At 60.9% G+C, this 110,701-nt stretch carries 109 protein-coding genes, 2 tRNA genes and 2 pseudogenes (2 of these 113 only partly in view); 47 read left to right on the forward strand and 66 right to left on the reverse strand.

Annotation, left to right across the window (positions count from 1 at the left end; all coding sequences use genetic code 11):
• From prfA to Q1W40_RS04000, 3 genes are all read left to right on the forward strand, one after another.
• Positions 1-995: the 3' portion of a peptide chain release factor 1 gene (gene prfA / locus Q1W40_RS03990; protein ID WP_300709124.1), read on the forward strand. It extends 94 nt beyond the left edge of the window; the window shows 995 of its 1,089 coding nt (coding positions 95-1,089); its start codon lies off the left edge, out of view; its stop codon occupies positions 993-995.
• Positions 995-1,870, forward strand: coding sequence for a peptide chain release factor N(5)-glutamine methyltransferase (prmC, locus tag Q1W40_RS03995; RefSeq protein ID WP_300709126.1), 876 nt, complete (start codon positions 995-997; stop codon positions 1,868-1,870). Before prfA ends, prmC begins: the two co-directional genes overlap by 1 nt.
• A 155-nt stretch (positions 1,871-2,025) precedes the next feature.
• Positions 2,026-3,003: a tripartite tricarboxylate transporter substrate-binding protein gene (locus Q1W40_RS04000; protein WP_300709370.1), complete on the forward strand. Its 978-nt coding sequence runs from the start codon at positions 2,026-2,028 to the stop codon at positions 3,001-3,003.
• Positions 3,004-3,030: 27 nt separating this feature from the next.
• On the opposite strand, the gene Q1W40_RS04005 is transcribed toward Q1W40_RS04000, so the two are convergent.
• Positions 3,031-3,423 carry a VOC family protein gene (locus tag Q1W40_RS04005; RefSeq protein ID WP_300709128.1) on the reverse strand — a complete coding sequence of 131 codons (393 nt, stop codon included), beginning with the start codon at positions 3,421-3,423 and terminating at the stop codon, positions 3,031-3,033.
• Positions 3,424-3,597: 174 nt separating this feature from the next.
• Here Q1W40_RS04005 and grxD point away from each other — a divergent pair, with 174 nt between their 5' ends.
• Positions 3,598-3,921: a Grx4 family monothiol glutaredoxin gene (gene grxD, locus Q1W40_RS04010; RefSeq protein WP_108324273.1), complete on the forward strand. Its 324-nt coding sequence runs from the start codon at positions 3,598-3,600 to the stop codon at positions 3,919-3,921.
• Positions 3,922-3,969: 48 nt separating this feature from the next.
• Here grxD and Q1W40_RS04015 read toward each other — a convergent pair whose 3' ends face one another.
• A complete protein-coding gene (locus tag Q1W40_RS04015) occupies positions 3,970-4,557 on the reverse strand; it encodes a lytic transglycosylase domain-containing protein (protein ID WP_300709372.1) in 588 nt (195 codons plus the stop codon).
• A 59-nt stretch (positions 4,558-4,616) separates the two neighbouring features.
• On the reverse strand, positions 4,617-6,362 hold the full coding sequence (locus Q1W40_RS04020; RefSeq protein ID WP_300709131.1) for a proline--tRNA ligase: 1,746 nt from the start codon (positions 6,360-6,362) through the stop codon (positions 4,617-4,619).
• A gap of 99 nt (positions 6,363-6,461) precedes the next feature.
• Here Q1W40_RS04020 and Q1W40_RS04025 point away from each other — a divergent pair, with 99 nt between their 5' ends.
• Positions 6,462-7,079: an RNA pyrophosphohydrolase gene (locus Q1W40_RS04025; protein WP_300709133.1), complete on the forward strand. Its 618-nt coding sequence runs from the start codon at positions 6,462-6,464 to the stop codon at positions 7,077-7,079.
• A 52-nt stretch (positions 7,080-7,131) separates the two neighbouring features.
• Here Q1W40_RS04025 and proB read toward each other — a convergent pair whose 3' ends face one another.
• From proB to rplU, 4 genes are all read right to left on the reverse strand, one after another.
• Positions 7,132-8,268: a glutamate 5-kinase gene (gene proB / locus Q1W40_RS04030; protein WP_300709134.1), complete on the reverse strand. Its 1,137-nt coding sequence runs from the start codon at positions 8,266-8,268 to the stop codon at positions 7,132-7,134.
• A 58-nt stretch (positions 8,269-8,326) separates the two neighbouring features.
• Positions 8,327-9,451 carry an Obg family GTPase CgtA gene (cgtA, locus tag Q1W40_RS04035; protein WP_300709136.1) on the reverse strand — a complete coding sequence of 375 codons (1,125 nt, stop codon included), beginning with the start codon at positions 9,449-9,451 and terminating at the stop codon, positions 8,327-8,329.
• Between the two features lie 103 nt (positions 9,452-9,554).
• Positions 9,555-9,815 (reverse strand): 50S ribosomal protein L27, encoded by a 261-nt coding sequence (gene rpmA, locus Q1W40_RS04040; protein WP_019430604.1) that lies wholly within the window; start codon positions 9,813-9,815, stop codon positions 9,555-9,557.
• 12 nt (positions 9,816-9,827) lie between these two features.
• The gene (gene rplU / locus Q1W40_RS04045) at positions 9,828-10,139 is read right to left on the reverse strand and encodes a 50S ribosomal protein L21 (protein WP_300709374.1); all 312 of its coding nucleotides are present in this window, start codon (positions 10,137-10,139) and stop codon (positions 9,828-9,830) included.
• A gap of 209 nt (positions 10,140-10,348) precedes the next feature.
• Between rplU and Q1W40_RS04050 the strand changes: the two genes are divergently transcribed.
• From Q1W40_RS04050 to Q1W40_RS04080, 7 genes and pseudogenes are all read left to right on the forward strand, one after another.
• Positions 10,349-11,332 carry a polyprenyl synthetase family protein gene (locus Q1W40_RS04050; RefSeq protein ID WP_300709138.1) on the forward strand — a complete coding sequence of 328 codons (984 nt, stop codon included), beginning with the start codon at positions 10,349-10,351 and terminating at the stop codon, positions 11,330-11,332.
• A 169-nt stretch (positions 11,333-11,501) separates the two neighbouring features.
• Positions 11,502-12,692, forward strand: a pseudogene (locus Q1W40_RS04055) (ATPase, T2SS/T4P/T4SS family); the annotation flags it as partial.
• Complete coding sequence (locus Q1W40_RS04060) at positions 12,689-13,885, forward strand: type II secretion system F family protein (RefSeq protein ID WP_300709140.1); 1,197 nt, start codon at positions 12,689-12,691, stop codon at positions 13,883-13,885. The pseudogene Q1W40_RS04055 and the gene Q1W40_RS04060, both read left to right, overlap by 4 nt.
• A gap of 1 nt (position 13,886) precedes the next feature.
• Positions 13,887-14,723: an A24 family peptidase gene (locus tag Q1W40_RS04065; protein WP_300709142.1), complete on the forward strand. Its 837-nt coding sequence runs from the start codon at positions 13,887-13,889 to the stop codon at positions 14,721-14,723.
• Between the two features lie 3 nt (positions 14,724-14,726).
• Entirely contained in the window at positions 14,727-15,344 is a 618-nt protein-coding gene (coaE, locus tag Q1W40_RS04070) for a dephospho-CoA kinase (protein WP_300709144.1), read from the forward strand.
• Between the two features lie 22 nt (positions 15,345-15,366).
• Positions 15,367-16,122 carry a cell division protein ZapD gene (gene zapD, locus Q1W40_RS04075; RefSeq protein WP_300709145.1) on the forward strand — a complete coding sequence of 252 codons (756 nt, stop codon included), beginning with the start codon at positions 15,367-15,369 and terminating at the stop codon, positions 16,120-16,122.
• On the forward strand, positions 16,119-16,334 hold the full coding sequence (locus tag Q1W40_RS04080) for a DNA gyrase inhibitor YacG (RefSeq protein ID WP_300709147.1): 216 nt from the start codon (positions 16,119-16,121) through the stop codon (positions 16,332-16,334). Before zapD ends, Q1W40_RS04080 begins: the two co-directional genes overlap by 4 nt.
• An 82-nt stretch (positions 16,335-16,416) precedes the next feature.
• On the opposite strand, the gene Q1W40_RS04085 is transcribed toward Q1W40_RS04080, so the two are convergent.
• Positions 16,417-17,076: a c-type cytochrome gene (locus Q1W40_RS04085; protein ID WP_300709149.1), complete on the reverse strand. Its 660-nt coding sequence runs from the start codon at positions 17,074-17,076 to the stop codon at positions 16,417-16,419.
• A gap of 106 nt (positions 17,077-17,182) precedes the next feature.
• Here Q1W40_RS04085 and Q1W40_RS04090 point away from each other — a divergent pair, with 106 nt between their 5' ends.
• From Q1W40_RS04090 to Q1W40_RS04115, 6 genes are read left to right on the forward strand one after another with little or no spacing between them, the layout of a single operon-like run.
• On the forward strand, positions 17,183-18,025 hold the full coding sequence (locus tag Q1W40_RS04090; protein WP_300709151.1) for a MoxR family ATPase: 843 nt from the start codon (positions 17,183-17,185) through the stop codon (positions 18,023-18,025).
• Between the two features lie 10 nt (positions 18,026-18,035).
• Positions 18,036-18,260, forward strand: coding sequence for a hypothetical protein (locus Q1W40_RS04095; protein ID WP_300709153.1), 225 nt, complete (start codon positions 18,036-18,038; stop codon positions 18,258-18,260).
• A gap of 21 nt (positions 18,261-18,281) precedes the next feature.
• Complete coding sequence (locus Q1W40_RS04100) at positions 18,282-18,875, forward strand: GNAT family protein (RefSeq protein ID WP_300709376.1); 594 nt, start codon at positions 18,282-18,284, stop codon at positions 18,873-18,875.
• Positions 18,876-18,898: 23 nt separating this feature from the next.
• Positions 18,899-20,083 carry a VWA domain-containing protein gene (locus Q1W40_RS04105; RefSeq protein ID WP_300709155.1) on the forward strand — a complete coding sequence of 395 codons (1,185 nt, stop codon included), beginning with the start codon at positions 18,899-18,901 and terminating at the stop codon, positions 20,081-20,083.
• Entirely contained in the window at positions 20,080-21,861 is a 1,782-nt protein-coding gene (locus tag Q1W40_RS04110) for an autotransporter assembly complex family protein (RefSeq protein ID WP_300709157.1), read from the forward strand. Before Q1W40_RS04105 ends, Q1W40_RS04110 begins: the two co-directional genes overlap by 4 nt.
• Positions 21,861-25,664 (forward strand): translocation/assembly module TamB domain-containing protein, encoded by a 3,804-nt coding sequence (locus tag Q1W40_RS04115; RefSeq protein WP_300709159.1) that lies wholly within the window; start codon positions 21,861-21,863, stop codon positions 25,662-25,664. The genes Q1W40_RS04110 and Q1W40_RS04115 overlap by 1 nt, the downstream gene beginning before the upstream one ends.
• Here Q1W40_RS04115 and Q1W40_RS04120 read toward each other — a convergent pair whose 3' ends face one another.
• The gene (locus Q1W40_RS04120) at positions 25,665-27,641 is read right to left on the reverse strand and encodes an ATP-binding protein (RefSeq protein WP_300709161.1); all 1,977 of its coding nucleotides are present in this window, start codon (positions 27,639-27,641) and stop codon (positions 25,665-25,667) included.
• 753 nt (positions 27,642-28,394) lie between these two features.
• On the opposite strand from Q1W40_RS04120, the gene Q1W40_RS04125 reads away from it, so the two are divergent.
• Positions 28,395-28,850, forward strand: a complete 456-nt coding sequence (locus Q1W40_RS04125) for a hypothetical protein (protein WP_300709163.1) — start codon at positions 28,395-28,397, stop codon at positions 28,848-28,850.
• 290 nt (positions 28,851-29,140) lie between these two features.
• Here the strand turns inward: Q1W40_RS04125 and cueR are convergent, their stop codons facing one another.
• The 4 genes from cueR to ccoG form a co-directional block, all read right to left on the reverse strand.
• A complete protein-coding gene (gene cueR / locus Q1W40_RS04130) occupies positions 29,141-29,611 on the reverse strand; it encodes a Cu(I)-responsive transcriptional regulator (protein WP_300709165.1) in 471 nt (156 codons plus the stop codon).
• Positions 29,612-29,768: 157 nt separating this feature from the next.
• The gene (locus Q1W40_RS04135; RefSeq protein WP_300709167.1) at positions 29,769-30,140 is read right to left on the reverse strand and encodes a thioredoxin family protein; all 372 of its coding nucleotides are present in this window, start codon (positions 30,138-30,140) and stop codon (positions 29,769-29,771) included.
• A gap of 72 nt (positions 30,141-30,212) precedes the next feature.
• Positions 30,213-30,866, reverse strand: a complete 654-nt coding sequence (locus Q1W40_RS04140) for a Crp/Fnr family transcriptional regulator (protein WP_300709170.1) — start codon at positions 30,864-30,866, stop codon at positions 30,213-30,215.
• 6 nt (positions 30,867-30,872) lie between these two features.
• On the reverse strand, positions 30,873-32,381 hold the full coding sequence (gene ccoG, locus Q1W40_RS04145; protein ID WP_300709172.1) for a cytochrome c oxidase accessory protein CcoG: 1,509 nt from the start codon (positions 32,379-32,381) through the stop codon (positions 30,873-30,875).
• Between the two features lie 142 nt (positions 32,382-32,523).
• Here ccoG and Q1W40_RS04150 point away from each other — a divergent pair, with 142 nt between their 5' ends.
• The 4 genes from Q1W40_RS04150 (at position 32,524) to Q1W40_RS04165 (ending at position 35,972) form a co-directional block, all read left to right on the forward strand.
• Entirely contained in the window at positions 32,524-32,901 is a 378-nt protein-coding gene (locus tag Q1W40_RS04150) for a CidA/LrgA family protein (RefSeq protein ID WP_300709174.1), read from the forward strand.
• Positions 32,891-33,568 (forward strand): LrgB family protein, encoded by a 678-nt coding sequence (locus Q1W40_RS04155; RefSeq protein ID WP_300709176.1) that lies wholly within the window; start codon positions 32,891-32,893, stop codon positions 33,566-33,568. The genes Q1W40_RS04150 and Q1W40_RS04155 overlap by 11 nt, the downstream gene beginning before the upstream one ends.
• 63 nt (positions 33,569-33,631) lie before the next feature.
• A complete protein-coding gene (locus Q1W40_RS04160; protein ID WP_366146330.1) occupies positions 33,632-35,071 on the forward strand; it encodes a PLP-dependent aminotransferase family protein in 1,440 nt (479 codons plus the stop codon).
• A 331-nt stretch (positions 35,072-35,402) separates the two neighbouring features.
• Positions 35,403-35,972, forward strand: a complete 570-nt coding sequence (locus Q1W40_RS04165; RefSeq protein WP_300709178.1) for a replication initiation protein — start codon at positions 35,403-35,405, stop codon at positions 35,970-35,972.
• Positions 35,973-36,535: 563 nt separating this feature from the next.
• Here Q1W40_RS04165 and Q1W40_RS04170 read toward each other — a convergent pair.
• The 7 genes from Q1W40_RS04170 to Q1W40_RS04200 are packed head-to-tail and all read right to left on the reverse strand — an operon-like array spanning position 36,536 to position 44,230.
• Positions 36,536-37,594, reverse strand: coding sequence for a cyanophycinase (locus Q1W40_RS04170; protein WP_300709180.1), 1,059 nt, complete (start codon positions 37,592-37,594; stop codon positions 36,536-36,538).
• Positions 37,595-37,600: 6 nt separating this feature from the next.
• Entirely contained in the window at positions 37,601-37,954 is a 354-nt protein-coding gene (locus Q1W40_RS04175) for a carboxymuconolactone decarboxylase family protein (RefSeq protein ID WP_108324294.1), read from the reverse strand.
• Between the two features lie 24 nt (positions 37,955-37,978).
• Positions 37,979-38,266 (reverse strand): rhodanese-like domain-containing protein, encoded by a 288-nt coding sequence (locus Q1W40_RS04180; protein WP_108324295.1) that lies wholly within the window; start codon positions 38,264-38,266, stop codon positions 37,979-37,981.
• Between the two features lie 36 nt (positions 38,267-38,302).
• Positions 38,303-39,673 carry a TolC family outer membrane protein gene (locus Q1W40_RS04185; RefSeq protein ID WP_300709184.1) on the reverse strand — a complete coding sequence of 457 codons (1,371 nt, stop codon included), beginning with the start codon at positions 39,671-39,673 and terminating at the stop codon, positions 38,303-38,305.
• A 29-nt stretch (positions 39,674-39,702) separates the two neighbouring features.
• The gene (locus Q1W40_RS04190; protein ID WP_300709186.1) at positions 39,703-39,912 is read right to left on the reverse strand and encodes a DUF2892 domain-containing protein; all 210 of its coding nucleotides are present in this window, start codon (positions 39,910-39,912) and stop codon (positions 39,703-39,705) included.
• Between the two features lie 31 nt (positions 39,913-39,943).
• On the reverse strand, positions 39,944-43,159 hold the full coding sequence (locus Q1W40_RS04195; RefSeq protein WP_300709188.1) for an efflux RND transporter permease subunit: 3,216 nt from the start codon (positions 43,157-43,159) through the stop codon (positions 39,944-39,946).
• Between the two features lie 12 nt (positions 43,160-43,171).
• Positions 43,172-44,230, reverse strand: a complete 1,059-nt coding sequence (locus Q1W40_RS04200) for an efflux RND transporter periplasmic adaptor subunit (RefSeq protein ID WP_300709189.1) — start codon at positions 44,228-44,230, stop codon at positions 43,172-43,174.
• A gap of 138 nt (positions 44,231-44,368) precedes the next feature.
• Here Q1W40_RS04200 and Q1W40_RS04205 point away from each other — a divergent pair, with 138 nt between their 5' ends.
• The 3 genes from Q1W40_RS04205 to Q1W40_RS04215 all read left to right on the forward strand — a co-directional run bounded on the left by Q1W40_RS04205 (position 44,369) and on the right by Q1W40_RS04215 (position 45,508).
• Positions 44,369-44,707 (forward strand): metalloregulator ArsR/SmtB family transcription factor, encoded by a 339-nt coding sequence (locus Q1W40_RS04205; RefSeq protein ID WP_108324671.1) that lies wholly within the window; start codon positions 44,369-44,371, stop codon positions 44,705-44,707.
• 153 nt (positions 44,708-44,860) lie between these two features.
• Positions 44,861-44,936, forward strand: a tRNA-Lys gene (locus tag Q1W40_RS04210).
• Between the two features lie 125 nt (positions 44,937-45,061).
• On the forward strand, positions 45,062-45,508 hold the full coding sequence (locus tag Q1W40_RS04215) for an HIT family protein (protein ID WP_300709192.1): 447 nt from the start codon (positions 45,062-45,064) through the stop codon (positions 45,506-45,508).
• A 54-nt stretch (positions 45,509-45,562) separates the two neighbouring features.
• Here the strand turns inward: Q1W40_RS04215 and Q1W40_RS04220 are convergent, their stop codons facing one another.
• Positions 45,563-47,197 carry an iron ABC transporter permease gene (locus tag Q1W40_RS04220; RefSeq protein ID WP_300709194.1) on the reverse strand — a complete coding sequence of 545 codons (1,635 nt, stop codon included), beginning with the start codon at positions 47,195-47,197 and terminating at the stop codon, positions 45,563-45,565.
• Between the two features lie 322 nt (positions 47,198-47,519).
• Here Q1W40_RS04220 and Q1W40_RS04225 point away from each other — a divergent pair, with 322 nt between their 5' ends.
• Entirely contained in the window at positions 47,520-48,680 is a 1,161-nt protein-coding gene (locus Q1W40_RS04225; protein WP_300709196.1) for an ABC transporter ATP-binding protein, read from the forward strand.
• 58 nt (positions 48,681-48,738) lie between these two features.
• Here Q1W40_RS04225 and Q1W40_RS04230 read toward each other — a convergent pair whose 3' ends face one another.
• The 7 genes from Q1W40_RS04230 to Q1W40_RS04260 all read right to left on the reverse strand — a co-directional run bounded on the left by Q1W40_RS04230 (position 48,739) and on the right by Q1W40_RS04260 (position 53,810).
• The gene (locus Q1W40_RS04230; protein WP_300709198.1) at positions 48,739-49,110 is read right to left on the reverse strand and encodes a DUF805 domain-containing protein; all 372 of its coding nucleotides are present in this window, start codon (positions 49,108-49,110) and stop codon (positions 48,739-48,741) included.
• 137 nt (positions 49,111-49,247) lie between these two features.
• Positions 49,248-49,988, reverse strand: coding sequence for a lysophospholipid acyltransferase family protein (locus tag Q1W40_RS04235; protein WP_300709200.1), 741 nt, complete (start codon positions 49,986-49,988; stop codon positions 49,248-49,250).
• A 30-nt stretch (positions 49,989-50,018) separates the two neighbouring features.
• The gene (locus tag Q1W40_RS04240; protein ID WP_300709202.1) at positions 50,019-51,311 is read right to left on the reverse strand and encodes a dihydroorotase; all 1,293 of its coding nucleotides are present in this window, start codon (positions 51,309-51,311) and stop codon (positions 50,019-50,021) included.
• Positions 51,312-51,321: 10 nt separating this feature from the next.
• A complete protein-coding gene (locus tag Q1W40_RS04245; RefSeq protein ID WP_283224451.1) occupies positions 51,322-52,287 on the reverse strand; it encodes an aspartate carbamoyltransferase catalytic subunit in 966 nt (321 codons plus the stop codon).
• Between the two features lie 16 nt (positions 52,288-52,303).
• Positions 52,304-52,804 (reverse strand): bifunctional pyr operon transcriptional regulator/uracil phosphoribosyltransferase PyrR, encoded by a 501-nt coding sequence (gene pyrR, locus Q1W40_RS04250; protein WP_300709207.1) that lies wholly within the window; start codon positions 52,802-52,804, stop codon positions 52,304-52,306.
• Complete coding sequence (gene ruvX, locus Q1W40_RS04255) at positions 52,801-53,214, reverse strand: Holliday junction resolvase RuvX (protein WP_300709210.1); 414 nt, start codon at positions 53,212-53,214, stop codon at positions 52,801-52,803. The genes pyrR and ruvX overlap by 4 nt, the downstream gene beginning before the upstream one ends.
• Positions 53,211-53,810 carry a YqgE/AlgH family protein gene (locus tag Q1W40_RS04260; protein ID WP_300709212.1) on the reverse strand — a complete coding sequence of 200 codons (600 nt, stop codon included), beginning with the start codon at positions 53,808-53,810 and terminating at the stop codon, positions 53,211-53,213. The genes ruvX and Q1W40_RS04260 overlap by 4 nt, the downstream gene beginning before the upstream one ends.
• Before the next feature lie 74 nt (positions 53,811-53,884).
• Between Q1W40_RS04260 and Q1W40_RS04265 the strand changes: the two genes are divergently transcribed.
• On the forward strand, positions 53,885-55,360 hold the full coding sequence (locus Q1W40_RS04265) for a deoxyribodipyrimidine photo-lyase (RefSeq protein ID WP_300709214.1): 1,476 nt from the start codon (positions 53,885-53,887) through the stop codon (positions 55,358-55,360).
• A 127-nt stretch (positions 55,361-55,487) separates the two neighbouring features.
• Here the strand turns inward: Q1W40_RS04265 and Q1W40_RS04270 are convergent, their stop codons facing one another.
• A complete protein-coding gene (locus Q1W40_RS04270) occupies positions 55,488-55,658 on the reverse strand; it encodes a rubredoxin (RefSeq protein ID WP_019427587.1) in 171 nt (56 codons plus the stop codon).
• Positions 55,659-55,761: 103 nt separating this feature from the next.
• Here Q1W40_RS04270 and Q1W40_RS04275 point away from each other — a divergent pair, with 103 nt between their 5' ends.
• The 3 genes from Q1W40_RS04275 to Q1W40_RS04285 are packed head-to-tail and all read left to right on the forward strand — an operon-like array spanning position 55,762 to position 58,490.
• Positions 55,762-56,712 (forward strand): bifunctional hydroxymethylpyrimidine kinase/phosphomethylpyrimidine kinase, encoded by a 951-nt coding sequence (locus Q1W40_RS04275; protein ID WP_300709217.1) that lies wholly within the window; start codon positions 55,762-55,764, stop codon positions 56,710-56,712.
• A gap of 16 nt (positions 56,713-56,728) precedes the next feature.
• The gene (gene hemL, locus Q1W40_RS04280; protein ID WP_300709219.1) at positions 56,729-58,024 is read left to right on the forward strand and encodes a glutamate-1-semialdehyde 2,1-aminomutase; all 1,296 of its coding nucleotides are present in this window, start codon (positions 56,729-56,731) and stop codon (positions 58,022-58,024) included.
• Between the two features lie 4 nt (positions 58,025-58,028).
• Entirely contained in the window at positions 58,029-58,490 is a 462-nt protein-coding gene (locus tag Q1W40_RS04285) for a hypothetical protein (protein ID WP_300709221.1), read from the forward strand.
• A 20-nt stretch (positions 58,491-58,510) separates the two neighbouring features.
• On the opposite strand, the gene Q1W40_RS04290 is transcribed toward Q1W40_RS04285, so the two are convergent.
• Positions 58,511-58,981, reverse strand: coding sequence for a MarR family transcriptional regulator (locus Q1W40_RS04290; protein ID WP_300709223.1), 471 nt, complete (start codon positions 58,979-58,981; stop codon positions 58,511-58,513).
• 79 nt (positions 58,982-59,060) lie between these two features.
• Here Q1W40_RS04290 and Q1W40_RS04295 point away from each other — a divergent pair, with 79 nt between their 5' ends.
• Positions 59,061-60,044, forward strand: a complete 984-nt coding sequence (locus Q1W40_RS04295) for a tripartite tricarboxylate transporter substrate binding protein (RefSeq protein ID WP_300709225.1) — start codon at positions 59,061-59,063, stop codon at positions 60,042-60,044.
• 25 nt (positions 60,045-60,069) lie between these two features.
• Here Q1W40_RS04295 and Q1W40_RS04300 read toward each other — a convergent pair whose 3' ends face one another.
• The gene (locus Q1W40_RS04300) at positions 60,070-61,257 is read right to left on the reverse strand and encodes an FAD-dependent monooxygenase (RefSeq protein WP_300709230.1); all 1,188 of its coding nucleotides are present in this window, start codon (positions 61,255-61,257) and stop codon (positions 60,070-60,072) included.
• Between the two features lie 138 nt (positions 61,258-61,395).
• Here Q1W40_RS04300 and Q1W40_RS04305 point away from each other — a divergent pair, with 138 nt between their 5' ends.
• Positions 61,396-61,719 (forward strand): DUF6172 family protein, encoded by a 324-nt coding sequence (locus tag Q1W40_RS04305; protein WP_300709232.1) that lies wholly within the window; start codon positions 61,396-61,398, stop codon positions 61,717-61,719.
• Positions 61,720-61,873: 154 nt separating this feature from the next.
• Here Q1W40_RS04305 and Q1W40_RS04310 read toward each other — a convergent pair whose 3' ends face one another.
• The 7 genes from Q1W40_RS04310 to Q1W40_RS04340 all read right to left on the reverse strand — a co-directional run bounded on the left by Q1W40_RS04310 (position 61,874) and on the right by Q1W40_RS04340 (position 70,892).
• Positions 61,874-63,112, reverse strand: a complete 1,239-nt coding sequence (locus tag Q1W40_RS04310; protein ID WP_300709234.1) for a DEAD/DEAH box helicase — start codon at positions 63,110-63,112, stop codon at positions 61,874-61,876.
• 23 nt (positions 63,113-63,135) lie between these two features.
• Positions 63,136-64,722, reverse strand: a complete 1,587-nt coding sequence (purH, locus tag Q1W40_RS04315) for a bifunctional phosphoribosylaminoimidazolecarboxamide formyltransferase/IMP cyclohydrolase (RefSeq protein ID WP_300709236.1) — start codon at positions 64,720-64,722, stop codon at positions 63,136-63,138.
• A gap of 99 nt (positions 64,723-64,821) precedes the next feature.
• On the reverse strand, positions 64,822-65,061 hold the full coding sequence (locus Q1W40_RS04320; protein WP_108324319.1) for a Fis family transcriptional regulator: 240 nt from the start codon (positions 65,059-65,061) through the stop codon (positions 64,822-64,824).
• Positions 65,058-66,089, reverse strand: a complete 1,032-nt coding sequence (dusB, locus tag Q1W40_RS04325) for a tRNA dihydrouridine synthase DusB (RefSeq protein ID WP_300709238.1) — start codon at positions 66,087-66,089, stop codon at positions 65,058-65,060. Before dusB ends, Q1W40_RS04320 begins: the two co-directional genes overlap by 4 nt.
• A 126-nt stretch (positions 66,090-66,215) precedes the next feature.
• Complete coding sequence (locus Q1W40_RS04330) at positions 66,216-68,204, reverse strand: ATP-binding protein (RefSeq protein WP_300709240.1); 1,989 nt, start codon at positions 68,202-68,204, stop codon at positions 66,216-66,218.
• Positions 68,205-68,226: 22 nt separating this feature from the next.
• Positions 68,227-68,781, reverse strand: a complete 555-nt coding sequence (locus tag Q1W40_RS04335; protein WP_300709242.1) for a YfiR family protein — start codon at positions 68,779-68,781, stop codon at positions 68,227-68,229.
• Between the two features lie 11 nt (positions 68,782-68,792).
• A complete protein-coding gene (locus Q1W40_RS04340) occupies positions 68,793-70,892 on the reverse strand; it encodes a TonB-dependent receptor (protein WP_300709244.1) in 2,100 nt (699 codons plus the stop codon).
• Positions 70,893-71,186: 294 nt separating this feature from the next.
• Here Q1W40_RS04340 and Q1W40_RS04345 point away from each other — a divergent pair, with 294 nt between their 5' ends.
• The 5 genes from Q1W40_RS04345 (at position 71,187) to Q1W40_RS04365 (ending at position 75,012) form a co-directional block, all read left to right on the forward strand.
• Positions 71,187-71,657 carry a YqaA family protein gene (locus Q1W40_RS04345; RefSeq protein WP_300709246.1) on the forward strand — a complete coding sequence of 157 codons (471 nt, stop codon included), beginning with the start codon at positions 71,187-71,189 and terminating at the stop codon, positions 71,655-71,657.
• A gap of 106 nt (positions 71,658-71,763) precedes the next feature.
• Positions 71,764-72,729 carry a VOC family protein gene (locus Q1W40_RS04350; RefSeq protein WP_300709247.1) on the forward strand — a complete coding sequence of 322 codons (966 nt, stop codon included), beginning with the start codon at positions 71,764-71,766 and terminating at the stop codon, positions 72,727-72,729.
• Positions 72,730-72,768: 39 nt separating this feature from the next.
• On the forward strand, positions 72,769-73,002 hold the full coding sequence (locus Q1W40_RS04355) for a recombinase-like helix-turn-helix domain-containing protein (protein WP_300709249.1): 234 nt from the start codon (positions 72,769-72,771) through the stop codon (positions 73,000-73,002).
• Positions 73,003-73,022: 20 nt separating this feature from the next.
• Positions 73,023-74,054 carry an aromatic ring-hydroxylating dioxygenase subunit alpha gene (locus Q1W40_RS04360; protein ID WP_300709251.1) on the forward strand — a complete coding sequence of 344 codons (1,032 nt, stop codon included), beginning with the start codon at positions 73,023-73,025 and terminating at the stop codon, positions 74,052-74,054.
• A gap of 1 nt (position 74,055) precedes the next feature.
• Positions 74,056-75,012 (forward strand): PDR/VanB family oxidoreductase, encoded by a 957-nt coding sequence (locus tag Q1W40_RS04365; RefSeq protein WP_300709253.1) that lies wholly within the window; start codon positions 74,056-74,058, stop codon positions 75,010-75,012.
• A 10-nt stretch (positions 75,013-75,022) separates the two neighbouring features.
• Here Q1W40_RS04365 and Q1W40_RS04370 read toward each other — a convergent pair whose 3' ends face one another.
• The 14 genes from Q1W40_RS04370 to ychF form a co-directional block, all read right to left on the reverse strand.
• Positions 75,023-76,168: an FAD-dependent monooxygenase gene (locus Q1W40_RS04370; RefSeq protein ID WP_300709255.1), complete on the reverse strand. Its 1,146-nt coding sequence runs from the start codon at positions 76,166-76,168 to the stop codon at positions 75,023-75,025.
• 45 nt (positions 76,169-76,213) lie between these two features.
• Positions 76,214-76,993 (reverse strand): SDR family oxidoreductase, encoded by a 780-nt coding sequence (locus Q1W40_RS04375; protein WP_300709257.1) that lies wholly within the window; start codon positions 76,991-76,993, stop codon positions 76,214-76,216.
• 11 nt (positions 76,994-77,004) lie between these two features.
• Positions 77,005-77,910, reverse strand: coding sequence for a tripartite tricarboxylate transporter substrate binding protein (locus Q1W40_RS04380; protein WP_300709384.1), 906 nt, complete (start codon positions 77,908-77,910; stop codon positions 77,005-77,007).
• Positions 77,911-77,957: 47 nt separating this feature from the next.
• Positions 77,958-79,430, reverse strand: a complete 1,473-nt coding sequence (locus tag Q1W40_RS04385) for an aldehyde dehydrogenase (RefSeq protein WP_300709259.1) — start codon at positions 79,428-79,430, stop codon at positions 77,958-77,960.
• Between the two features lie 12 nt (positions 79,431-79,442).
• A complete protein-coding gene (locus tag Q1W40_RS04390) occupies positions 79,443-80,237 on the reverse strand; it encodes an aspartate dehydrogenase (protein ID WP_300709261.1) in 795 nt (264 codons plus the stop codon).
• 3 nt (positions 80,238-80,240) lie between these two features.
• Positions 80,241-81,905, reverse strand: a complete 1,665-nt coding sequence (locus tag Q1W40_RS04395) for a thiamine pyrophosphate-binding protein (RefSeq protein ID WP_300709263.1) — start codon at positions 81,903-81,905, stop codon at positions 80,241-80,243.
• A complete protein-coding gene (locus tag Q1W40_RS04400) occupies positions 81,902-82,732 on the reverse strand; it encodes an IclR family transcriptional regulator (RefSeq protein WP_300709265.1) in 831 nt (276 codons plus the stop codon). Before Q1W40_RS04400 ends, Q1W40_RS04395 begins: the two co-directional genes overlap by 4 nt.
• 9 nt (positions 82,733-82,741) lie before the next feature.
• Positions 82,742-83,581: an alpha/beta hydrolase gene (locus Q1W40_RS04405; RefSeq protein WP_300709267.1), complete on the reverse strand. Its 840-nt coding sequence runs from the start codon at positions 83,579-83,581 to the stop codon at positions 82,742-82,744.
• Between the two features lies 1 nt (position 83,582).
• Positions 83,583-84,098: a cupin domain-containing protein gene (locus Q1W40_RS04410; RefSeq protein WP_300709386.1), complete on the reverse strand. Its 516-nt coding sequence runs from the start codon at positions 84,096-84,098 to the stop codon at positions 83,583-83,585.
• A gap of 104 nt (positions 84,099-84,202) precedes the next feature.
• On the reverse strand, positions 84,203-84,952 hold the full coding sequence (locus Q1W40_RS04415) for an SDR family oxidoreductase (protein ID WP_300709269.1): 750 nt from the start codon (positions 84,950-84,952) through the stop codon (positions 84,203-84,205).
• A gap of 14 nt (positions 84,953-84,966) precedes the next feature.
• Positions 84,967-85,746, reverse strand: coding sequence for an ABC transporter permease (locus tag Q1W40_RS04420; RefSeq protein WP_300709271.1), 780 nt, complete (start codon positions 85,744-85,746; stop codon positions 84,967-84,969).
• A 51-nt stretch (positions 85,747-85,797) separates the two neighbouring features.
• Entirely contained in the window at positions 85,798-86,799 is a 1,002-nt protein-coding gene (locus Q1W40_RS04425) for an ABC transporter substrate-binding protein (protein ID WP_300709273.1), read from the reverse strand.
• 41 nt (positions 86,800-86,840) lie between these two features.
• Complete coding sequence (locus Q1W40_RS04430; RefSeq protein WP_300709275.1) at positions 86,841-87,647, reverse strand: ABC transporter ATP-binding protein; 807 nt, start codon at positions 87,645-87,647, stop codon at positions 86,841-86,843.
• 174 nt (positions 87,648-87,821) lie between these two features.
• Positions 87,822-88,913, reverse strand: a complete 1,092-nt coding sequence (ychF, locus tag Q1W40_RS04435; protein ID WP_300709277.1) for a redox-regulated ATPase YchF — start codon at positions 88,911-88,913, stop codon at positions 87,822-87,824.
• A gap of 157 nt (positions 88,914-89,070) precedes the next feature.
• Here ychF and Q1W40_RS04440 point away from each other — a divergent pair, with 157 nt between their 5' ends.
• From Q1W40_RS04440 to Q1W40_RS04460, 5 genes are read left to right on the forward strand one after another with little or no spacing between them, the layout of a single operon-like run.
• Positions 89,071-90,231, forward strand: coding sequence for an FAD-dependent monooxygenase (locus Q1W40_RS04440; RefSeq protein ID WP_300709279.1), 1,161 nt, complete (start codon positions 89,071-89,073; stop codon positions 90,229-90,231).
• A gap of 38 nt (positions 90,232-90,269) precedes the next feature.
• Positions 90,270-90,977 (forward strand): DsbC family protein, encoded by a 708-nt coding sequence (locus Q1W40_RS04445; RefSeq protein WP_300709281.1) that lies wholly within the window; start codon positions 90,270-90,272, stop codon positions 90,975-90,977.
• Positions 90,974-91,432, forward strand: coding sequence for a DUF3429 domain-containing protein (locus Q1W40_RS04450; protein ID WP_300709283.1), 459 nt, complete (start codon positions 90,974-90,976; stop codon positions 91,430-91,432). The genes Q1W40_RS04445 and Q1W40_RS04450 overlap by 4 nt, the downstream gene beginning before the upstream one ends.
• Before the next feature lie 3 nt (positions 91,433-91,435).
• Entirely contained in the window at positions 91,436-93,205 is a 1,770-nt protein-coding gene (locus tag Q1W40_RS04455) for a peptidase M61 (protein WP_300709285.1), read from the forward strand.
• The gene (locus Q1W40_RS04460; RefSeq protein ID WP_300709287.1) at positions 93,190-94,194 is read left to right on the forward strand and encodes a putative transporter; all 1,005 of its coding nucleotides are present in this window, start codon (positions 93,190-93,192) and stop codon (positions 94,192-94,194) included. The genes Q1W40_RS04455 and Q1W40_RS04460 overlap by 16 nt, the downstream gene beginning before the upstream one ends.
• A 63-nt stretch (positions 94,195-94,257) precedes the next feature.
• Here the strand turns inward: Q1W40_RS04460 and paaK are convergent, their stop codons facing one another.
• From paaK to Q1W40_RS04475, 3 genes are all read right to left on the reverse strand, one after another.
• Positions 94,258-95,559, reverse strand: a complete 1,302-nt coding sequence (paaK, locus tag Q1W40_RS04465; protein ID WP_300709289.1) for a phenylacetate--CoA ligase PaaK — start codon at positions 95,557-95,559, stop codon at positions 94,258-94,260.
• Positions 95,560-95,709: 150 nt separating this feature from the next.
• On the reverse strand, positions 95,710-96,141 hold the full coding sequence (gene paaI / locus Q1W40_RS04470; protein WP_300709291.1) for a hydroxyphenylacetyl-CoA thioesterase PaaI: 432 nt from the start codon (positions 96,139-96,141) through the stop codon (positions 95,710-95,712).
• 13 nt (positions 96,142-96,154) lie between these two features.
• Entirely contained in the window at positions 96,155-96,958 is an 804-nt protein-coding gene (locus Q1W40_RS04475) for an enoyl-CoA hydratase-related protein (RefSeq protein WP_300709293.1), read from the reverse strand.
• 171 nt (positions 96,959-97,129) lie between these two features.
• On the opposite strand from Q1W40_RS04475, the gene Q1W40_RS04480 reads away from it, so the two are divergent.
• Complete coding sequence (locus Q1W40_RS04480) at positions 97,130-97,909, forward strand: enoyl-CoA hydratase (RefSeq protein WP_300709295.1); 780 nt, start codon at positions 97,130-97,132, stop codon at positions 97,907-97,909.
• Positions 97,910-97,980: 71 nt separating this feature from the next.
• Here Q1W40_RS04480 and Q1W40_RS04485 read toward each other — a convergent pair.
• Positions 97,981-98,057 (reverse strand) — tRNA-Met (locus Q1W40_RS04485).
• A 112-nt stretch (positions 98,058-98,169) separates the two neighbouring features.
• On the opposite strand from Q1W40_RS04485, the gene Q1W40_RS04490 reads away from it, so the two are divergent.
• Entirely contained in the window at positions 98,170-98,988 is an 819-nt protein-coding gene (locus Q1W40_RS04490) for a fumarylacetoacetate hydrolase family protein (protein ID WP_300709298.1), read from the forward strand.
• Positions 98,989-99,016: 28 nt separating this feature from the next.
• On the opposite strand, the gene Q1W40_RS04495 is transcribed toward Q1W40_RS04490, so the two are convergent.
• The 3 genes from Q1W40_RS04495 to Q1W40_RS04505 are packed head-to-tail and all read right to left on the reverse strand — an operon-like array spanning position 99,017 to position 101,874.
• Positions 99,017-100,207, reverse strand: a complete 1,191-nt coding sequence (locus Q1W40_RS04495) for an MFS transporter (protein WP_300709300.1) — start codon at positions 100,205-100,207, stop codon at positions 99,017-99,019.
• A gap of 57 nt (positions 100,208-100,264) precedes the next feature.
• Positions 100,265-101,242 carry a tripartite tricarboxylate transporter substrate-binding protein gene (locus Q1W40_RS04500; protein WP_199222277.1) on the reverse strand — a complete coding sequence of 326 codons (978 nt, stop codon included), beginning with the start codon at positions 101,240-101,242 and terminating at the stop codon, positions 100,265-100,267.
• A 41-nt stretch (positions 101,243-101,283) separates the two neighbouring features.
• On the reverse strand, positions 101,284-101,874 hold the full coding sequence (locus Q1W40_RS04505; RefSeq protein ID WP_300709304.1) for a carboxymuconolactone decarboxylase family protein: 591 nt from the start codon (positions 101,872-101,874) through the stop codon (positions 101,284-101,286).
• A gap of 273 nt (positions 101,875-102,147) precedes the next feature.
• Here Q1W40_RS04505 and Q1W40_RS04510 point away from each other — a divergent pair, with 273 nt between their 5' ends.
• On the forward strand, positions 102,148-102,570 hold the full coding sequence (locus Q1W40_RS04510; protein WP_300709306.1) for a cupin domain-containing protein: 423 nt from the start codon (positions 102,148-102,150) through the stop codon (positions 102,568-102,570).
• Between the two features lie 48 nt (positions 102,571-102,618).
• Here the strand turns inward: Q1W40_RS04510 and Q1W40_RS04515 are convergent, their stop codons facing one another.
• Positions 102,619-103,275, reverse strand: a complete 657-nt coding sequence (locus Q1W40_RS04515; RefSeq protein WP_300709308.1) for a glutathione S-transferase — start codon at positions 103,273-103,275, stop codon at positions 102,619-102,621.
• A gap of 131 nt (positions 103,276-103,406) precedes the next feature.
• On the opposite strand from Q1W40_RS04515, the gene phaZ reads away from it, so the two are divergent.
• Positions 103,407-104,627: a polyhydroxyalkanoate depolymerase gene (gene phaZ, locus Q1W40_RS04520; RefSeq protein WP_300709310.1), complete on the forward strand. Its 1,221-nt coding sequence runs from the start codon at positions 103,407-103,409 to the stop codon at positions 104,625-104,627.
• 20 nt (positions 104,628-104,647) lie between these two features.
• On the opposite strand, the pseudogene Q1W40_RS04525 reads toward phaZ, so the two are convergent.
• From Q1W40_RS04525 to Q1W40_RS04550, 6 genes and pseudogenes are all read right to left on the reverse strand, one after another.
• Positions 104,648-105,161 (reverse strand): annotated as a pseudogene (locus Q1W40_RS04525) (fumarylacetoacetate hydrolase family protein); the annotation flags it as partial.
• A gap of 80 nt (positions 105,162-105,241) precedes the next feature.
• Entirely contained in the window at positions 105,242-106,111 is an 870-nt protein-coding gene (locus Q1W40_RS04530; RefSeq protein ID WP_300709312.1) for an isocitrate lyase/PEP mutase family protein, read from the reverse strand.
• Positions 106,108-107,508, reverse strand: a complete 1,401-nt coding sequence (locus tag Q1W40_RS04535; protein WP_300709314.1) for an FAD-dependent oxidoreductase — start codon at positions 107,506-107,508, stop codon at positions 106,108-106,110. The genes Q1W40_RS04530 and Q1W40_RS04535 overlap by 4 nt, the downstream gene beginning before the upstream one ends.
• Before the next feature lie 4 nt (positions 107,509-107,512).
• A complete protein-coding gene (locus Q1W40_RS04540) occupies positions 107,513-108,115 on the reverse strand; it encodes a cysteine hydrolase (protein WP_300709316.1) in 603 nt (200 codons plus the stop codon).
• Positions 108,112-110,184, reverse strand: a complete 2,073-nt coding sequence (locus tag Q1W40_RS04545) for a hydantoinase/oxoprolinase family protein (protein WP_300709318.1) — start codon at positions 110,182-110,184, stop codon at positions 108,112-108,114. The genes Q1W40_RS04540 and Q1W40_RS04545 overlap by 4 nt, the downstream gene beginning before the upstream one ends.
• A protein-coding gene (locus tag Q1W40_RS04550; RefSeq protein WP_300709388.1) for a hydantoinase B/oxoprolinase family protein crosses the window boundary here: on the reverse strand, positions 110,181-110,701 show its final stretch. The gene runs 1,144 nt beyond the window's last position; only the last 521 of its 1,665 coding nucleotides appear in the window; its start codon lies beyond the right edge, outside the window; it ends in the stop codon at positions 110,181-110,183. Before Q1W40_RS04550 ends, Q1W40_RS04545 begins: the two co-directional genes overlap by 4 nt.

A 110,701-nucleotide genomic window follows, 5' to 3' on the forward strand; every position in this document is an offset into this window, starting at 1 on the left:
TGACGCAGTTCCTGAAGCTCTCGCGGGAACATGCCGAGGTCAGTGCCGTGGCCTCGCGCTTTGCCCGCTTTCAGCAGCGCAGCGCCGATCTGGCTGCCGCCCAAGCCATGCTGGATGACGCCGACCTGCGCGAGATGGCCGAAGAAGAAGTGGCCAGCGCCAGCGCCGAGCTGCAAACGCTGGAGGGCGAATTGCAGCGCATGCTGCTGCCCAAAGACCCCGATGACGCCCGCCCGGCGTTTGTCGAAATCCGCGCGGGCACCGGGGGTGACGAGTCGGCGCTGTTTGCCGCCGACTTGCTGCGCATGTACACCCGCTATGCCGAAAGCCAGGGCTGGAAGTGCGAGATCGTGTCTGAATCGGTGAGCGAGCTGGGCGGCTACAAAGAAGTCGTGGTGCGCATCGAAGGCGACCAGGTTTACGGCGCACTCAAGTTTGAATCGGGCGGCCACCGGGTGCAGCGCGTGCCCGCCACCGAAACCCAAGGCCGCATCCACACCAGCGCCTGCACCGTGGCGGTGCTGGCCGAGCCGGACGAAGCCGAGGCCATCAAGATCAACCCCTCCGATTTGCGCATCGACACCTACCGCGCCAGCGGTGCGGGCGGGCAGCACATCAACAAGACCGATTCGGCCGTGCGCATCACCCACTTGCCCACCGGCATCGTGGCCGAATGCCAGGACGGCCGCAGCCAGCACAGCAACAAGGCGCAGGCCCTGAAGGTGCTGACGGCCCGCATCCAGGAAAAAGACCGGGCCGAACGCGCCGCCAAAGACGCGGCCGAACGCAAGAGCCTGATCGGCAGCGGCGACCGCTCGGACCGCATCCGCACCTACAACTTTCCGCAAGGGCGCCTGACCGACCACCGCATCAACCTGACGCTTTACAAGCTGCTGAGCATCATGGAGGGCGATTTGAAAGACGTGGTCGATGCGCTACAGGCCTACGAAGCCGCAGAGCAACTGGCGGCGCTGGAGATCGGGGCGACGGCGTGATGGACGCGCACGCCTTGTCCAGCGTGGCCCAATGCCTGCGCCAGGCCCACACCCAAGGCTTGGCCAGGGTGGACGCGCAGATGCTGCTGCTGCATGCCCTGACGCGCCCACTGCATGACCGCGCCTGGCTGCTGGCCCACGACACCGATCTGTTGACCACAGCGCAACAACACCGCTGGGACCAGGCCCTGCAGCGCCGCCTGCAAGGCGAGCCTGTGGCTTACATCACCGGTTACAAGGACTTTTTTGGCCTCACGCTGAAGGTGGACGCCCGCGTGCTGGACCCACGCCCCGACACGGAAATCTTGGTCGAATGGGCGCTGGAACTGCTGCCCATCGCCCAAACCGACCCAGCCAGCGCATCTGAACGGCGGCCAAAAGCACTGCGCGTGCTGGACTTGGGCACCGGCAGCGGCGCCGTGGCACTGGCCCTGCAGCACCAGCGCCCTGCCGCGCAGGTGACGGCGGTGGACGCCAGCGCCGACGCCCTGGCCGTGGCCAGCGCCAACGCCGAGCGCCTGAATTTGCCCGTGCAGTGCGTGCAGAGCCATTGGATGGACGCTGTGTCCGGCACCTTTGAGCTGATCGTCTCAAACCCGCCCTATGTGGCCGACAACGACCCGCACCTGGCCGCCCTGACGCACGAACCCCTGCAAGCGCTGACCAGCGGGGCCGACGGCCTGGATGACATCCGCCAGATCATCGCCCAAGCCCCCAACCGCCTGGCCCCGGGCGGCTGGCTGCTGCTGGAACACGGCTGGGACCAGGCCGCCGCCGTGCAAGCATTGCTGACCCAAGCCGAGTTCACCGAGGTGCAGTCCCGCCAGGATCTGGCCGGAGTAGACCGCTGCACAGGTGGGCGCTGGAGCCGGTGAACATCGTGACCCGCAAAGTGCGGGAACACAGAAACGCCACACAGGCGACAGCCAACGCCGCTGGATGGGTATTCCTCCCATTGCGCCCAAAACGCATTTGACGCAGCATGCCTTTCAGTTTGTTCGTTTTCCACTGAAAGGCCCCCATGCAACTGATGCCCCAACGCCTGCTCCAAACCCTGCTGAGCGCCACTTGTCTGCTGGCCAGTGGCCTGGTTGCAGCCCAGTCCTACCCCGCCAAACCCATCACCCTGGTGGTGCCCTTTGCAGCAGGGGGGCCGACCGACATCGTGGCCCGCACGCTGGCGGCCACCATGGGCAAATCACTGGGCCAAACGGTGCTGGTCGAGAACAAGGTGGGTGCCGGTGGCACCTTGGCGGGCGCCTACGTGGCCAAAGCCACTCCCGATGGCTACACCTTCTTGATTCACCACAACGGCATGTCCACCGCCCCTGCGCTGTACCGCAAGATGGCCTTCAACCCCTTGACCGACTTCGAGTACGTCAGCCAGGTGGTGGACGTGCCCATGACCCTGCTGGGCCGCAAAGACTTGCCCGCCAAGAACCTGCAAGAGCTGAGCAGCTACGTCAAAGCCAACGCCAAGAGCATCAACCTGGCCAACGCCGGCCTGGGCGCGGTGTCCCACCTGTGCGGCATGCTGTTTCAGCAAGCGCTGGGGGTCGATCTGACCACGGTGCCGTTTTCAGGCACAGCGCCTGCCATGAACGCCTTGCTGGGCGGACAAGTGGACCTGCTGTGCGACCAGACCACCCAAACCACGCAACACATCAAGGCGGGCACCGTGCGCATGTACGGCGTGACCACCAAGCAGCGCATCCGCGCCCTGCCCGATGCCCCGACCCTGAGCGAAAGCGGCTTGAAAGACTTTGAAGTGCTTGTCTGGCATGGCGTCTATGCCCCCAAGGGCACGCCGGCTGCCGTGATCGACAAGGTGGGCTCGGCCATCCGCACCAGCCTGAAAGACCCGGCCTTTGCCACCCGCATGGCCGACTTGGGGGCCGAGATCGTGCCGGAATCCAAGCAATCGCCCGAAGGCCTGCGGACCTGGCTGCAGTCTGAAATCAACAAATGGGGCCCGGTGATCCGCTCAGCGGGCGTCTATGCCGACTGAAACTTTTTTCAGCCTTTGACGCGCGGTTCAGGCCAACTCGGAAATCTCAATCAGGTTCAGGTCGGGATCGCGCACATAGACCGACCTGATCTTTTGCGTCGCCCCTGTGCGCATGACCGGTCCCTCGACGATGGGCCAGTTCTGCGCGATCAGGCGAGCGACCACTTCGTCCAGCGGCACCGAGGCGATGAAGCACAGGTCCAAAGCACCCGGCACAGGCAAGTGGGCCTTGGGCTCGAACTCCTTGCCACGGACATGCAGGTTGATTTTCTGGTGGCCAAATTTGAAGGCCTGGCGCGTCACGGGCGGTGTGCCGCCCACAAAGCTCTCCAGCGTCATGCCCAGGACACGGGTGTAGAAGTCCACACAGGCGTTTTCGTTGAAGGTGGTCAGCACCAAATGGTCGAGGTGATCAATCATGTTCTGGCAAGGCTTGGGTTGGCTCCTGGAGCTGCATTTTGGCGGATTTCCGACTCGGTGTGCACAGGGGCGGCCAAGGCCTGCTTCAGCCGGTGACCCCTTCGGACATTGCAGGTTTTCAATCGGGGCGATAATTCAACCCATTCGACACCGATCCCATTTGGAGTAAAAACCATGAGCGACACCCAGCAACGCATCGACGAACTCGTCAAAGGCAACGACATCACCCTGTTCATGAAGGGCAGCGCCAGCTTCCCGATGTGCGGTTTTTCGGGCCGTGCCATCCAGATCCTGAAGGCCTGCGGTGTGGACCCCAAGACCGTCAAGACCGTGAACGTGCTGGACGACGCTGAAATCCGTCAAGGCATCAAGGAATACAGCAACTGGCCCACCATCCCCCAGCTCTACGTCAAAGGCGAGTTCATTGGCGGCTCGGACATCATGATGGACATGTACGAATCGGGCGAGCTGCAGCAAGTGATCAACGGCCAGGCCTGATCCTTCTGCACTGCGCGAACAAGCCACCTTCGGGTGGCTTTTTTGTGCTCAATCAACGCTGTGGCGCCAGCGCTGCTGCGCTGCCAAGACCGCCTGCGGATAAGGCGCTTGCCCGCGCGAGCCGTTGTAACGACCCAGACCCATGAACAGATCACCGCCTTCGCGGTCCAGGTAGTGGCGCAAGATCACACAGCCAAAGCGCAAATTGGTCTGCATGTGAAAGAGTCGGCCTTCATGGCCATCGCCGATGGTGCGGACCCAAAACGGCATCACCTGCATGTAGCCCCGCGCACCGGCTGAAGAGATGGCAAATTTCCGGAACGCGCTTTCCACCTGCACCAGACCCAACACCAAAGACAGGGACAAACCCGCCCGCCGAGCCTCGTACCACAGGGTTTGTAAAAACTCCTGCCGCTCGGTGGGGTGATTTTTGTAGCGGCTCAAACGCTGGCTGCTGGCCACCTGCCATTGGGCATAAGCCTGCTGCTCAGCCTCGGTCCTCAGGACGGGCTCAGGCGGCGCAGCATCGGTCACCGCTGCGCTCAGCGCGGTGCGCACCGTGTGCGACAAAGGCTCTTCAATTTGCGAGCCTGCATGGGCCTGCCCAGGCCAGGTCGAAAGACTGGCCGCCGCCATGCACCCCAAGGCACATCGGCGGCTCACAAGATCAGGGGCGCCCGACATGCCCCCAGCGCTCAAGCCGACAGACGGGCCTGAACGTGCACCAGGATGTCGGCCACCGCCACTTTGCTGGACTCGGCATCACGGCGATGCTGGTACTCGACCACACCGTCTTTGAGGCCCTTGTCTCCGATGGTGATGCGGTGCGGCACACCGATCAGCTCCCAGTCGGCGAACATGGCGCCGGGGCGCTCGCCACGGTCGTCCAGGATCACGTCCACACCTGCGGCCAGCAAGCCGTTGTAGATGCGCTCAGCTTCCAGCTTGACGGCTTCGCTGCGGTCCATGCCGATGGGGCAAACCACGGCGGTGAAGGGGGCAATGGCGTCGGGCCAGATGATGCCGCGCTCGTCGTGGTTTTGCTCGATGGCAGCCGCTGGCAAGCGTGTGACGCCGATGCCGTAGCAGCCCATCTCGAGAAACTGCGGCTTGCCGTTCTCGTCCAGGAAGGTGGCATTCATGGCCTTGGAATATTTCGTGCCCAGGTAGAACACATGGCCGACTTCGATGCCGCGCTCAATCGCCAGCTCGCCCTGACCGTCGGGCGACTTGTCACCCGCGACCACGTTGCGGATGTCGGCCACCAAGGCGGGCTCGGGCAGGTCACGGCCCCAGTTGACGCCGGTGATGTGGAAATCTTCTTCGTTGGCACCGCAGATCCAGTCGGCCATGACGGCCACATCGCGATCGGCCACCAAGTGCACGGGCTTTTTCAGGTTCAAAGGGCCGAGGTAGCCAGGCTTGCAGCCGAAGTGCTCTTCGATCTCGCTCAGTGTGGCGAAGCGGAAACCGCCTTCCATGCCGGGCAGCTTGCCGACTTTCACTTCGTTCATGTCGTGGTCGCCGCGCAGCAGCAAGAGCCAGACTTGCGATTTCACGATCTCGCCCTGCTCGTTCAGGGTGTCGGTGGCCAGCACCAACGACTTGACGGTGGTGGACAGCGGCACGTTCAGCAAAGCAGCCACGTCTTCGCAGGTGCTATTGCCGGGCGTGGCGGTTTTCGTCTGGGCTTGCATGGCTGGGCCGCGAGGCTGGCTCGGAGCCAGGGCCTCGGCTTTCTCCATATTGGCGGCGTAGCTGCTGGTAGGGCAATAAACAATGGCGTCTTCGCCGGTGGCAGCAATCACCTGGAACTCTTCGGACAGGTCACCCCCGATGGCACCGCTGTCAGCGGCCACGGCGCGGTAGGTCAGGCCAAAGCGGTCAAAAATCTTGCGGTAGGCCCCGGCCATCACCTGGTAGCTAGCCTTGGCGCTGACCATGTCGCGGTCAAAGCTGTAGGCGTCTTTCATGGTGAATTCGCGGCCACGCATCAGGCCAAAGCGGGGGCGGCGCTCGTCGCGGAATTTGGTCTGGATTTGGTAGAAGTTTTTGGGCAGCTGTTTGTAGCTGCGCACTTCCTGGCGCACCACATCGGTCACGACCTCTTCGCTGGTGGGCTGGATCACGAAGTCGCGGCCATGGCGGTCCTTGATGCGCAAGAATTCGGGGCCCATCTTGTCAAAGCGGCCTGTTTCTTGCCACAGCTCGGCGGGCTGCACCACGGGCATGGTCATCTCGATGGCGCCTGCGCGGTTCATCTCTTCGCGCACGATGGCTTCGACCTTGCGGATCACACGCAAACCCATGGGCATGTAGTTGTAAATGCCTGCGCCCAGCTTTTTGATCATGCCTGCGCGGGTCATCAGTTTGTGGCTGACGACTTCAGCGTCTGCAGGCGCTTCTTTGAGGGTGGAAATGAGGAATTGGGAAGCTTTCATCGCGGCACACTAACAAAACGGGGGAATCAGGGAAACATCCAAGAGCGAGCGCCAATGCGGCGTGCATAATGGACACAATTTAAAAATTTGAGGTTGATTATGCTTGACCGTGAAGGCTTTAGGCCGAACGTCGGCATCATTCTGCTCAACCAGAGAAACCAGGTTTTCTGGGGCAAGCGCATCAGGACCCACAGCTGGCAGTTTCCGCAAGGCGGCATCGATCGGGGCGAAAGCCCTGAACAGGCCATGTTCCGTGAACTGCACGAAGAAGTGGGGCTCCACCCGGAGCATGTGCGCATCGTGGCCCGAACCCGTGACTGGTTGCGCTATGAGGTGCCAGACCGCTTCATCCGCAGGGATGCTCGCGGCTTTTACAAAGGCCAGAAACAGATCTGGTTCCTGCTGCAGATGGTTACCCATGACCACCACTTGAACCTGCGCGCCACTGACCACCCGGAGTTCGATGCCTGGCGTTGGAACGACTATTGGGTGCCGCTGGATGTGGTCGTCGAGTTCAAGCGTGGTGTGTATGAAATGGCCTTGACCGAGCTGGCGCGGTTTCTGCCGCGCCAGGAGCGGCACAACCGCTACCTGCGTGGCGGTATGCGCGGCCCACGGGATGCCATGGACATGGACAACAGCCAAGCCGACCTGCAACCGCCCATGCACATGGAGTTGCCGCCGGGCGCGAGTTTCGATCCGAACCCGCAAGGTTGAACAGCAAAAAGCCCGCGCAAGCGGGCTTTTTTGTGGCTTCAGGCGCAGACCATCAAAGGCTGAGGATCAGGTTGTCCCGGTGCACCATTTCCGGCTCGGCGGTGTAGCCCAGCAAGGCCTCGTAGTCGTGCGAGGGTTTGCGGCAGAGCAAGCGCGCTTCGGCACTGGCGTAGTTGGCCAGGCCACGGGCGATTTCAGCACCCTGCTCATCGCGGATGGCGATCACATCACCACGCGAAAACTCACCCGCCACGCCCGTCATGCCAATCGGCAAAAGGCTCTTGCCTTCGGTCAGCACCTTGTGGGCCGCACCGGCATCCACCGTGACCGAGCCACGCAGCTGCAGGTGGTCAGCCATCCATTGTTTGCGGGCCTGCTGTTTGGCGGTTTGCGCCACCAGCAATGTGCCCATGTTGTCGCCCTGGCACAGGCGCAGCAAGGCATCGGGCTCACGGCCCCAGGCGATGACTGTGGATGCCCCTGACCCGGCTGCACGCTTGGCCGCCAGGATCTTGGTGATCATGCCGCCTTTGCCAATGCTCGAACCTGCGCCACCGGCCATGGTCTCCAGCACCGGGTCGCCGGCACGGGCTTCGTGCACAAATGTCGCAGCAGGGTCTTTGCGCGGATCGGCGGTGTACAACCCCTTCTGATCGGTCAGGATGACCAGCAGATCGGCCTCCACCAGATTGGCCACCAAAGCACCCAAGGTGTCGTTGTCGCCAAACTTGATTTCATCGTTGACGACCGTGTCGTTCTCGTTGATCACCGGCAAGACGCGGTGCTGCAACAAGGTGAGCAAGGTGGAACGGGCATTGAGGTAACGCTCGCGGTCGGCCAGGTCGGCGTGCGTGAGCAGCACCTGGGCGCTGCCCATGCCGTTTTCGCGCAGCTTGGTTTCGTACATCTGCGCCAGGCCCATCTGGCCCACGGCAGCGGCGGCTTGCAAGGCTGGCACTTCGCTGGGGCGGGTGGTCCAGCCCAAGCGCTTCATGCCTTCGGCGATCGCGCCGCTGGAGACCATGACCACCTCTTTGCCCTGGGCGCTGAGCAGCGCCATCTGGCGGCACCATTCTCCGATCGCGCCCTCGTCCAGTCCACGCCCTTCGTTCGTCACCAGGCTGGAGCCCACTTTGACAACGATGCGACGGGCATCGCGCAACAGGGTGGAGACGGCTGCAGAAGTCATGCTGGGATTTACTGTGCGTGAAGGACAGGGGGCGAAAGTTTCGGCTCAGGCCGCCAACTCAATCGGCGTCAGAGGGCAGTGGTTTGAATCGCGGATCATCGGCATCAGGCTCTTGCGGCTTGTCCTGCTCCTTGAAGCGCGGGTCAATGTCCACAGGACCTTGCTCGAGGATTTGCTGGGCACGGATGTGCTTGTAAATTTCTTTGATCAAGGGCTCGCAGCCTTCGCGGGTCAGGGCCGAGATCTCGAACACCGGGCCCTTGTAACGCATGCGCTTGATGAAGTCTTTCACGCGGGCTTCACGTTCTTCAGCAGGCACCATGTCCAGCTTGTTGAGCACCAACCAGCGCGGCTTGTTGTACAGCTTGGCATCGTACTTTTTGAGCTCCGCCACAATGGCCTTGGCCTGCTTGACCGGATCGACGTTCTCGTCAAACGGTGCAAAGTCCACAACATGCAGCAACAAACGGGTGCGCTGCAAATGGCGCAGGAACAAATGACCCAGGCCAGCACCTTCGGAGGCGCCTTCGATCAAGCCCGGCACATCGGCCACCACAAAGCTTTGCTCAGGGCCCACACGGACCACACCCAAGTTGGGGTGCAAAGTGGTGAAGGGGTAATCGGCGATCTTGGGGCGGGCGTTGGACACCGCCGCGATGAAAGTGGATTTACCCGCATTGGGCATGCCCAGCAGACCCACATCGGCCAGCACTTTCAACTCGAGCTTGAGCTCTTTCTTTTCCCCCAACCAGCCCGGTGTTTTTTGACGCGGGGCGCGGTTGATCGCACTTTTGAAACGCATGTTGCCAAAACCACCGTCGCCGCCTTTGGCGATCATGATGGTCTCGCCCGGCACCAGCAGCTCATACAGCACTTCGCCGGTTTCGGCGTCGGTGATGATCGTGCCCACCGGCATTTTCAGTGTCACATCGTCACCGGCCGCACCGAACATGTCGGAGCCCATGCCGTGCTGGCCGCGCTTGGCCTCGTGGCGGCGCGAGTAGCGGTAATCGACCAAGGTATTCAGGTTGATGTCGGCATAAGCGAACACATGGCCGCCGCGCCCACCATCGCCCCCGTTGGGGCCACCGAACTCTTTGTACTTTTCATGGCGGAACGAGACGCAGCCGTTCCCGCCGTCACCTGCGGCGATGTCAATATAGGCTTCGTCAACGAACTTCATGAGATTTCCAGTGTAGCTTGGGGTTCACTGTCAAAAGATCAGCAGTCCAGAATGCGAAAAGCCCCGGCTTGCGGGGCTCCTCTTCGCCATGGGCGAGACAGGCTTAAACAGCCGGTGTCACGTTGACCATGTGCTTGCTGAGCTCACCTTTGGTGGAGAACGACACGTGGCCGTCCACCAGGGCAAACAAAGTGTGGTCTTTGCCGATGCCGACGTTGTTGCCAGCATGGAACTTGGTGCCACGTTGACGAACGATGATCGAGCCAGCGCTGATCAGTTCACCACCGAAAGCCTTGACACCGAGCATTTTTGGCTTGGAATCACGACCGTTGCGCGTAGAGCCGCCGCCTTTTTTCTGTGCCATGACCTATTCTCCTCAGGCAGCGATCGCACCGATTTGCAGTTCGGTGAACTGCTGGCGGTGACCCTGACGTTTCTGATAGTGCTTGCGACGGCGCATCTTGAAGATGTGCACTTTGTCGTGCTTGCCATGAGCCACCACGGTGGCTTTGACTGTGGCGCCGGACACCAGGGGCGTGCCGATCTTCAGTTCGGCGCCGGTTCCGACGGCCAAAACTTGATCAATCACGATTTCCTGGCCAACGTCCGCAGCAATCTGTTCTACTTTAATTTTTTCGCCAGCGACAACACGATACTGTTTGCCACCGGTTTTTATGACCGCGTACATAAATGACCTCTTTTGAATGGAAGTTTCCAAGGGCTGATCCCCAAGGAACCGAAGATTTTAGCACGGTCTGACCACCCCTTGCAAACAGGCAGATCATCAAGGTGAGCCGCGCCAGCGGCACGTCATGGGCTGTCCCTATAATCAGCGCCAGTTTCCATCCATTTTCCTGACCCGTGTGCCTGAGCACGGGCCCTTGCCGGATTGCCCACTTGTCTGCCTCCGAAAACAGCACCGCAGCCGTCCTCACCCTGGTCGCCCCCGACATGGCCGAGGTGGACCGTGTCATCGCCCAGCGCCTGGATTCGGGCGTGCCCTTGGTCGGCGAGGTTGCCAAGTACATCATTTCGGCCGGTGGCAAGCGCCTGCGCCCTGTTTTGCTGCTGCTGAGCTGCGGCGCCCTGGGCTATACCGGCACCCAGCGTCACAACCTGGCTGCAGTGGTCGAATTCATCCACACCGCCACCTTGTTGCACGACGATGTGGTCGACGAGTCGACACTGCGCCGCGGACGCCCGACGGCCAATGAAAGCTTTGGCAACCCGGCCAGCGTGCTGGTGGGGGACTTTTTGTATTCACGCGCTTTCCAGATGATGGTGGACGCGGACAACATGCGCGTCATGCAGACATTGGCAGATGCCACCAATGTGATCGCCGAAGGCGAAGTGCTGCAATTGATGAACATGCACGACGCCTCGCTCGACGAAGAAGGCTATTTGCGGGTCATCCGCTCCAAAACCGCCAAACTGTTCGAGGCCAGCGCCCGCCTGGGTGCCATTCTGGCGGGCAGCCCAGCCGACATTGAGGCCGCTTGCGCCAACTACGGCCAGGCCCTGGGCACCGCCTTTCAGGTCATCGACGACGTGCTGGACTACGACGGCAATGCCTCCGAAATGGGCAAGAACCTGGGCGACGACCTGCGCGAAGGCAAAGCGACCTTGCCCTTGATTTTGGCCATGCAAAAAGGCACGCCCGCACAAAGCCAAACTGTGCGCGAAGCCATCGAAACCGGCAGCGTGGAACGCTTGAACGAGATAGTGGCCATTGTTCGCGAGACGGGCGCCCTGGAAGCCACCCGCGACGCTGCAGCGGCAGAGGCCCAACGCGCCATCCATGCCGCCATGCAGCTGCCTGACAACGCGCACCGCCAAGCCATGGTGGTGCTGGCGTCGCAACTGCTCACCCGCCGGACCTGAGCGACAAGCGCTTGACCCATCCAGCCGCTGAATTCAGCGGCTTTTTTGTTTCTGCGCACCAAGCAGGATTTACAAAACAGCCTGCACGGACCATCATCCGCATACAGAGGTATTCAATACCCAGGGAGGAGACATGGCAGAAGTGAACACCCGGATGGGCAATGGCCAAAGCGAAGACGCGCCTGTGGTCCAGTACGTACAGCAGTTGCTGGAGCAGGCGGTGGCGATTCAGGCCTCAGATTTGCACTTCGAGCCTTACGAACACCACTACCGCGTGCGCATGCGGGTGGATGGTCAATTGCGCGAAATGGCCACGCCCCCGATGGCCCTCAAGGACAGACTGGCCTCACGGATCAAGGTGTTGTCACGCCTGGACATCGCTGAAAAAAGATTGCCCCAAGACGGGCGCATGAAACTGCTGCTGCCCAGCGGGCGGGAGATCGATCTGCGTGTCAGCACGCTGCCCACCTTGTTTGGCGAGAAGCTGGTGATTCGTGTGCTGGATTCACAGCAAGTCCAGCTGGATTTGAGGCAACTGGGCTACGAACCAGAGGACTTGAACCGACTGATGGATGCAGTCCGTATGCCCCACGGCATGGTGCTGGTCACCGGTCCGACAGGCTCGGGCAAAACCCAGTCCTTGTATGCCTGCCTGAACCTGCTCAACACCGCAGAGGTCAACATTGCAACCGTGGAAGACCCCTGCGAAATCCAGCTGCAAGGCGTCAACCAGGTCAATGTGCAGGACAAGCCAGGGCTGACGTTTGCGGTGGCGCTGCGGGCGTTCTTGCGACAAGACCCCGATATCCTGATGGTGGGTGAAATCCGCGATCTGGAAACCGCCAACATCGCCGTGCAGGCCGCCCAAACCGGCCACTTGGTGCTGTCCACTTTGCACACCAACGATGCGCCCAGCACCTTGGTGCGGCTGCGCAACATGGGCACGGCCACCTACAACATCGCCGCCAGCGTGACGCTGATCACCGCTCAGCGCTTGGTGCGCCGACTGTGCCCGCATTGCAAACAAGCCATCAAACTGCCGGCCGATGCACTGCGGCAGGCCGGTTTGCCAGACAAACTGTTGAACACGGACACCCTCGAGGCGTGCGCACCCCAAGGGTGCGCACGTTGCCACAAAGGTTTTGCGGGACGGATCGGCATTTTTCAGGTCATGCCCATGAGCGCCGCCATGCAAGCACTGGTCCTCTGCGAGGCTGGCACGCCGGCCTTGGCCCTGCAAGCACAGCGCGAAGGCGTGGCCAGTCTTCGCCAAGCAGGTCTGCGCAAAGTCTTGCAAGGCATCACCTCGCTGGATGAGGTGCTGGCAGCCACGCCAGATGACATCCGGGATGCGCCATGAAAACGCCCGTGACATTTTTGTGGAAAGCCCATGACGACGCGGGCCGGGCAGCGCAAGGCAAGATCCAGGCGGCCAACGCTGCACTGGCGCAAGCCCTGTTGCGTCGACAAGGCTGGCAAGAGATACAACTGCAGCGCCTTTGGTGGAACACGGCTTCCCGCGTGCGCACACGCGATGTGGCACAAATGACCCGCCAACTGGCCGCCTTGCTCAAAGCAGGTGTGCCTTTGCTGCAATCCCTGCACATGCTCTCGCGCAGCCTGCCATCGGCTGCGCTGACCGAGGTGGTCCAAGCGGTGCAAAACGACGTGGCCGCAGGCCAGTCACTGCACGCCGCTTTGGCGCAACACCCAAACCACTTTAGCGGGCTGTACATCAGCATGGTGCAAGCGGGCGAGTCTGCCGGCATTCTGGACACCTTGATGGAGCGCCTGGCCAGCACGCTCGAAAAGAACGAGGCCCTGCGCTCTCGGGTGCGTTCGGCCTTGACTTACCCCTTGGCCGTGATGGTGATCGCCTCGGCCGTGCTGGTGATGATTTTGGTGTTCGTGGTGCCGGTGTTTCAAGATGTGTTCAAAAGCTTTGGCGCCGAACTGCCTTTGGCCACGCAATGGGTGGTCGCACTCAGCAAGGGTTTGAGTGCCTCAGGGCCTGCGGCCTTGCTGCTCACAGCACTGGGGATTGGACTGTGGCAAAAACCATCCCCCGGTCAGTCTGCAGCGCAGCGCTGGCTCAGCCGCAGCTTGCTCAAGGCACCCTTGCTGGGCGCCTTGATCCAAAGTGCCGTGGTGGCTCGCTGGACACAAACCCTGTCGGCACTGCTGGCCGCTGGCGTGCCTTTAACCGAAGCTTTGGGGCCTGTGGCACAAGCGTGCGATCATCCTGTTTTTGCACGCACCACCGAACAACTGCAGCGGCAAGTGGCCCAAGGCAGCAGCCTGAGCGAGGCCATGGCCCAAAGCAGCCGTTTTCCACCCATGATCGTGCAGTTGTGCAACACCGGAGAAGAGACGGGATCAATGGACAAATTATTGGCCAGGGCCGGCAACCTGATGGAAACCGAACTGGACGACCGCATCAACGCGCTGACGAGCTTGCTGGAGCCACTCATCATTGTGGTGCTGGGTGGTCTGATTGGCGGTATTCTGGTCGCCATGTATTTGCCCATTTTTCGGCTTGGCCAGGTGTTTTGATATGCCCTTCGAACTGTTGACATGGTTGCCGATCGGCCTGCTGGGGCTGGCCGTCGGCAGCTTCTTGAACGTGGTGATCCACCGCCTGCCCCGCATGCTGCAAGCCCAATGGGCCGCTGAAGCACTGGCGCACGAAAGCCAACCAGAAACCGAAGACCGACGCCCAAGCTACAACCTGTCTTGGCCAGGGTCTCACTGCCCCCATTGCCACACCGCCTTGCGCTGGTCAGACAACATCCCCGTCCTCAGCTACCTTTGGCTGCGCGGGCACTGCAGGCAGTGTCGGGGCGTCATCAGTTGGCGCTACCCCGCCATCGAGTTGTTGACCTGCGCCCTGTTCGTGTGGAGTGTGGCCACGCATGGGGTGAGCGCCAGTGCCTTGGCGTGGGCTGGCTTTGCCTCGGCCTTGGTGGCTTTGGCGGCCATTGATGCCGACACCCACTTGCTGCCCGATGCCATCACACAACCCTTGGTGTGGGCCGGCTTGCTGGCCGCCAGCGGGCACCTCAGCGGACAGACCTTGAGCGATGCGTTGTGGGGCGCGGTCGCAGGCTATCTGTTTTTATGGACGGTGTACTGGCTGTTCAAACTGCTGACCGGCAAGGAGGGCATGGGCCAGGGCGACTTCAAACTGCTGGCCGCCCTGGGTGCCTGGCTGGGCTGGCCTGCGCTGGTCTCACTGGTGCTGATCGCCTCGCTCACGGGACTGACAGGGGGACTGGTCTTGCGTGCACGTCATCGGCTGAGCGAAGACGGCTATATTCCGTTTGGACCTTTTTTGGCTTTGGCCGGTTTGTGGGTCATGGCTTGGGGCCCCTTGCCTGGCTTGCACCTTTAAAACATGAACTCAAAACGCATTTGGCGCCTCGGCCTGACCGGTGGCATCGGCAGTGGCAAAAGCACCGTGGCGGGCATGCTGGCGGCACGAGGTGCTGCCGTGATCGATGCGGACGCGATCTCTCGCAGCGTTACAGCACCCGGCGGACAGGCCATCGCTGCGATTGCCGCAACCTTTGGCGCCCACATGGTGGGGGCCGATGGTGCCATGGACCGGCAAGCGATGCGCGAGCGCATCTTCCAGGACCACGCGGCCAAACGCCAGCTTGAAGCCATCATTCACCCCTTGGTCAGCCAAATCACTGCCGAGCGGACCCAAAACGCTTTGGACCATGGCCACCGCTGTCTGGTGTTTGACGTGCCACTGCTGGTGGAGTCGGGCGAACGCTGGCGCCGCCAAGTCGACCGGGTGATGGTGGTCGACTGCGATGTCTCCACCCAGCAGCAACGCGTCATGGCACGCAACGGACTGCCCGCGCAAGAAATCGACCGGATCATCGCCCAACAAGCGAGTCGCGCGCAGCGTCTGAGCTGCGCCGACATCGTGATCGTGAACCAAAGCATGAACTTGCTTGAATTAGAGGCGCAAATCTCTCAAGTGGCCGCTGACTTCGGGCTATGATTGCGGCACTGGAAAATGCCGCGTGATACTGTACGAATACCCCTTCAACGAACGCATCCGCACCTATTTGCGCTTGCAGCAATTGTTCAACCGCTTTGGCCAATTGATGGCCCGCAGCGAAGCGGTTGACCACCACTTCGCACTGACCACCTTGTTCGAGATCATCGAGGTGGCTTCGCGCTCCGAACTCAAATCGGACGTACTCAAAGACCTCGAGCGTCAAAAGCAGCTCTACAACGGGTACCGGGGCAATCCCGCCATTTCTGAACAAGCACTGGACGGACTGATCGCCCAGCTTGACGAGCACTTTGAAGCGCTCAACGAAGTCAGCGGCAAGATCGGCATGGGCCTGAGCGACAACGATTTCCTGATGTCTTTGCGCAGCCGTGTGGTCATCCCCGGCGGCACCTGCGAATTCGACCTGCCCGCATACCACGCCTGGCAACACCACGATGCCAGCAGCCGCAGCGCTGATCTGAGCCTGTGGAGCGCCCCGTTTGTGCCTTTGGCCCAAACCATCCAGTTGCTCTTGAAAATGCTGCGCGAATCAGGGGCCAGCCAAAAAGTCATGGCCACCGCCGGTCAGTTGCAACAGAACTTGCCGCAGGGGCGCACATTCCAGCTGTTGCGCCTGAAAATCGATCCGGCATTGAACATCACCCCCGAAATCAGCTGCAACCGCCTGCTGGTGGTGATCCGCATGATGCAGCAGCAAAGCGATGGCCGCCTGGTGGCCACCGCAGAAGATGTGCCTTTTGAGATGTCTTTGTGCGCATGAGCGACGCCCAGCAACCCACACCAATCAAGCCCCGCCAAGTCCGCTGCCCCGGCTGCGCAGGCCTGAGCCTTTACAGCAGCGCCAACCCTTACCGCCCGTTTTGCAGCGCCCGCTGCAAAGGTGTGGACTTGGGCGCCTGGGCCAGCGAAGAATTCCGTGTGCCCGAAGACACCCCACCGGATGATGATTTCGGCGACCCGAGACTGCAATGAAGCGCTGATGCCTGCTTTTTCTGCAGGCCCCAATGCAAAAAGCCCGCTTGCGCGGGCTTTTTGCTGTCTGCCAATCTGGTGATCAGCGGAATTTGGACTGGGGAACGGTCTTCAGGTCGCCATCCAAAGAACCCACATACGCCGACAAGGCTTTGAGTTCGGCATTGGAGAACTGCTTGGCCACGCCACCCATCACGCCGTTGCTGCGGCCCCAGGTGGACTGGTTTTCCACTTTGTAGGACTTCAAAGCGACGAACAGGAAGTCTTTGTGCTGGCCAGCGATCTTGGGGTAGCTGGGGTCCACAGGCTTGGAGAAGTTGTCGCCATGGCAAGACACGCAAGCGCCTTTTTGCAGCAAGGCAGCCACTTTAGCGTCCGGTGCGGCTGGGGCTTTGGCCACAGCATCGGTCTTGCCGTGTTGCTCGTAATAAGCGGCCACATCAGCGATGTCCTGATCGCTCAGGCTGTCGGCGATGCCACGCATGGTGGGGTGCTTGCGCTCGCCTTTTTTGTAGGCATTGAGGGCTGCTGCAATGTACTTGGCGTTCTGGCCCGAGATCATCGGCACGCGATAGACCTCTGGGAAGCTGGCCTGGTAGCCTTTGATGCCGTGGCAGCCGATGCACATGGCGATCTTTTGCTCAGCGGCTTTGGCGTCGCCCTTCACTTCTTGAGCTTGGGCGGAGATGGCGGTCACAGACGCGACAGCCAGGGCAAACATCGAGGACAACAGCTTGTTCATTTTGCTTAGACAATCCAAATGATTGATAAAAATCAAATCGGGATTATATCGGGCTCACCCTCATAATCCTGACAACTTCCTTTTCTGCCACACAAGAGTCCCACCCATGAAATTTCAAGGTACAGAAAACTACGTCGCCACGCAAGACCTGATGCTGGCTGTGAATGCCGCCATCACCCTCAAACGGCCCCTGCTGGTCAAGGGCGAGCCTGGCACGGGCAAGACCATGCTGGCCGAGGAAGTGTCGCAAGCGCTGGGCCTTCCCCTGCTTCAGTGGCACATCAAATCGACCACCAAAGCCCAGCAGGGCCTGTACGAATACGACGCCGTGAGCCGTCTGCGTGACAGCCAGCTGGGCGACGAAAAAGTCAAGGACATCGAGAACTACATCGTCAAGGGCGTGCTCTGGCAAGCGTTCACCTCGGAAACACCGGTCGCCATCCTGATCGACGAGATCGACAAGGCCGACATCGAATTCCCGAACGACTTGCTGCGCGAGATCGACCGCATGGAGTTTTATTGCTACGAGACGCGCCAGCTGATCAAAGCCAAGACCCGCCCACTGGTGTTCATCACGTCCAACAACGAAAAAGAACTGCCCGACGCCTTCTTGCGCCGCTGCTTCTTCCACTACATCAAGTTCCCCGAAGCCGAGACCATGAAGCAGATCGTGGATGTGCACTTTCCCACGCTCAAGAAAGACCTGCTGGCCCTGGCGCTCAAGACTTTCTATGACGTGCGCAACCTGCCCGGCCTGAAGAAAAAACCCTCGACCAGCGAACTGCTGGACTGGCTGAAGCTCTTGGTGGCCGAAGACATCCCGCTCGAAGCCCTGCAAAGCGCCGACCAGAAGGTGTCGGTGCCGCCGCTGGTGGGCGCGCTGCTCAAAAACGAGCAAGACGTGACCTTGTTTGAAAAACTGGTCTTCATGAACCAGCGCAACCGCTGAAAGACAAGCCATGTCAGCACAAAAACTGCTCATGGAAGGTCTGTCCGACGCTGTCGGCTTTGTCGGCGGCGCGGTGGCCGGTTACTGGATCGGCAAACTGTTGGGCTGGGACATCTTCAGCGCTGGTTACAACAACGCCAGCATCGGCGCCATCCTGCTGGTCGGCCTGGGCGGCGGCGGCGGTCTGCACCTGGCGCGATACTGGCGAAAACAAAAAGACCAGTCACCAGAATAAATGACCGAAAGCGCCGACTTCATGACCTTTGTGAGCCCCATCACCCTGTCGGCACGTGGCATTGAACTGCGGCCCATGACACTGGAAGACGAGCCAGGACTGCGATCAGCCGCTGCCGATGGCGCGCTCTGGAACATCCGGGTGACCTCGGTTCCGGAGCCGGAAAAAACACGACAGTACATCGAAGAAGCGCTGGCCATGCGCGAGGCGGGAAACCGCTTCCCCTTTGTGGTGATCGAGTCGGCCAGTGGGCGGATACTGGGCACCAGCAGCTACCACGACATCGTGCCCGCCATCCAACGCGTGGAAATCGGATGGACCTGGTATGCGAAAAGCGTTCAGCGAAGCCACGTCAACACCACCTGCAAACTGCTTTTGATGACCCATGCCTTCGAGACATTGGGCTGCCATGTGGTGGGCTGGCGCACCGACAATTTCAACTTCGCATCACAAGCTGCAATTGAGCGCTTGGGTGCCAAGAAAGACGGGGTGATCCGCGGTCACGCCCTGCGCCGCGACGGCACCATCCGGGACACCGTGATGTACAGCCTGCGCTCGGGCGAATGGCCCGAAGTCAAGGCGCAGTTGCTGCACTCCCTGAATAAACAACGCTAGCCATTTTGATCTGGGCCTGAACCATGCTGATCGACTTCTTTTACACCCTGCGGGCCGCCAAAGTGCCGGTCTCGGTGCGCGAGTTCCTCACGCTGCTCGAAGCGCTGCAGGCCAACGTGGTGGGGCCTGCGTCCGATGCTTGCAGCATCGACGACTTTTACCACCTGAGCCGCACGGTGCTGGTCAAGGACGAAAAGCACTTTGACAAGTTCGACAAAGCCTTTGGCGCCTACTTCAAGGGCGTGGAGATGCTGACCGATTTCACCAAGGAAATCCCGCTCGACTGGCTGGAGCAGATTCTGAAAAATGAACTCACGCCCGAGCAAAAAGCCGCCATCGAGAAGATGGGCTGGGACGAGTTGATGGAGACGCTGAAGAAACGCCTCGAAGAACAAAAAGAGCGCCACGAAGGCGGCAACAAGTGGATTGGCACCGGCGGCACCTCCCCCTTTGGCAATGGCGGTCACAACCCGCAAGGTATCCGCATTGGTGGCAAAGGCGGCAACCGCAGTGCCGTCAAGGTCTGGGAGCAGCGCGCCTACAAAGACTACGACGACCAGCAGGAACTGGGCACCCGCAACATCAAGGTGGCGCTGCGCCGCCTGCGCCGCTTTGCCCGCGAAGGCTCGCACGACGAACTGGACCTGGATGGCACCATCCGCAAGACCGCCGCAAACGCCGGTTACCTGGACATCCTGATGCGCCCGGAGCGCCACAACAACGTCAAGGTACTGCTGCTCATGGACGTGGGCGGCACCATGGACGACCACATTGCGCGGGTGGAAGAAATGTTCTCGGCCGTCAAGGCCGAGTTCAAACACCTGGACTTTTATTACTTCCACAACTGCGTCTACGACTTCATGTGGAAGAACAACAAGCGCCGATACGCCGAGAAATTTGCCACCTACGACATCCTGCGCAAGTACAACAAGGACTACAAGCTGATCTTCATTGGCGACGCGACCATGAGCCCCTATGAGATCTTGCAAAAAGGCGGCAGCGTGGAATACAACAACGAGGAAGCCGGTGCCGAATGGCTGCAGCGCTTGACGCACGCCTTCCCCAAGTTCGCCTGGATCAACCCTGAACCGCAAGGCGTGTGGCAATACCGCCAAAGCATCTCCATCATTCAGCAACTGATGAGCCAACGCATGTTCCCTCTTACCCTCAAAGGGCTGGAAGACGCCATGCGTTTATTGAGCAAGTGAGTCGGCGCACTGGCCTCACCACTTTGTTGCTGGCATGCACGCTGTGGTGCATGCAGGTGACGGCCCATGCGAGCGAACCCCTGGCGTTCGAGCTGACCATATCGTCCAACCAAAAGGACATCGCGCCCTGGATGTCGCAGCATTTGGCCTTGACACGCTACCAGAGCCTGACGGACCTGGATGACCAGGAAATGTCGCAATTGCTGCGCGATGCCGATGCGCAAGCCCGCGAACTCCTGGCCACGCAAGGCTACTTCAACCCCCAATTGCAGTGGCAACTGGACGCCGCCGCCTCAGCCAATCACCGGCGCAGCGTGACACTGGACATCGACGTCGGTCCTGTGGCCCGCATCAGCCAAGTCCAGATCGCATGGCAAGGCGACATTGCCCAACGCCATGAAGCCGCAGCGCAGCGTGAGCAAGTGGTCGCCTACTGGGCCTTGCCGTCTGGCCAGGACTTCAGTCAAAGCCAGTGGAGTCAAGCCAAATCCACGGCGCTGCGTCAAGTGCAATCCGAACGCTACCCGCAAGCGCAGATCAGCCATAGCCTGGCCGATGTGGACGCCCCAAGCAACCAGGTCCGTTTGTCGATCACGATCGATTCCGGCCCCCAGGTGACGATCGGACCGCTGCTCATCACCGGCGCTGAGCGCTACAGCACCGAACTGGTGGAACGCCTGGCGCATCTGACGCCCGGTGCCGTTTACAAGCAACACGATCTGTTGATGGCCCAGCAGCGCTTGGTGGCCAGCGGTTTTTACGATGCGGTGTTCGTCTCACTCGACCCGGAAGGGGCCGTGGACGCTGTCCCGGTCAAGGTGGAACTGAAAGAAACACTGCGGCAAAAATGGGTCATGGGCTTGGGCGTGCGCAGCGACAGCGGCCCACGCCTGACGGCGGAATACACCCAAAACCGTCTGCCCGGCTTGGGCTGGCGCGGCGTCACGAAGCTCTCAGTGGACAAAATTTTGCAAAGCTGGAGCCTGGACCTGCTGGCGCCGCCCGATGCCGCCCTGTGGCGCTGGCACGGCGCTGCCCAATTGGATCATCAGCAATTCACAGGCTACGACGTGAACAGCCAGCGCTGGCGCTTTGGCCGCACCCAGCGTGAAGAGCGAACCGATCGCTCGTACTACGCGCAATACGACGCCTCCAGCAGCACAGGCTCGCTGCTCGGTCAGCGTGAATCGGTCAGCGCCAACTACGCCTGGACCTGGCGGCGCTTTGACAGCCTGCCTTTCCCGACCCAGGGCTTGGGTGGCAGCCTCGAGCTGGGCTCGGGCACCAGCTTGGGATCGCAGCGTGAGCCCTTCACACGGTGGCTGGCTCGGGCGCTTTGGCTGCAACCCCTGGGGCGCACATCAGGCCGCCTGGCCGTGCGCGCTGAAGCGGGCAGCGTGCTCAGTCGTGACACCTCTGGCCTGCCTTCCACCCAGCTGTTTTTGGCCGGTGGTGACAACAGTGTGCGCGGCTACGCCCCGTCCAGCATCGGTGTGGCGCAAAGCAATGGCGCCATCGCCCCTGGCCGTTACATGGCCACGGGCAGTGTGGAATGGCAACGCCCCATCCGGTGGAACCAGCAAGCGACCGATTGGGAAAGTGCCGTGTTTGTCGATGCGGGCGCAGTGTCCAATGACATGCACCAACGCCAAGCCGTGGTCGGCTACGGCGTGGGGGCCCGCTGGCGCAGCCCCATTGGTCCTTTGCGTGTGGATTTGGCTTACGGCCAAGCCGTTCAAAAATTGCGTCTCCATCTGAGCGTGGGTTTCATTTTTTGATGCACTCAACGACGCCCACCGAAAGCACCCCACCGCCCCGCACTGGATTGCGCCGCCTGGGTCTGTTGCTGCTTGGTGCGGTCACCGCAGTGAGCGCTTTGTGGTGGTGGGCCGGCACACCAGGCTCATTGGCCAGCGTGCTGCGCCTGACAGGCCATTGCTTGCCCGCCGGACAAAGCCTGCAGACCGCGCAGGTCGAAGGCAGCCTGCGGCACGGCGGTCAGCTGGGCCTGTGGCAGTGGCAACAAGGCGCGCTGCAAATACAGGCTCACAACACATCCATCACACTGGACTGGTCACGCCTGTTGCACGGCATGGCGCCTGTCAGCCAATTGAGCATGGCGCACCTGAAAATTGACGACCAGACCCCTGCCAGCGAACCCCAAGCCCCAACGACATGGGCCTGGCCTGTGCGCGTCGACCTGCCTTGGCAAATAGACCGTCTCCAATGGCTTGGACCGCCCGCTTTCGAAGTGCGGGCGCTGAAAGGCCTCTACCGTTACGACGGCCTTGATCACCGCCTGGAGATGCAGCCCTTCGAGGTGGCACAAGGCCGCTACAGTTTGCAAGCCCAATTGCAAGCGGCATCACCCATGGCACTTCAGGTCAATGTGCAAGGGCAAGTTCAGGCCAACGCCACGAGCCACAGCAAGCCCTTGGCGCTGCAGGCACAAGCCTCACTGGCCGGTACGCTGGCCGGACCGCAAGCGGCCCTGGTACTGCAAGCGCAACTGCAGCCGCTCATACCCGTCTCGCCCAGCCGAACCATGCAGTTGAAGCTGGATGCGCAAATCCGCCCCTGGCAAGCGCAAACCATCACACAAGCCCAAGCCGAGGGACAGCACCTGAATCTGGCCGCCCTGTGGCCCGGTGCCCCGCAAACGAGCCTGACGGGCCAAGCGTCCATCACCCCCGAAGGTCAAGGCTGGCAAATCCAAGCCCAGCTGAACAACCTCAGCCCAGGCCCCTGGGACCGCAACGCCCTGCCCCTGAGCCAACTGACAAGCCGTCTGCAACGCCAGGCCAATGGCTTGTGGCAAGTGACGCAACTGCAGGCCAAGGTGGCAGGCGGGCACGTGCAAGGCGAAGGCGTGCAAACCAGCGCAGGCTGGACAGGGCAGGTTCGCCTCGCGGGACTTCATCCCGAGCAAATGCATACCGCTTGGGCGGCCAACCCACTGAACGGTCACATCCAGGCGCAAGCGGTAGATGCCCGCACCGTGGCCATCCAGGCAGCGCTGACCGGCGAAAGCCCGCTGGGCAAAAACACAAAGAGTCTGCGCTGGGACAAGCTGCACCTGCAAGGCCAATGGCAAGCGGCGCTTTGGCAGATCGAAGCGCTTGAAATTCAGGCCGCCGACGCCAAGCTTCAAGCGCAATTCACGTACCAACCCCAAACATCCTCAGCCCAGGGCCAAGTCGAGTGGCAACTGCCCGGCATGAAAGCCCAGGCCAAAGGCTTGTTGGCCCCCCAGCAAGGCCAGGGACACATCGACATCGCCATGAGCGATGCAGCGCTCAGCATGGCCTGGCTCAAGCGCTGGCCGGGCTGGGCTGAGCGGCTGCAAGGTGGGCAAGTCTCCGGGCCTGCGCAATTGAATGCGCAATGGCAAGGTGGTTACCGTCAAGCGGATACCACCGTCCAACTGCGCATGGCGCTGCCACGCTGGGCCGCACAAAGCCAGAGTACCGATGGCTGGCAACTTCAACAGGGCCAAGTCTCTGTGCAAGGCCGCTTGCAGGCCCTGCAGGCCGACATGGAAACCCGCTGGCACGGCGCCGGTCAATCCCTGCTCATCCAATCAAAGGCCAGCGCCACCAGCACTGCGCTGTGGGGCGGCTCATGGCATGGCCAAATCCAGAGTGCAACAGCGCAGATGTCATCCCCCCAAAGCACTGCGCCCTGGAAAGCTCAGCTGCAAGAGGCCGTCGGCTGGCAATGGTCTTCGACAGACCATCTCGCGGCGGCCCAATGGCAAGCGGGACGCATCGCTGTTCAGGGGCCCACCGCAGGCCAGGCCATGCTGCATTGGGATGCCGGGCAATGGCACACACGCACACAGGCAGCCCACACCAGCAGCGCAGCACGCAGCACACCCGCGAGCCAGTTGACCGCCCGAATCGATGAGCTGCCCCTTGGCTGGCTGCCTGTCGGACTGGGCACCGAAGTCCAAAGTGACCTGGTGCTCAAAGGCCACTTGAGGCTGGAACAAGCGCAGGGCTTGCAGCTGCGCGCACGCCTTGAGCGCAGCCGGGGCGACTTGCGCATCATCGCCGACAACGCGTCTGGGCAACGGATCAACTCCGGGCTGCGCGAAGCGAGCATGGCACTGGACATCGACAACGAAAACGTGCAACTGCGACTGAACTGGAACAGCGAGCAAATGGGGCAACTGCAAGCACAAGCACAAACCCGTCTGAGCCATGACGCACAGGGCTGGCATTGGCCCGCGCAAGCCCCCATATCGGGTGGACTGAAGGCACAACTGCCGCGCGTAGGCGCCTGGTCATTGCTGGCGCCGCCCGGTTGGCGCGTGCAGGGCAGTCTGGACGCCCAACTCGAGCTCACAGGCACCCGCCAAGACCCACAGTGGCAAGGGCATATACAGGCGGACAACCTGGCGGTGCGATCGGCTGTGCAAGGCATCGAATTCAGCCAAGGCCAATTGCGCGCACGCGTGCAGGGCCAACAGGTGGACCTGGAGCAATTGAGCCTGCGCGGTGCGGGGGCCCAGGGCGGCGAACTCCAAACCCAAGGCCATCTGACCTGGCTGCCATCGCCTGCAGGATCGGCCAACGCATCACCACTGGGCCAAGTGAACATGGTCTTGAACATGCAAGCCAAAGCGCTGCGCGTGAGCAACCGCGCCGACCGGCGCTTGGCCATTTCCGGCCAGGTCAAAGCCCAAATGCACAAAGGTCAGCTGCAATTGCGCGGCCAAATCCAGGCCAATCAAGGCCTGTTCATCCTGGCCGAAGACAGCACCCCCACATTGGGCAACGACGTGGTCGTGACCGGCAGCAGGTCCGCCAGAGCCGCCGTCACAACAGACACCCCCACACAGGGACCATCCATCATCGGCACGCCCGACGTGCAAGTCACGCTGGACCTGGGGCCGGACTTTCAGGTTCAAGGTCATGGCCTGACGACTCGGCTGACTGGCCAGCTGAATTTGCTCAGCAACGCCAGCACCAAAGGCATTCCTCGATTGAACGGCGAAGTCAGCACCCAAGGCGGTCGTTACAAAGCATATGGACAAAACCTGAACATTGAAACCGGTTTGTTGCGCTTCAACGGCCCCTACGACAACCCCTTGCTGGACATCCTGGCCATCCGCCCCAACCTCTCGCAACGCGTGGGGGTGCAAATCAGTGGCAGCGCCATGAACCCCAAGGTGCGCCTGTACTCCGACCCAGAGTTGCCCGATGCCGACAAACTGGCTTGGCTGGTTTTGGGCCGCTCAGGCGCCAATGGCGGCGCAGAATCGGCCGTCTTGCAACAAGCGGCCCTGGCCCTGTTCAGCAGCAATGGAAAAACCATGAGTGGCGAGATGGCTGGCGCCCTGGGTCTGGACGAAATCTCGCTGGCCAGCGGCAGCCGCAGCGATGCCACCGCCACAGGTGCTGCCGTCACGCTGGGCAAGCGCCTGTCCAAAGACTTTTACCTGGTCTACGAAACCAGCCTCAAAGGCACCTTTGGCAGCTTCTATGTGTTCTACGATCTCTCTCGCCGATTGACCCTGCGGGCTCAAACGGGGCAAGACAACGCGCTCGATTTGATTTACACGGTGCGCAAAGACTGATCAAGCCTTGACGCGCCAGCCAGGCACATTGCGCTGCAACACCTCGATCAGGTCTTTGTATTCAAAGGGCTTCATCAAATAGTCGTTCATCCCAGCTTCCAGGCAACGTTCGCGGTCCTCGGTGAAGCCGCCCGCCGTCAAGGCCACGATCGGCAAGGCCTGATACTCGGGGTTCTTGCGGATGTGGCGCGCAGCCTCCAGCCCTCCCATCACAGGCATCTGAATGTCCATCAGGACCAGATCGCAGTGCCTGTCCTTGACCATTTGCACCGCCACCTGACCGTTCTCAGCCACCGACACCTGAGCTCCGGCCAGCTCCAACAACTGCTTGAGAATCCCGCGCATGGACAGGTTGTCCTCCGCCAACAAAACATGCAAACCGGCCACTGCGTCAGAGGCGACCGCATCTTGCGATTGCGATGGTTGAACCTTGTCCTCAGAAGACACCGGCAGTCGCACCATGGTCCAAAAAGTAGAACCCACGCCGACTTGAGACTGAACACCCACATCGCCCCCCATTTGCCGGGCCAGCCGCTGACAAATGGACAAGCCCAAACCCGTGCCGCCTTGAGCACGGGTGGCCTCGTTATCGCCTTGTACAAAGCGCTCAAAAACCTTGTCCTGAAGTTCCGGCGCCAGACCGATGCCCGTGTCTTGCACCTCCAGGTGCAACGCATCATCGTCACCGGGGACACAACGAACGCGCACACGCACATGCCCTTGCGCTGTGAACTTGATGGCATTGCCCACCAAATTCAACAAGACCTGCGCCAGACGCTGAGCATCGCCCAGACGGTGGGTGATCACCTCTGGCGCGATCTCGACCTCGTACAGCAAACCCTTGCTGACACAGGCATCGCAAACCAGGTCACTGACCTGCTGCAACACATCACGCAAGTCAAAAGGCAACTGCGCCAGCACCAGTTGGCCATGCTCCAATTTTGAGAGGTCCAGGATGTCATTGATGATGCCCAGCAACAAGCGGCCCGCCGTCTTGCTTTTGCTCAACAAATCGCGCTGGTGATCATCCAACGGCGTATTCAATGCCAAATCCGTCAGCGCCAATATGGCCCCCATGGGCGTGCGGATCTCGTGGCTGACGTGCGCCAAAAATTCCGTTTTGGCGGCATTGGCTTGCTCCGCCCTTTGCCGCGCTTGCCGCAAGCTGTCCTCGTACAAACGACGCTGACTGATGTCCCGGCTCACCCCCAAGATTTCAACCAGACTGCCATCGGTGCCCAGCAAAGGAAAGGCCAGCACCTCGGTCCAAAAGCGGGTGCCATCCTTGCGCCAATACTCCAGCTCTGAGCGAAACTCCGGCGGCGGCAAGCCCTGTTGCATGGCGGTGGCCACATCCACGAAATATTGCAACGAGACCACTTGCGAATCGGGCGTCAAGGTCTGATCGATGGTGTGTTTCATCGCCTCCTCGGGCGTGTAGCCGCGCAACTGCTCAATAGCGGGACTCACATAAGTCAGCTCGCCCATAGGGCTCATGGTCCACACCACATCGAGCGCACTGTCGGTCAACACGCGAAGCCGCTCTTCACTGACACGCAATTGCGCTTGAGCGGCCACCTGCTTGGAAACGTCTTTGACCATCACCACACACAACGACTGGCCTCGTCGATCGGTCAATCGGGCAAAGACAGAGATTTCGGCAAAAATCCGGGCATCATCCGTGCGCAGCAGCTGATGAACCTGGCCTTCAGCCGCAGGCGGCTGGTCAAACAAATCGGGGGCCTGGGTCTGGCCGGCTTGCCATACCGGACGCACCAATGTCGACCATGGTGCTTGATGCAAGGACGAGGCCGTTCGCCCCACCAAGCTTGCAAAGTTGTCATTCACCGACACAACGGCACCCGTTGCGGTGTCCACCATGGCCACACCAAACGGCGCCTGCTCGAAAAGCAGCCGCACGCCGTCTTGACTGGGCGCCAAAAACCGACGAAGTATGTTTTGAATCAAATCCAACATTTTCGGGATTATCGATCAAATCAACAGCATGAGAGGCGCCATGGCGACGCCACAGCAAGTGCTCACTGGCACCCAAACTGCCCTGCCTGAGCGGCCTGTAAAATCCAATGACCGCCACCGTAGTTCAATGGATAGAACTCTCCCCTCCTAAGCGGTCATAGATCTTTCAATATTTTCATAAGCTATTGATTTAAAAGACTTTTTACCCCTTGTTTTCCCTGTTTTTCTGTATATTTTTCCACTTTTCGTGTCCCAAATTTGTCCCAAGGCTCATCAAGCTGCAGACGAGAGATCTTGGACTCAAGCTGCGCAAGCGCTCGGGCAAATGGGGGTTACAAGCTCACAAAAATGACGACCTGCTAAGATTCAAAAAGTAAGCTCCTTGTAGTTCAATGGATAGAACGGAAACCTCCTTTCAATGGGCAGTCACAGGCGAAAGCAGTGACTGAATGGGGTCAAATTCGGTGAACCCTCTGGTCCTAGCGACCGTGGCAACGCCGAGCCAAGCCAAGAGCGATCTTGGAAGGTGTAGAGACTAGACGGCCCCTGCCTAAAGGCACGCCAGCCCAAGGCAAAGGCATAGTCCAGACCACAAACGATAAGTCGGTGGCGAAAGCCATAGTGGTACGAAGTTTCAGATACAGGTTCGATTCCTGTCGAGGAGACCAACTCAAATTGGTGGAGACAGCGCCTATGGAGCAAACGAGCAACTTGGTTGCCTACCTACGGACACGCTCTGGTGGCCGAGAAGTCTTGACGCCCAAGCAACTTGAGCCCATCCTGGGGATAAGCGCCAAACACCAGAGCCTCTTGCGCAAAGAGAACAAACTAAAAATCCCCTACCTCGTAGTTGGCGGGAAAATTCTCTACAGTATTCATGCCGTTGCAGAAATGCTGACAAGGCCGGCTGAAAACAAGCCAGAGCCAGCAAAGCCCACCAAGCACGAGAAACCCACCTCCAGCAAAACAAAGGCTGAGGACAAATGGCGCTCCAACTTGAAAGTGCCCTCCTCCCAGCCCATCAATATGAGTCAAGCCCTGCTCAGGGCCTTCATCCTTAACAACATACAGGCTGAAATTTCGTCATTGACTGCCCTAACCCAAGAACTTCAAGCCATTCAAAATGCTGAAGAGCTGCGTTCAAACCTGAAAAAAAGGTCACATTACCAAGGAGCAGGCAGCAATATCAAGCCGAAAATGAAGGTTTAGACACCACAGTGGCCTGAGTCGTACGTTTCTCGTGATTACCGATACAGCACAAACGACAGCATTCGGCCAGTTGCGGACCTTGAGGACAAGTGAAATCCGTGGACTGAAACATCCGGTTGGGGTAGTCTGTTGCCGGTCGCTTGCCAACAACGGCTGCCAGCTAGGACAGGGGGGGCAGCTGGGAGCTGCCGGACATACAGGACAAGGTCTTGCGTGACTTGAATCAATGGGTGGCTGCTACAAGTCTGCCCCAGATTCCATTGCCGTGACGATTGCGCTGAAGTTCACCACTAGCCGATGGGATGGCCTACGCCAGCTGGACAATGAGGTCGACTTTTTGATGATTCTCCAGGTGGTCTGGCCAGATCATCCAGGATAGGGCAGTCTGGCCGCTCATTGCCCTGGCAATGGTGCAACAGTTGCTGCAAGCTGCGTTGCATCGCCTGCATGGCTTCGATGCGCTGCGACAATTCATCCAGGTGCTTTTGTGCAATGCGCTTGACATTGGCGCTGGCACGGCGACGGTTTTGCCACAGCGCGACCAATTCGGCGATCTCGGCCATGGAAAAGCCCAGATCGCGTGCCCGCTTAATGAAACGCAAGGTGTGCACATCGGCCTCGACGTACTGGCGATAGCCGCTGTCGGTGCGCCCCACGCGTGGCAGCAGGCCCAGCGACTCGTAATGGCGCACCATTTTGGCCGAAACACCGGAGAGTTCAGCGGCCGTGCCGATGTTGATAGGCCAGTGTGTGCTGAACATATGACAAACCTCACGCGGCGACGGCATAGCCTTCATCGGCGGGGCATGATGATTTATCCCTCAGTCCACAGGCCTTCTCCCTGCCTACGCGCCATAGGACTGATCTCGTTGAGCAGGATGCTCGCCTCCTTGAGCTGGCAGCCCCCGACTCACAAACCTACTTAACTAGATTCTGGCGCAGGTTGGCAGCGATGAAGCGTTGATTCAAGGCTTCCAGAATTGCATTCTCCATGGGGGCAATCTTCCCTACTAAAGCGCGCTCAACCAATTGCGTTGCTACGGACGCCTGCGGCAAAACAGGGCCAAAAAAATACACGTCCTTATCACCCGTCACCAGCAGGCAGGGAAAACTTTCTACGTCCACATCATCCAGGAGATCAGCACTGTCTTCTATATCAACCCAGGCCCACTCTACTTTTCCATGCCAAACCTTATTCAAAGCTTCAAAAACCTCAAGGTATGCATCGCAGGTGCGACACCAGGCTGCGCACAAGCAATAAACAGTCAGAGTGGTTGGGTGAGGAAGCATCTCATCAAGAAAGTCATGGCAGTGGCTCCATTCTGTCAGAGCTTCTCGACGGAAACTCCGTAGCAATCTGATTCAACCGGAGGCGCGGAGACGGCGGATGCGGCCCCAGTCGACCCGAACGAAGTCTTTGGAGGCAGCCCGGTGCAATGCACCTTCCTTGAAAAGCTTGGCCACCACCCTGCTGGCAGTGGCATGGTTCATGTCGAGCAAATCGGCCATCTCGCACCGACTCGGAAGCCAACACGCGTCCGTTTGCTCTGGGTGCAGTTTCTGGAGTTGCTCCAGTAGCAAAAGCACCTTGTCTCCGGCCTGTGCCCGGTGCAGCTCCACTTTGAACCCAGCAGCTTCTTGCAACAAGTTCAAAGCTGCCGCATTGGCCCAGCGCATCAAAGACACCCCCAGAATCGATTCGATGCCACTGGACAGTGAAATGGCTTCGATCGTCGCGTCAGTACAGACTCTGGCATCAAAATTTCGAGGCTGCTGCAAAAAAATCTCATGACCTAGAACTGCCCCTCGTCCCAGCAGGTGGATGATGCATCGCTCACCTCTTTCGTTCACGCTTTCGAGGCTGACGACGCCCGTTCGAATGCGGTACAGAGTACGGGCGGTCTCGCCTTGCTGATACAGGTAGTTGTTGGCGCATTTGCGAATGGTTTTCACATGCAGGCATTTGCTGTCCAGATCTGGATGGGTGTCCAATGGAGTTGGGAAATGCATCGCCATGGGTGTTCACTGGCGTGGCACCAGAAAAGTTGAAGATTCGACTGTTGATGGTGCATCAGTGTCACCTTCAAGGACTGCAACGAATCGGATGGGGAGAACTTCACCAGTGCGTTGCATGGCTTGAGTGCCTGGCATACGGACGGTCACTGTGAGGGTTTTGGCCTGGGCTGGGGCAAGCTTGGCCGTGACTGGCCTGATCAGTCCCAGAAAATCGGCGGGAAGTACATTGATCGAGACTGTTTTTGTGTCGTCCGACGCATTCATCAATTGCAGCGTGTAGACGTTCTCGACAGCGCCGCGATCGACCTGACGAGCCATCACCGAGCGGTCCCGAATGACGTCCATACGAACCTCTTTTCGGTTGACAAACGCAGCGACGGTGGCCGCGATGACTAGGCACAGAAGAACGCCATACACCACCACCCGAGGGCGAATCACGCGATGCAAGAACGAGGACATATTGGACTTTTTTGCATCATTCAACTCATGCAACGAGGCCATTCGGATCAAGCCCTTGGGTGCCTGGATCTTGGCCATGACTTCGTCGCAGGCATCAATGCACAGGCCACAGGCGATACAAGCCGCTTGCAGCCCCTTGCGAATGTCGATGCCGGTAGGACAGACCTGTACACACAATGTGCAGTCGATGCAATGCCCCTCATTCGCTGGCCTGTGTTCGTTCTCAGCGATGCTGCGCCGTGGTTCACCCCGCTGGTGATCGTAGGCCACGTTCAAAGTGTGCGCATCCATCAGGGAGCCCTGAAAGCGTCCGTAGGGGCACATGTGCAGGCAGACTTTCTCGCGAACCAGGCCCGCATTCAGGTAGGTGAACAGGCCGTAGAACAGAATCCAGAAAATGGTCCATGGGCCCACGGTCAACGACAAGGCATCGGTCATCAAGGGTCGCATGGCACTGAAGTAACCGACGAAGGTGAAGCCCGTCCACAGACCAAAAGCCAACCAGGCCATGTGTTTGCTACCCCGACGAAACAGTTTTTCTACGCCCCAGGCGGCCTTGTCCAGGCGCTTGCGGTTCTGCAGACTCCCTTCGCACTTGTTCTCGATCCACATGAAGATGGCGGTGTAGACCGTTTGCGGACAGGCAAAACCGCACCAGACCCGTCCGATCACGGCAGTCGCAAAAAACAGCAGTAGCGCGCTGACGACCAGCAGTCCGGTCAGGTAGATGAGGTCCTGCGGGAACAGCACGGCGCCAAACAGGTAAAAGCGCTTGGCTTCAAGGTCAAACAGCACGGCTTGGCGCGAGTGCCAGTTCAGCCATGGAACGCCATAGAAGAAGGCCTGGGTCAGCCAGACCAAGGTCCAGCGCCATCTTGAGAAGGTGCCACCGATGGCGCGAACGTGAATTTTGTCGCTCGCCGCCACGGCGCCAACAGGATGAATGGGAATGACTTTTTGCATGGAAGCCTCACAGGTTGTTCGCATGGCCCCGTCCTTTGCAAATAGCGGATGGGTTCGGGCCAGCGTGCCCGGACGAGGCTGTCGACCAGGCATGCACCAATGGTGCCGCCGCCTCCTCTGATGCGCAGGATGCAGATATGTTGAAAATTAACCGTATCAGATGGCTGCTGATCTCCCCAGATATGCTGACTTCTGATACGCCCTAAACCCGTGAAATGCTCTGACACTGCATCAGATGAAGCGCAATTTCTCGATTCTTGTCGGTTGGCTCGCTCTGCTGGGCCTGAAGCTGCTGGGTGATGCCCTGTCCCCGTGGCTTGGTGTCCGTGTACCCGGCAGTTTTTTGGGATTTCTGGCCCTGTGGGCATTTCTACATTGTTGGCGGGCGGCGCCGACAGCGCTAGCGGGGGCCAGTGCCTTTTTGCTGAACCACCTGACGCTGTTCCTCTTGCCCTCGCTGGTCATTGCGGTCGTGAGCTTGCGATGGGCTCCACGCGAGGTGGCGTTGTTGCTGGTGGGTGGGCTTCCCGTCACCTTGCTCATGGCGGCGGCTTGCGGACTGCTCATTTCAGCACTGCATCGCCCGCGCAGAAAGAACAGCCATGATGCTTGAACAAACTGCAGCACTGCTGCTGGCCTGCCTGTGCTATGTGGTGTCCAGAGGTGTGTTTCGCCTCAGCCAGCGTCACGTGCTCGCCTTGCCAGTATTCGTTTCCGTTTTGCTGGTGCTGATTGCTTGCGCCGTGTTCGGATTGGAGCCGTCAGATTTCTCCGTCCGGACACAGACACTGCGGACCGCCATGGATGTGGCCGTGGTGGCAATGGCAGTTCCCCTTCATCAGGCCTGCAAGCGACTCGGCCCTCTGTTGCCGTCCATGTTCCTGGGCTTGCTACTGGCGTCGGTGGTCTCGGTGCTTGGTGTGCTGGCCGCCGGCTGGATGCTGAAGGTGCCCTGGCACATCACCTCCGCTGTCGCGCCCAAGGCAGCCACCATGCCCGTGGCCCTGTCTCTGACCCAAAGTGTTGGCGCCGACCAAACCCTTGCTGTTACCGCTGTTTTGCTCACAGGGGTGTTTGGCACCTTGCTGACACCACCTCTGCTGCGTAGGTTGGGGGTACAGGATGAACGGGTTCAAGCCTTTGTGTTGGGCGTAAGCGCGCACGCCATTGGCCTCGTTCGGGCGCAAGCCGAATATCCAGACCACCTGGATCTGGCGGTGGCGGGCATGTGCGGGAATGCACTGGTCACGACAGTCCTGTGTTCGTTCCTGCTGTCTTGAGACATGGCTGATTTTTCATTGGCTGGTATAGCATCAAGGACTTCACTGGAGGACCTTTAAGAAATGTTTGCTGTCCGCCTGACGCGCTACCAACAGCTGACCGATGAACTGGCGGTCAGCATCCGATCGGGGGTGCTGCGGCCCGGAGATCGCCTGCCTTCGGTGCGCGAGCTTCGAAGGCAGCGTGGCGTGAGTCCATCCACCATCTTTCAAGCCTACGCTCAACTGGAGTTACAGGGACTGGTGGAGGCCAGGGCTCGTTCGGGCTATTTTGTACGTGCGCGGCGTCAGCTCACCGCTCAGCCCCCGGATGCGGCGCAACCCAGTGGGCGTGTCACACCGGTTGCCATCAGCGAGTTGGTGTTCGAATTGCTGGGCTCCACGCGTGATGTGGATGTTGTTCCGCTGGGTTCTGCTTTTCCTGCAGCGCAATTGTTCCCCTTTGATGCGCTGGCCAGAAGCGGTGCTCGGGCCATGCGACGCCTGAGCCCAGCGCAAATCTCCGGGGCACTTACGGCTGGCGATGAGTCCTTGCGTGCCCAGATCGGACGGCGTTATGCCCTTAATGGGGTACCCTTGCGTGCAGACGAAATCATCGTGACCAACGGTGCCATGGAGGCGCTCAACCTTTGCCTGCAGGCGGTCACAAAACCTGGTGACGTGGTGGTGGTGGAGTCGCCCACTTTTTATGCTGCTTTGCAGGCCCTCGAACGTCTTCACCTGAAAGCGGTTGACGTCGAAACCGACCCAGTGGAAGGGGTTCGCCTGGAAGCCCTGGAGACCTTGCTCAAACAACAAAAAGTGGCGGCTTGCTGGTTCATGCCTACATTCCAGAATCCACTGGGGGCTTTGATGCCCAATGCCAAAAAGCAGGCACTGGTGCAGTTGTTGGCGCGGCACGGGGTTCCCCTCATCGAAGATGATGTCTACGCCGAATTGCACTTTGGATTGCGCAGACCTTTGCCAGCTAAAGCCTTCGATCAGGACGGTCTGGTGCTTCATTGCTCGTCGTTTTCCAAATCTTTGGCACCAGGGTATCGGGTAGGCTGGGCTGCAGCCGGTCGCTATGCAAAGGACGTGGAGCGTTTGAAGATGATGACCTCACTGGCCTCGCCGATACCTCCGCAACTGGCCATTGCCGAATACCTGATGCAAGGTGGATTTGACCGACATTTACGCCATCTGCGTGGTGCGTTGCAGTCCCAGCACACGGTGGCCAGAGCACTGATTGAGCGCTTTTTTCCAAAGGGAACTCGGATGACCGAGCCCCAAGGTGGATACTTCGTTTGGCTGGAACTTCCGCTGGGCGTGAATGCTTTGGACATCCACCACCAAGCCATGGCCCAGTCCATCAGCACCGCGCCCGGGGTTCTGTTCTCAGCCGACCGAAGATTCACACGCCATCTGCGACTCAACGTTGGCCATCCCGTTAATTCACAGATCAGAGCTGCTTTGAAACTGCTGGGGGGCATGGCCAAAGAACAAAGCGCCAACGGCGGTTGATGTCTCTTTTTTTTGCCTAACTTAATCGGCCTACCTGCCAAGGTGGTCTTGGTGGCGCGTTTTGCGACAGAGACCGGGATGGAGCAGGATTGAACCATGCATTAACGGCCAACATCTGCCGGAAAATCTTCCTGATTGAAGGTCCGGTTTGGGTCGAATGCAGTCTCTCAGATAACTAAATGTTGTCTGGATGAAAGCAAGTAGCGCAAAAGCAAGGTATGCCCAGCCCCTCAGCTCGTCATCGTTTGGTACGTAGATTGATTCTGAGCCATTGACTTGACTTCTCGCTCCGAATGTTGTTTGTTGTACTCAACAAAACAACAGGAGCAAGATGAACCAGCAACTAACGAATTTTTACGAGCACCTAAACACCTCGGTCATCACCACCAACGACTTTACAGAGGGCACGCTTTTTCGCAAGCGTGAAAAAGTTAACCAGTTTGCCTACTGTGGGTTGAATCCGGTCTACCGCAAGTACCTCAGCTTCGATTTGGACTACCCGGATGCGGGACACAAATTTGAAGAACTGAAAGTCCCTCCTCCAACCATCATCACCACCAACAGAGCCAACGGGCACGCTCACTATCTGTATGAGCTCATTACCCCCGTTGCTTACCACCAGTCAGCACACCAGAAGCCACAACAATACTTTGAGGCTATCGAACTGGAGATGACTCGCCAGCTCAAAGGCGACTTAGCTTTCACGCACACGCTAACCAAGAATCCATTGCATGACCGATGGACCGTTGAGACATTCCCAACCAAGTACCACCTGAGTGATTTCACCGAATATTTTGACTTGCCAGAAGTCAGATGGGTAAAGCCTGACGCTGAGAAGTGCGAGATACGCGGGCGAAATGACGAGTTGTTCCACACACTCAGGCTCGCTAGCTTTAATTGATTGCATCTGCGTAATAAATATAGTTTCTACTGATTGTTACTCTTAGATTGACTTGCGTAGTAAGTTCTCTGAAAAATCGTGCAGATATGTGAAGCTTATCTTGACAGCAAATCCCAGTTCTTCAAGCAGACTGATTAGGGCTTCTGTTCACCAAGCAGAATTATTTCGAGTTGTAGCATCATCCTTTGCAGAGATAGCGTATACAGCTTTAGGGGATTACCCGTGTAAAGATCAAGATTTCTAAAATTTCCTTTTTGTATGCGGTTCAGGCTACTGTAATGGCAACACTGACGGGCAACACCCTCCCCCCTATGTCTCAAACCTCGTTCATTCACGGGACCGTTTACGGGACAAGGCAGCCTCGGCCAGGTCACGGCAACCCACTGCAAATGCAACGGCACAGGCAAGCGATGCCAGTATCCATGCGGGTTCCAAGAGGCTTCTGGATGCTGGGGAAATCTTGGTTGGTAATTGCTTATATGCCAGTTGTCGCCTGTCGGGGGCACCAAAAAAGATGCCTTAACGGGCTTTGTTCCAAGCAAGCATCGCCGGCAATAGAAAAATCAACCGCGAATGGGGCCCTGCATGGCCAAACGCATGAGGACTTTTTTCAAATGCCCAGGCCAATGCGCAGGAATATCTGCCGTGTCCATGCTGTAACGACGGCCTGCAGGCAGCATGTGCAACTCGACCCCCAGCATTTCTATTTGCTCTGCAGCCTCAACCTCGTCCACATTGGAGCGCATGCGGGTGGGATCCACGATCGTCACCGAACCTCGACCAATCACCTCAATGGCTTGATTGCGCTCAATCACCAAAGCCGTATCTTCATCAATACCCACCCCAAGTAAGTCCGGCCGCAGTGCCAATGTAGACATCAACCGGGCCAGTCGCCGTCTCTCTGAAAAGTGCTGATCCACCACCGCTTGTGTGATGAAGCCAAGCCCCATATCGGTTGCGGTGGCATCCTTGCTCGGTCTCAGGACAGAAACGCCCTGAGCGATCATGTGCCGTGACATCACCGCCGCACCGGCACTGGTGCCCGCCAGGCAACAACCACGCACGTGAAATGCCTCGTGCAGGCTGGTGTAGGCCGGGGTTTCCCACAGCGCCTGCATCAATTTACCCTGATCACCGCCGCTGATGAAAATACCGTCGGCTTGCAAAATGTCTTGCTGCAACTCAGGCGCATGGGCACTGTCCTGATCGGTCAGGGCCAAGGGCTGAACATCGGCCACACCGAGTTCCTGAAAGACTTTCCGATAACTGTCCCAGACACCATCAGGCTCAGCGCTCGCCGCAGTGATGAGTCGAATGCGGGCTCCAGAGCCCCCAGAGTAATCCACAAATTTGCGCAAGATAAGCCGATCTTGCAAGCGGTCTTCAGCGCCACCAATGACCATCAGTCTGGCCTGTCTGGGCGCTTGAGCCCGCAAAGGCTGAGACAGCAAGCCACTGGCCATCAGGAACAAGAGGGTTCTGCGATGGAAGTGGCTTGCAAGCGCTGGCATATCAAGTTGAGGGGCAATCATTGAGGAAATCGTCAGCTCATGATACGGCGGGTCTGCCGCACACACTTTGGCCCATTGGCATCCAGAGAAATGCCAAGGCGTCAGCAGCAACCCACGTCAAGCCTGTGCGGGGGCAAACGCATCCCAAGCCGCCAAGGCTTCTGCGGTGTACATCAGGGCTGGGCCACCGCCCATGTAAACGCAAACCGTGAGCATTTCTTCCAACTCTTGACGGGTGCATGCCAAACGGCGCAAAGCCTTCACGTGAAAGCCGATGCAGCCCGAGCAATGCTGGGTGATGCCGATGGCCAAAGCGATCAATTCCTTGTGCTTTTCGCTGACCGCACCTTCGGTCATGGCCGCCTTGGCCAGCTGGCCAAAGCCCTGCATGGCTTCTGGCTGGGCTTTGCGCAAGCCGCCCAAGGATTGGTTGATGTTCTGGATCAAAGTGGGGTGATCAAAGGTGCTCATGCCGATTTTCCTTTCAATGGTGAATCACAGACGATCAATGGGCAAGCCGCATTGCATGGACACAGCGCCCGCCGAGCCCCCATTGCTGACCTGCTGGTAACCCATCTGCTGCATGAAGCTGCAAGCCATGCCCGAGCGACCGCCAGAGGCACAGCACAAAATCACTGGGGCCGATTTGTCCGGCACCGTTTTCGCAATGTCGTCTGCAAACCGGTCAAGTGGAATGTTGAGCGAGCCGCGCACATGGCCTGTCGCAAACTCGCCGGGCGAGCGAACGTCGATGATCAAAGGGGTCACGGATGCTTGTGTCATGTTCTGCTGTGAAGGTGTTGAAAAATGCGCAATCGCTCAAGGATGCAGCGCTGCGTTGACTTCTTGGAGTTTTTGAGAATCCAGCTGCCCGGCCATGGCGTGCAAACGCAGTTGACCGACCAACACCTCGATGCGCGCCTGCAGCAAAGACAGCTGAGCCGCGCTGGCGTCGTTTTGTGCGTTGAGCAAATCCATGGTGGTGCGATCGCCCACCTGACGCCCCAAGGCCGTGGCATCCAAGCGCGCTTGACTGGCCGTATCGGCCGCTTGCAGCGCGGCAATGCGCGCTTGGCCACTTTGCACAGCCAGCCATGCGGCACGGGTCATCTGGCTGACCTGCATGCGGGCGCGTGCCAATTCAGCTTGTGCTTTGTCTTTCAAATGCGTCGCCTCCTGCAGCTTGGCACTGCGCCAGCCACCGGTGTACAGCGGCACGTTGAGCATCAGGCCCACCATCTGTTGGCTTTGCGTGTTGCTGGCCACACCAAAATCGCCCGTGCCACTGATGCGGTCGCGCGATGCTTGCGCCAGGATGTCCAAAGTGGGAGAAGCCATGGCGCTGTGCTTGCGCAACTCTTGCTGCGCTGCATCTGCCTGGGCCTTTTGCAGGCCAAGCATGGGGCTGCTGTGCTCTGCTTTTTGCAACCAAGTGCGCAAGTCACCTTGTTCCAGCGGCAAGCCTTGGCGCCCAGGCGCCTGCAGCTTCAGTGCGTCGGCTGACAAGCCAGTGACATCTGCCAGCACCTGGCGTGCCATCGCCAGATCGTTGTTGGCCGCGATGGCCTGAGCACTGAGGGCTTGTGCGCGCGCAGTGGCCTCGTGCGTGTCGGTGACCGGTGCATCGCCCATGGCGAAACGGTCCTTCGCTTCGGTCAATGCTTTGTCCACGGCTTGTTGCTGCCGAGCAATCAGGGCCAGTCGCTGCTCGGCCAACACCACATCAAAGTAGCGCTGCGTGGTCTGGAGCATCCAGTCTTGCTGCGCCAGCGTCCACTCGTGCTCGCTGGCTTGCGCAGCGATGTCCAGCTGTGCGCTTTGGGCGCGACGCTCGGGGTTGTACAGCGCTTGTCTGGCGCTCAAGGTCCAGCGCGTGGCGGAGCCACCGTTGACCGATGTGCCAAAGCCCGCACCCGTCACAGGTGCTGAACCAGGCATCGAAAACTGCGCGCCGTTCATCTGGCTTTGCGCACCGGCCCAGCCCGCGCTGGCACTCAGGCCCACCGTGGGGCGCCACAGGGCATGGGCCTGATCGAGACGGGTCGACCCTGCTGCACGGCTGGCCTGGCTGATGGTGCCCTGGGGGTCATGCTTTTGCGCGGCATCCCAGACTTGCAGCAAGTCGGTGGCACTCGCTGTGCTCGCGCACAGTGCCAAAACAGCGCCGGCCCATAAGGTGCGAGGAATCATCTGGACACTCCGTGGTGTGTGTTTTGAAATCAGCAACCTGACTGCACGCCCAACTTGCGCAAGATGGATTCCATCAGGCACCACTTAGTCAGCGCGCTTTGCAGCAAGTTGGCACCGACAAAGGCGGTGAATGCCAACCACCAAGGGCTCACAAAAATGGGACTGTCTTCGATGCCCAAGGCCAAAGACAAGAGGATGAAGGTGCCAGCGACGAGGCGAACGATTTGCCAGGATTTCATGAGTAGTTCTCCAAAGGTTTCAAGTTAAAAATCAGACCGCTTCGTACTGGCGGCGGTAAGCCGTGTAGTAGAGCGTGGGAATCACGACCAAGGTCAGGATGGTCGAGACAAAGATGCCGAAGATCAGCGAGATGGCCAGACCGTTGAAGATCGGGTCATCAAGGATGAAGAAGGCGCCCAGCATGGCCGCACCGCCCGTGAGCATGATGGGCTGGGCACGGGTGATGGCCGACTGCACGATGGCCTGCTTGAAGGGCATGCCCTCTTTGACTTGCAGGTTGATGAAGTCCACCAGCAAGATGGAGTTGCGCACGATGATGCCGGCCAGCGCGATCATGCCGATCATGCTGGTGGCCGTGTACTGCGACTGCAGCAGCGCATGCCCAGGCATCACACCGATGATGGTCAGCGGGATGGGGGCCATGATGATCAGCGGCGTGAGGTACGAGCCAAACTGCGCCACCACCAACAAATAAATCAGCACCAGGCCCACCGCATAAGCCGCACCCATGTCGCGGAAGGTCTCGTAAGTGATCTGCCACTCGCCGTCCCACTTGAGGGCGTAGCCGCGCCAAGCGTCAGACGGCTGGCTGATGAAGTACTCATTCAGGGCCGCACCATCGGGTGCCTGGATTTTCTGAATGTCGCTGCGCATCTTGAACATGCCATACAGCGGACTGTCCAGCTTGCCCGCCATATCAGCGGTCACAAAGTTCACCGGCAACAGGTCCTTGTGGATCACGGGCTGCTCGCGCTCGCTGTCGGTCACCGTGACCAGCTCGCGGATCGGCACCAATTTGCCCGAAGCCCCACGCACGGTGAGTTGGAGCAAGGCCGACAAATCGCCATGCCGCTCGGCGGGCAGCTGAATCAAAGCCGCAGCCGGGTACTTGCTGCCGTCGTGCAAATAGGTGGTGGCCTCTCCCGCCAGGCCAGCACGCAAGGTGGTCACGATCGCCTGCTGGGGAATGCCCTGGGCCGCGGCCTTGCGGCGGTCCACCAGCAGCAGCTTGCGCGGTGCGGCGGCAATGCTGCTGTCGTCCACATCGACCACGTTGTCGGTCTTCTCAAAGATCGCCCGCACGGCCTTGGCCACGCGGCGGCGGCCTTCGGCGTCAGGCCCATAAATCTCAGCCACGATGGGCGCCAGCACGGGCGGGCCAGGCGGCATCTCGACCACTTTGACGTTGGCACCGAAGCGCTGGCCAATGGCCTGCAACTCGGGGCGCAAACGGGTGGCGATCACATGGCTTTTGTCCGAGCGGTGACTCTTGTCCACCAGCTTGACCTGCATGTCGCCCACCTCACCGCCAGCGCGCAGGTAGTACTGACGCACCAAGCCGTTGAAATTGATCGGCGACGAGGTGCCTGCGTACGCTTGGTAATCGGTCACCTCGGGCTGCTGCGCCAAGTGCGCACCCAGCTCGCGCATGACAGCGGCGGTTTCTTCCACAGGTGTGCCAACAGGCATGTCGACCACCACCTGAAACTCCGACTTGTTGTCGAAGGGCAGCATCTTGAGCAGCACCAAACCCGTTGCAGGCAGCACCAAAGACAAGGCAATCAAACCCGCAATGCCCAGACCCAGCAGCTTGCGGTTGCGCGCACCCTGCTCCTTGTGCAACAAGGGCTCGAACACCCGCTCAAACAAGGGACCCAACTTGGCGGCCAAGCCCGCAGGTGCAGCGTGTGCATCGCCTGCATGCGATGGTTTCATCCAGATGCGGGCCAACCAGGGCGTGACCACAAAGGCGATGGCCAGCGACAGCAACATGCCCATGCTGGCGTTGATCGGGATCGGGCTCATGTAGGGGCCCATCAAACCGCTCACAAAGGCCATGGGCAAGAGCGCGGCGATCACGGTCATCGTGGCCAAAATGGTCGGGCCGCCGACTTCGTCGACCGCACCGGGAATGATCTCGGCCAGCGTCTTGCCCGGAAACAGCTGCTGGTGGCGGTGGATGTTTTCCACCACCACAATCGCATCGTCCACCAAAATGCCAATGGAAAAAATCAGCGCAAACAGCGACACGCGGTTGAGCGTGAAGCCCCATGCCCAGGAGGCGAACAGCGTCACCGTGAGCGTCAAAATCACGGCCGTGCCCACAATCGCCGCTTCGCGCTTGCCCAGTGCGATGAACACCAGCGCCACCACCGCTGCCGTGGCAAACAGCAGTTTCTGAATCAGCTTTTGCGCCTTGTCGTTGGCCGTGGCGCCGTAATTGCGGGTTTCGGCCACTTCCACCTCGGCCGGGATCACCGTGCCGCGCAGCGCCGCCACGCGGTCCATCACGGCGTTGGCCACGTCGATGGCGTTTTCGCCGGCCTTTTTGGTGATGGTCAATGTCACAGCAGGGTATTCACCGCCACCGGCTGACTTGCCCAAGCCGTGCATCACATAACGCGTGGCGGGCAAGGGGCCCTCTTCGACTTTGGCCACGTCCTTCAAAAACACCGGACGGCCGCCTTGCACGGCCACCACGAGGTCAGCCACATCACTGGCTTGCGAGAGGAATGGCCCGGCCTCGATGCTCACGCTCTTGTTGCCCGCGATCAACTCGCCGACAGGCAAACCCATGTTGGCCGACTGCAATGCCATGCGCAGGTCTTGCACCGTGACGCCAAATCCGGACATGCGCTGTGGGTCGATCTGCACCAGCACGGCACGGTCCGGGCCACCCAAGGTCTGCACATCTTGTGTGCCTTTGACGCGCTTGAGGTCGGCCTCCATGCTGTGCGCCACGCGCTCCAAGTTGTAGGCACTGGCGCCCTCGCTCTTGCTGAACAAGGTCAAGGTCACGATGGGCACATCGTCCACCCCCTTGGGCTTGATCAGTGGGTCCATCACGCCCAGGCCCTTGGGCAGCCAGTCCGCGTTGTCGCGGATCGTGTCGTGCAAGCGCACCAGCGCTTCGGTGCGCGGCACGCCCACCTTGAACTGCACCGTCAGCACCGCCACGCCAGGGCGAGACATCGACATGACGTGTTCAACGCCCGCGATTTTGGACAAGACCTGCTCGGCCGGGATGGCCACCATCTGCTCCACATCTCGCACGGCCGCGCCGGGGAAAGGCACCAGCACATTGGCCATGGTCACGTTGATCTGGGGCTCTTCTTCACGCGGCGTCACAAACACCGCAAAGATGCCCAACAGCAAAGCCACCAGCGCCAGCAGCGGGGTGATTTGTGCGCTTTGGAACAGGGCCGCAATGCGTCCGGAAATGCTCAAATTCTTTGGCTCGTTCATATCGGGCCCCTGTCAGCGCACAGCGCCAGCCAACTGCGGTTCGGCAGCGACTTTGTCTTCCTTGCGAAGACCGCTCAAGACCTCCACCCGGTCGCCCGAGGTTTGGCCCAAACGCACCTGACGCAAGCTGGGCTTGCCCTGAGCATCCAGCACATACACACCCGTCATTTCTGCGCGGCGCACGATGGCATTCACTGGCAAGAAGAGCCGCTCAGGACCGGCCTTGCTCACCGCCACGCCCGGCAACCACACGCGGGCAAACATGCCTGGCGCCAAGCCTTCCACGCCGACAGGCAAACTCAGCCGGATCTGACCGGTGTGTGTGACCGGATCGACGGCGGGCAGGACCTGAATTTGTAGCGGCAGTTGAGGCGTGCTGTATGCGGCCAGGCCCGGTAATTCATAACGGACGGCTTTGGGCTGTGCATGGGCCGCGACCAACAAGGCCTGTGGTACAGCCGCTGTCACACGCAATGCAGAAGGGTCATACACGGTCAGCAGGGGCTTGCCCGGCATGGCCATGTCGCCCAAGGTCACGGACACGTCGCTGACCACACCGGCATAAGGCGCATTCAGCACAAAAAAGCCGGACTGGGTTTGCGCCGCTTGGTTGTTTGCCTGCAATGCTTTCACCTGCGCCCGGGCCGCATCCCACTGCGCCTGTGCGCGGTCAAAAGCGGCCTGACTGATGTATTGCTTGCTCAGCAGCTGCTTTTGACGCTCCAGCTCTTTGCTGGCCACGGCCAGATTGGCCTGCGCAGCCTCGACCTGTGCGCTGGCACCGATCACATTTTGCTGAGCTGCCCGGGCATCGATGCGCAAGAGCGCCTGTCCGGCCTTGACCCGGTCACCGGCTTTCACGAGCAAGGCCACGACAGCGCCAGCCACCTGTGTGGACAAGGTGGTTTGACGCACCGCTTCCACCACGCCGTCCAAGCTGCTGTCGGCCTGCGACAGGCCTGCGCCTTGCACCGCGATCGCTTTCAGCGGCTGACCATCAGCAGCCCAGACAGCCCCTTGCGACAACAAGGTTGCCAATGCGGCCAGGGTCAACAGGGAGTTGCGCTTCATCGTTTTGTCCTTTGTTACTTAGCTTTACGCTTATTTAACTGATTGATTAATTATCTAATGATACAATGAAAAAAGCAAGCTGCCAGGAACCACGCAATGAAAAAAGTCACCCCCCCAGATCAGCCAGACTGCAAGCCCATGATGCAGCTGCCCGAGGGTGCCCTGACAGAAGTCGCCGCCTACTTTCAGGTCTTGGCCGAGCCCACAAGGCTGCAAATCCTCAACCTCTTGCGAACGGGCGAGCGCAATGTGGGCGAGCTGGCCCAGATGTGCGGCTTCACCGCAGCCAACGTGTCGCGCCACCTGGCCCTGATGACACAACAAGGTCTGGTTGAGCGGGAAAGCCGTGGCACCAGCGCTTTTTACAAAATCGCCGACCCGGCCATCTTTGCGCTGTGCGATCTGGTCTGCGGCAACATCACCCGCCAGATTGAACGCTCAGCCGCTCGCCGAGCCGCCTTCACCTCGCTGCCCTGAGACCAGACTAAACCGACGCGGCAACGGCTTCGGTGTGCTGCGCCACCAGAAGCAGGCCCCCGTTGGTCCATCCAGCTGGCCAAAGCGACTGAAAAATTTAAGCGCCGCCTCAGAAAAAGCCTGTATCGCCCTTTAGAATCGACGGCTTCGTGTGGGACCATAGCTCAGTTGGTAGAGCAGCGGACTTTTAATCCGTTTGTCGTGGGTTCGACCCCCGCTGGTCCCACCACCGATACGCCAAAGCCACTGGATACGCTTGTACCCAGTGGCTTTTTCTTTGGCCGCTGCGCCTTTCTGCTCGGCCCCGCAGGCACAATCCACCCGCACCGTACAGCCCAAGCACAGGAGCCTGCCATGCCGTTTTTCGTTGACACTTCGCCACCCGGACACTGCATCTTTTGCAGACTGGTCAACAAAGAAATTCCCGCCGCCATCGTGTTCGAAGACGATCAGACCCTGGCCTTCATGGACCTGGGGCAGGTCAATCCGGGCCATGTGCTGGTGGCCAGCAAACGCCATGCGGCCACCTTGCTGGACCTGAGCGCCGACGAAGCCGCCGCCGTGATGCGCACCGCCCACCGCGTGGCACAAGCCATTTCAGCGACCTTTGACCCGCCCGGCTTGACCTTGCTGCAAGCCAACGGCAAAGAAGGCGAGCAAACGGTGTTCCACTTCCACATGCATGTGGTGCCACGCCATGCCCATGATGGCATCGCCCTGACCTGGCCGCGCAAGGAGCCGCCACGCGAGGTCCTGCAGGCCCATGCGCAGCGTTTGGTACAGGCGCTGAAACCGCTCTGACCGATCTCTCAGTGTCATCCCGGGCGAAGACCCGGGATCCATGCCCGCATGCTTTTAATGTTGGGGCTGCCGCAAAGTGCGGCTGAGCAAGATCACCGGAATGAGCCCCACCAGCACCAGCGCCAGCGATGGCAAAGCCGCTTCACCCAGCCGCTCGTCGCGCGCCAACTGGTAAGCCACCACGGCCAAGGTGTCGCTGTTGAAAGGCCGCAGCACCATGGTGGCGGGCAACTCTTTCATCACGTCCACAAACACCAGCAATGCGGCGGCCACCGTGGTGCGCTTCAGCAAAGGCACATGCACCCGGCGCAACAAGCCCCAGCCCGTCACGCCCAGCATGCGGGCCGAGTCGTCCAGGCTGGCAGGTATGCGGGCATAACCGCTTTGCACCGACTGCAAAGCCACCGCGCAAAAGCGCACCAAATAGGCCCACACCAAGCCCAAAGACGTGGCCGTGATCCAAGCCCCAGCCGACGATGCAGGCCAAGTCTGCTGAATCCAGCCGACGGGCAAGAGCAAGCCCACCACCACCACCGCACCGGGAATGGCATACCCCAATCCGACCAACTGGATTGCCGAACGGCTGATGCGATCAGCCCGCGTGCGCACGCTGAAAGCCAGCGCCAGCGCCACGCCCACGGCCAACACAGCGGTCACTGCGCCCAGGCGCAAGCTGGTCAAGGCCCATTGCACAAAACGTTCCCAAGGCAGCTCGGTGGACTCCCCCAGCAAAGCCCGCAGCATGATGAGCACCGGCAACACAAAGCCCAGCAAGACCGGCAAAGTGCACACCGTCCAGGCCAGCAGACGGCGCCAACCAACCAGCCGCACAGGCTGCGCCTCGGCCGAGCCCTGACGACCGCCGCGCCCTTGGTTGAAACGCATGCGCTTTTGGGCGCGTTGCTCCAGCTGCAACAAAACCACCACCACCGCCAACAGCACCGTGGCCAACTGGGCTGCCGCGATCCGGTTGTCCATCGACAGCCAGGCTTTGTAGATGCCCGCCGTGAAGGTCTGGATGCCGAAGTAGCTGGACACCCCAAAGTCGGCCAGAGTCTCCATGAGGGCCAAGGCCACACCGGCCGCCACCGCAGGCCGCGCCAGCGGCAAAGCGATCTCACGGATGCGGCGGGTCAGCGGCGCACCCAGCAAACGGGCCGCTTCCATCAAACCAGCGGCACGCTCCACCAGCGCAGTGCGGGCCAGCAAATAGACATACGGGTACAGCGCCAACGTGAACACCAGCGCCGCGCCCCAGACGCTGCGCACGTCGGGCCACAAACGGCCTTGCAGCCCCAAGCCTTCGCGCAATGCCACTTGCAAGGGGCCGCTGAACTGCAAAAAATCGGTGTACGCGTAGGCCACCACATAAGCGGGCATGGCCAGCGGCAAGAGCAGCAGCCATTCAAAAATGCCGCGCCCCGGAAAATCGAACAACGTGACCAACGCCGCCGTGGCCAGGCCCAGGACCGTCACGCCCACCGCCACCATCAGGCACAGGCCCAGCGTGGTCAGCGCGTAATCGGGCAGCACCGTGCGGCCCATTTCCAACAAGATGTCTGCGCTTTGGGGGCTCCACTGCAACCAGGAGCCGAGCACGGTCAACACCGGCAAGGCCAAAGCCAGTGCCAGCAAGGCGTAAAGCAAGGAAAGAATGCCCGATGAACGGCGCGCCAAAGTTCGCAACATATCGCAAGGATTGTAGAAGGCGTTCACCGACGAGAACTTGTCACCCCGGGCGAAGACCCGGAGGCCATCTGCAACTGCGTGGATACCGGATCAAGTCCGGTATGACAGCAAATGACCCGTCACCCCGGGCGAAGACCCGGGGTCCAACTGCAACTGCGTGGATACCGGATCCAGTCCGGTATGACAGCCAATGACCCGTCACCCCGGGCGAAGACCCGGGGTCCATTTCTCCTGCAACCATGGTTCCCGGATCCAGTCCGGGATGACCGATGACTGAATGCCTCATTCCGGGGGGGAACTCAACCTCCCTACAATCAAGACCATGTTTCTCGAGCTCAGCCAACTGGACATCCAATACCCTGGTCGCAACACGCCTGCCGTGCAGGGCGTGAACTTGGGCCTGCGCGCGGGTGAAATTGGTGTATTGATCGGGCCCTCGGGCTGTGGCAAGACGACTTTGCTGCGCGCCGTGGCGGGTCTGGAGCCGGTCTCGGGCGGCAAGGTTTTGCTGTCACAACGCGTGGTCAGCGAAGCGGGCCACACCGTGCCCGCCGAGCAACGCCGCATCGGCATGGTGTTCCAGGACTACGCGCTCTTCCCCCACATGGATGTCGGGCGCAATGTGGGCTTTGGCATTGAGCACCTGCCCAAAGCCGAGCGCACACGGCGCGTGGCCGAGGTGCTGACCTTGGTCGGCCTCGAAGGTGCTGAAAAGCGCTTTCCGCACGAACTGTCGGGCGGCCAACAACAACGCGTGGCCCTGGCCCGCGCCTTGGCCCCCCAGCCCGATTTGCTCTTGCTCGACGAGCCGTTTTCCAACCTCGACATCGACCTGCGCGAACGCCTGGCGCAAGAGGTGCGCAACATCCTCAAGGCCGCCAAGGCCACGGCGCTGCTGGTCACGCACGACCAGCTTGAGGCCTTTGCCATCGGGGACGTGATCGGCGTGATGAACGAAGGTCGGCTGCACCAGTGGGACGATGCGTACAGCCTGTACCACCGCCCAGCCACCCGCTTTGTGGCCGACTTCATCGGCCACGGCGTCTTCACCCCGGCCACGCTGCGCGAGGTCAATGGTCAGGTGGTGGTGGACACACCGGTGGGCGAGTTGACCGATGTGGCCGAATGCCCCCTGCCCTGCGCGTTTGAAGGGGGGCAGTGCGATGTGCTGCTGCGCGCCGACGACATCGTGCACGACGACGATGCACCTGTGAAAGCCGAGATCATCCGCAAGGCGTTTCGCGGATCAGAATTTTTGTACACCTTGCGTTTGGCCAGCGGCGACTTGCTGATGGCCCATGTGCCCAGCCACCACGACCACAAGCTGGGCGAGTGGATTGGCATACGCGCCGAGGTAGACCACGTCGTCACCTTCAACCGCGCCTGCCCGGTGAACCACCGCGAGTTGTGCCAGATGCCTTGCGCCAAGGCCGAGTCTTGCGAGCACACCGCGCCGCAATACCAGCCAGTCAAGCTGGTTTAAGCCTGACGGCATGACAGCTCGGCGGCCGTAACCGCCGATTTCGACAGCTCAAGGCTTCTCAGAAATGCCCGACTTCTTTCGGGTTCGGGCCATAGGCGTTCGCGCCCGCATGTCCGTTGAGTGCAAACCAATAGATCAAGACCAGGATGCCCACGCCCGTGAAGACCAGCAATTGCCACCAACCTGATTTACCGATGTCATGCAAACGGCGGGTGGCCACCGTGATGGACGGGATGAAAAATACCACACTGGCTACTGAGCTCAAGAGACCCCAGTCGCCGTTCGAATAGGTCCAGGCCATGGATTGGTCAACCATGAACAAGGCCAGCTCGATCAAAGCCGCCATCACCACAAAATACCCAAACTCCGCCCTCTGCGAACGACCGGAAAACACAGCATAGCGACTCAAGGCCAAAAAAAACCACTTCATTGTCTCTCCATAAAAATAAATAAAAGTAGTTAATTTTAAAGTCTCGAAATGCGGTGCCGATTTGTTGTTGTAACAAATCATGCAAGGCCCAACAGCCTGCGCTGCACAGGGCACAAGGCTGGCCATGACAAGCCGAACTAGGAAGCGTCGCGCAGGCGGATGATGTCTTGCCGCAAGTCCTGCGCCCAGGCACGGCGATCGCGGTCATTGGCGGTTTGGGCTTCGCCAAAATGCACCACGGCCATGATCCGCGATGCGGTCAAGGTGCGCCACATGGAGCCGATCAGTGTGTCATCTCCGATGTAGCACGGGGCATAGCTGGGCTCGCCAGAATCGGCATCGATGAACTTGAGTGACATCGGCTGCACCGGGGCATCGGCCTGGATGGCCGACTGGATCAGGTTGGCGTGAAAGGGCAACAGGTCTCGGCCATCGCTGGTGGTGCCTTCGGGGAACACGGCCACCACGTCGCCCTCCTTCATCGCATCGGCCATGTCCTTGACCATGCGCAGCGCGTCTTTGCGGCTGTTGCGCTCGATAAACAAGGTCGAAGCGCCGGTGGCCAACATGCCAATCAAGGGCCAGTCCCGGATGTCGGACTTGGCCACAAAGCGGCAATGCCGAGCTGCATGAATGACCGAGATGTCCAGCCAGGAAATGTGGTTGGCCACCATCAGCGCAGGGCCGTTCAAGACCGGTTGCCCAAGCACCTTCAGGTGGATGTCCCACAGCGCCAGAAACTGCAGGGACCAGGCCTGAACGCGCATTTCCCGCTGCTCAACGCTGAGCTGCGGAAAGTGCGCATAAATCCACCACATGCCCACGACCACGTGCCACAGGCCACGCAAGAGTTTCCAAATCGCACGCAAGGATTTCATGCACAAGTGCTGGTCAACCCAGGTGCGAGGTCAAGCCTCGAATGCCACGTGTCCACCGACCACTGTTGCGCGCACGCGGCCGGGCAACTCGTAGCCCGAAAACGGTGTGCTCTTGCCTTGGCTGCGCAAAACCTCGCCCGAAACCAGCCAGTGGCCTTCGTCCGACAACACGCACACATCGGCCACACCGCCGACGGCCAACTGGCCCACCGAATCTTGCAAGGTGCCCAGCGACGCACCCAGCACACGGGCCGGCTCGGCCGTGATGCGCGAGAGCACTTGGGGCAAAGGCACGCCCGCGTCTTGACCCCACTTGAGGGCCAGACTCCAGAGCAGTTCCATGCCGGTGGCGCCCGGCTCGGCTTCGGCAAAAGGCAAGGCCTTGGCGTCGGCGTCGACCGGGGTGTGGTCCGACACCAACGCGTCGATCGTGCCGTCGGCCAAGCCTGCACGCAACGCATCCCGGTCGCGCTGCTGGCGCAGCACAGGCGTGAGGCGCGCACGGCTGTCGAAGTAGCCCATGTCGGCATCGGTCAGGTGCAGCGAGTTGATGCTCACATCGGCCGTGACCGGCAGGCCCTCGGCCTTGCCCTGACGCACCAGATCCACGCCCTGGGCGCTGCTGATGCGGCACAGGTGCACGCGGGCGCGGGTGCTGCGCACCAACTCAAAAATCGTGTGCAGGGCAATCGTCTCGGCGGCCACCGACACACCCGACAAACCCATGCGTGTGGCCAACGGGCCACTGGCGGCCACGCCTTTGCCCAGGTGCAGCTCTTGCGGACGCAGCCAGACAGTGAACCCGAAGGTGCTGGCGTATTGCAGGGCGCGTTGAAGCACCTGGGTGCTGGGGATAGGCACCTCGGCCTGGCTGAAGCCCACACAACCTGCGGCCGTGAGCTGCACCATTTCGGTCAGCACATCGCCTTTCAGGCCCACCGTCAATGCGCCCAAAGGCAGCACGCGGGCCTGGTGCAGTTTTTCAGCGCGGTAACGCAGCATCTCGACCAAACCGGGTTCGTCCAGCACCGGGTCTGTGTCGGGCGGGCAGACCAGGCTGGTCACGCCACCGGCCACGGCGGCGGCCATTTCACTCTCGAGCATGCCCGCGTGTTCCTGACCAGGCTCGCGCAGGCGCGAAGCCAGATCCACCAAACCCGGGGCCACGATGCAGCCCTTGGCGTCGATCACGCGCTTGGGTGTGAAGTCCGCAGGCACCTGGCCCATGGCCACGATGCGGCCTGCCGCAATGGCCAAGTCCACTTTTTGGTCAAAGCCGCTGGCGGGGTCGATCACGCGGCCGTTTTGAATCAGGATCTTCATGTTCTTGTCCTTATGCCTCGTTGCCCGCGACGATGCTCATCACCGCCATGCGCACGGCGATGCCGAAGGTCACCTGCGGCAAGATCACGCTTTGCTGGCCATCGACCACCGCCGAGTCAATTTCGACCCCGCGGTTGATCGGGCCGGGGTGCATGACGATGGCGTCGGGCTTGGCCAGTTGGAGTTTTTCAGGCGTGAGGCCAAAGCTCTCGAAGTATTCCTGGCTGGAGGGCAGCAGCGCGCCGCTCATGCGTTCGTTTTGCAAGCGCAGCATGATGACCACGTCGCAGCCCTTGATGCCTTCTTCGAGGTTGTTGAAAACGCGCACGCCCATTTGCGCCATGTCGGCGGGCACCAGGGTTTTAGGGCCGACCACACGCACTTCGGCGCAGCCCAAGGTGGTGAGCGCGTGGATGTCGGAGCGCGCCACCCGCGAATGCAGCACATCGCCCACGATGGCCACGGTGAGGTTTGAAAAATCTTTTTTGTAGTGCCGGATGGTGTACATGTCCAGCAGCGCCTGCGTGGGGTGGGCATGACGCCCGTCACCCGCGTTGACCACGTGCACATGGGGCGCGACGTGCTGCGCGATCAGGTAAGGCGCGCCCGACTCGCTGTGGCGCACCACAAAAATGTCGGCGGCCATGGCGCTCAGGTTGGCGATGGTGTCGAGCAGCGACTCGCCCTTGCTGGCCGACGAGCGGGCGATGTCGAGCGTGTAGACATCGGCCGACAGGCGGGTGGCCGCGATGTCGAAGGTGGTGCGGGTGCGGGTGCTGTTCTCGAAGAACAGGTTGAACACGCTCTTGCCGCGCAAGAGGGGCACCTTTTTGACCTCGCGGTCATTGACGCTGACAAAGCCCTGCGCGGTGTCCAGGATGTGCGTGAGGATGTCCTTGGACAGGCCTTCGGTGGAGAGCAGGTGGATCAGCTCGCCGTTTTTGTTGAGTTGGGGGTTGTTGCGTTTGTAGAGCATCTTGTTCTCACCTCGATCAGGCTTTGTTCTCCACGTCAAAACTGAAAGTGCCCGCTGCATCGCGGGCCAGCGCCAGCGATTGCGTCTCGGGCAGGGCCACGCGGGCCGCGGCAAAGTCGGCCTGCACCGGCAGCTGCCGGCCACCGCGATCGACCAAGACCGCCAGCTGCACGCGCGCGGGGCGGCCGTAGTCAAAAATCTCATTCAACACGGCGCGGAGGGTCCGGCCGGTGTAGAGCACATCGTCGAGCACCAAAATGTCCGCGCCATCGACCTCAAACGGCAAGCTGGTCTGGCCACCGGCCGACAGGCCGCGCTGGGCAAAGTCATCGCGGTGCATGACCGAAGAGACTTGGCCCGCTTCACCGGTCAGGCCTAAGTCGCGCTGCAGGCGCTCGGCCAGCCAGGCACCGCCCGAGGTGATGCCCACCAGGCGCGTGTTGGCTTGGCACAGGCTGCGCACACCGCGCAGCAGTTCCAAATACAAGGCCTCGGCATTCAGGGCGAGTGCGCTCATGGCAGGCTCCTTAAAAATTGGTCAAGAATGATCGCCGCCGCTGCGGCATCGGCATCTTTGGCGCCATAGGAATGGGCTTCGGTGGTGGTGTAACGTTCGTCGACCTCGTACACCGTCAAGCCAAAACGGCCGCGCAACTGGCGACCGAACTTGCGGGCGCGCAAGGTGTTTTCATGCTCACCGCCATCGGGATGGAGGGGCACACCGATCACCAGCGCGTCGGGCTGCCACTCTTTGATGCGCTTGGCGATGTGCGCAAAGCGGGCATCGCCCTCGGCGGCAATGGTGCCTTGCGGTGTGGCCGACTTCATCAAGCGGTTGCCCACGGCCACGCCAGTGCGCTTGAGGCCGTAGTCGAAGGCCAGAAAACTTTGTTGCGATGCCGGGACGGTGACGGGCGTGTCGCTCATGCGTGGCCCGCTTCTGGCGAGAGCATCCAGCTTTTGAGGCCCAACAAGTCCAGGGCGCGGTCGTAGCGCTCGGCCATGGGCACATCAAAGATCACATCGGCCGATGCAGGCACGGTCAGCCAGGTGTTTTCGGCCAGCTCTGATTCGAGCTGCCCTTCACCCCAAGAGGCATAGCCCAACGTGACCAGCACGCGTCGCGGGCCTGCGCCGGAAGACAGGGCTTCGAGCACATCGCGCGAAGTGGTCATCTCCAGGCCCCCGGGCACCGTCAGGGTGGAGGCATAGATCGAGCCGCCATCTTCCTGCGGTTTTTCCATGCGGATCGGGTCGTGCAGCACAAAGCCGCGCTCGGTCTGCACCGGGCCACCGTGCGAGACCGGGTTTTGCATCAGGTCTTCGCGGCGCAAAGGCAAATCCACCTTGTCGAACAGGTGGCGCATGCTGATGTCGGCAGGTTTGTTGATGATCAGGCCCATGGCGCCGCGTGGGCTGTGTTCACACATGTAGATGACGCTGCGGGCAAAAGTCTCGTCCTCCAACCCGGGCATGGCGATCAGGAAATGATGCTTGAGGTCAATGGAGGCACAATCGGTCATGCGCTGATTTTAACGGCCCTGCCCCCGAGGAATGGCCAGCCAGCGCACTTATTGATCCAACCAGGCGGCCTCTCATGGAAACCACATTTTCGAGCGGCTTGGTCTGGCTGCGGCGCGACCTGCGCGTGGCCGACCACGCTGCGCTGTACCACGCGCTCAAACACTGCCAACGGGTGCATGTGGCCTTTGTGTTTGACACCGCCATCCTGGACAAACTGCCCCGCGCGGACCGCCGCGTCGAGTTCATCCGCGAATCGCTGGTGGAGGTCGATGAACAGCTGCGCCAATTGGCCGGGCACCCGCAGGCCGGCCTGATCGTGCGGCACGGCGTGGCACAAGACAAAATCCCCAAACTGGCCCACCACCTGCAGGTGCAAGCGGTGTTTGCCAACCACGACGACGAGCCCGATGCGCTGGCGCGCGACATCCAGGTGCGCGGCCACCTGGCCGACCACGGCATCGTGCTACACACCTACAAAGACCATGTGATTTTCGAGCGCCACGAGGTGCTGACCCAGGTGGGCAAGCCTTTTGCGGTGTTCACCCCCTACAAAAACGCCTGGCTCAAGAAAATCACCCCGTTTGACCTGAAGGCCTACCCGGTCGAGAAATACGCCCAGCACCTGGCCCCGCGCCCGGACAACCTGGCCCAGCCTGTGCCCGCATTGCAGGACATCGACTTTGAAAGCACCAACCTGAAGGCCCTGAAAATCCCGACGGGCGAATCCGGTGGCCAGGCTTTGCTGGCTGACTTTCTGACCCGCATCGACCAGTACGAAGACACGCGCAACTTCCCCGCCGTCAAGGGTCCCAGCTACCTGAGCGTGCACCTGCGCTTTGGCACCGTGTCGATCCGCCAACTGGCCCGCGAGGCGCATGCCCGCATGACGGTGGGCAGCGCCGGTGCGGCGGTGTGGCTGTCAGAGCTGATCTGGCGCGATTTTTATGTGCAGGTGCTGCACAACTTTGGCCATGTGGGGCGCGGCGAAAGCTTCAAGCCCGAATACGACACGATCCAATGGGAACATGGCACGCATGCCCACAAGTTGTTCGACGCTTGGTGCGAAGCCCGCACCGGCTACCCGCTGGTGGACGCGGCCATGCGGCAACTGAACCAGACCGGCTACATGCACAACCGCCTGCGCATGGTGGTGGCGAGTTTTCTGGTCAAGGATTTGGGCATCGACTGGCGCTGGGGCGAAAAGTACTTTGCCACCCACCTGAACGACTTCGATTGGTCGGCCAACAATGGCGGCTGGCAGTGGGCCAGCTCCAGCGGTTGCGATGCGCAGCCCTACTTCCGCATCTTCAACCCGATCAGCCAAAGCGAAAAGTTCGACCCCGAGGGCAAATTCATCCGCCGCTATGTGCCCGAGCTCACACAGCTGCCCACCGCTGCACTGCACGCGCCCTGGTTGGCCAAGCCGCTGGAGTTGCAAACCGCCGAGGTGGTGATCGGCAAGACCTACCCGGCGCCGATCGTGGACCACGCTGAGGCCCGCGAGAAAACGCTGGCACGCTATGCGGTGGTGAAGAAAAAAGCCGCCTGATCAGGCGGCTTGGCTGACTTGATGCTTGTCATGGCGAGGCGCGCAGCGACGTGGCCATCCAGCTGCTGCGCTTGTTCACACACTGGATCGTCACGCTTCGCTCGCGATGACGCTCATCCCTGAGCAATCAGATCGCCACCATCTCGAAATCTTCCTTGCGGGCCGCGCATTCGGGGCAGGTCCAGTTCATGGGCACGTCTTCCCATTTGGTGCCGGGCGCAATGCCGTGCTCGGGGTCGCCCTCGGCTTCGTCGTAGATCCAGCCGCAAATCAGGCACATCCAGGTTTTGTGTTCCATCACAGTGTCGCAATCAGAGAGTCGAATAGAATGAATTGGATTGTATCGGGCCGCGCCGCAGGCCCGGCTGAAGACCTTCTGAAGCCCTCTGCCATTTGCATTCATGACCGATCACAACCCCAAATCTTCTACCCCCGACAACGATGCACCGGATGCCGAAGAATCGGCCGGTCTGGCCTGCATTTTGTCGTTCAACGCCAATGACCCGAGCGGCGCGGGCGGCCTGACCTGTGACGCCACAGCCATGGCCTCGGTCGGGGCACATTGCCTGCCGGTGTGCACCGGCGCCTATGTGCGCGACACCAGCAGCATCACAGACTTTTACCCACTGGACGAAGAGGCCGTTCATGATCAGGCCCGCGCCGTCGCCGAAGACATGCCGGTGCAGGTCATCAAGGTCGGCTTTGTGGGCACCCCTGAAAATCTGGCCACCATTGCCGAACTGGCCGACGACTACGACGGCGTGCCGGTCGTGGCCTACATGCCCAACCTGTCCTGGTGGGAAGACCAGAAGATCGACGCCTATCTGGACGCCTTCCGTGAATTGCTGCTGCCCCAAACCAGCGTGCTGGTGGGCCACCACAGCACTTTGCGCCGCTGGCTGCTGCCCGACTGGACGGGCGAGCGCAACCCCGGCCCACGCGACATTGCCAAAGCGGCCGCCGAGCTGGGCGTGCCCTTCACATTGGTGACCGGCCTGCCCTTGCCTGAACAACACATCGACAACGCGCTGGCCTCGCCCGAGACGGTGATCAGCCACGAGAAGTTCGAGCGCATCGAAGCGGTGTTTGCAGGCGCTGGCGACACGCTGACGGCCGCACTGGCGGCCCTGCTGGCCACCGGCATGGATCTGCCCGAAGCCACCAGCGAAGCGCTGCACTACCTGGACCGTTGCCTGGACGAAGGCTTTCGCCCCGGCATGGGCCAGGTCATTCCGGACCGCCTGTTCTGGGCCTTGCCCGAAGGTGAAGACACCGACGAGGACGAAGAAGATACCGATGCCCACCCCGGCGCGGATTACTTCGAAGTGCCATTCAACGAAACCAAACACTGACATTTGAGAGCCTGCCATGACCGACCGCAACCAAGAACTGTTTGACCGTGCCGCCCAGGTGATCCCCGGTGGTGTGAACTCGCCTGTGCGCGCCTTCCGCGCTGTGGGAGGCACACCCCGCTTTGTGAAGCGCGCCCAAGGCGCTTATTTCTGGGACGCCAACGGCCAAAAATACATCGATTACATCGGCTCTTGGGGCCCGATGATCCTGGGCCACGGCAACCCGGTGGTGCTCGAAGCGGTGCAAAAAGCAGCGCTCGACGGCTTCTCGTTCGGTGCCCCCACCGAGCGCGAGATTGAACTGGCCGAAGAAATCATCAAACACGTGCCCTCCATGGAGATGGTGCGTCTGGTCAGCTCAGGCACCGAAGCGGGCATGAGCGCGCTGCGCCTGGCACGCGGCGCCACAGGCCGCAACAAGTTCATCAAGTTCGAAGGCTGCTACCACGGCCACGCCGATGCGCTGCTGGTCAAAGCCGGCTCGGGCCTGGCCACCTTTGGCAACCCCACCAGCGCGGGTGTGCCGCCCGAGGTGGTGCGTGACACGCTGGTGCTGGAGTACAACAACATCGAGCAACTCGAAGAAGCCTTCAAGCTGCACGGCCAGGAACTGGCCTGCGTGATGATCGAGCCCATCGCGGGCAACATGAACTTTGTGCGCGCTTCCGTGCCCTTCATGAAGCGCTGCCGCGAGCTGTGCACCGAACACGGCGCGCTGTTTGTGTTTGACGAAGTGATGTCTGGATTCCGTGTGGCGCTCGGTTCTGCCCAAAGCGTTTACGCCCAATTGATCCCTGGCTTCAAACCTGACATGACGGTATTGGGCAAGGTCATTGGCGGCGGCATGCCACTGGCGGCCTTTGGTGGTCCGCGCGAAATCATGCGCCAGTTGGCACCCACCGGCCCGGTCTACCAAGCAGGCACCCTGAGTGGCAACCCCGTGGCCACGGCTTGCGGTTTGGCCACGCTGCGTGAGATTGCCAAGCCTGGCTTCTTTGACGCTTTGAGCGCCCGCACCCAAAGTCTGGTCGATGGCCTCAAAGGTGCTGCCGCTGAAGCTGGTGTGCCTTTTGCGGCCGATTGCCAGGGCGGCATGTTTGGTTTCTTCTTGTTGCCTGAGCTGCCGCAAAACTACGCCAAGGTCATGACCAGCGACAGCCCCAAGTTCAACAAATTGTTCCACGGTCTGCTGGACCGTGGTGTGTACATCGCGCCTGCCCTGTACGAAGCCGGTTTTGTGAGCGCGGCGCACACCGACGCTGACATCGCCGAGACCGTGCGTGTGGCCAGCGAGGTGTTCAAAACACTTTGATCCAATGAAAGGGCTGGCCTGCCTGATCTGCGCCGTTTCGACCTTGGGCTCAGCCCGCGCCGAATTGGACGCCAGCCGCCTCTGGCTCAATGCAGGCTTTTATTCCGCCCACTTTGACACCGACAAAGGCCTGCGCAACGCCAACCCAGGCTTGGGCTTTGAATACCGCATCAGCGATGACTGGGGCGCCACAGCGGGACGCTTCATCAACAGCGACGACGCACGCTCAGGCTACGTCGGGGCCTATTACCAGCCCTGGCGCTGGGGCACCATGAAGCTGGGCGTGGTCGCAGGGGCCTTCAACGGCTACCCCAAGGCATTCAACGGCGGCTGGTTCCCTGCGGTCATCCCGGCAGCCAGCATCGAAAGCGGTCAATGGGGCCTGAACGTGGCGCTGGTGCCACCGCTCAAAGACCGGCTCTACGGCGCCCTGAGCTTTCAGCTGAAGTTTCGTTTTCAGGACTGAATGTCTTTGGCGAGTTCCGCTCAAGTTTGAGCCGACATGGGCACAAAACTGGCACGGGCCTCACCATCCAGTTGCGTGGTGAGTGTTTGCAGCAAAGCCATGAATTGCGCACGCTCGGCCGCATTGAAAGGACTCAGGAGCATGTCGTGCGCTTTTTGAACCGGCTCGTTCGCTTCCTGCAGCAAGCGCCGACCTGCGGCGGTCAAGCTCACGGACATCTGCCGACGGTTTTCTGATGAGATCGTGCGCTGGCAAAAACCCCGCTCTTCCAGACCCTTGAGGACCCTGAGCACCGTCACTTTGTCAAAAGCCAGAGCACGGGCCAAACTGGACTGGTCAATGCCTGCTTGTTCCTGAATGATGCACAACACCCCATATTGAGCGGGCGTGAGCGCAAGCTCAGCACAAGCACGCTCAAAGATCGAGGCCGATATTTGGTGCGCCCTGCGCAACAAAAAACCCGGACGTTGGTAAATGGTTTGTATGGGCATAGGGCAGGGATTCCCTGAATAAGCAGACGCGTTTGGATGGTGAATAATTGTTTGCATACTAACGCAAGGAGATCCCACGATGCCCTCATCTCGACGACACCTGTCCGCGCTTTTGGCCTCAGCCCTGGTGCTTTGCGCTTTGGCCCCCATCGCCTGGGCTCAAACCAACACAGGCACCGCACCACTGAAGTTGATCGTGCCCTTCACACCGGGCACAGGCATCGATCTGATTGCACGCACACTGGGGCCCAAACTGTCACAACGCCTGAACCGGCCAGTCGTGGTTGAAAACCGTGTCGGCGCATCCGGCAACATCGGCACCGAAGCCGTGGTGCGGGCCGCACCGGACGGTGCCACCTTGCTCGTGAGTGTCAACACTTTGGTGATGAACCGTGCGCTTTATCCCGGCATGAGTTTTGATCCTGTCAAAGACCTGGTACCTGTCTCGCAAACCAGCTGGGGACAGCTGCTGCTGGTCACCCATCCGAAGTCGAACTACAAAACGGCCACTGAACTGGTAGAAGCCGCCCGCAAGCAACCAGGCCGCATCAATTACGCCTCGCCCGGTGTGGGGACACCGCACCATTTGTCGATGGAGCTTTTCAAGAGCACGGCAGGTGTGTTTCTGACCCACATTCCTTATCGAGGCACTGGCCCTGCGGTGACGGACTTGCTTGGGGGTCAAGTGGATGCCATGTTCTTGCCCATCCATGTGGCCTTGACGCACATCCGATCTGGGCGCCTGGTGGCACTGGGCATTGGCAGCGACAAACGCCACCCCCTGCTGCCCGAACTGCCGACCCTGGCCGAAGCCAAGGCGGGCGATGTGAATGTGGGCATGTGGTTTGGCGTCTTTGCGCCCAAGGGCACGCCAGCCGACATCGTCAACCTCTACAACAGCGAAATCAACCAGTTGCTCGGCAGCGAGGATGTGAAGAAAGCCTTTGTATCGCAAGGCATGGACCCCAGTGGCAGCACGGTCCAGGCTTTTGCACAACTGGTTGAGCGCGATGCCGAGCGTTGGGCCCGCGTGATCAAAGCCCAGGGCATCAAAGCCGATTGAGCCTGAAGTACCCAAGGACCTGGTGTCAACCCGCAGGGTTCATCAAATCCACATGCATCGGGTCGTAGGGGTACAACCAATTGTTTCGTGAAGCGGCGATGTTGCGGTCCTTGAAGGCTTGCTTCATCTGCTGCGCATCGGCGATGTGGTACAGGTCACCCATCTCGGTGGACTCCCTGACCACGCGTGCGGCACGCGGGGCCCGGTGGTTCTGAAACACCTGCAGGGCTTGCGCCAAGTGCATGTTCAGCTGCAAGGCGCGGCTGAGCACGGCGGCATCTTCGATGGCCATGGCTGCGCCCTGGGCCATGTAGGGCAAGGTGGGGTGCACCGCATCGCCCAGCAAAGCCACACGGTCGGTGCACCAATTCATGACGGGCTGACGGTTGTTCAGCGCCCAGCGGAAACACTGGTCGCGGTCTGCGTTTTCAATGGCGGCACGCACAATCGGGTGCCAGCCTGCGTAATCCTGGTCCAGCTCCTCCCAGGGCTTGCGCGAGGTCCAGGACTCTTCCTCCCAAGGCCGCTCCACACAGCCCACGAAGTTCAACACCTGCCCCGAGCGCATGTAATACATGACTGCGTGGTTTTTGGGACCGCACCAAATGGATGAAACCATGGCGGGACGCAAGTCTGGCGCAATCCGCTCAATCGGGATGGCCAAGCGCCAGGCCACCTGCCCAGTGAACACGGGCGGCTCGGTGTCCACCACATGTTTGCGCACGACCGACTTGATGCCGTCCGAGCCGATGAGCAACTCCGCACGCGCGTGCCGACCGTCTTCAAAGAACACCTCGGCACCTTGACCGTCCTCTTGCACGCGGGCTGCGCGGTAGCCCAGCTGCAAAGCCTGTGGGTCAAGCTGGTGCACCACATCCATCAAGGCCGCATGCAAATCGACCCGATGCACTTGGTAGTAAGGGTGCCCATGTCGCGCCTCATGGTCCTGCCCCAGTTTGATCTCGTGCAGCAGCTCGCCCGTGTCAAATCGGCGGAACTCGAACGCGGTCGGCTTGACCGCCACCGACTCCAGCCGCTCTTTGAGCCCCAAGTGGTACAACACCTTCACGGCGTTGGCGCTCATTTGCACCGCGGCACCCACCTCGCTGACCTGCCCGGCTTGCTCATAGATGCGCACACGGTGTCCGTCACGCAGCAAACAAGCGGCCGCTGTCAAACCGCCAATTCCGGCTCCGACGAGTGCAATGTCCATGGGTTGACCCTCAAAAAATCAATGGTTAGCATGCTACCATAGAAGCCCATCGAAAGAAGCGCCCAGGCAAACCGGCGATAATCCGCCCCTGCATTCACGTCCGGACCGGGCGCTTGCCTCCCCCATTTAGGACGACCGATGAAAAAGAACTTCCCCTTGCAAGCCGAAGGCAAGCACCCCGACCGCGTGCTCGAAGCCGTCAAGCACGAGATCCGCAAATACTTCAAGCGCGAACGCAACCGCGCTGTGCCCAAAGGCGCTGACTTCTGGGACTTCGATTGCAAAGTGGGCCTGACCGAAGACACCGCCGAAGTGGTGCGCGTGAGTGCGGTGATCGAAGCCGTTGACGCTGCTGCCAAGTCGGGCGCCGCTTCGGTGTATGTGGAGATTTTGAGCAAGCACGGCGTGCGGGTGATCAAGGCACGGGACACGGGTTCTGATCAAGAGCCCTCGGAAATCTGAGGGTGTTCGCTAACGCACCTGAAGACGGTCATTGGCCCTCTTGAGGTCATCCCGGGCTTGACCCGGGATCCATCGAAGGCATAGACACTTGGATCCCGGGTCAAGCCCGGGATGACCCAAGGCAGAAAAAGCGCTTGCCCACTCGGACCGCTGTTCAGTTCGGCCGATGACCCAAAGCGGCTGCCCGCAACTTGTCTTTCTTGCTCGGGCGCTTGCCCTTGATGCCGCCATTGCCTTGCGGTGCCGGCGGTTCATCCACCGGCTCAAAGCCCGGCACCTGCTCCAGAATCAATTCAAGGCTTTCCCGTTTGCAAATCAGCTGCCAGTGCGCTTGCGCCTCAGCGGTCACAAAGCTCACCGCATCACCATGCGCCCCGGCGCGGCCTGTGCGGCCGATGCGGTGGGTGTAGTCGGTGGCCGAGCGTGGCAGGTCGTAGTTGACCACCACGGGCAGCATGGCGATGTCGATGCCGCGTGAGGCCAGGTCGGTGGTGACCACCACATCCCAGCGCCCAGCCTTGAATTCAGCCAGCGTATCTTGCCTTGCGCCCTGGCTCATCTCGCCATGGAACGGCGTGGCGTAGATGCCCGCCTTGTAGAGCTTGTTCGCCACATGTTCGCAGGCGTAACGCGTGGCGACAAAGACCAGCACCTGCTTCCAACCGTTTTCGGCAATCAGGTGGCGCAGCAAAGCGGTGCGTGATTTTTCGTCCACCGCGATGGCGCGCTGGGTGATGTCGGGCTTGTGACCTTCAAAGGCCTCCACCGTGATGCGCACGGGCTCATGCAACAAATTGGTCGCCAGCGCTTCGACCTCGGGGGCGAAGGTGGCGGAGAACAACAAGGTCTGGCGCTTGGCAGGCAGCAAGGCCAGCACGCGCTGGAGCTCGTCGGCAAAGCCCAAGTCCAGCAAGCGGTCGGCCTCGTCCAGCACCAAGTGCTGCACATTGGCCAAGTGCACCGCATTGTGGTCGACCAGATCGAGCAGTCGGCCGGGCGTGGCCACCACGATATCGGCACCACCGCGCAAGCCCATCATTTGTGGGTTGATCGAGACACCGCCATAGACCACCGCCACCTTGAGCCCCGGCTGGTAAGCTAGGTGGGTGAGGATGTCACCGACCTGCACGGCCAGCTCGCGCGTGGGCACCAGCACCAAGGTGCGGATGGGACGGCGGAAGTTGGTTTGGCGTGGTTGCAGCAGGTGCTGCTGCACCAAAGGCAAAGCAAAAGCCAGCGTCTTGCCCGAGCCGGTGGGCGCAGTGGCCCACACGTCGGCCGACTTCAGGACCGCCGGAATCGCCTCGGCCTGTATGGGGGTGGGGGCAAACAAGCCCATGTCACCCACGGCACGCAAGAGCGTGGGGGTCAAGCCGAGTTGGTCAAAGTTCAAAATGGTCCGATCAATAACGCGGATCAATGGCGGAAGTGACGCACACCCGTGAACACCATCGCCACGCCGCGCTCGTTGGCGGCGTCGATGACTTCTTGGTCGCGCATGGAGCCACCGGGCTGGGCCACGCAGGTGGCGCCTGCGTCCACCACCACGTCGAGGCCGTCGCGGAAGGGGAAGAAGGCGTCGCTGGCGACCACGGTGTTTTGCAGGCTCAACTTGGCGGCTTCGGCCTTGATGCTGGCGATGCGGGCGGAGTCAAGGCGGCTCATTTGGCCAGCACCCACGCCCATGGTCATGCCGTTTTTGCAGAACACGATGGCGTTGGACTTGACGAACTTGGCCACTTTCCACGCGAACAGCAGGTCGTTCAGCTCTTCAGGCGTGGGTTGTTTGACGGTGACGATCTTCAAGTCGGCCAGCGCCAACTCGTGGTTGTCGGCGCTTTGCAGCAAGAGGCCTGAGCCCACGCGCTTGGTCTCCAAGGCGTTGCGCACATGGCCGTAGTTAGCGGGCAAGACGATTTTCATCAAGCGCACATTCACTTTGCTCTTGAACACTTCCAGCGCTTCAGCGCTGAAGTCAGGGGCCATCAGCACTTCGACAAACTGCTTGCTCACCGCTTCGGCAGCTGCTTTGTCAACAGGGCGGTTGAAGGCGATGATGCCGCCAAACGCGCTGGTGGGGTCGGTTTGGAAAGCCTTGCTGTAGGCCTCAAACGGGTTTGCACCCACGGCTACGCCGCAGGGGTTGGCGTGTTTGACGATCACACAGGCTGAGGTGTCAAAGCTCTTCACACATTCCCAAGCCGCATCCGCATCGGCGATGTTGTTGTAGCTGAGTTCTTTGCCTTGTAACTGCACGCCAGTGGCGAGCGAGCCAGCAGCGGGTGCGAGGTCGCGGTACCAGGCGGCTTGCTGGTGGCTGTTTTCGCCGTAGCGCAGGTCTTGCACTTTGACGTACTGCTCGTTGAACTGGCCGCTGAATTGGGCGCGCTCGGGCACGTATTCTTCGCTCAGTTTTTCTGCTTCAAAGTTCACGCTCGAGAGGTAGTTGCTGATCGCGCCGTCGTATTGGCTGATGCGGTTGAACGCGGCCACGGACAAAGCAAAACGCAGCTTGTCGCTGAGTTTGCCGCTGGCTTTGAGTTCGGCCATCACGGCGGCGTATTGGCTGGCGTCGGTGACGATGCCCACGTCTTTCCAGTTCTTGGCGGCAGAGCGCACCATGGCGGGGCCGCCGATGTCGATGTTCTCGATCGCGTCAGCCAGTGTGCAACCGGGCTTGGCCACGGTGGCTTCAAACGGATACAGGTTGACGATGAGCAAATCAATCGTGTCGATGTTGTGTGCCTTCAAAGCAGCCATGTGCTCGGGCGTGTCGCGACGCGCCAGCAGGCCGCCGTGCACTTTGGGGTGCAAGGTTTTCACACGGCCATCGAGCATTTCGGGGAAGCCTGTGACTTCGGCCACTTCGGTCACGGGCAAGCCTTGTTCGGCCAAGAGCTTGGCGGTGCCGCCCGTGGAGATCAGGCCCACGCCCAGGGCGTGCAGTGCTTTGGCCAGGTCGACGATGCCGGTTTTGTCAGAGACGGAGATGAGGGCTCTCATGGGGACTTTCTTCAAAATTTAAAAGGTATGCGGTAGGTGGCCGAGGTACAGGGTTTCGGCCTAGGGTGTGCAGCGGCTGGGCATGCGCTCAGCCTGAATTCATTTGAGGAGATCGTGCTCCAGCAATTTTTTGCGCAGGGTGTTGCGGTTCAGGCCCAGCCATTCGGCGGCACGCGACTGGTTCTGGCCCGACTGGGCCATCACCACATCCAGCAAGGGCTTTTCGACCAGCTTGACCAACATGTCATACAGACCAGCAGGGTCGGTGCCGTCCAGGTCGCGGAAATAGGTTTCCAGGTTGCCCCGGATGCAGTGTTCAATCGATTGTGGTTCGCTCATTCCAATGTCTCCAAAACCGGCTGCGCTGCCATGACGGGCAAGCGGTCCATCTGGCGGGCCAGGCCATCCAGAAAGTTCGCCACCGCGTCCAGCTGCTGCTGTGCCGTTTCGAGGGTGTTCATGTGTTCTCTGAAATCGTCGCCACCGGGCAGTGACCGGACATACCAGCCAATGTGTTTGCGCGCCGAGCGCACGCCGGTGTATTCGCCGTACAGGCTGTAGTGGTCTTGCAGGTGCTCCAGCAGGGCGCGGCGCACCTCGGCCACCAGGGGCGGTGCCAGGTGTTCGCCCGTGGCCAAGAAGTGGCCGATCTCGCGAAAGATCCAGGGGCTGCCTTGCGCGGCGCGCCCGACCATCACGGCATCAGCCCCGGTGAACTTCAGCACATCGCGGGCTTTTTCGGGTGAATCGATGTCGCCATTGGCGACCACCGGGATCTTGAGAGCGGCCTTGACGGCGGCCACGGTGTCGTATTCGGCCAAGCCTTTGTAGCCCTGCTCACGGGTGCGGCCATGCACGGTGACCATCTGCACCCCGGCGCTTTCGGCGGCGCGGGCCAGGCTCAGGGCGTTTTTTTCAGCGTCGCACCAGCCGGTGCGCATTTTCAAAGTGACGGGCACGCCGTGCGGCAAGGCGGCTTGCACCACGGCAGCAATGATCTCCAGCGCCAGCGGCTCGTCCTGCATCAGGGCCGAACCCGCCCATTTGTTGCAGACCTTCTTGGCCGGGCAGCCCATGTTGATGTCGATGATCTGCGCGCCCCGGTCGATGTTGTAGCGCGTCGCGTCGGCCATCATCTGCGCTTCGGTGCCGGCGATTTGCACCGCAATCGGGCCGGGCTCACCCTCGTGGTTGGCGCGGCGCGAGGTTTTGAGCGACTTCCACAGGTCGGGCCGGGAAGTGACCATCTCGCTCACCGCATAGCCCGCCCCAAACTGCCTGCACAGCTGGCGAAACGGCCTGTCCGTCACCCCGGCCATGGGGGCGACAAACAAGTTGTTCGGCAATAGGTAAGGACCAATCTGCATGACTGGGAGTGGGCTCGAAGGGGGTTTGCTTAAAAAGGAGGCACGATTGTAATTGCTTAATATTTCAGCAAATGAAAGCTGTGTGTGTTAAGCAAAAACACCTGTCCCAGAACGAGGCGGAAGAACTCAAAAACGGCTCGAGGGCTCCGCCACTTGCGGCTGACGCAGCCACCGCGCCATCAACTCCAGAATCTGTCTGCGCATGAAGGGCTTGGTCAGGTAATCGTCCATGCCTGCAGCCAGGCAATTGGCTTTGTCGTCGGCCAAGGCATTGGCCGTCAACGCCAAGATGGGTTTGCGCACCGCGCCCAGCGCCACTTCTCTGGCACGGATGGCCTTGGTCGCCGCGATGCCGTCCATCTGGGGCATCTGCACGTCCATCAAGATGATGTCGTAGGGCTCGGACGCGCTCAGATCAACGGCCTCTTGGCCATTGTGGGCCTGCAGGATCCGGCAACCCGCCGCCTTGAGCATGGTGACCAAGATTTCACGGTTCACATCGTTGTCCTCAGCGATCAGGACGGTGCAATCGAGCGACAAGGGTATTTGCGCAGCCAGCGTGTTTTGCTCGACCGGCATGTCCTTGAGCCGTGGGCCACAGACTTCAAACCAGAAACACGAGCCTTGCCCAAGCTGGCTGCTGAAGCCCACCTGCCCCCCCATGAGTTCAGCCAGTTGGCGCGAAATGACCAAGCCCAGACCACTGCCACCATAACGCCGGGCCATGGAAATGTCCGCTTGAGAAAACGCACTGAACAGGCGTTGTGCCTCGTCTTCGCTGATGCCGATGCCGGTGTCCTGCACAGTGCAGCGCACCCGGATTTGGCCGTCAGCCTGGCTGGTGTGCGTCAATCTCACCGTGACTTGCCCTTGATCGGTGAATTTGACAGCATTCGAGATGAGGTTACTGATGATTTGAGTGAAGCGATGTGGATCACCCAAAATCATCAAGGCAGCGCCATCGCCCGGAGGCTGAAAGACCAGCTTGAGCCCTTTGTCTTGGGCATGCGGTTCAAACAAGGCAGTGACCTGCCTGGCCGCCAACTCGGGCGCATAGGGCACTTTTTCCAGGTGCAGCATGCCCGCTTCGATTTTCGAAAAATCGAGGATGTCGTTGATCAGGTACAAAAGCGTTGACGAGGACGAGCTGATCATGCTGATCAGTTTTTTCTGCTGCTCGGTTGGATCGGTAGAACCGAGCAACTCCGACACGCCGATCAAGCCATTGAGTGGCGTACGGATCTCGTGGCTCATGTTGGCCAAAAATTGGCTCTTGGCGCGGTTGGCGGCATCGGCATGCTCCTTGGCCAGCAGCAACTCGGCCGTTCGGGCTTGCACCTCGGACTCCAGCTCCTGGCTGTATTGCCCCAGGGCTTTGTCCTTGTGCTCGATCTGGTCGAGCATGGTGTTGAAGCCCGCCACCAGCTCACCGATCTCATCCTGGCTTTGGACTTGGGCACGTTGGCTGTAATCGTGCACACGGGTGATGCGACCCATCACATCGGCCAGATCCAGAACGGGCTGGATGATCACCGCAATCCAGCGCCCCAGGAAGTGGCGCACCAAGGTGTAGGCCAACCACATGGCCACCACGGCCACCAGCAAAGTGATGGCGATGTCCCACCAGAAATTGTCCAGCCGGGTCCGCACCACCACCACACCAATCTGGTCGCCATCTTGCACGATGGGCAAGCGGATCGTGTAACGGCTGAACGTGAGCAAAGAAGTGCGCTCGCCTTTGATCAACTCAACCGGGACAGGTTCAAGCCGCCAAGCGCCATCCTTGGCTACAGGGTAATGCGCAAAAGGTGTTGAGCGGGAGGGGTCGACATAGATGTCCACCATCTCCACGTTCTTGATGTGCCGGAAAATCTCCAGCTGCTTTTGCGCACCGGCATGGTCATCAAAACGAACGGCTGCAGCATTGCTCTCGGCGGCCAGCTCGGCCAAACTTTTGGCGGCCGCTTGCGTGGCTTGCAAGGTTTGGCTGGCCTGCCAAAGCAATGTGACCGCAAAAAACAGCGGCAATACACACCAAATCCCCAGCGCCAAGATGTGGTTGAGCTTCTGCCGCATGGGCAGACGCAAAAGTCTCTCTCGACGCCAAAAATTCATGCGTAATACTGTACGAAATTTTTTACCGGATCACGGCCCTGGCCAATTTCAGCATTTGACTGCTGGCTTTGATGTTGGATTTTTGCAAGTTCAGCAAGTTCACGTCGAACTCCACACGGTCATCACTGAAAATCAGTGACAAGTGTGCCCCCAAGTCCATGGCCTGGCGAGCATCACTGACCAATAAAACTTGGGAATTGCCCAGTTGGCGCGCGGCAGCAGACAAAAGACGTGCGTCGCTCTCACCGATAAAAGCCATGGCGCAATCCTTGATCTGGTCCATGGGTACATCCTTGCGAACCAGGATTTCCCGGCCCTGCGCCATGCGGCGGTTCAAACTGAGCATGGCCCCATTGAGGTCATCTTTGCCCATCACACAAAGGCGGATGGCCTTGTCATCGGTGCCCGACATTTCCACAAACTTGGCGAAGTTATACACATACGCTGCCTTGATGCGGTCGGCCGTTTGCATATCAGGTTGAGCGCTCACGGTCAGCGCGAAAGTACCGATCAGGCCGCAAAGACTGCGCGCCAGAAAGCGTACGGCTGTCAACAAGAATTGAAGGTGCATGTTCATGGTCATGTCCTTCAAAAACGTGTCACAGCTTGAACCAACGCACTGCGCTGCACGTCATAGGTGCGCGTCGTGGGCAAGATGCTCATGAATTCCGTGTGGCGATCCTTGAGCAAATTGCGCCCCGATATCGACAACTCGGTGTTGCGATTGACTTGCCAGGCCAAGCGCATGTCCAGCCCGGTGTAGGGCGCAATCCGCACTTGCTCGAGTGAGTTGATCGTGTAGAAAGCCGTTTCCGATTGGTATCGCAATCGAACATCGAGATTCAGGTCATGCGCCAGACTGAAATTGTTGTTCAGCGAGATTTGGTGTCGAGGTGAGCCATTTTCATGTGCGATCTTCTGGTAATCACCCAAGTCGTCTCCGGTGGTGGTTCCTTTGATCCGCAAATGGCTGTAAGCAGATTGCAGCTTCCACCAAGAATAAGGGTGCCACTCCAGAGACACTTCACCGCCCCAAGAACGGACTTTGTCCAAATTGGTGTTGTAGCCCGACAGGGTGAAGTAACAAGCGCTTGGTCTGGATTGGTCATAGCATGCGATGGCTTGCTGTACATCCAAAGGCGAGATGGGATTGGCCGCCATGCGGCCACCGCGCAGGTTGCTGTAATCGGTCAGGAACAGCGATGAATCGATGCTCAAGAAATTGGAAAATTGTTTTCGCCAGCCTGCCTCCAGACTGATGGCCTTTTCCGCGTGCACTGACGCATTGGCCAGTGGCGAGACCTGCGTCAATGCCGTCAGCATGTTGGCCGGCAAGTTCAGTCCTGTGATCGCATTCAGATTGGCTGCATCTTGCGCGCTGATGTCGATCGTCGACATGCTTTCCGTGCGCCTTGGCGAGCGAACTGATCGCGACAAAGCACCCCAATAAGCTTCATTCTGGCTTGGCGTGTAAAGCACACGTGCATTGGGTTGCACATTGAAGCCGGTCAAGCCGTCTTTCTCGAATTTGGAGCCCAGGATCAACTTGAAGCGTTCAGGCACCAGCGTGATTTCATCGTGAACGAATGCGCTGTAACTGACCCGCTGGTCTTTGCCATAGCTCAGGTAATAAGGTGATGCCGGCAAGATCAGTTCATCGCGGGTATGCCGCAAATTCAGGCCCCAGATGAAGTCATGAGACTCATACAGCTTGCGCTGCTGAAAATCAACATCGAAATCGGTTTTGACACCGCCCATGGACATGAGCGCAGGCACCAGGCCCAGTGGCATGGTCGATGAACTGGCCCCCGACCCCCAGACCCCTTTGTGCATGGTGCTTTCGTGGTCGAGAGAAGCTTGCAGCACATTCTCGGCGCCATCGGCGGTCTTCCAGTTGTAGCGGCCTTGCAGTGAGCCGCCCTGGTCATTGGCAGACAGGAGTGCATCCCTGGAGTACGGCGTTGCTGCATCACTGAAACCCAATACCGATGGGGTCACCCAGCCTTCTTTGGATCGGTGCTGATACAGCTCAGCTTTGATGCTGAGTTGGCCGCTTTCGACTTGCGGCTCTAACTTCAGACCCACCCGCTGCTGACTCGACCCGTCTGGAGAGACCAAGCCGGAATTTCGCTCCAGTGCGCCCCCCATCAAGCCGACCTTGCCATAAACCTTGTAATGACCACCTTGCTCCAGCACACCGGCATAACGCAAAGAAGTCGATGCCAAGTCACCTGTGCCTAAGGTCGCGCTGAGCAATCCGCCCTGACTGGACGCAGCCGAGCGCGTGACGATGTTGATCACGCCATTCATGGCATTGGTGCCCCACAGGGCCGCTCCAGGGCCGCGGATGACCTCAATGCGCTCGATGTCTTCCATGACGATGTCTTGTGTTTCCCACAAGACACCCGAAAACAGTGGCGAATAAACGCTGCGCCCATCGACTTGGACCAGCAACTTGCCCGAGAAACGTTCGTTGAATCCCCGTGAACTGACCGCCCAACTGCCGCGACTGATCTGCGCCACATTGAGCCCAGGCACCTGACGCAAGGCCTCGGGAATGGACTGCGCCCCCGAACGGCGAATTTCCTCCGCCGAAATGACATACGCGGCAGCGGCCATATCGGCCACACGCTGCTCTTTTCTGGACATCGACATCAGGCGGTAATCCACCAGCTCTTCAAGCGACATGTCCAGAAACTCGTTGCTCGCCGCCGAGGCAACTGTGGCCTGAACAGCCAACGACAGAAGTGACCATCGCCAGAATGGCGTGCCACTTTTCCTTTTTTGAATCATCAACAGCTCCCTGCGGGGTTTTGGGCCTGACCCATATCAATCATTAGATTTTACATTTGTAGATTTTTAAGTGCATAAAGGAATCTAAAAACTGATCAATTCAACAAATTTAATTCATCACAACTTTGCAATGTTCAGAGTCATCCGTGGCCGATGCTGCAAGCAGCAAGGACCGCTACACTGGCCCGCATGGAACTTTGGCTCACTCAACTCCTGCAATGGCTGGCGCTGCCTGAATTCGGTCTGAGCACCGTGTTTGTCGTATCTTTCATCTCAGCCACGCTGCTGCCGATGGGGTCTGAGCCTGCGGTCTTTGGGCTGATCAAGCTCAACCCCGACTTGTTCTGGTCGGCCATCGCCGTGGCCACTGTCGGTAACACCTTGGGCGGCATGTTCAGTTGGTGGATGGGCTGGGGCTCGCGCAAGGTGTCCAAACGCTGGAGCAACTCGGCTCAGCATGTCAGGGCGCTGGCGTGGCTGGAAAAATTGGGGCCCAAGGCCTGCCTGCTGTCTTGGCTGCCCGGGGTGGGCGATCCCTTGTGTGCGGTGGCTGGCTGGCTGCAGATGCCTTTGTGGCCCTGCACGCTGTACATGGCCATTGGCAAATTCGCGCGTTACTTAACGATGACCGCGGGCCTGCTCTGGGTGTTTCCTGGTTAAAGCCAAAACCCACTTCATCAGTCGGATTTCTATTGACCCGCATGGCGACAATGCAAATAATGGTCAAACGTTTCAATATTGAAACGTTGTTTTACTAAAGAAACAAATGAGCGTTCTCGGTATTGACGAAATCACCTTCGGGGCCCAAGACGTTGGCCGTTGCAAGCAATTCTTTCTGGACTGGGGCTTATCCCTGGTCGAAGAAACGCCTGCACGCCTTGTCTTTGCTTCACTCAATGGCTGCCGCGTGATCGTGGCGCACTCTGATACACCCGGCCTGCCGCCTGGGGTCGAGGCCGACCCGACCTTGCGCGAAGTCGTTTGGGGCGTAGCCTCCGAAGAAGACATGGTGCGCTATGCAGCAGCCTTGCAAACACAACCAGGCTTTGTGCAGCAAGACCAGCGCATCGGTTGTACGGACCCCAGCGGTTTGGCCGTGCGGCTACAAATCAGTCAGAAAAAGACGCTGGACCTCGATTGCGCTCAACTCAACACCTGGTCAGCCCGCCCCCGCGTCAACCAGCCCAGCCAAGCCTATGACCGCGCCCAACCCATTGAAGTTGGGCATGTGGTGTTCTTCGTCAAAGAGCTCGAAAAGGTGTCGCAGTTTTACCAAACCCTCTTGGGCTTTGTCGTGTCAGACAAGTACCCCGATCGCGGTCACTTTCTGCGTTGCGCTGCACGTGGCGGTCACCACGACCTTTTCCTTCTTCAACTGCCTGAGGCGCGCAATGGCTTGAACCATGTGGCCTTCACGGTGCGCGATGTGCACGAAGTCTTTGGTGGCGGCTTGCACATGTCGCGCTGTGGCTGGGACACCGAACTGGGCCCTGGACGGCACCCGATTTCTTCTGCCATCTTCTGGTACTTCGTGAGCCCCGCTGGAGCCTTGGTCGAGTACTACACCGACGAGGACGAGCTGACCGAAGACTGGCAGCCGCGCGAATTCACGCCAGGGCCGACGGTGTTTGCCGAATGGGCCATCAAAGGCGGTATCGATGGACAAACACGACGCCAAAAAGATGCAGACGCACCCAGTGGACGCTTCATGACCGACAAACCCAAGGCCTGAACAGCGCCGCCTTCAATTCAGCCAACCGGAGTTTCTTGCATGTCACACCACCCTGCTGCCCTTTACAACGACACACACCAGGCCCGCTCTAAGGCCCCCACCAGCTATGAGAGCTTGCTGGGCGACGCCATCGAGCGCGCTTTTGGCAGCGGCATTCATGACCTGGACGCGCTGGTGCAGTACCTGAACACCGCAGGCCCTTCGGGCCCAAACGGCCAAGCCTGGACAGCCGAAACCTATCAGCAAGAGATGGCCCGCCTGGCCGCCGCCTGAAGCAAAACCGAAGGAAGATCATGAACGCCCAAGTCATCAACGTTCAGCTGGACCCCGTCGACGCCGCGCTTGAAGTGGGTTTGAAAGACCTGTGGTTTCCGGTGTGCCCCTCCGGCTTTGTCAAAGAAAACCCGATTTCCCTGCGCCGACTGGGCTACAAAATCGTGCTGTGGCGCGATGCCACAGGTCAAGTCCACGCGCTGGAAGACCATTGCCCGCACCGGGGTGCTCCGCTGTCGCTGGGCGTCATCCTGGGTGACCGCATCGCCTGTCCGTACCACGGTGTGGAAGTGCGCCACGACGGCACCGTGATGCGCGTGCCCGGCAGCCCGGGTTGCAAGCTCGAAGGCTCACGCCCCACCCGCAGTTTCCACACCGCAGAATCGAATGGCGCGATCTTCTTGTACAACGCCAGCAACCCGGCACTCGACGAAGCGCCACCGCTGCGCCTGCCCGAACAACTGACCTCGCCCGAGTGGTCGTCTTTCCTGTGCTACACCGAATGGGGTGGCGACTACCGCTATGTGATCGACAACGTGATGGACCCCATGCACGGGGCCTACCTGCACAAGCAGTCGCACACCATGGCCGAAGGCGACATGACCGCCGAGTTCCAGATCCGTGAACTCGACAACGGCTTCATCTTCGAAAAGAAGCACCAGCGCGATGTGAACTTTGACTGGACCGAATGGCTGGACACCGGCATCCACCTGATGCGGCTGGAAATCCCCTACCCCAAGACCGGCGGGCCTGGCGGCAACTTCACCATCATCGGCAGCTACACCCCGATCACCAACCGCGTCGCAGGGGTCTTCCACTGGCGCTGCCGCAAGGTGGACGGTTGGCAACGCGACACCTGGCGCTTCCTTTACAAAAACCGCCTGGAGCAGCGCCACTGGAACGTGTTGGAGCAAGACCGCGTGGCCGTCGAAAACATGGAGCCCGACGCCAACAAGCGCGAGCACCTCTATGCCCACGACATGGGCATCGTGCGACTGCGCCGCCACCTGCGCAAACTGGCCACTGAACAACTGGCCCCAAACGCCGCCTGACATGAGCACCTTGAAGGTATGGGTCCACACCCTGCGTCACCAAGCGCAAGACATCATCAGCGTCGAGCTTCGCCCCATGCCGGGTGAAACCTTGCCTGCATTCGAGGCCGGCGCCCACATTGACCTGCATCTGCCCGGCGGCCTGGTGCGCAGCTACTCTTTGGCCAATGACAGCAGCGAACACCACCGGTACCTGCTGGGCGTGCTGAAAGACAAAACCAGCCGGGGCGGTTCGCGCGCCGTCCACGAACAATTGCGCGTGGGCATGGCGCTCACCATCGGTGCCCCGCGCAACCATTTCCCTTTGCATGAAGAGGCCACGCATTCGGTGCTGATCGCAGGCGGCATCGGCATCACCCCCATCCTGAGCATGGCCCGGCGCTTGCAAGCACTGGGTCGTTCTTTTGAGGTGATCTATCTGGCGCGTTCGCGCTCAGCGGCCGCTTTCACCGAAGACCTGCATGCGCTGAACTGCGCCATGCACTGGCACTTTGACGACGAAGCCGGGGGACCCGCCGACTTGCATGCTTTGCTGCAAGCTCGGGGTGGGCAAAGCGACACCCACTTTTATGCCTGCGGCCCGGCTGTGATGCTGGATGCATTTGAAAAAATCTGTGCCGAGTTGGGCCACGACCACGCCCACATCGAACGCTTTGCGGCGGTTGAAATCAAAGCCGCCACCGATGCCCGCAGCGTCTTCACCGTGGAGCTGCGCCGAAGCGGCAAGACCTTTGACGTCACCCCCGACACCACACTGCACCAACAGCTGATCGCCACCAAAGCCAATGTGCCCTTCAGCTGCGAAGAAGGCATTTGCGGCTCTTGCGAAACGCGGGTGCTCGAAGGCACGCCCGATCACCGTGACATGGTGCTGAGTTCAGCCGAACACGCATCCAACCAAGTCATGATGGTCTGCGTGTCGGGCTGCAAGAGCGAACGGCTGGTGCTCGACCTCTGAAGCGCCAGCGTCAAGCTTGCAGTGGCACAGCCCAGGCGTCGTAGCCATACACGCCATCGGCATTGCCTTGGGTCTTCAGCCACTGGTTGCCGCGTGAGCCGATCTGGATTTCAGCGGTACGCGCTTGGCGTGCTGCGGCATAGCGCTGCAACGCCGCTGCCACATCGCTCACTTGCTGGACCTGCGACAGGCAACGCGCCACGACCACGCCGTCTTCGATGGCCATGCCGGCACCTTGCGCCATGAAAGGCAGCATCGGGTGGCAGGCATCGCCCAGCAAACTCACACGCCCCACCGACCATTGCGGCAACGGCTCGCGCTCGTACAAGGCACTTTTCAGCACGCTCTCACAGGCATCCAGCAAAGCACGGGCATCGGGGTGGTAGTCGCGGTAGAAACTGCGCAGCTCGTTCACATCGCCCGGACTGGTCCAGGATTCTTCGTGCCAGGAGTCCTGTCCGGTGGTGGCAAAGATGAAGGTGTCACGCCCCCGGTTCAGCGGAAAGGTCACGATCTGGCTTTGCGGGTTGGGGCCCCACCACTTGGTGAAGGCTTCAATCTCGGGCACTTGGCGCACCTTGTCGGTGGGCACCACGGCACGAAACGACACCACACCGGTAAAGCGTGGCTGCTCTTCGCCAAACAAAGCCGTGCGCACTTTGGAGTGGATGCCGTCAGCCCCCAGTACCACATCGTGCAGGACTTGCTGGCCATCCTCGAACGACAAACTCACGCCCGTATCGCTTTGGGTCAGGGTGCGCAGGCGTTTGGAAAACAGCACGCTCTCGGCTGGCACGGCGTTGGCCATGGCCGCCAGCACGTCCGCCCGGTGAATGGTCAGCTGCGGCGCGCCATAGCGCTGCTCGGCCGTGTCGCCCATGGGCAGACGAGAAGTCTCCAGCCCCGTGTCCCAGTCGCGGCTGATGCGAAAGGTGGGCCGCGCCCCACTGGCGCGAATGCCTTGTGCCACCGCCTCACCCAAGCCGTCGAGCGCACGCACTGCATTGGGCGTGAGGTTGATGTCGGCCCCCACGCGCATGAACTGCGCGGCCTGCTCGTAAACGGTGACCGTGTGGCCCTGTGCGCGCAAGGCGATGGCCGCGGTCAAACCGCCAATGCCTGCGCCCACGATGGCGATGTTCAAAGAAAGCGTCATGTGCCAAGTCCTGAAAACGAATGAAAAGAAAACCTCGCTGAGCGCTCAGAAGACGCCCGGGAACGAGCCACCGTCAAGCAAAATATTCTGGCCATTGATGTAACCGGCGTGCACGCTGCACAGGTACGCGCAGGTGTTGCCCAATTCATCGGGTTGACCAAAACGGTGTGCCGGATGCTTGGCCAAGCGTGCTGCAATGGCTTGCTCAGTGCTGATGCCCTGGCGTGCTGCCTGCGCTGCAAAATTGCCCGCCAGTCGGGCGGTGTCAAACGTGCCGGGCAAAAGGTTGTTGATGGTCACGCCTTGGGCCACCGTGGTGCGTGCCAGGCCCGCCACAAAACCGGTGAGCCCGCTGCGCGCACCATTGGACAGGCCCAAGCCATCGACAGGCGACTTGACGGCGCTCGAGGTGATGTTGACGATGCGCCCAAAACCGCGCGCCATCATGCCGTCCACCGTGGCCTTGATCAGCGCAATGGGGGCCAACATGTTGGCGTCCAGCGCCCGCACCCAGGTGTCTCGGTCCCACTGCCGGAAATCGCCCGGTGGCGGCCCACCGGCATTGGTGACCACGATGTCAAAGTCTTGATGCGTCGCAAAAATGCGTGCACGGCCTTCGTCGCTCGTCACATCGGCGGCCACACACTGCACCGCACCACCGCCCCAGCCGCGCAAACGCTCAGCCGCGGCCAGCAAGGGGGCCTCGGTGCGCGCCACGATCAGCACATCCACGCCTTCACGCACCAGTGCCTGCGCACAGGCATAGCCCAGCCCAGCGCTGGCACCGCAGACCAAAGCTTTTTTCCCGGCAATACCCAAGTCCATGAATCAATCCCTCATTCGGCCACGATGCCACGGGCCTTGATGATGCGCGCCCAGGTTTGGGTTTCGGCCTTGATGTGGGCGGCAAACTCGGCAGGCTTTTGCGTGGCATCGCTCAGGCCCTGGGCGCGCAGTTGCTCACGCACGGCAGGCTGGGCCAAAATTTCTGCGGCATCTTTGGCCAGTTGTTCAGCCAGCGCAGCAGGCGTGCCCGCCGGGGCCAACAAGCCATACCAGGAGGTGACCACCACGCCGCTGACGCCCTGCTCGGCCAGGGTCGGAATTTCTGGCGCCACCGAGGTGCGTGCCGTGTCTGTCAGGCCCAGGGCCAGCAATTTGCCGCTCTTGATGTGGGCCAAGGTGGCGGGCAAGTTGCTGAACATCAGGGGCACGGTGCCGCCCAACACATCGTTGAGCGCAGGCCCGGTGCCTTTGTAGGGCACATGCAGCAAATCGGTCTCGGTCTGTTGCTTGAACAATTCACCGGCCAAATGCAAACCACTGCCAATGCCCGGCGAGGCATACGACAAACTGCCCGGCCGCGCCTTGGCCTGCGCCAACAAGTCGCGCACGCTGCCCAATTTGGTTTGCGCATTCGCCACCAGCACGTTCGGAGCCTTGGCCAACATGGTGATGGGCACAAAGTCGCGCTCGATGTTGAACGGGAAATTGGGCATCAGTGTCGGGTTGATGGTCAGGTTGCCTGCAGGCACCACCAGCAGCGTCTTGCCGTCGGGCTTGGCGCGCTTGACCTTGTCGATGCCCAGATTGCCAGCCGCACCAGGCAGGTTCTCGACCACCGCCGTGAGGCCGGTTTTCTTTTGCAGACCATCGGCCAGGATGCGCGAGAGCACATCGACCGGACCGCCAGGTGGAAACGGGGCGACGATGGTCATGCGCTCTTGCGCACTGGCTGACATGGCCACCAGGCACACGGCGACGCCGACCGCTTTCAAAAACCATTTTTTCATGACAAGGCCCAAGGCATGGGGGCATCGTTCATGCCCCAGTAGAAACTCTTTTGCGTGGTGTATTCCAAAATACCCTGACGCCCTTTTTCGCGGCCCGTGCCGCTGAGCTTGACGCCCCCAAACGGCGTGCTCACCGAAAACAACTTGTAGGTGTTGACCCACACGGTGCCCGTCTGCAAGGCCCGGCCGATGCGCCAGGCGGCTTTGTAGTCACGTGTCCAGATGCCCGAGGCCAGGCCGTAATCGTTGTCGTTGCACTGCGCGATCAGGTCGGCCTCATCGGACCAGGGCAGCAGCGCCAGCACCGGTCCAAAAATCTCCTCACGGCACATGCGCGCGGTGTTGGGCAAGCCTTCGATCACCGTGGGTTGGTAGTAACTGCCCTGGTCGTAATACCCCCCTTGGGGGCGTGCCCCGCCACACAAGACCCGGCCGCCTTCGTCGCGGCCCAGTTGCACATAGCGTTCCACCGAATCGCGGTGGCCCCGGTTAACCAGCGGGCCCATGTGGGTCGTCTCCAGTGCCGGATCGGCGACACGCAAACCCTTCACGGCAGCCAGCAGGCGCGACTTGAATGCCTCATAGACCGCGGCATGCACAAAGGCCCGCGAGCCTGCAATGCAGGACTCGCCCGAGGAACTGAAGATGCCGTAAATCACGCCCGCCACCGCGTGGTCCAAGTCAGCATCCGCACACACAATGGTCGGCGATTTGCCGCCCAGCTCCAGCGAGGTCGGCATCAGCTTGTCAGCCGCCAGCCGCTGAATGCCCATGCCGACATTCGTGCCACCCGTGAAAGCGATGCGTTTGACCAGCGGGTGGCGCACCAGCGCATCGCCCACCACCGAGCCCTTGCCGGGCAACACGCTGACGATGCCGTCGGGCACGCCCGACTGCTGTGCAATGCGGGCCAGCTCGATGGCCATGCGCGGCGTGATTTCGGCCGGTTTGATGACGATGGCGCAACCGGCTGCCAGCGCCGGGGCCATTTTCTGGGCCTCGCTGGCGATCGGTGAATTCCAGGGCGTGATGGCCCCCACCACACCCAGCGGCTCGTGCACACTCATCGTCAAATAATCACCCCGAGTGGGCGTGACCGCGTCTTCCCAGGTCTCGGCAGCGGCTGCAAAAAACTGGAAGGTGCCCGCCGCGCTGGCCACCAGCGCCCGACATTCCTTGATGGGTTTGCCGTTGTCCAGGCGCTGCAGTTGCGCCAGGCTTTCGGCTTGCTCACGAATACCTTGCGCGATGCGGTGCAACACACCGGCGCGTTCATGCGGCATGCGCATGGCCCAAGCCGGTTGCAAGCGGGCCTTTTCGGCCGCTTGCACGGCTTCGTCCACATCGGCCACGGTGGCGGCATGCAGCTGGGCGACCACCGATCCGTCGTGCGGGTATTCGGTGGTGTAAGACGGCCCCGAGGCATCACGCCAGCGACCGGCAAGCAAAGTCTGGATGTGTTCTGTCATGGCGGTTCCGGGTCAAATCGTCACGCTGGCCGTGCGGTTGTGCAAAAAGCGCAAGGCCGACAGCACCGTGAGCGCCGAGGTTTTGGGGTTGTCGGCCAAGGGCTTGCCACACATGCGCACCTGCATCTCGCCAAAGGCACCGTGGGCTTCGATCTCGTGGATGTTTTCGGTCACGGTCGGGTCCGCGATCAGGCGCACCTGCGTGTGGTCCAGCCCCAGACCTGCCAGCGACAAAGTGGCCGCCACGTTGGCATTCTTGGGGTACAGCCGCGCCGCTTCGCGGGCCGTGGCCTGCAAAATCACCGTGGGTTCAGTCAGGGTGTCGAGGTTCACCACCTGCTCGGCCGGTGAGCCGCGCCAGCCCGAAGGCGGCTTGCGGCCAATGTAAGTCACACTGTCCAGCCCGGCCTGGCGCGCTGCGGCCAGCGCATCGATGCCGCCAATGGCCCCGGCCAGCAAATGCAGCTGCGTGCCGCCTTGCTCAGCCGCAGCCTGCAATTGCTCGGGCAGACCGGGTGCAGACATCGCGCCGATCGACAAAACCGCACATTCGACGCCGCGCTGCAAAGCGGGCAAAATGTGGGCCGTCAAGGCCGTGTGCCCCGCGCACTCGAGCACCAATGGCGTACCGTGCGGGACCTGGTGCGTGACCGTCACGCCCGCCCCCAGCTCAGCCTGCAAAGCGGCCGCTTTGCCCTCAGACACCACAATGTGCGTGATGCGCACGCCTGCATGCCCTTGCATGCGCTGGTAGACCGAGCGGCCAATGGCCCCAAATCCGATGAGGGTGAGTTCCTGGGTGCGCATGGCTCAATCCGTCTTCTTGGGCGGACCGGCAAACTTGACCGGGAAAGCCCCCCAAGCGGCCATGTCCACCTCGACCACCACCGGGCCGGGTGTTTGCAGAGCCTGGCGCAACACGCTTTCCGTCTGCGCCGGGTCGCTGAGCTTGTGATGCGTCACCTGCAAGCTGGCGCAAAACTGCGCGAAGTCGGGGTTGTGCAGCTCCACATAGCAATGGCGGCTGCCGTACACCGCATCCTGAATGTTCCTGATCACGCCATAGCGGCTGTCGTTCATCAGCAGCACCAGCATGTCGGCGCGCTCTTGCGCTGCACAGGCGAGCTCGCCCACGTTGAGCATAAAGCCGCCATCGCCCGCCATCACCACCGTCTTGCGGCCCAAAGCGTGTTCCTGGTTGGCCAGCGCCACGCCAATGCCCATGGCCAGACCTTGACCGATGCCGCCCCCCAACGCATGCACACCGGCACGCGGATGGTCCAGCAACGGTGCGCGGTTGCCCCACATGGTGTTGGACAAAGTGATGTCACGCACCCACCACAGGGCTTTGCCTGCCGTGGCTTGCAAGGTGTTCTTGAGCTTGACGTAAGGGCCCAAAGTGCTGTCCACCAGCACCTCGGCTTGGCGACGGGTGTTTTGCAGATCGGTCAGGAACGCCGGATCGGTCTGCATGCGCCCTTGCAGCGCATCGGCCAGGGCGTTCAGGGTCAGGGCGGCATCGCCTTGCACAAAGTATTCGCTGTCGTAGGCCCGGTTTTGGGTCAGCGCGTTGGCATCGATGCGAAAACGGTGTGCGGGCAATTGCAGCTTGTACGTCAGGGTCTCGTTGCTGCGCAGGCGTGAGCCCACCACCAGCAAGGCATCAACCGACTGGTAAAAGGCCTCGCTGGGTTTTTGTAAGTTGTACGAGCCCAGGCTGGCCGGGTGGTCTTCGGCCAACACGCCGCGCCCCTGCACCGAGGTGACCACACCCCAACCCATGGCCACCAGCCTCTGCACGGCAGCGCTTGCGCCCCGGGCTCCACCGCCCAGCCACAGCAAAGGGCGTTTTTTGCTGGCCAGTTGCTCAGCCAGCGCCTGCACCGCCTCAGGCGACGGGGCCAGTGGGGCCACAGGCAAAGGCATCAGGTCAGCGGGCAAAGGCAGGCGCATGGCCTGTACATCGATCGGAATTTCGATGCTCACCGGGCCGCAGGGTGGCGTGAAAGCCAAACGCACGGCCTCGCGCAAAGTGGCCAGCGCGGTCTCTGGGTTGCGGATGCGAAACGCCTCCTTGCCCACAGACTTGAGCATGGCCAGCTGCGCCGGATGCTCGTGGATGAAACCCAGATCGCGGTCAATAAACTCCGACTCGATCTGACCGGTCAGGTGCAACATCGGCGTGCCTGCCGTGATGGCCTCGACCATGGCCCCCGCCGCATTGCCGCAACCGGTGCCGGTGCTGGTCACGCACACACCCAGCACGCCGCTGACGCGGGCGGCTGCATCGGCCATGTTGCAGGCCCCGGCTTCGCCGCGGGCCGACACAAAACGGATCTGCCCGCGCGTGTGGAAAGCGTCCAGGATCGGCATGTTGTGGATGGAGATCACGCCATAGGCGGTCTTGACCTGGCATGCTTCCAGGAATCGGGCGATCAGTTCGCCCACGGTGATGGTGACAGGGGATGTGTTCATGCGGATTTCTTGTCCTTGGTTTTGGCTGGCCAGCCGCCACGTTGCGGCAGATGGCTCAAGCGTTCGGTCATCTGGGCTGCCGCCGCCATGACCATGTCGACCAGCGGCATCAGGGCCTCGTCTTCGATGCGCTGTGAGGGCACCGAAATGCTGATGGCGCAAGCGACACGGCCTTGTTCATTGAAGACGGGTGCGGCAATGGTGGAGATGCCAGTTTCGTAGCCGCCCATGCTCACGCCATAGCCACGCTCGCGGTCCTGATCGATCAGGGCTTTGAGGTCTTTGAGTGTGGTGGGCGTCTTGGGGGTGTAGGCGGGCAACACCGATTCGGGGTACAGGGCAGACAACTCTTTCAGATCTATGTCCGACAGCAAACTGCGGCCCAGCACCGTGGCGTGCGCGGGCAAACGCGCACCCACCTGGATGGAGTGGAACATGGCGTTGCCACCGGCGGCCTTGGCGATGAACACCACATCGCGGGCATCGCGCACCACCACATGGGCCGAGAAGCCGCAGCGGTCACGCAACTCCTCGATCACGGGACGCCCCACCTCGGTCAACTCCATCGAAGCCAACAACTCAAAACCCAATCGCAGCACCGACAAACCCAGCTTGTAACTCACGCCGTCAGGACAGCGCTCCAGAAACCCGCTTTGCTCCAGCGTGAACAGCATGCGAAACACCGAGGCCCTGGGCAAGCCCATGCGGCGCGAGAGTTCAGCCCCGCTGAGTTCGCGCTCATCGCGGTTGAATTGCATCAGCAACTGCAGGCCGCGTGCGAGGCCGGGCACGGTGTAACGGTCTTCGTTGGGGTTCTTGTCGGTCATAGGTTCACTTCAGGCCAGCGCTGGCAGGCCCAGCAAGGGGTTCACGACAGCCGCTGCCTCCAGCGGGCAGGCATGGCCCACCGGCCCCAGGCTGATGCGCTCATGCGCCACATCCAGCGCCAGCGCATGGCACGCGGCGGGCGTGGTGACGGTGTCTTCGTCTCCGCTGGCAATGGCCAAGGGACCGGTCCAGGTTTTCAGATCCTGCGCGAGTCGGCCTTGGCCCAGCATCTGCACCGCCTGGGTGTAGCCCGCCGGGTCAATTTGGGCCATGGTCTCGCGCACGGCCTCTTGCAGCGCAGGGGCCGCCTGTGGCGACAGCATGGCTGCACTCCGGGCATTGGCCATGCCGATGGGGCCCAGTTGCTGCAAGTTGGACAGACGGCCTTGGACCACACGTGCGCGCTCTGCATCGGGTGCATCGCCGTAGCCTCTGGCGGGTGCCAGCAGCAGCAAACGGCTCACGCGGTTAGGCTGCAAGCGGGCGGCGCTGGCCGCCATCAAAGCCCCGAGCGAGTGACCTGCGAGCACCACCGGCTGCGTGACGTACAAGGCATCCAGCCAAGCCCACAAGCGTTCGGCATAGTCTTGGGCGTGCGGCTCAGCCATAGGCAAGTGGCTGCTGCGGCCATAGCCCGGTGCATCCCAGGCCAAGACGCGCACATCGTGCCTGCCCACAGCCGCACCCAGCTGGTAAGCCCAGCTGGCCGAGGCTGAACCAATGCCATGCAGCAGCACATGCGTGACCTGTGGCCCCGCACCGGCACTGCGAAACTGGATCGGCCCAAGTGGCGTGTCCACCAGGGACCGCACCACCCCCGACAAAGCGTCTTGAGGACTCAGTGGCATGTCAGCGCTTGATTTTGGCCAAGGGGGAATCGGGTGGGTACACCGGCGTGATCGGCTTGGGCGCGCCCAACATCACGCACATCAGGGCGTCTTCGTCACCGATGTTTTGTTCTTCGCGGTAAACGCCAGGCGGCACCGAGATCAGGTCACGTTCGCCCAGCGTGGCTTCCCAGCGCTGGCCGTCTTTTTCGCAAACGACCTTCATGGCCCCGCGCAGAACAAAGAAGATCTCCTCCACGTCGTAATGGATGTGCGATGGGCCAATGCCGCCGGCAGGAATCACCATGGTCGAAAACGTGAAGTGGGCCGACGGCACGGTGTTGCCATCCTTGTCCACGCCTGTGCCGCCCGTGCCCACGTAGCGCATCTGGGCGCGGCGGTATTTGGGGTCAAAGTCGGCCTGGAACTTGAGCGCATCCCAGTCGTAACGGCGTGTGGACTTGCGGGCCACTCGGCTTTCCATCCAATCGTCAAAACTCTGTCCGTTTTTTTGCAGCATGCTGGCCTGGATCGCCATCTCGGGCGGAATCTGCGGATTGAGCAAACCGTTTTCGTTGAAATGGGGCTGGTTGGCAGCCTCCAGAACTTTCTTGCTGTGCGCGTCCATGGTTTTTCCTTCGTTCAATGCATGACAAAGCCGCCGTTGACCGGCAGCAACTGGCCCGTGATGAAACCGCTGCCCTGCGTCAGCAGGAACAGGGCCGCAGCGTTCACGTCATCGGGCATCTGCGGGCGCTGGATGGCCCGCCCGTTCAGGTAATGGTCGTGCCGATCTTGCGGCACATATTCGGTGGCCTCCACCAAGGTCAGACCCGGGGCGATGGCGTTCACAGTGATGGATTCGGCCCCCAGCTCACGGGCCATCGAACGGGTCATGGCGATGACCGCACCTTTGCTGGCGGCATACGCCATCAACCGGGGCGCACCCCACAAGGCGGTGTCCGATGCCAGATTCACCACGCGGCCCCGCCCGCTGGCAGCCAGGTGCGGCCGAGCGGCTTTGGTCACCAGCCAGGTGCCGCGCACGTTCACATCCATCACGCGGTCCCACATGTCCAGCGCCAGCTCGTCCATCGTCTTGCCGCCCGAGTTGGTGATGGCGGCGTTGTTGATCAAGCCGGTCAAGCCGCCCATCGCTTGCGCCGCGGCGTCTACCCCCGACTGGATGCTCACAGGGTCCAGCAACTCCAGCGGCACATAGCGTGCAGCAGCCCCCAGTTCGGCGGCGAGCGCTTGCCCGCGTTCGTGCAAGACATCGCTGATCACCACTTGCGCACCAGCAGCCACCAGGGCGCGGACAAAGCTCTCGCCCAGGCCCCGAGCCGAGCCGGTGACCAGCACTTTGCTGCCTTGCAGATTGATTTCTTGCATCTTCCAGCTTTCTCTCAGGCGCCCGGCCTTTGCGCATTGACGAGGTAATGCAGCACACGCTTTTCAGCGAGGACCACGGCGTAATAAGCCAGGATGCCAATCACGGTGAGCGCACCGATGATGACAAATACCCCAGAGGTGTTGCCCTGCCCTTCAAAGAAGACCAGCAAATAGCCCAGCCCCATGTTGCCCCCGACCAGCTCGCCGACCACCACGCCAATCACCGCCAGCGTGCTGGCGATGCGCAGGCCAGAAAACAAGGGCGGCAAGGTGGTCGGAAACTCGACCATGCGAAACACCTGGAAACGCGTGGCCGAAAACGAACGGGCCAAGTTGATCAGATCGCCATCCATGGCGCGCATGGCCGACAACACGTTGATCAGCACCGGGAAAAACACGATCAACACCGCCACCAAAATCTTGGGGTAAATCGTGTAGCCCAGCCACATCACAAACAAGGGCGCAAAGGCCACCTTGGGGGCAATTTGCAAAGCCAGCAAATACGGCGACAAGATCGCCTCGACCCGGGGCGAGATGCCCAGCGCATACCCGATGACCGCACCCAGCGCCGACCCCAGCACAAAGCCAATGACCACCTCAGAAGCCGTGATGCCGGCATGCCACAGCAAGCGTTCAGCATCCCAGATGCGTGCGCCTTCGGCCATCACCTGGCTGAAGGGGGGCAGCACAAATTGGGGCACGCCCAGCCAGCCAGGCAGGTACTCCCACATCAGCAGGAACACCACCAGCACCGCCAGGCTCCAAGCCGAGGTCGTCAGTTTTTCTTGGGACATGTGTTTGTCGGTCAATGCGTTGTCAAGTTGTCGCTCTGCTTATTTCGCGGCTTATTTGCCTGTGACAAATTGGTTGGTGTACAGGTCTTTGAGTGGCGTTTCCTTGGGTACAACCGCATTGCTCACATAAAACTTCTGCAGTTCGCCCAAGCGAGCCTCGTCCATTTGGCCGAGCACCTTTTGGTTGGAGTACACGTACTTGTTGTACATCTCGAAAACGTTTTGAATGCCAGCTTCCTTGCCTTTGTGCGCAGGCACATGCTGCACATAAGCGGCGGCAGCCTCTTTGGGGTTGGCCATGATGTCTTTCATGCCCTTGAGCGTGGCACGCACCAGCTTTTGAATCAGCTGCGGATTTTTCTGAATGGTCTCATCAGACGCCAAGATGGCTTGCGCCATGCTTTTGAAATACACATCGGCCGGCAAGATGTCGACCTGCGCGCCAGCGTCCATGGCGCTCGCAGTCCAGTCGGGCACACCGGCCATGGCCACGGCCTTTTTGGCGGCAAACTGCTGCCACACACCGGCTGGGCCTGCGGCCTGGATGTTCACATCGTTCTTGGTCAGACCGACTTTGCTGAGCATGCCCAGCAAGGCGTAGTAAGTGGTGTCGGTGTAAGAGATGACCGTGACGGTTTTGCCTTTGAGCTCGCGTGGGCTTTCGATTCGCTCATCTTTGTGGCTGACCATCTGCGTCAGCGAGCCCGCGCCCAAGACCGCCACCGCCTTGATCGGGATGCCCTGCGAACGCGCAATGATGGGGGTATCGCCAATCGCACCGCCGATGACCGCATTGCCCGCACCGACTTGCTTGGCCACGTCCACACCACCGCGTGCGGCGACAAACTTCACATCCAGACCCTCGGCTTTGTAATAACCCTTGGCTTGCGCCAGCATCCAGGGGCCAAAAGCCGGCAGTGTGCCGGGCGCAGGCAAAAGGTAAGTAACTTCTTGCAAAGGCGCTTGTGCCACGGCCGGCAAAGTCACTGAAAGCGCAGCGGCCATCAAACTGGCACAGGTCAGGCGTTTGCCGATGAAAGATGCTTTTGTCATACGTGTCTCCATGGATATCAAGGGGTTAAAACAAACAGGACTCAATGCACATCGGCTTGACTGTCCAACTTCAACAACGCCATCAACCGACTCACATAGTCAGCCAATTGCGGATGTTTTCGGCGCTGCATCGGATTGGACCGATCGGGCAGATCCACCAAAATCTCTTCAATGATGGTGCCCGGACGCTCGCTCATGACCAAGATCCGGTCAGACAGCGCAACGGCCTCTGCCAAATCGTGCGTGATGAAGACCACGGTCTTGCGCTCGCGTTGCACGGTTTGGGCCAGGTCCTGCTGCAAGATCATTTTGGTCTGCGCATCCAGGGCAGAAAACGGCTCGTCCATCAGCAACACCAAAGGATCGACCGCCAAGGTCCTCGCCATGGCGGCGCGTTGGCGCATGCCGCCAGACAATTGATTGGGGTAATGCGCAGCAAAACCCTTGAGGTGGCATTGCACAATCAAACGCTCCGAGATGGCTTGTCGCTCTGCCGCCTTGACGCCACGCAGCTCCAGCCCGAACTCCACGTTTTGGGCAATGGTGCGCCAGGGCATGAGCAGGTCTTTTTGCAGCATGAACGCCACATGCTTGTTGGGGCCAGACACCACTTCGCCATTGACTTTGACGGTGCCTGCAGAGGGTTTGGACAAACCCGCGCCCATGTTGAGCAAGGTGCTTTTGCCGCAGCCCGAAGGGCCAATGATGGAGACCACCTCGCCCTCAGCGATTCGGAAATGGATGTCACGCGCAGCCAAGACCTCGGCCGACTTGCCGCGCGCTGCAAAACGTTTTTCCACCCCGATGAATTCAATCGCTGGGGTTGCTGAATCCGGTGTCGTGCCCATGTCAATTGTTTCACTAAAGAAACGTTGATTTATTACAGAATCAATCCTACCTTGTCCGAGCCGTTTGGCAAAGCCCTATCAAAACAATCAACTAAATAAAAAGCGAAAAAAAAACCTGACGCACATGACGCGCTTCAGGCTCTCAAACAGCGCCCTAGAACAGGGCGGGTCAAATCAGGAGCTGAACAGGAAGTTCATCACGTCGCCGTCCTTGACCACGTATTCCTTGCCTTCGGCGCGCATCTTGCCCGCGTCTTTGGCGCCTTGCTCGCCCTTGAAGGCGATGAAGTCGTCAAACGCGATGGTCTGGGCACGGATGTAGCCCTTCTCAAAGTCCGTGTGGATCACGCCAGCCGCTTGCGGGCCCGTATCGCCCACATGGATGGTCCAGGCGCGCACTTCTTTCACACCAGCGGTGAAATAGGTTTGCAGGCCCAGCAAGGTGTAGGCAGAACGGATCAGGCGGTTCAGGCCGGGCTCTTCCTGGCCCAATTCCTTCAAGAATTCCAGGCGGTCGGCATCGTCCATCTCGGACAACTCGGCCTCAATCTTGGCGCAAATGGCCACCACAGGCGCATTTTGCTTGGCGGCAAAAGCCTTCAAGCGGTCGAGGAAGGGGTTGTTCTCGAAGCCGTCTTCCGACACGTTGGCCACGAACATGGCGGGCTTGGCCGTGATGAAGAAGAACTGCTTGAGTTCGGCGCGCTCTTCCTTGCTGAAGTCGATGGTGCGCACCGGCTGGGTGTCGTTCAGGGCCGCTTGGCACTTTTCAAGGATCGCCATTTGCTTGACGGCTTCCTTGTCGCCGGAGCGGGCGATTTTGCTCACGCGGTGGATGGCTTTTTCGGCAGCGGCCAGGTCGGCCAGGCACAGCTCGGTCTGGATGACTTCGATGTCGGCAATCGGGTCCACCTTGTTGGCCACGTGGATGACGTTGTCGTCTTCAAAGCAGCGCACCACGTTGACGATGGCGTCGGTTTCGCGGATGTGGGCCAAAAACTTGTTGCCCAGGCCTTCGCCCGTGCTGGCCCCGGCCACCAAGCCGGCGATGTCCACAAACTCCACAATCGCGGGCACGATGCGCTCGGGCGTGATGATTTCGGCCAACTGCTGCAAACGCGGATCGGGCACCTCGACCACGCCCGTGTTGGGCTCGATCGTGCAAAAGGGGTAATTCTCAGCCGCAATGCCGGCTTTGGTCAGGGCGTTGAAAAGGGTGGATTTGCCAACGTTGGGCAAACCCACGATGCCGCATTTGAGGCTCATGGAAGGCTTTCGGTGATTCGGGAGACAACCGATGATTTTAACGGCTGGGACTGCCGCCCCTGGCCCCATTGCGGCTTGAATGCAAAAGACCCGCGCAGCCTGAGGTGCCAAGGGCCTGCCGGCTCGCCGGGCCGAGTCCGCCACCTACAATGCAGCCATGGCAAACCAACCCGATATTTGCATCCGAGGCGCCGGCATTGTGGGCCGCACTTTGGCCCTGTTGCTGGCCCGCGAACGGCTGCGCGTGGCGCTGGTCGAGGCGCCCGCTCCGGCCTGCGGCCCCGATGTGCGGGCCTACTCGCTCAACAGCGCAGCGCAGCGCATGCTGCAAGACCTGCGCTGCTGGCCAGACGCTCCGGCGGTCACCCCGGTGCACCAGATGCAGGTCTTTGGCGACCAGGGCGGCGAGTTGACCTTTGGCGCCCAGGCCATGGGCGCAGGTGAGCTCAACTGGATGGTGGACGTGCCCGTGCTCGAAGCGCGTCTGGCCGCTGCTGTGCAGTTTCAACCCCAGATCGAAGTAGTGCAGGCCCCCGTCGCCGCGCCGCTCACGGTGATTTGCGAAGGCCGCGCCAGCCAAACGCGTGCCGAGCTGGGCGTGGCGTTTGACATCACCGCCTACGAACAACACGCGGTCGCCACCCGCTTGCGCTGCGAACTGCCCCACGGCGGCGTGGCCCGGCAATGGTTCACCTGGGGTCAGGTGCCAGGCCGGTCCGAAGCCCAGGCCGAGATTTTGGCGCTGCTGCCACTGGGCGGCGAAGGCGGCCACGAAGTGGCGCTGGTGTGGTCCGTCCACCCCTTGCGGGTGCCCCAGCTGATGGGCCTGAGCGCCGAAGACTTTGCCAGCGAACTCGGCCAAGCATGCCGCATGGCCCTTGGCCACATGACGCTGAGCGCTGAACGAGCGGTCTGGCCCTTGCAACTGGCCCGTGCCTCGCGCTGGATTGGCGAGATGCCCGGCACCACGAAACAGGCATTTGCCCTGGCCGGTGATGCGGCCCACGCCATGCACCCGCTGGCAGGCCAAGGCCTGAACGTGGGCCTGGCCGATGTGGCCGAGCTGGTGCGCGTGATCCAGGCCAAAGAATTCTGGCGCCCTTTGCACGACAGCAAGCTGCTGCGCCGCTACGAACGCGCCCGCCAAGCCGATGTGCAAGCCATGGGCTTTGTCACCGATGGCCTGCAGCGCCTGTTTGCACAGCCCGGCCCGGTCTGGCAAAACCTGCGCAACTGGGGCATGCGCGGCTTTGACCGAAGCGGCCCTTTGAAAAACTGGATGACCCGCCAGGCCATGGGGCAAGACGCTGCCGCCTGAGCATCTGCTACCGAACACCGACACCGAAAGAGAGCCACATGAAGTTTGTACGCCCCTTGCTGATCGCACTCCTGACACTGGCCATCAGCCCGGTCTTTGCGCAAGAAACCACCATCCGCAAAAGCCTGAGCGAGCGCCTGCCCAATTTGCCCAAGATCGACGAGATCAGCAAAACCCCCATGAACGGCCTGTACGAAGTGCGCATGGGCAGCGACATCATGTACAGCGATGCCGACGGCAGTTTTCTGATCCAGGGCACGCTGATCGATGTCAAACAGCGTCGCAACCTGACCGAAGAACGCATGGAGAAACTCTCGGCCATCGCGTTTGACCAACTGCCCTTGAAAAACGCCTTCACCCAAGTGCGTGGCAACGGCAAGCGCAAACTGGTCGTGTTTGCCGATCCGAACTGCGGTTACTGCAAGCGCTTTGAAAAAGACCTGCAAAAACTCGACAACGTGACGATCCACCACCTGCTGTACCCCATCCTGGGTGAAGACTCGAAAGCCAAGTCGCGCAACATCTGGTGCGCCAAAGACAAGGCCAAGACCTGGAACGACTGGATGCTCAATGGCACAGCACCTGCAGCGGCCAGCTGCGACACAGCACCCTTGGATGCCAACGTCGAATTCGGCAAAAAGTACCGCATCACCGGCACCCCCACCTTGTTCTTTGCCGATGGCACCCGCGTGCCCGGTGCTGTGCCCCTGGCCCAAGTCGAAAAACTCCTGGCTGACATCAAATGAACCACCTCAAGCACCCCGAAGACCCCACCTGGCGCCTGATCCGTCGTCTGGGTTTTGCAGGCCTGATCCCCTTTGTTTTTCTAGCCCTGTGCCTGTGGCTAGTGGGTCCTGATTTGCACCCCTATGTGGCGCTGGCCATGCAAGGCTATGGCGCGGTGATCGTGTCGTTTCTGGGCGGCATCCATTGGGGCGTGGGCTTTCGCAATGCGTTGATCGCACCCGAAGCACCGCGCATCCATTTCACCTGGGGCGTGGCCCCCTCCATCCTCGCCTGGGTGGGCGTGATGATGCCCGCCTTTGCCGGCTTGCCGCTGCTGGGTTTTGTGCTGATCGGCTGCTACGTGATGGACCGCCGCACCTGGCCTGCCGCAGGCCTGGCGCCCTGGCTGCCCATGCGCTTGCAGTTGACCGTCGTCTCGGCCCTCAGTTGTTTCCTGGCTGCGGGTGCGACCTGATCCATGGCCCATACACCCCTCCACTACACCGTCGAAGCGGTCGACCTGAACGCGCACCTGTTTCGCGTCACACTCACCATCGACCAAGCTGCTGCACTGCAAACCGTGTCACTGCCGGTGTGGATTCCCGGCAGTTATCTGGTGCGCGAGTTTTCCAAAAACCTGCAGAACCTGAGCGCCAAACAAGGCCGTCGCCAAGCTGCCCTGGTGCAACAAGACAAATGCACTTGGCAAATCACTTGCCGCGCAGGTGAACCTCTGGTGCTGCGCTACGAGGTCTATGCCTTCGACAACTCGGTGCGCACCGCCTGGCTGGACAGCCAACGCGGCTTTTTCAACGGCACCAGCTTGTGCTTGCGGGTGCATGGCCAAGAAGCACAAGCGCACCACGTGCAGCTCTTGCCCGTCAAAGGCGAAGCCCAGTGGCAAGCGGCCACCGGCCTGACACCGGTCAAGGTCGACAAACGCGGCTTCGGGCTTTACACCGCCGCCGACTACGACGAACTGGTCGACTGCCCGGTGGAGCTGGGCGCTTTCTGGTCGGGCAGCTTCAACGCTTGCGGCATACCGCACCGCTTTGTGGTGGTGGGTGCCCTGCCATCGTTTGACGGCGACCGCTTGCTGGCCGACACGCAAAAAATCTGCGAAACCGAAATCCGCTTTTGGCACGGCCAAGGCAAATCGGCCGGGCAAAAAGCCCCCTACAAAAATTACCTGTTCATGCTGAACGCCGTGCACGACGGCTATGGTGGACTGGAGCACCGCAACAGCACCGCGCTGATCTGCAACCGTGCCGACCTGCCCCGTCAAAGCGGCCCCCGCAGCAGCGAGGGCTACACCACGCTGCTGGGCCTGATCAGCCACGAATACTTCCACACCTGGAACGTCAAGCAACTGCGCCCGGATGCGTTTGCGCGCTACGACTACACACAAGAAAACTACACCCAGCTGCTGTGGTTCTTTGAAGGCTTCACCAGCTACTACGACGACCTGCTGTTGCGTCGCGCAGGGCTGATCGACGATGCCGCTTACATCCAATTGGTGAACAAAACCATCACCCAAGTGCAGCAAACGCCAGGCCGCCATGTGCAGACCGTGGCCCAGGCCAGTGCCGACGCCTGGGTGAAGTACTACCGCCAGGACGAAAACACCCTCAACGCCACCGTGAGCTACTACACCAAGGGGGCGCTGGTGGCCCTGTGCCTGGACCTGTCTTTGCGCCAGGAAGGCCAAGGCCACACGCTCGACGATGTGATGCGAGGCCTGTACAAGCGCTGCAAAGCCGGACCCATGCGCGAGCAAGACCTGCTGGACGAACTGCAAGCCCAGACCGGCCGCAGCTGGCAAGCCGAAATCGCCGCCTGGGTGCACGCCACCGCCGAATTGCCTTTGGCGCCACTGCTCAAAGGCCAGGGCGTCCAGATCCATGTGGAGACCGGCAGCTTTGCCGACCGCCTGGGCCTGCGCCACACCGACAGCGCCAGCGGCGTGCAGATCAAAGCGGTGCAACGCGGCAGCGCCGCCGAACAGGCGGGCCTGGCCGCCCATGACGAATGGCTGGGCATGGACGTCGGCGCCAAAGGCCAGGGCGGCAGCTGGCGCATTGCCAAACTCGCCGAAGTGCCCGAACTGCTGGGCAAAGAACGCCAACTCACCGCACTGGTCTCGCGCGATCGGCAACTGCTTCGCCTGCCGCTCACAGTGCCGCAGCAAAGTTCGGTCTGGCGACTCGAAATGGCCAAAGACCGCACCAGCCCTTGGCCGGCAGCCTGAAAGGCATCTCGATGTTCCGTGCATTTTTTGGCCACAAACGCTGGTGGGTCTGGGCCTGGTTGGGCAGCGCCTTGATCTTGCTGGGCACCTGGTACAAGGTGCAACTGAGCGTGCAGATCAACGACTGGTTTGGCGCGTTCTACGACTCGGTGCAAAAGGCCCTGAGCCAACCCGGCTCCATCACCGAAGCGCGCTACCTGGGCTTGTTGCTGAGCTTCTTCCAGATCGCTGGCATTTTTGTGCTGGTGGCCGTGCTGCAAGAGTTTTTCGCCAAGCACTTCGTGTTCCGCTGGCGCACCGCCATGAACGACTTTTATGTCGCGCATTGGTCACGGCTGCGCCAGATCGAAGGCGCCTCACAGCGCGTGCAAGAAGACACGATGCGCTTTGCACGCCTGATGGAAACACTGGGCCTGGGCCTGATGGACAGCCTGCTGACCTTGATGGCCTTTCTGCCCATCTTGTGGACACTGTCCGAGAAAGTCACGGCCTTGCCCTGGATCGGCCCGGTGTCTCATTCTCTGGTCTATGTGGCTTTGCTGTTCGCGATATTTGGCACCGTGCTGCTGGCCGGTGTGGGCGGTAAATTGCCCGGTCTGGAATACGCCAACCAACGCGTGGAAGCGGCTTACCGCAAGGAACTTGTGATGGGCGAAGACGACCCACTGCGCGCCGCGCCGCCCACACTCAAGGCCTTGTTCACCGCCGTGCGCACCAACCATTTTCGCATGTACTTTCACTACATGTATTTCGATGCCGCCAAATGGAGCTACCTGCAAGCGGGCGTGCTGGTGCCCTACTTCGCGCTGGCGCCCAGCATCGTGGCGGGCGCTTTCACGTTGGGTGTGATGGAGCAGATTGCCCGTGCGTTTTCGCAAGTGCAAGAGTCCTTCCAGTACCTGGTGCGCAGCTGGTCCAGCATCGTGGAGCTGGTCTCGGTGTTCAAGCGCTTGCGGGCGTTTGAAAAAACGCTGCAAGACACCCCATGAAAAAACCCCGACCGGCTGGGCCGATCGGGGTTTTTCTTGGAGCGCGGCCCTGACGGGTACGCTTCACTTGCCGCGCAAATCCACCACGCGTTTGGCCTTGCCCTGGCTGCGCTCCACGCCGCCTTCGGCCTTGAGCTCGATCGCCACGCTGGAGCCAATGTAGACCTTGATTTCGTGCTGCAGCATCTTGGCCGCAGCGCGGGCTTCGATGCTGTCAGGTGACACGCCCGGCTTGGTCTCGATGACGACTTTCAAATCGTCCATCGGGCCTTCGCGCGTGAGCACGCATTGGTAGTGCGGCGCCAGCTCGGCGCGCTTCAAGATCAGCTCTTCGATCTGGCTGGGGAACACGTTCACGCCACGGATGATCATCATGTCGTCGCTGCGGCCGGTGATCTTTTCCATGCGGCGCATGGTGCGGGCCGTGCCGGGCAGCAAGCGCGTCAGGTCGCGCGTGCGGTAGCGGATGATGGGCAGCGCTTCTTTGGTGAGGCTGGTGAACACCAGCTCACCCATCTCGCCGTCGGCCACGGGCTCGCCGGTTTCGGGGTTGATGATCTCGGGGTAGAAATGGTCTTCCCAGATGGTCGGACCATCTTTGGTTTCGATGCACTCGCTGGCCACGCCCGGGCCCATGACTTCGGACAAGCCATAAATGTCCACCGCGTCAATCGCCATGCGTTTTTCGATGGCGGCGCGCATGTCGTTGGTCCAAGGCTCAGCGCCGAAGATGCCGATGCGCAGCGAGCTGCTCTTGGGGTCGATGCCCTGACGCTCGAACTCGTCGGCAATGGCCAGCATGTAGCTGGGCGTGACCATGATGATGTTGGACTTGAAGTCCTGGATCAGCTGCACCTGGCGCTCGGTTTGGCCGCCGCCAAAGGGCACGACCGTAAGGCCCAGTTTTTCTGCGCCATAGTGAGCGCCCATGCCGCCGGTGAACAGGCCATAGCCGTAGCTCACATGCACCATGTCACCGGGCTTGGCACCGCCTGCGCGGATGCTGCGGGCCACCACGGTGGACCAGGTGTCGATGTCCTTGAGGGTGTAGCCCACCACCGTGGGTTTGCCAGTGGTGCCGCTGGACGCGTGGATGCGGGCGCAGTTTTCACGCGGCACGGCAAACATGCCAAAGGGGTAGCTGTCGCGCAGGTCCGACTTGGTGGTGAAGGGGAACTTGGCGATGTCGGCCAGGCTCTTGCAGTCGTCGGGGTGCACGCCTGCGGCATCAAACTTGGCGCGGTACACGGGCGAGTTGGCATAGGCGTGCTGCAGGGTTTGTTGCAAACGCTTGAGCTGCAGGCTGCGCAGCTCGTCGATGCTGGCCTTTTCAATCGGCTCCAGGGGGAAGGCTTTTTCAGTCATGGGTGACTCCGAATTCAAAAATCAAAGGGTTGGCCGTGTGCAATGCGCGTTGAAGACATGGATTCCCGCGTGCGCGGGAATGACAAAAAATCGCGATCTTGAACAAAAAATCGCGGTCTTGAATGAACAGCGCGGGATGACATTGGGGGCTTATTCCGGTATGACCGTGCCCGGAATCTGCGCACTCTTGCCACGGAACATGGCGATCACTTCGCCGTTCTGGTTAGTGACTTTCATGTCGTAAATGCCGTGGCGACCGCTCAGGGTCTGCTCGATGCCTTCGCAAGTCAGCACATCGCCGAGCTTACCGGGCTTCAAAAACTCAATGCTGCAGCCGGCAGCCACCGCGTTCTTGTTGTAGCTGTTGCAGGCAAAGGCAAAGGTCGAGTCGGCCAGCGTGAAGATGAAACCGCCGTGGCAAATTTGGTGACCGTTCAGGTGCAGCGCTTTGACCTCCATGCGGATCACGGCGCGGCCCGGCTCGCAGGCCAGCAGCTGCATGCCCATGGTGTCTTTGGAGGCCACGTCCACGGCGAACATGGTTTCGCCCACTTGGCGGGCGAGGGTTTTCGGGTCGCTCATCATTCGCCTTTGATCATTCGCCAGTGAACAGCGGTGCGCGCTTTTGCAAAAAGGCGTTCACGCCTTCCATGTAGTCGTGCGTTTTGCCCAGAGCCGATTGCGTGTCACGCTCGACATTCAGGTGCGCGTCCAGCGAGCGTGTGCCCGCGTCGCGCAACAGGTGGCGGGTGGCGACCAGCGCCTTGGTCGGCATCACGGCCAGTTTGTCGGCCAGCGCCAGCGCAGCGGCCACGCAGTCCTCGGCCACATCCCAGATCAGGCCCCACTCCTTGGCCTTGTCGGCGCTCAGCTTGTCACCCGTCATGGCCAGCGCCATGGCGCGGGGCAGGCCCAAGCGCTCCACCAGCAGCCAACTGCCACCCGCGTCCGGAATCAGGCCGATCTTGCTGAAGGCCTGCACAAAACTGGCCGTGGGCGCGGCGATCGCGATGTCGCAGGCCATGGCCACCGAGGCGCCTGCGCCAGCCGCCACGCCGTTGACGGCGCAGATCACGGGCATGCGCAGCGATTGCAGGCGGCGCGTGGTCGGGTTGAAAGCATCGTGGATGACCGGACCGGGGTCGGCGCGCTCCAGCAAGCCGGGGCCGGGGGTGAAATCGAGTTCGGACAAATCCAGACCGGCACAAAAGCCGCGGCCCGCACCGGTCAACACCAAGGCGCGCACAGCCGGATTGGCTTCGGCCTGGTCCAGCGCGGTCCACAGGCTCTGGTGCATTTCGCGGGTGAAACTGTTGAGGGCTTGCGGGCGATTGAGGGTGACCAGCGCCACGGCGCCTCGCACTTCGTACAACACCGACGGGATCACGGATTCGGTCATGGAATTTCTCCTTAGCCTGCGAATTTACCATTAACCGACCGATCGGTTGGTTAATGTTTTCCCCTAGTGAACCCAGCGCCTTCGACCTTCGCTGCGCCCGGATTGACAGACTGGCGGCAGCTGCCTTGGTTATAGTGGCCCTTGCAATTCACATCCCTTTTGGAGAAGTCCTTGAGCTACGAAACCATCGAAGTCCGCACCGAAGGCGGCAAAGTCGGCATCATCACCCTCAACCGCCCCAAGGCCCTGAACGCGCTGAACAGCCAGCTCATGGATGAGCTGGGCGCCGCCCTGAAGGCCTTTGACGCCGACGAAGCGATTGGCTGCATGGTCATCACCGGCAGCGAAAAAGCCTTTGCCGCCGGCGCCGACATCTCGGCCATGGCCAAGTACAACTTCCACGAGGTCTACAAAAACGACTTCATCACCCGCAACTGGGAAACCATCCGCACGGTTCGCAAACCCGTGATCGCCGCGGTGGCCGGTTTTGCCCTGGGTGGCGGCTGCGAGCTGGCCATGATGTGCGACTTCATCATCGCCGCCGACAACGCCAAGTTCGGCCAACCTGAAATCAAGATCGGCATCATCCCCGGCGCGGGCGGCACGCAGCGCCTGCCCCGTGCCATGGGCAAATCCAAAGCGATGGACCTGGTGCTCACAGGCCGCATGATGGACGCCGCCGAGGCCGAGCGCGGTGGCCTGGTCAGCCGCGTGGTGCCGCTGGACAAGCTGATGGACGAAGCCCTGGGCGCCGCCCTGATGATCTGCGGCTACGGCCAGCTGGCCACCATGGCCGCCAAGGAAAGTGTGAACCGCGCCTTTGAAAGCGGCCTGAGCGACGGCGTGATGTTCGAGCGCCGCCTGTTCCACGGCCTGTTTGCCACCGCCGACCAAAAAGAAGGCATGGACGCCTTCCTGAACAAGCGTGCACCGAACTTTGTGAACGGCTAAAGCTGGAGGGGCCCTGAACACAGGGCCCCAAAGCAAAAAACCCCAACTCGTTGGAGTTGGGGTTTTGTACTTGGTGGTGGTACCGGGATTTGAACCTGGGACATCAGCATTATGAATGCTGCGCTCTAACCAGCTGAGCTATACCACCGAAAACCAGATGCTTCAAAACAAGCTGTTTTTCAGCGAACGACTTGCGCCGTCAAGCCAAAAATTATACACAAGATTTGGCTGTTTCTTGAATTTCACCAACAATCAGGCCCATGAACCAAGCCCACACCCTGTCTGCCCACACCGCCGAACAAGCCGCCCAGGTGATCTGGTCGCACTGGCAATCTGGCCAGGTCCTGAGCGCCCTGCCCGAGGCCTGCCGCCCCCAGACCGCCGAGCAAGGCTATGCCGTTCAGGCGCAATTGCCCGGCGTGGCTGGCCGCTCGGTGGTGGGCTGGAAGATCGCGGCCACCAGCACCAATGGCCAGGCCCACATCAATGTGGGCGGCCCTTTGGCTGGCCGCTTGCTGTCGGGCCAGGTGTTTGAGAGCGGCGCCAGCGTGCCCTCGGCGGGCAACCGCATGCGGGTGGCCGAGCCGGAGTTTGCCTTTGCCATGGGGCAAGACCTGCCGCCGCAAAGCGCGCCTTACACCCAGGACCAAGTCATGGCGGCCGTGGCCACGCTGCACCCGGCCATCGAAGTGCCCGACTCGCGCATGGAACCCTTCACCGCCGCAGGCCAAGCGCAGCTGCTGGCCGACAACGCCTGTGCCCGGCACTTTGTGCTGGGCCCGGCTGCGCCCGATCTGTGGCGCACATTCGATTTGAGCACCTACCCCGTGCACGCCCATGTGGCGCACGGTGCCCAGACGCGCTACACCCGCGAAGGCACAGGCGGCAATGTGCTGGGCGACCCGCGCATCGCGCTGACCTGGCTGGCCAACCAGTTGTCGAGCCTGGGCATCACTTTGCAAAAGGGCCAGGTGGTGACCACTGGCACCTGCATGGTGCCGCTGGAGATCGAGCCTGGTGACACCGCCACCGCCGATTACGGTGCGCTGGGACGGGTCAGCATGACTTTTTCAAATTGAGATAGGCGCCAAGCGGCGAGCGATGCGCTCATGCGGCTTGGCGCGGCGCTCGCTGGCTCCAAAACAAGACCGTGCCGCTGACGCAGGCCATGACCATCAGGCCCACAAAGCCGGCGCGGTAAGTGCCAAACAAGCCCGACAAAGCACCAAACATGGGCGGCCCGACGACCACGCCCAAAAACGTGAAGGCCAAGGTCCCGCCGGTGGCCATGCTGGCCATGCCGGGCGGCGCACGGCGCGCCACTTCGGCCAGGTAAACCCCGTTCCAGCCAATGGCCGAAGCGCCAAAGGCCACCAGGATCGCCGCCACCACGCTCTGTGGCGTCTGGGCCGTCAAGAAGGCCGAGGCCAAGGCCCCCAGCGCCATCATGCTGGCCAAGAGCAGCAACATGCGCCGGGCACCCAGCCAGCGATCGGCCACATAACCCCAAGCGATGCGCCCGCCAATGCCCCCCATTTGGGTCACCGACAAAGCCAGGCCCGCCGCCACCAGACCATAAGACAGGTCGTCGTGCAAAAACGTCACCAGGTAGGTGGTCAACGACAGCTGCACCATGGAAAACATGAAGGAGCAAGACGCCATGGTGAGCAAGGCCCGGTGCGCCATCACCAAGCGGATGGGCTGGATCAGGCTGCTCCAGCGCACCGTGGCCTCGGGGCGGCGGTCACTGTCCAGCTCGGCCCGCAAAGCTTGCGCCAGCCAGGCGCACAACACGCACACCAGCGCCACAGCGGCCAGGCTCGCTTGCCAGTTCATGACCCACAGCAAAGGCGGCACGATGGCTCCCGCCAGCATGCTGCCCAAAGGCACACCGGTCTGCTTGAGCGAGAACACCAGGGACATCTGGTCTTTGGGCGTGGTGCGGGCCAACAAGTGCGAACTGGCCGGGGTGATCGGGCCATACCCCAGGCCAATCAACACGGCGCCCAGCGCCATGGCGGGAAACCAGGGCACCGCACACAAGAGCAAACCCAGTGCACACAACAACAAGCCCCATTGGCTCACACGGATGGCCCCCAGCCTGGCGACCGTGGCGCCCCCCAGCAAAGTGGCCACCATCGCCCCCGCATAGGTCACCGAAACATAGAGCCCCACCAGCGCAGGCGACACCTGCAGGGCCTGCGCCACGACCGGGGCCATCACCGGCAATGTGAGCAAGGCCATGGCCACCATGGCCTGGATCACCAAGGTCAGCAACAAAGGCCACCAGTTTTTCAAGACCCCGACTCCAACACCCCTGAGGCGCTCACCCCATGACCTGTGCGCGTGCTCAACTCAGTTGGCCTTCACACCGGCTTTGACCAGCAGGCCGCCCAAGGTGTCGATCTCATTTTTCAAATGCGCACGCAAAGCCTCGGGGCGCGCCAAATCGGCACTCACCGCCGAGATGCCCATGGCCTCCAGGCGCTGGCGCACATCCGGGTCGGTGACCGATTTTTGCAAGGCCGAAGTCAACTTCTCCAGCACGGGCTTGGGCGTGCCTTTGGGCGCGTACAAGCCAAAAGAGATGTTGATCTCAAAGCCTTCCACACCCGCTTCCGAAATTGCGGGCACATCGGGCAATTGCGGCAAACGGGTTTTGCCTGCGGACGCCATGGCCTTGATCTTGCCCGTCTTCACTGGCGGCACGGTGCCCGAGGTCTGGTCGCACAGCACATCGACCTGGCCGCCCATGAGGTCCGTCAAAGCCGGGCCCGTGCCTTTGTAAGGGATCTCATTGAGCTTCACATTCAGGGCGTTCATCATCATCAAGCCGCACAGGTGCGAAGCCGAGCCCACACCCGCATGGGCCAGGCTGACCTTGGGGCCATTGGCTTTGAGGTGATCGACAAACTCCTGCAGGTTCTTGGCCGGAAAATCGTTGCGCGTGGCGATCAGCATCGGGCCACTGGTGGCGCGGCCAATCGGCTCGAAATCGTCCACCGGGTGGTAAGGCAAGCTCTTGTACATGGCCGTGTTGGTCGCATGGCTCACATGGATCATCAGCAAGGTGTAGCCATCGGGTTTGGCGCGGGCCACCTTGGCGGTGCCGATCGAGCCCGAAGCACCTGCGGTGTTGTCCACCACGATCTGCTGACCCAAATGCTTTTGCATGGCCCCGGCAAACACGCGGGTGATGGTGTCGCCCGGGCCGCCTGCGGCATAGGGCATGACCATGGTGAGTGCGCGGTTAGGGAAATCTTGGGCAAACGACTGGACAGCACTCACAGCCAGCAACAAAGCCCCGGCTGTGCGGATGAAGCGATGGGTCATGAAAGTCTCCTTGTATATTTTCAAATGCGCAGTGTGGCCGATCAAGCCAGCAAACGCTGGCGAATGTCCAGTGGGCTCAGCACCTGCAGGGGTTCTGCACCCCCACCCGGAATGCCCACTTGCGTGGCATTCAGCAGCATGGACACCATCACATAAGTGCCTGACAACACGGTCAAGTCCACCACCGCCTGCTCGCCCATTTGGCTCACGGCCTCTTGCCACAGGGCATCGGGCACGCGATGGTTCAAGGACAGCTGAACGCAGTAGTCATACACCAACCGCTCATCGGCTTGCATGTTGGCGGGGCGCTGGCATTGCTGCAGGTCACGCATCACCGCATCCGACAAGCCCGCTTTTCGGGCAATGGGCTCGTGCGCCCACCATTCGTATTGCGCATTCGCGATGCGCGCCTGGATCAGGATGGCGAACTCGTTGAGGCGTTTGTTGACCGATGTCCTGAAACGCAGGTAATCCAGAAAATCAAAGGCCCGCCGCGCCATGTCTGGGCTGCGCAGCAAAGCGTTGTAGGGGCCGCCCAGTGCGGCACTGGAGACCTTGAGGATGTCGTCCGCCAAAGGACGCACCGCCTCAGGCAAAGACGCGTAGCTGATCTGTTCGAATCGTTCGGTCATGGTGTCCCCAAAACTTGAGCTGCACAAGGCGTGCGAGGCCTGCACGCGAGAGGGGCAAAGGTAACAACAAGGCACTGCCCCCACAGTCGCCCATATGACTGGCATGGGGCACGGCGCGCCCCGACTTGGCGACAGCGCCGTCAAAGCTGTGCATCTGAAGGGCCACCTGCACCAGCAACGCGCACCCAGAGCCGTTTCCGGCGCCTCTTGGCTGGCACACGGTTTGCAGTGTCCACAGCGGGGTCAACTGGCCCCGCTCATAAGGAGTACTGCATGTTGGACAAAACCGGAACCCTGTTCTCACACGTCAAACCCGCCGACAAAGACTATGTCAGCGGCGGTCTGCGTGATTTCTTTTTGTACCGCGATTTAGGGATAGCCGAGGCCACCCACGGTCAAGTGATCGCGCACCTGGTCAAGGCGAATATGGCGCCCGAAAAAGGCACCGGCTGGCACCGCCACGAGGCGGACTTCCAGATCGTCATCATGGTCAAGGGCTGGGCCAAGTTCATGTACGAAGACAAAGTCACCCTGGTCGAGGCCGGTGACTGCGTACACCAGCGCCCGGGCATTCGCCACTACCTGTTCGACTACTCGCCCGACATGGAGTACCTGGAGATCGTCTCGCCTGCGGACTTCAAAACCATCGAGGTCGATCCCGTGTGCGAGATCCCGGCACCCACGCCCTGGAACTGATGCGTTCAGGCCCGCTGCATGCGGGCCTGAAGGGTGCTCAAAGCATTCTCAAAACTCGGCGTCGAGCTCGTCGATTTCATCGGGTTCGCTCTGCGCGGCAGCCACCCACTCCTGCATGGCAGGCAAGGCCATGATGGTTTGGCAGTAGGCTTGGCAAGCCTCATCGAGCAACACATCGTAGGTCAAAAAGCGCGTGACCACCGGCGCAAACATGGCATCGGCCAGACAAGGCTTCTTGCCATACAGGTAAGGGCCACCGTGGGCCTGCAAGCACTCCTGCCAGATGCTCACGATGCGGTCGATGTCGCTTTGCGCACGCGACCACAGCTTGAAGCCCGGGAAGTGCGCCTTGATGTTCATGGGCAAGGACGCGCGCAGCGCGGTGAAGCCCGAATGCATCTCGCCGCAAATGGCGCGGCAATGCGTGCGGGCTTCCAACTCCGCGGGCAACAAACCGGCTCGCGGCTTGATCTCGTGCAAGTACTCGCCAATGGCCAGCGTGTCCCAAACATGAATGCCGTTGTGCGCCAAAGCGGGCACGCGCATCGAGGCCGACAAAAGCAAGATCTCGGCTTTCATGCCCGGGTCATCGGGCGAGATGATGTGCTCCTCGAAGTCGAGCTTGACCAGCTTGGCCATGAGCCAGCCGCGCAAGGCCCAGGCACCGTAGTTCTTGCTGCTGATGGTGAGGACAGTTTTCGTCATGGGATTCTCCTGTGTCAGCCAATGACGCAAGGGCCGTGCCAAATCTGCAGCGCTTTTCAGCACCATGCCAGTGCACCACATCTGGCCCGCAACTTGCGTGAGGTCAAGCACCTCCTCCAACAAAGTCCGACATGCTGTACCAGGCCTACCAACTCCAGTCCGACTTCGCGTCACCGCTTCGCCTGATGGCCCAGCACCTGAGCAGCGCGCTGTGGATGCAAGACACCGATCGCAGCGTGCTGCGCAAAATGTCCGCCGCCTGCGATGTGCTTTCGCGCATGCGACTGACACACACCCGACCGGCCTACGGCATCGACCGCATGCAGTCGGCAGGGCAAAGCTGGGGCATCCAGGAGGAGACCGTCCTGAGCCTGCCCTTTGGTTCCTTGCTGCACTTCAAGAAAGTGGGCGACGCCAACGCACCCGAGCAGCCCCCCGTCTTGCTGGCCGCCCCCCTGTCGGGCCACTTCGCCACCTTGCTGCGCGAGACGGTGCGCACCTTGCTGCAAGACCACGACGTCTACATCACCGACTGGCACAACGCCCGCGATGTGGGCCTGTGGCACGGCGGCTTCGGGCTGGACGACTACATCAGCTACCTGATGCAGTTTTCGCAAACCATCGGCCCGGGCGTGCACATGGTGGCGGTGTGCCAGCCCTGTGTGGCGGCATTGGCGGCCACAGCCTTGCTGGCCGAAGATGGAGACCCGGCGCAACCGCGCAGCCTGACCTTGATGGCCGGGCCGGTCGATTGCCGCGTCAACCCGACGGGCGTGAACGAGTTGGCCGTGAGCCAGCCGATTGAATGGTTCGAGAAAAACCTGATCAGCCATGTGCCGCTGCCGCACCCGGGCTTCATGCGGCGCGTGTACCCCGGCTTTGTGCAGCTGAGCGCCTTCATGAGCATGAACCTGGAACGCCACAAGGACGCGTTCAAAAACATTTACCGCCATCTGGATGAAGGGCGTGTCGAAGAAGCTCAAGCGATTCAGAAGTTCTACGACGAGTACCTGGCGGTGAACGATTTACCGGCCGAGTTCTACCTGGAGACGGTGCGCAAAGTGTTCCAGACCTACGACCTGCCGCGCGGTCAATTGACCTGGAAAGACCGCACCGTGAACCCCGCCGCCATTCGGCGCACCGCCCTCATGACGGTAGAGGGCGAGCGCGACGACATCTGCTCGGTCGGCCAGACCGTGGCTGCACAAGACCTGTGCACCGGCATCAAGCCCTATTTGAAAACGCACCACATCCAGACGGGCGTGGGCCACTACGGCGTCTTCAGTGGCCGCAAGTGGAACGAGCAGATTTACCCCCGGGTGCGTGACGCGATCCACGCCAGCCTGGGCTGAACGGGACCACGCCCCCGGCGTCAAACGATCTTGACGCTCAGGTTGGGAAAGCCATCGACGTGCATCTCGATCACGTCGCCGGGGAAAATTTCGAAGGCTTCAGACAGTTGCGCGATCTGCTCGGCCACCGACCAGATCATCTGGTTCAGGTTGGCGCTTTGCTTGGTCACGCCATTGACCTTGAGCCAGATGCTGCCTTGCTCAAAGTGGCCTGACTGCGCCACCTTGCGGATCGCGCCAATCGGAGCCGATTGGTCAAAGCTCTTGCCGATCTACCTGGGCTTTTTTCTGGTCGCCCATGCCGCGTTGCAAATCGCGCCGCGTCATGCCCAGCACCGCCACCAACTCGGCCTCGCAGTGGTAGTTCTTGGTCAGCGGTGGATAGGGGTGATCGGCCACCGTGCCCGCCTTCACGTACTGGATGGCATCGGTGGGTTTTTGGAAAAAGTACGGTGGCTCGCGCGTGGGGTCCGAGCCCATCTCACGCGCATGGGCCGCATAGTTGCGCCCGATGCAATAGACGCGCCACACCGGTGGTGACGAGGGCGGTACTTTGGAAGGAATGACGACGGTCCATGCTCGTCTCCTCGTATTTCAGACAGATCTGTTTGGATTCACGCTTCATAACGCTGCCCCAATGCCAGCAAAGCGGGTGTCTCAATGACGGCATTCAGGCCATCGAAATCGAGCATCTTTTCTTGCCAGGGCCGCGTGGTCTGGTGGTTGTGCAAGCTGGCGTAATAGCCTTGCAGTGTGTGCAACACCGCCCGCGCCGTGCCGCCGGGGAAGATTACGATTTTGAAACCCCGCTCGCCCAACTCGGCCGCGCTTTGCACCGGCGTCTTGCCGCCTTCGACCATGTTGGCCAGCAGCGGCACACGGTTTGCAAATTGCGCACAGGCGCGGTTCATCTGCTCGTCGGACCGCAGGGCTTCAATGAACAGGGCATCGACGCCACATTCCAGGTAGCGCTCGGCCCGCTCCAGCGCGGCATCCAGGCCTTCCACCGCCACCGCATCGGTGCGCGCCAGGATCAGTGTGTTTTGGTTGTGGCGGGCGTCCAGTGCGGCGCGCAACTTGCCCTGCATCTCGGCCACCGGCACCACGCCTTTGCCGTCCAGATGACCGCAGCGTTTGGGGAATGTCTGGTCTTCGATCTGGATCATCGCAGCGCCAGCGCGCTCGAAATCGCGCACCGTGCGCTGGGTGTTGAGCGCGTTGCCAAAACCGGTGTCGGCATCCACGATGACCGGAATGTTCACCCGGTCGGTGATGTGGGCCAGCGTCTGCGCCACTTCGGTGGCGGTGGTCAGGCCAATGTCCGAGCGGCCCAGGCGGGTGTAAGCGATCGATGCGCCCGACAAATACAGCGCCTCAAAACCTGCCTGTTGCGCCACCAGTGCGGTGAGCGCGTCGTAAACGCCGGGGGCCAGCAGGGGCTGGGGTTGTTGCAGGCGCTGGGCCAAAGTGGCTTTCTGGCTCATGGCGTGTCCTTCAAAAGTTGTTGTGCGGTGTGTGCGGCGATGTGGCCACCCGCGATGGCGCTGAGCAAGCCGTTGCCCGACAAATAACCCCAGACCGCTTGGCCCGACACGCCCCGCGCTGCGCCGCCTGCCGCCAGCAGGTTGGGCAAAGGGGTGCCGTCTTGGCGCAGCACGCGAGTCTGTGCATCGATGTCCAGGCCACCTTGGGTGTGGAACAAGGCACCGGTGACTTTGATGGCATGAAACGGCGCTTGCAGTGCGCGTTGGAAACTGCGGCCAGTCACCGGGTCGGTGCCGGGCTGCACTGCATTCAAAGTGGCTTGCAGGGCTCCGTGCGGGCAACCGATCAGTTGCGCCAGTGCATTCGCGTCTGCCGCATGCTGCACCGCGCCCGCGCCTTGCGCAGACACAAAGTCCGGAAACCCTTGCGCAAAGGCCAGCAGCGCATCGTCAAACACATTCCAGGCCACACCGCCCGGCTGCGCCAGCACATGCACTGCAGCCTCCGAGTAACCCTGGGTCTCATCATGAAAGCGCTGGCCTTGGGCGTTGATTTGCACGCCGCCTTCCATCATCAGCGCCCACGATATCAAAGCGCCTTGTGGCACAGCCCATGAGCCATGGCCCTGGTAAGCGCCCAAATCGGCCAAGCGAGCGCCCAGCTGTTGGCCCCAGGCGATGGCGCTGCCGTCGTTGCCCACATGGCCTGCATAGGTGGCCTCGGCCATTTCGGGCAACAGGTCTTTGACCATGGCCGTGGCCCCGCCAAAACCGTTGCAAGCCAGCAGCACCGCATCGCAGCGGAGCCGCTCGGTCTGGCCATCAGGCCGCACAAAACCCACGCCTTGGATGCGCTGCGCCTCATCGGCCCACAGCTCGGTCACTTGCGCTTGCGTGAGCACCACCACGCCAGCCGCATCGGCTGCGGCTTGCAGGCGGCTCATCAAACCGGCCCCGGTTTTTTCGGGCACGGCGTGCATGCGGTGGGCGCTGTGGCCGGGGTACAAAAAGTTGTCCAGCACTTGCCAGGGCAGGCCGTGATGCTCGGCCAGTGCGTCCATGGCTGGGCCGATGTTCTGGGCGTAGGCCTGCACCAGGTGCGGCGCGGCTTGGCCATGGGCCTTGGCCTGGATGTCGGCGGCAAAAGCTTCCACACTGTCGGTGATGCCTTGCGTCTGTTGCACTTGTGTGCAGGGTGCCGGGATGAAGCCCGAAGACAAAGCCGTAGAACCTGCGGCAAACGCATCACGCTCCAACACCACGCACTCCACACCCATGCGGTGCAAGGCCAGCGCAGCCGTCAAGCCGCAAGCGCCTGCGCCCACAATCACCACCGGCGTGTGGTCTTCAGCCAGCAATTCAGAAGCAGGACAAATGTGTGCCGGCGAGGCGGTCATGGCTTCAGCCCAGTTGTTTCAAGAAAGTGGCGCTGTCCATCACCTCAGCCACCGAAGCCATGTCGGCCAGCGCGGCCTGGTGCGCGGCGTCACTGAAGGCGGCGCAACCGTCCGACAAAACAATGACGTGGTAGTCACGCACATGCGCATCGCGCACCGTGCTGGCGACACCGCCGTTGGTCACGATGCCGCAGACCACCAGCGTGTCGATGCCCGATTTTTTGAGCACCCAGTCGAGTTGCGTGTTGAAGAAGGCCGAATACGCCACCTTGAACACCGACACATCGACCAGCGGGGCCAACACATCCACATTGGCCTGCCCCCGGCTGCCGGGTGCAAAGTCACCCTTGCGCAAAAACGGGCGGCGCTCTTTCAGGTGCGCCGAGATCATGGGCTCGCCCTGCGCATCGGGCCAGAGGGTGAACAGGCTGGCCGTGACCAAGCCACCTCGCCCTTTGATGGCGCGCGCCACCGGGGCCATGCGCTCAGGCAGCTTGACGGCTTCGGCGCTCAGGGTGTTGCCCCGGGCATAGGCCCCGTCGGGGGCCAAAAAATCATTTTGCAGGTCGACGATGACCATGCCCAGTTTGGCGTTCTTCAGGTTCATGCGTTACGCTCCACCAGCAGGTTGCCCAGTTTGTCGACCCGACCTTCAAAGCCCGGCTCCAGCCACACTGTCGTATCGGGCTGCTCCAAAATTGCCGGGCCTTGCACCACGGTGCCCACGGGCAGGCTCAAACGCTCGTAGCGCTGGGCTGTCCACCATTGGCCCTGGTGGTAAACCTGTTGCTCACCCACCGGGGTGGTGCTGCCTTCGCCTTGTGGGGCCAGCACCGCCAAATCGAACTTGGGACGACGCCCAATCCGGGCATAGCGCAGGTTCATCACGCGGATCACCGGGCCTTGCAGCACGCGGCCAAAGGCGTGCTGGTAAGCCGACTCAAACGCCGCCAGCAATCCTGCGGCGTTCAACTGATCGCGCTTCACAGGCACTTGCAGCGTGTGGGTCTGGCCCATGTAAAGCATGTCAAAGCTGATGACTTCGTCCACCTGCACGAAGTTCACACCGGCAGAATCGAGGCGCAGCTGGCAAGCTTCGGCCAGGCTGTCCACCCGCTGCAGCAAAGCAGGCCAGGCCACATCGGCCAAAGCCACGTTCAGGGTCTGCACCGCGTCGTGGCGCATGTCGGCCATCACGCAGCCCAGGGCCGACGTCACGCCCGGGTAACGCGGCACGATGCCGGTGGTCACGCCCACCTCGCGCATCATGGCGCACACATGCAGGCCGCCGCCGCCGCCAAACGGCATGTAGGCGAACTGGCGTGGATCGTGCCCGCGCTCGATCGACACCACGCGGATCGCGCCCGCCATGCGGGCATTGGCCACCGTCAAAATCGCCTCGGCCGCGGCCAAGGCCGTCAGGCCCAAAGGCTCGGCCACATGCTGGGCAATGGCTTTCTCGGACAAGCCCGAATCGAGCTTTTGCAACAAGCCACCGCCCAAAGGCCGGTCGGCCGCGATGCGGCCCAGCAGCACATTGGCGTCGGTCACCGTAGGACGGGTGTTGCCACGGCCATAACAGGCCGGGCCGGGGATGCTGCCGGCCGACTCGGGGCCAACCTGCAACATGCCGCCCGCATCGACCGAAGCAATCGAGCCGCCACCGGCACCGATGGTCTCGATCTGGATCATGGGCGAGCGCACCACCAAGCCAAACTCGATGGACGTTTGTGCAGCGAGGGCCGCTTCGCCACCGGCCACCAGCGACACGTCAAACGAGGTGCCGCCAATGTCGCCCGTGATGACATTCTCAAAACCCGAAGCGCGGGCGATTTCGGCGCAGGCCATCACGCCCGCAGCGGGACCTGACAGCGCGGTGCGCACCGGCACATCACAAGCGGTCTGGCGTGACATCACACCGCCATTGCTTTGCACGATCAGCAATTCGCCGCCAAAACCCTGGGCACGCAAATCGCCATCCAGCCGCTGCAAATAGCTGCCCACCACAGGCTGCAAGGCGGCATTCAGCGTGGCCGTTGAGCAGCGCTCGAACTCGCGGATCTCGGGCAGCACTTCGCTGGCCGCCGTCACATAGCTGTTGGGCCAGATCTCGCGCACGGCGGCCACGGCCGCTTGTTCGTTGCCGGGGTTGGCATAGGCGTGCACAAAGAACACGCACACCGCCTCGCAGCCTTCGGCCAGCAGGGCGTGTGCCTGTGCGCGGACCTGGTCCAGATCGACCGGCGTGTGCAATTGGCCATCGGCCAGCACACGCTCGTCCACTTCCAGACGCCAGGCGCGGGGCACCACCGGGGTGTAGCTGCCGCGCAGGCCCCAGGTTTGTGGGCGGTCGCGGCGGCGCATCTCCAGCACATCGCGAAAACCCCGTGTGGTGATGATGCCGGTGCGGGCGATCTTGCGCTCCAGCAAGGCGTTGGTGCCCACGGTCGTGCCGTGCACGATGGTGGCGATGTCTTTGGCGCCTTCTGCACCGGTGACCCCGGTCACTTTGGCGATGCCGTTCATGAAGCCCCGGGCTTCTTCACCCCGGGTCGAGGGCACTTTGACGATGCGGGCCTGGCCGGTTTTTTCGTCCAGCACAAACAGGTCGGTGAACGTTCCGCCCACGTCCACGCCGACCACCCAATGCGGTTGATTCACAGACTGCTCGCTCATGCTTGTTCCTTGGTGTAACCGAGTGCCGCGTCATTGGCGCGGTCTTTTTCAGTGCGCTCAGCGGGCTCACCCCAGCCGCCGCCGCCAGGCGTTTGCAGGCGCACGCGGTCGCCTTTTTTCAAATGGATGCCGAGCATCTTGGAGACCATCGGCGGGGTCTTCCACTCGCCGTTTTGGCAATACTCAAACACGTTGGGCAAAGCAGGTTGGCCGCCGTGGATGCCTTTGGGGGCGGACTTGCCGCGCTCGCCAAAGATGAAGGCTTCGGCGCTGTCTTCGAGCAATTCGATCTCATAAATCGCGCCCAGGCCGCCCCGGTGCTGGCCATCGCCGCCCGAGCCGGGGCGCAAGGCCCACTGGGTGAAGCGCACCGGGTAGGCCGCTTCCAGAATTTCCATGGGCGGGATGGTGGCGGTCGAGATCGGCGCATTGCCGTGCGACAGGCCATCGCCATCCGAATGGCCGCCGTGCCCGCCACCAAAAAAGCTGAACATCACCCAGCGCTGGCCTTTGCGTT

The organism is Limnohabitans sp., from assembly GCF_030158565.1.
In the GTDB taxonomy this organism is placed as follows: domain Bacteria; phylum Pseudomonadota; class Gammaproteobacteria; order Burkholderiales; family Burkholderiaceae_C; genus Limnohabitans_A.

What these genes read in the sequence shown, in the direction of transcription:
- Q1W40_RS04385 (WP_300709259.1), bottom strand. Translation starts at nt 79,430, where the DNA reads ATGACAGAACACATCCAGACTTTGCTTGCCGGTCGCTGGCGTGATGCC.
- cueR (WP_300709165.1), bottom strand. Translation starts at nt 29,611, where the DNA reads ATGTTCAGCACACACTGGCCTATCAACATCGGCACGGCCGCTGAACTC.
- Q1W40_RS04500 (WP_199222277.1), bottom strand. Translation starts at nt 101,242, where the DNA reads ATGACCCATCGCTTCATCCGCACAGCCGGGGCTTTGTTGCTGGCTGTG.
- Q1W40_RS04155 (WP_300709176.1), top strand. Translation starts at nt 32,891, where the DNA reads ATGATGCTTGAACAAACTGCAGCACTGCTGCTGGCCTGCCTGTGCTAT.
- Q1W40_RS04285 (WP_300709221.1), top strand. Translation starts at nt 58,029, where the DNA reads ATGAAAGGGCTGGCCTGCCTGATCTGCGCCGTTTCGACCTTGGGCTCA.
- hemL (WP_300709219.1), top strand. Translation starts at nt 56,729, where the DNA reads ATGACCGACCGCAACCAAGAACTGTTTGACCGTGCCGCCCAGGTGATC.
- Q1W40_RS04405 (WP_300709267.1), bottom strand. Translation starts at nt 83,581, where the DNA reads ATGCCACTGAGTCCTCAAGACGCTTTGTCGGGGGTGGTGCGGTCCCTG.
- Q1W40_RS04305 (WP_300709232.1), top strand. Translation starts at nt 61,396, where the DNA reads ATGAAAAAGAACTTCCCCTTGCAAGCCGAAGGCAAGCACCCCGACCGC.
- Q1W40_RS04335 (WP_300709242.1), bottom strand. Translation starts at nt 68,781, where the DNA reads ATGAACATGCACCTTCAATTCTTGTTGACAGCCGTACGCTTTCTGGCG.
- Q1W40_RS04365 (WP_300709253.1), top strand. Translation starts at nt 74,056, where the DNA reads ATGAGCACCTTGAAGGTATGGGTCCACACCCTGCGTCACCAAGCGCAA.
- Q1W40_RS04375 (WP_300709257.1), bottom strand. Translation starts at nt 76,993, where the DNA reads ATGGACTTGGGTATTGCCGGGAAAAAAGCTTTGGTCTGCGGTGCCAGC.
- Q1W40_RS04135 (WP_300709167.1), bottom strand. Translation starts at nt 30,140, where the DNA reads ATGCTTCCTCACCCAACCACTCTGACTGTTTATTGCTTGTGCGCAGCC.
- Q1W40_RS04225 (WP_300709196.1), top strand. Translation starts at nt 47,520, where the DNA reads ATGTTTCTCGAGCTCAGCCAACTGGACATCCAATACCCTGGTCGCAAC.
- Q1W40_RS04175 (WP_108324294.1), bottom strand. Translation starts at nt 37,954, where the DNA reads ATGAGCACCTTTGATCACCCCACTTTGATCCAGAACATCAACCAATCC.
- Q1W40_RS04545 (WP_300709318.1), bottom strand. Translation starts at nt 110,184, where the DNA reads ATGAGCGAGCAGTCTGTGAATCAACCGCATTGGGTGGTCGGCGTGGAC.
- Q1W40_RS04295 (WP_300709225.1), top strand. Translation starts at nt 59,061, where the DNA reads ATGCCCTCATCTCGACGACACCTGTCCGCGCTTTTGGCCTCAGCCCTG.
- Q1W40_RS04420 (WP_300709271.1), bottom strand. Translation starts at nt 85,746, where the DNA reads ATGTCCCAAGAAAAACTGACGACCTCGGCTTGGAGCCTGGCGGTGCTG.
- rplU (WP_300709374.1), bottom strand. Translation starts at nt 10,139, where the DNA reads ATGTACGCGGTCATAAAAACCGGTGGCAAACAGTATCGTGTTGTCGCT.
- Q1W40_RS04180 (WP_108324295.1), bottom strand. Translation starts at nt 38,266, where the DNA reads ATGACACAAGCATCCGTGACCCCTTTGATCATCGACGTTCGCTCGCCC.
- Q1W40_RS04080 (WP_300709147.1), top strand. Translation starts at nt 16,119, where the DNA reads ATGAGCGACGCCCAGCAACCCACACCAATCAAGCCCCGCCAAGTCCGC.
- Q1W40_RS04160 (WP_366146330.1), top strand. Translation starts at nt 33,632, where the DNA reads ATGTTTGCTGTCCGCCTGACGCGCTACCAACAGCTGACCGATGAACTG.
- Q1W40_RS04370 (WP_300709255.1), bottom strand. Translation starts at nt 76,168, where the DNA reads ATGACGCTTTCTTTGAACATCGCCATCGTGGGCGCAGGCATTGGCGGT.
- Q1W40_RS04390 (WP_300709261.1), bottom strand. Translation starts at nt 80,237, where the DNA reads ATGCGCACCCAGGAACTCACCCTCATCGGATTTGGGGCCATTGGCCGC.
- Q1W40_RS04140 (WP_300709170.1), bottom strand. Translation starts at nt 30,866, where the DNA reads ATGGCGATGCATTTCCCAACTCCATTGGACACCCATCCAGATCTGGAC.
- rpmA (WP_019430604.1), bottom strand. Translation starts at nt 9,815, where the DNA reads ATGGCACAGAAAAAAGGCGGCGGCTCTACGCGCAACGGTCGTGATTCC.
- Q1W40_RS04165 (WP_300709178.1), top strand. Translation starts at nt 35,403, where the DNA reads ATGAACCAGCAACTAACGAATTTTTACGAGCACCTAAACACCTCGGTC.
- Q1W40_RS04450 (WP_300709283.1), top strand. Translation starts at nt 90,974, where the DNA reads ATGAACCACCTCAAGCACCCCGAAGACCCCACCTGGCGCCTGATCCGT.
- Q1W40_RS04000 (WP_300709370.1), top strand. Translation starts at nt 2,026, where the DNA reads ATGCCCCAACGCCTGCTCCAAACCCTGCTGAGCGCCACTTGTCTGCTG.
- purH (WP_300709236.1), bottom strand. Translation starts at nt 64,722, where the DNA reads ATGAGAGCCCTCATCTCCGTCTCTGACAAAACCGGCATCGTCGACCTG.
- phaZ (WP_300709310.1), top strand. Translation starts at nt 103,407, where the DNA reads ATGCTGTACCAGGCCTACCAACTCCAGTCCGACTTCGCGTCACCGCTT.
- Q1W40_RS04275 (WP_300709217.1), top strand. Translation starts at nt 55,762, where the DNA reads ATGACCGATCACAACCCCAAATCTTCTACCCCCGACAACGATGCACCG.
- Q1W40_RS04015 (WP_300709372.1), bottom strand. Translation starts at nt 4,557, where the DNA reads ATGGCGGCGGCCAGTCTTTCGACCTGGCCTGGGCAGGCCCATGCAGGC.
- Q1W40_RS04430 (WP_300709275.1), bottom strand. Translation starts at nt 87,647, where the DNA reads ATGGGCACGACACCGGATTCAGCAACCCCAGCGATTGAATTCATCGGG.
- Q1W40_RS04060 (WP_300709140.1), top strand. Translation starts at nt 12,689, where the DNA reads ATGAAAACGCCCGTGACATTTTTGTGGAAAGCCCATGACGACGCGGGC.
- Q1W40_RS04340 (WP_300709244.1), bottom strand. Translation starts at nt 70,892, where the DNA reads ATGTCGCTTGAAGAGCTGGTGGATTACCGCCTGATGTCGATGTCCAGA.
- ychF (WP_300709277.1), bottom strand. Translation starts at nt 88,913, where the DNA reads ATGAGCCTCAAATGCGGCATCGTGGGTTTGCCCAACGTTGGCAAATCC.
- Q1W40_RS04455 (WP_300709285.1), top strand. Translation starts at nt 91,436, where the DNA reads ATGGCCCATACACCCCTCCACTACACCGTCGAAGCGGTCGACCTGAAC.
- Q1W40_RS04290 (WP_300709223.1), bottom strand. Translation starts at nt 58,981, where the DNA reads ATGCCCATACAAACCATTTACCAACGTCCGGGTTTTTTGTTGCGCAGG.
- Q1W40_RS04260 (WP_300709212.1), bottom strand. Translation starts at nt 53,810, where the DNA reads ATGACCGATTGTGCCTCCATTGACCTCAAGCATCATTTCCTGATCGCC.
- ruvX (WP_300709210.1), bottom strand. Translation starts at nt 53,214, where the DNA reads ATGAGCGACACGCCCGTCACCGTCCCGGCATCGCAACAAAGTTTTCTG.
- Q1W40_RS04065 (WP_300709142.1), top strand. Translation starts at nt 13,887, where the DNA reads ATGCCCTTCGAACTGTTGACATGGTTGCCGATCGGCCTGCTGGGGCTG.
- Q1W40_RS04195 (WP_300709188.1), bottom strand. Translation starts at nt 43,159, where the DNA reads ATGAACGAGCCAAAGAATTTGAGCATTTCCGGACGCATTGCGGCCCTG.
- Q1W40_RS04220 (WP_300709194.1), bottom strand. Translation starts at nt 47,197, where the DNA reads ATGTTGCGAACTTTGGCGCGCCGTTCATCGGGCATTCTTTCCTTGCTT.
- Q1W40_RS04150 (WP_300709174.1), top strand. Translation starts at nt 32,524, where the DNA reads ATGAAGCGCAATTTCTCGATTCTTGTCGGTTGGCTCGCTCTGCTGGGC.
- Q1W40_RS04400 (WP_300709265.1), bottom strand. Translation starts at nt 82,732, where the DNA reads ATGACCGACAAGAACCCCAACGAAGACCGTTACACCGTGCCCGGCCTC.
- Q1W40_RS04475 (WP_300709293.1), bottom strand. Translation starts at nt 96,958, where the DNA reads ATGACCGAATCCGTGATCCCGTCGGTGTTGTACGAAGTGCGAGGCGCC.
- Q1W40_RS04320 (WP_108324319.1), bottom strand. Translation starts at nt 65,061, where the DNA reads ATGAGCGAACCACAATCGATTGAACACTGCATCCGGGGCAACCTGGAA.
- dusB (WP_300709238.1), bottom strand. Translation starts at nt 66,089, where the DNA reads ATGCAGATTGGTCCTTACCTATTGCCGAACAACTTGTTTGTCGCCCCC.
- Q1W40_RS04360 (WP_300709251.1), top strand. Translation starts at nt 73,023, where the DNA reads ATGAACGCCCAAGTCATCAACGTTCAGCTGGACCCCGTCGACGCCGCG.
- Q1W40_RS04265 (WP_300709214.1), top strand. Translation starts at nt 53,885, where the DNA reads ATGGAAACCACATTTTCGAGCGGCTTGGTCTGGCTGCGGCGCGACCTG.
- Q1W40_RS04115 (WP_300709159.1), top strand. Translation starts at nt 21,861, where the DNA reads ATGCACTCAACGACGCCCACCGAAAGCACCCCACCGCCCCGCACTGGA.
- Q1W40_RS04415 (WP_300709269.1), bottom strand. Translation starts at nt 84,952, where the DNA reads ATGCAAGAAATCAATCTGCAAGGCAGCAAAGTGCTGGTCACCGGCTCG.
- Q1W40_RS04505 (WP_300709304.1), bottom strand. Translation starts at nt 101,874, where the DNA reads ATGACCGAACGATTCGAACAGATCAGCTACGCGTCTTTGCCTGAGGCG.
- Q1W40_RS04230 (WP_300709198.1), bottom strand. Translation starts at nt 49,110, where the DNA reads ATGAAGTGGTTTTTTTTGGCCTTGAGTCGCTATGCTGTGTTTTCCGGT.
- Q1W40_RS04410 (WP_300709386.1), bottom strand. Translation starts at nt 84,098, where the DNA reads ATGGCGATCCAGGCCAGCATGCTGCAAAAAAACGGACAGAGTTTTGAC.
- cgtA (WP_300709136.1), bottom strand. Translation starts at nt 9,451, where the DNA reads ATGAAGTTCGTTGACGAAGCCTATATTGACATCGCCGCAGGTGACGGC.
- Q1W40_RS04530 (WP_300709312.1), bottom strand. Translation starts at nt 106,111, where the DNA reads ATGAGCCAGAAAGCCACTTTGGCCCAGCGCCTGCAACAACCCCAGCCC.
- Q1W40_RS04380 (WP_300709384.1), bottom strand. Translation starts at nt 77,910, where the DNA reads ATGTCAGCCAGTGCGCAAGAGCGCATGACCATCGTCGCCCCGTTTCCA.
- Q1W40_RS04205 (WP_108324671.1), top strand. Translation starts at nt 44,369, where the DNA reads ATGATGCAGCTGCCCGAGGGTGCCCTGACAGAAGTCGCCGCCTACTTT.
- Q1W40_RS04345 (WP_300709246.1), top strand. Translation starts at nt 71,187, where the DNA reads ATGGAACTTTGGCTCACTCAACTCCTGCAATGGCTGGCGCTGCCTGAA.
- Q1W40_RS04515 (WP_300709308.1), bottom strand. Translation starts at nt 103,275, where the DNA reads ATGACGAAAACTGTCCTCACCATCAGCAGCAAGAACTACGGTGCCTGG.
- Q1W40_RS04215 (WP_300709192.1), top strand. Translation starts at nt 45,062, where the DNA reads ATGCCGTTTTTCGTTGACACTTCGCCACCCGGACACTGCATCTTTTGC.
- Q1W40_RS04330 (WP_300709240.1), bottom strand. Translation starts at nt 68,204, where the DNA reads ATGAATTTTTGGCGTCGAGAGAGACTTTTGCGTCTGCCCATGCGGCAG.
- Q1W40_RS04025 (WP_300709133.1), top strand. Translation starts at nt 6,462, where the DNA reads ATGCTTGACCGTGAAGGCTTTAGGCCGAACGTCGGCATCATTCTGCTC.
- Q1W40_RS04020 (WP_300709131.1), bottom strand. Translation starts at nt 6,362, where the DNA reads ATGAAAGCTTCCCAATTCCTCATTTCCACCCTCAAAGAAGCGCCTGCA.
- Q1W40_RS04510 (WP_300709306.1), top strand. Translation starts at nt 102,148, where the DNA reads ATGTTGGACAAAACCGGAACCCTGTTCTCACACGTCAAACCCGCCGAC.
- Q1W40_RS04120 (WP_300709161.1), bottom strand. Translation starts at nt 27,641, where the DNA reads ATGTTGGATTTGATTCAAAACATACTTCGTCGGTTTTTGGCGCCCAGT.
- Q1W40_RS04440 (WP_300709279.1), top strand. Translation starts at nt 89,071, where the DNA reads ATGGCAAACCAACCCGATATTTGCATCCGAGGCGCCGGCATTGTGGGC.
- Q1W40_RS04300 (WP_300709230.1), bottom strand. Translation starts at nt 61,257, where the DNA reads ATGGACATTGCACTCGTCGGAGCCGGAATTGGCGGTTTGACAGCGGCC.
- ccoG (WP_300709172.1), bottom strand. Translation starts at nt 32,381, where the DNA reads ATGCCTGGTCGACAGCCTCGTCCGGGCACGCTGGCCCGAACCCATCCG.
- Q1W40_RS04245 (WP_283224451.1), bottom strand. Translation starts at nt 52,287, where the DNA reads ATGCTCTACAAACGCAACAACCCCCAACTCAACAAAAACGGCGAGCTG.
- pyrR (WP_300709207.1), bottom strand. Translation starts at nt 52,804, where the DNA reads ATGAGCGCACTCGCCCTGAATGCCGAGGCCTTGTATTTGGAACTGCTG.
- Q1W40_RS04445 (WP_300709281.1), top strand. Translation starts at nt 90,270, where the DNA reads ATGAAGTTTGTACGCCCCTTGCTGATCGCACTCCTGACACTGGCCATC.
- Q1W40_RS04005 (WP_300709128.1), bottom strand. Translation starts at nt 3,423, where the DNA reads ATGATTGATCACCTCGACCATTTGGTGCTGACCACCTTCAACGAAAAC.
- Q1W40_RS04395 (WP_300709263.1), bottom strand. Translation starts at nt 81,905, where the DNA reads ATGAACACATCCCCTGTCACCATCACCGTGGGCGAACTGATCGCCCGA.
- Q1W40_RS04240 (WP_300709202.1), bottom strand. Translation starts at nt 51,311, where the DNA reads ATGAAGATCCTGATTCAAAACGGCCGCGTGATCGACCCCGCCAGCGGC.
- Q1W40_RS04235 (WP_300709200.1), bottom strand. Translation starts at nt 49,988, where the DNA reads ATGAAATCCTTGCGTGCGATTTGGAAACTCTTGCGTGGCCTGTGGCAC.
- Q1W40_RS04350 (WP_300709247.1), top strand. Translation starts at nt 71,764, where the DNA reads ATGAGCGTTCTCGGTATTGACGAAATCACCTTCGGGGCCCAAGACGTT.
- Q1W40_RS04095 (WP_300709153.1), top strand. Translation starts at nt 18,036, where the DNA reads ATGTCAGCACAAAAACTGCTCATGGAAGGTCTGTCCGACGCTGTCGGC.
- Q1W40_RS04100 (WP_300709376.1), top strand. Translation starts at nt 18,282, where the DNA reads ATGACCTTTGTGAGCCCCATCACCCTGTCGGCACGTGGCATTGAACTG.
- Q1W40_RS04540 (WP_300709316.1), bottom strand. Translation starts at nt 108,115, where the DNA reads ATGAACCTGAAGAACGCCAAACTGGGCATGGTCATCGTCGACCTGCAA.
- Q1W40_RS04190 (WP_300709186.1), bottom strand. Translation starts at nt 39,912, where the DNA reads ATGAAATCCTGGCAAATCGTTCGCCTCGTCGCTGGCACCTTCATCCTC.
- prmC (WP_300709126.1), top strand. Translation starts at nt 995, where the DNA reads ATGGACGCGCACGCCTTGTCCAGCGTGGCCCAATGCCTGCGCCAGGCC.
- paaK (WP_300709289.1), bottom strand. Translation starts at nt 95,559, where the DNA reads ATGACTGAAAAAGCCTTCCCCCTGGAGCCGATTGAAAAGGCCAGCATC.
- coaE (WP_300709144.1), top strand. Translation starts at nt 14,727, where the DNA reads ATGAACTCAAAACGCATTTGGCGCCTCGGCCTGACCGGTGGCATCGGC.
- Q1W40_RS04185 (WP_300709184.1), bottom strand. Translation starts at nt 39,673, where the DNA reads ATGATTCCTCGCACCTTATGGGCCGGCGCTGTTTTGGCACTGTGCGCG.
- Q1W40_RS04090 (WP_300709151.1), top strand. Translation starts at nt 17,183, where the DNA reads ATGAAATTTCAAGGTACAGAAAACTACGTCGCCACGCAAGACCTGATG.
- Q1W40_RS04490 (WP_300709298.1), top strand. Translation starts at nt 98,170, where the DNA reads ATGAACCAAGCCCACACCCTGTCTGCCCACACCGCCGAACAAGCCGCC.
- Q1W40_RS04355 (WP_300709249.1), top strand. Translation starts at nt 72,769, where the DNA reads ATGTCACACCACCCTGCTGCCCTTTACAACGACACACACCAGGCCCGC.
- Q1W40_RS04425 (WP_300709273.1), bottom strand. Translation starts at nt 86,799, where the DNA reads ATGACAAAAGCATCTTTCATCGGCAAACGCCTGACCTGTGCCAGTTTG.
- Q1W40_RS04085 (WP_300709149.1), bottom strand. Translation starts at nt 17,076, where the DNA reads ATGAACAAGCTGTTGTCCTCGATGTTTGCCCTGGCTGTCGCGTCTGTG.
- Q1W40_RS04535 (WP_300709314.1), bottom strand. Translation starts at nt 107,508, where the DNA reads ATGACCGCCTCGCCGGCACACATTTGTCCTGCTTCTGAATTGCTGGCT.
- Q1W40_RS04200 (WP_300709189.1), bottom strand. Translation starts at nt 44,230, where the DNA reads ATGAAGCGCAACTCCCTGTTGACCCTGGCCGCATTGGCAACCTTGTTG.
- grxD (WP_108324273.1), top strand. Translation starts at nt 3,598, where the DNA reads ATGAGCGACACCCAGCAACGCATCGACGAACTCGTCAAAGGCAACGAC.
- Q1W40_RS04270 (WP_019427587.1), bottom strand. Translation starts at nt 55,658, where the DNA reads ATGGAACACAAAACCTGGATGTGCCTGATTTGCGGCTGGATCTACGAC.
- Q1W40_RS04105 (WP_300709155.1), top strand. Translation starts at nt 18,899, where the DNA reads ATGCTGATCGACTTCTTTTACACCCTGCGGGCCGCCAAAGTGCCGGTC.
- paaI (WP_300709291.1), bottom strand. Translation starts at nt 96,141, where the DNA reads ATGAGCGACCCGAAAACCCTCGCCCGCCAAGTGGGCGAAACCATGTTC.
- proB (WP_300709134.1), bottom strand. Translation starts at nt 8,268, where the DNA reads ATGACTTCTGCAGCCGTCTCCACCCTGTTGCGCGATGCCCGTCGCATC.